This is a genomic window from Microbacterium sp. PI-SA-G (assembly GCF_057215335.1).
Window position 1 is genome coordinate 3,094,858 of record NZ_CM170103.1, and the last position, 110,349, is coordinate 3,205,206.

Genomic DNA, 110,349 nt, shown 5'->3' on the forward strand with positions numbered 1-110,349 from the left:
CGGCGGCGGTCGTCGCCGAGCAGCCAGATGCCCACGATCGCGGACGCGGAGAAGACCAGGCCCCAGACGATCGCCGCGAGGCGGAGGCGGGGAGCGGCGATGGGCTCGGGGGATTCTGCGGACGTCATGTCGGTGCTCATCGGTCTTCCTCTGCGGGCTCGTAGATGGTGACCTGCACGTCGCCGGAGGTCTGGGTGAGGGTGACGTCCTGTCGGGTGCGGATGGGCGTGCCCTCCGCAGACACGACCGTGGTCGCGGTGAGCGTGCCGTCCTGCCGGCCGACCAGCGGCCACACGCCGGAGTCGTTGACCTCGCCCGTGTCGGGGTCGATGCGGATCCAGCTGACCGTGCCCCCGCCGACACTCGCGCTCAGGTGGAGCTCGACCCCCGGCTGCACATCGATCCAGGTCTGCCCGGTGCCCTTGTCGACGACGATGGGGCGTGGGCCGCCCTCGTGCGGTGTGAGGCTGATGTTCAGGTCGCCGAAGGGCTGCCGCACGTGCGCCGATTCGTTGTTCGAGATCGATGCCCACCCGACGGTGAGGTCGCCGGTGACGCTGACCGATCCGGCCGCGAAGCCTGCGCCGAGGGCGATCACCGTGAGGAAGGCCAGGATGCCGCTGCGTCGGCGCATCACGCCGGCGACGATCATGCCGAGGGCGAGCACGAGAGCGGCCGAGAGGAGTCCGACGGCGCCTGCGGCGGGGCCGCCGATCAGTGCGACCGCGGCGCCGACCGCCAGTGCCAGACCGAGCACCGCGGCGACGAACGCCACGCTGGCCCGCGGCTTCGAGGCGCGGCGCACGCGGCGGCGTTCGGCGGCTTCGGCCGCGAAGGCGGCAGCCGTGGACTGGCGTTCCCGCCGCATCTGATCGCGCGCGGCGCGCTCGGCATCCTGCTGCTGGCGTCGCCAGGCCTGATCCTGCTCGCGCCACGCCGCGTGCTGCGCACGCCAGGCCGCGAGTTCTTCGGGATTCTGCGGTCCGTCGGCGAGAGGAGCAGGAGCGAGGGGTCGGTCATCGGCTGCGAAGACATGACCACCGACGGCGTCGCCGACGCCCACCGGGGCGGGGCGTGTCGCATCCGCGCCTTCGGCGGCACCCGAGCCGCCGAAGGTCGCGGATGCCTCCGGGGCGGCGGAGTGCGGCGCAGCCATCGCCGCGCTCGACACCGGATCCCCCGGGGTGCGGCTCGCAGCACGCACGATCAGGAAGAGCAGTCCGCCCACGAGGATCAGCCCGACGATCCAGCCGAACACCGACAGCGCCGACCAGCTCTCGTAGCCGAGGCCGAAGAGTCGGCCGCTCAGCGGCGCCATGGGGATGAGGCCGATGACCGCCATGGCGAGGATGCCGAGCTGCACCGGCTCGAACGTGCGGCGCAGCATGTCGCGGGCGTGGATGTGTCCGTCGGCATCCGGCAGCAGCGCCCAGGCGATCGCATAGAGGAAGATCACGGGCAGTCCGAACAGGGCGGCGATGACCAGCACCCCGCGCACGATCAGCGGGTCGATGCGCAGACGTGCCGCGATGCCGGCGGCGACGCCGCCGAGCCATCCGTCCGAGCGTGCGACGCCGAGGCCGGACACCCACAGGAAGAACCGCTCGGAGTGCAGCGTGGAGGGCGGCGTGCTGCGGCCGGCGGCCTGATCGGCGTCGGCAGCCGGATCGGCGTCGGCGGCAGGGGGAGGCGCTGTCGGAATCGTCATGCTTCGATACTGTCCGTGATCGGGGTTGCTCGGCCATGGGGGGAACCCCTGAGCGTCCCCTGATCCTCGCCGGGGGAATCCCCTCAGCGGGGCCGCGAGTGATTGGATGGCGGCATGTCCTCTTCCGCACCGCCGCTCTCTGCGCGCCCTCCGCGGATCGCCCCGCCGCCGCGGCCGGCACTCACGCGGGACCGCGAGTGCCTGGTCTCGGGGCTGAGCGCCGGACTCGCCCGCCACCTCGGCGTGCGTGTGTGGATGATCCGTGGGCTCTTTCTCGCACTCACGCTGTGCGGGGGCGCGGGGGTGCTGCTGTACGCCTGGTGCTGGGTGTTCACACCGTGGGCCGAGGGCGAGGACGCCCCGTCGCGCCGGGTGCCCGTGGCGTGGATGCTGCTCGCCCCGGCCGCGGTGGGACTGCTGGCGCTCACGTCGTTCACGGTCGGCAGTCCTGCGGGTGGTGCGCTCTCACAGGCGCCCGGGGCCTTGACCTCCACCGCCACGGCGATCCTCGCCACCGCTGCCGGGCTCTGGGCGACACTGATCGACCGCACCGACACCGCCCGCGGCCCGCGGCATACGACCGTGGTGCGCATCCTGTCGGTGGCGCTGCTGGCGGTGCTGTTCCTGGTGATGCTGGGGCAGGCCGTCGGCGGCGTGGAGTTCCTGCTGGCGCTGCTGCCGCTCGTCGGCGTGCTGGCGGTGGCGTCGTCGACGCTGATCCCGCGCTGGCGTGAACTCGCGGGCGAGCGCACTCGACGCATCCGCGAGGAGCAGCGCAGCGAGATGGCTGCGCACCTGCACGACTCGGTGCTGCAGACACTCGCGCTCATCCAGAACCGCGCGGGGGCCTCGAGTGAGGCGGCTCGTCTCGCGCGCGCGCAGGAGCGGGAGCTGCGGGCGTGGCTGTACGACGGTGACGCCCCGGCCGACAGCGACCTCTCCACCGACCTCCGCGACTACGGGGGCGCCCTCGAGCTCGACTACGCCGTGCGCATCGAGGTGGTCTCGGCCGGGCTCTCCGCCGAGCGCGCCAGCGGTGAACTCGCAGCCGCCGCTCGCGAAGCCATGCTCAACGCCGCCCGTCACGCCGGCGGCGAGATCTCGGTGTACATCGAGGGCAGCGCGGCGGGCGTCGACGTGTACATCCGCGACCGTGGCGACGGCTTCGACCTCGAGGCCGTGCCCAGCGATCGGCTCGGTGTGCGGCAGTCGATCATCGGACGCATGCGGCGCGCCGGAGGATCCGCGGCGCTGCGCAGCGACGACAGTGGCACCGAGGTGCATCTGACGATCTCGACGACGGGGGACGGCCGTGGCTGAACGCATTCGCGTGGTGATCGTCGACGATCACTCGATCTTCCGCTCCGGCCTGCGCGCCGACCTCGACGAGAGCGTCGACGTGGTCGGCGAGGCGGCCGACGTGCCGTCCGCGATCGGGGTCATCCGAGCGACGCAGCCCGACATCGTGCTGCTCGACGTGCATCTTCCGGGCGGGGGAGGCGAAGACGCGACCGGGGGTGAAGCCGTCATCCGTGGGTCGTCGCCGACGACGACGCGCTTTCTGGCGCTGAGCGTGTCGGATGCCGCGGCCGACGTCGTGCGAGTCATCCGCGCGGGAGCGCGTGGGTACATCACGAAGGGTTCGTCGGGCGTCGAGGTCAGTCGTGCCGCACATGCGGTGGCGGGCGGAGACGCGGTGTTCTCACCTCGACTCGCCGGCTTCGTGCTCGACGCGTTCGGGGCCGTGTCGGGAGAGACCGCCACGGCAAGCGACGAGCTGGACCGGCTGTCGGCGCGCGAGCAGGAGGTCATGAGACTGATCGCTCGCGGCTACGCCTACAAAGAGGTCGCGGCGGAGCTGTTCATCTCGATCAAGACCGTCGAGACCCACGTCTCGGCGGTGCTGCGCAAGCTGCAGCTGTCGTCACGGCATGAGTTGACCGTGTGGGCCACGGAGCGCCGGCTGCTGTAGCCGGTCCGGGCCCGCGCGGTCGTTCTCAGGCGGACGTTCTCGAGAGCTGATCCTCAGGCGGCGAGCCAGAGTCCCTTCGGGTTCGTCGCGATGGTCAGCCCGGCGGCGACGATCTCGTCGTCACCGATGCGTGCACCGCGAACGATGCGTGCTCCGGCTCCGACGTCCGTGCGGACGCCGATGTAGGCGCCGTCACCGACGGCAGCCCCCTGGCCGATGTGCGCGTGAGCCTCGATGTGAGCGCCCTCGCCGATCACGGCATCCGGTTCGATCCATGCGCCGCGCGCGATCGTCGCCCCGGCGCCGATACGGGCTCCCGGTTCGATGTAGGCACCCGCCTCGATGTGAGCCTTCGGATGCACCTTCGCGCCGTGCGCGACGAGTCCCCGGCCGTTCGCGTGCTTGCGATACCTCAGCGTCGCGCCCTGGTCGTTCTCGATGTCGACGTAGTTCTTTCCCACGATTCCTCCCCGTGTTCCGGTTCCCCCGGAGATAGAAACAACCAGGAGGGGGGCGGATTCATTCCCGCGGATGGATACTGTTCAGCGTTGACACGAGGGACACCAGAATGTGATGCGTTCACGGGTCGGATCGGCCCCCTGCTCACCCCGGCGGATGAGGGTTCCGCAGCGCCGACACGGCTTGCCCGAGCGGCCGTAGACCCACATCGCCTGACCGGGACGGTTGATGCCCGTGAACGTGCGACCGGAGCGATCACGGTTGGCCCGGATCGTGCGCACGCCCAGGTCGATCAGCGGAACGAGATCGACCTCCTGGGTGGGCGTGGTGGGCAGGATTCCGCGCAGGAACAGGAGTTCTGCCGCATACACGTTGCCGAATCCGGCGACGTTGCGCTGATCGAGCAGTGCGACATGGATGCTGCGGGTGTCGGTGCCGAGACGGCGCACAGCCTCTGTGGCCTCCCAGTCGGCGGCGAGCGGATCGGGGCCGAGATAGCCGACGAGCTGCTCTTCATCGCGGGTGGGGACGACCTCGATCTCGGCGATGTCGACGCCGACGGCCTCGCGTTCGGCGGTGCCGACGATGGCGCGCACCTTGAAAGCCGGATGCCTCCACTTCTCGCCCTTGCCGTAGATCAGCCACTCGCCGTCCATGCGCAGATGCGAATGCAGCGTGAACTCCCCGACGCGGATCAGCAGATGCTTGCCGCGCGCGACCGCGCCGTGGATCGGCTGACCGGTGAGATCGATGGTCGCCGCCTGCGGCACGCGCAGGTCGAACCGGGTCGCCTCCGCTCCGGCGAGGGCCTCGTCGAGGCGGCGCGCGGCGCGGAAGACGGTGTCGCCCTCGGGCATCAGCGGGGTCCGGTCTGAGGCGGGCGGGTGTCGGGAGTGCCGGCTTGGCCGTTGGGCAGGCCGCTCGGGAGACCCGGCGCGGGGTGGGTGCCGGGGGCACTGGAGCCGCTGGCGAGGCCCGGCGCGGGGTGGGTGCCGGGGGCGGCTGTCGGCGCGGCCGGGGGTGTCGCCCGCTGCATCATCGTGCGCGCGAGCATCGTCGACCCGGCGACCGCGGCGGGCATCACCGCGACGGCGCCTCCGGGAATGAGGAAGCACAGCTGGGTGGCGACGCCGAATCCGAGCACGCGCGCACGGCTTCCGCGGAACAGTGCCGCGCGGTCGAGCGGCGACAGGTCGCGGGCGTCGAACGCGCGGCCGGTGAGCTCTCGGGCCAGCAGGCGCCCCGAGAAGACGACGCCGAGGACGGGGCCGAGCAGTCCGCCGATCAGCGGGACGAAGCCGCAGAGCAGCACCAGGATCGCGATCAGAATGCCGAGCAGCACCAGCCGCAGGCCTTCGCCGATCGCGGTCCAGATGCTCCCGCCGTCGGCCGGGGGCGGATCGCCGAGGTCGACCTCGACCGCCCGCCAGATGCGCTCGTAGAAGGGGTCGCCGATCGTGAGGGTGAGGGCGCTGAACACCGTGCTCGCGAGTGCGAGGGTCGCCGCTATGACGACGAATCCGACGACGCTGCGCAGCAGGCCCTGCCACGGCTGCTCCCAGGTGTCGGCGAAAGGCGTGAGCCACTGCGAGATCGACGTCATGCCCAGGATCACCGGCAGCACGGCCGCCACCAGGACCACGAGGGTGATGATCGCCGGAACGAGCCCGAGGTTCATCAGGCCGGGCCGGGTGCGCCACAGGGCGAACCCGCGCAGCAGAAGGCGGACGCCGGCAGCGAACTCTCGGATCATGCTCTCAGCGTAGGAGACGTCGGCGCGGGGCTCGCGACTGACGGGCGATCGGGTGTGGTCGGGTGGTCGGGTATGCCGGCGTGGCCGGTGTGGTCGGTGTGGTCGGGTTGGTGGAGGAAGCCGGCATTCAGGTGACCTTGCGCAGGGTGTAGCCGCGCGGGGTGACGACGAAGCCGGACTCGCTCAGCGCGGTGGCGAGCTCGGTGCCGTAGACGCCGTCGCCGTTGACCTTCTCGACCGTGAGGGTCTCGAGGCGGCGGGTGCGGGCGGTGTTCGCGAGGTCAGTAGTGGCGGCGCGGAGCACGTCGGCGTCGTCGGTGAAGCACAGTACGGTGCGTCCGCCGCGTTCGAGGTACAGCACGAGGGTGCCGTCGACCAGCACGACCAGACCGCCCGCCTTGCGCCCAGGGCGATGCGAGACGTCGAGCTTGGGCCAGCCCAGCGCCGCACCGTAGGGGTTGGCCGGATCGGTGGCGGCGAGGGTCACGGCCAGCCGCGGCGGCGGGTCGGAGAGGCCCGCGAACGTGCGGAGCCGGTCGACGGTCGCAGAGGCCGCGAACTGCGCCGCCCCGAGCTTCTCGATCACATAGCCGCGACGGCAGTGCCCTGCCTCTTCAAAGCCGGCGAGCACGCGGTACGCCTGGGCAAAGCCGCCTGGCACGCCTTCGGACTGCACGGCCCCGCGGGTGACGACGCCGTAGCGGTCGAGCAGGAGTCCTGCCGTGACGGTGGCCCGGCGGGCCGGATCCGGCTCGACGGGCGGCAGCAGCGACCATCGACCGCCGATCGCGGTCGGTCGTGGTGCGGTGCGGGTCAGAGACATGCCCCGATAGGTGCGGGTGCGCGGGGCTTTGCGCTTGACGCGATGCGCCTGGGAGCCACCGGCCAGCAGCGAGCGGATCGGGGCGAAGGTGTCATTGGTGACGTGGCCCGACCAGGTCAGCGACCACAGCGCTTCGAGGACCGACTGCTCGTTCTCGGCGGCGGTCATGTCCTTCAGCTGTCCGGCGAAGAATGCGCCGCCCGCCCGCAGCGCCTCGATGAGTCGGGCCTCGAGCGAGTCGACGGCGATCTCTCCGTCGGGATCGGGGAGGGTGAACGGAGAGAGGTCGGCGGGGTGCAGCGAGACCCAGCCGTCGCGCCCGGGCAGCGTGCCGTGACCGGACCAGATCACTTCGCCGGCGGCGGTGAGCTCGTCGAGCATCGCCGGCGTGTAGTCGCGCACGCGGCTCGGCAGGACCAGCGACTCCCACGCGCTCGCGGGAATGGGGACCCCGGCGAACTGCTCGATGACGCTCATGACGCCGTCGATGCCCTCGAGCGGTCGGCGGATGTGCTGCCAGTCCGGCAGGAACCGGGCGTAGGCCTCGGGCGAGACCGGCTCGACACTGCCGCGGATCGCCGCGAGCGAGCGCATGCGCAGGCGGCGCAGCACTTCCGCGTCGCACCACTCGATGTCGTCGCCGCTGCCGGCTGCGGAGGGAAGGAAGTAGCCGCTCGTGAGCCGCCCGGCGTTGTCGAGGCGCTGCAGGGTGTGACGCGCGACGGCCGCGCCGATGCCGAAGCGCGTGGCGATCGCGTCGGTCGTGAACGGGCCGTGCGTGCGCGCGTAGCGGCTGACCAGGTCGCCGAGCGGGTCGTCGAGAGGTTCGAGGAACGCGACGGGGATGCCCGTGGGGAGCGCTGCGCCGAGCGCATCACGCAGACGGCCGGCATCTTCGATCGCTGCGACTCGAGTCACGCCGGCGATCGTGACGGAGATCGCGCGGCGGGCGGTGATGAGTGCGTCGAGGTGTGCGGCCGCGGTGGCCTCCGTGGCGGTGGCGGAGGCGGCGTCGGTGGTGCTGGTGTCGTTCTCGGTGTCGGTGTCGGTGTCGGTGTCGGTGCCGGTGCCCGTGCCCGTGTCGGTGCTCGTCGCGGCATCCGTCTCGGGGGAGAGTCGGACGGCCACTTCACCGGCGTCGAGCGGGCCGAGAACGCGCAGCAGGTCGGCGACGCCTTCGAGTCCGCGCGCCCGGCGATCCGGGTCGAGTCGCTGCGCCTCGCGCTCGAACTGGGCGATGACGTCGGGGTCGAGCAGTTCGCGCAGCTCGACCGTGCCGAGGAGTTCACCCAGCAGCGCCGGGTCGACGGAGAGCGCGGCGGCGCGTCGTTCGGCCAGGGGCGAGTCGCCCTCGTACATGAACGCGCCGACGTAGCCGAACAGCAGGTCTCGAGCGAAGGGGGAGGGCTGACCCGGCTGCGTCTCGACGAGGCGGATCCGGCGGTCGGCGATCGAGGTGGCGAGGCGCCGCAGCGACGGCAGATCGTAGACGTCCTGCAGGACCTCGCGCAGGGTCTCGAGGATGATCGGGAACGTCGGATGCCGCCGTGCGACCTCGAGGAGCTGCGCCGAACGCTGACGCTGCTGCCAGAGCGGGGAGCGCCGGTTGGGGTTCATGCGGGGCATGAGCAGTGCCCTCGCCGCGCATTCGCGGAAGCGTGAGGCGAACAGCGCCGATCCGCCGACCTCCTCGGTGACCAGCTGCTCGAGTTCGTCAGGGTCGAAGACGAACAACTCGGCGCCCGGCGGCTCGGCCTCGGCGTCGGGGATGCGCACGATGATGCCGTCGTCGCTCGCGACCGCTGAGCCTTCGACGCCCAGGCGCTCCCGGACGCGGGCATTGATGGCCAAGGCCCAGGGAGCATGCACCTTCATGCCGTACGGGGAATGAAGGATCACGCGCCAGTCGCCGACCTCATCACGGCCGCGCTCCACGGTGAGGGTGCGGTCGGTGGGAAGGGTTCCTGTCGCCTCGCGCTGCTCGGTGAGATGAGCCATGAGGTTGGCTCTCGCCTGCTCGTCGAGCCCGGCATCCATCAGGCGCTGCGTCGCCTTCTCGGGAGACGCCGCCGACACTTCGCGCGAGAACGCGCCCAGCGCCTCACCCAACTCGAACGGCCGACCGATCCCGTCACCGTGCCAGAACGGGACCTTGCCCGGCTGACCGTAAGCGGGGAGCACGTTCACGCGGTCGTGGGTGATCTCGGCGATGCGCCAGCTCGTCGTGCCGAGGGTGAACACGTCGCCCACGCGCGATTCGTAGACCATCTCCTCATCGAGTTCGCCGACGCGCGCTCCGGTGGACTCACCCGCCACGAAGACGCCGAACAGTCCGCGGTCGGGAATCGTGCCGCCGCTGGTCACCGCGATGCGCTGCGCCCCGGGTCGCCCGGTCAGGGTGCCCGCGTCGCGGTCCCAGACGAGCCGCGGGCGCAGCTCGGCGAACTCGTCGGAGGGGTAACGCCCCGCCAGCAGGTCGAGCGTCACCTCGTACGCGGAGCGGGGGAGCGACTGGAACGGGGCCGAGCGTCGCACCGTCTCGAACCAGTCCTCGACGCCGATCGCCCCGAGCGCACTGGCGGCGACGGTCTGCTGCGCGAGGATGTCGAGCGGATTCCGCGGCACCTGGATCGCCTCGATCTTGCCCGCCAGCATCCGCTCGGTCACGATCGCCGTGTGCAGCACATCGCCGCGATGCTTGGGAAAGAGCGCGGCTCGGCTGATCTCGCCGACCTGGTGACCGGCGCGTCCGACACGCTGCAGGCCCGACGCGGCGGATGGCGGAGCCTCGACCTGGATCACCAGGTCGACCGCGCCCATGTCGATGCCGAGCTCGAGGCTGCTGGTCGCGACCACGCACCGCAGCACACCGGACTTCAGCTCCTCTTCGACGATCGCACGCTGCTCTTTCGACACCGATCCGTGGTGCGCCTTGGCGAGCACGGGGTCCGCCCCGGCGGTCGCACCGGCCTGCGCCATCATCTGCGCGGGCACCGTCGCATCGGGCACGGGCACCCCGATGCGTTCCGAGTAGATCTCGTTGAGCCGCCCGGTCAGCCGCTCGGCCAGGCGGCGGGAGTTCGCGAAGACGATCGTCGAATTGTTCAGCAGAATGCGGTCGACGATCGCCTCTTCGACATGCGGCCACACTGACCCGGTCACCTCGGTGAACTCGGCGTCACCGGACTCTCCGGGCACTCCCGGCGGAGGCGGTGGATTCGTCATGTCGTCCATCGGGACGATCACTCCGAGCTCGAACGTCTTGGAGGCCGGGGGTGCGACGATCTCGACCGGCGCCGCGCCGCCCAGGAAACGAGCGACCTCGTCGATCGGGCGCACGGTGGCCGACAGGCCGATGCGCTGCGCCGGCTTCTCGGCTCCATACGAGGTGCGCAGTGCGTCGAGACGCTCGAGGCTCACCGCCAGGTGGGCCCCGCGCTTCGTGGCGGCGACGGCATGCACCTCGTCGATGATGACGGTGTGTACGCCGCGCAACGTCTCCCCGGCGCGGCTCGTGAGCATCAGGTACAGCGACTCGGGAGTGGTGATGAGGATGTCGGGCGGATCCGAGACCAGCTTGCGGCGGTCGCTCGACGTCGTGTCGCCGGATCGCACGCCCACCGTGACTCCCGGGGCGGGCATGCCGAGGCGCCGCGCGGACTGGCCGATTCCGATCAGCGGCGAGCGGAGATTGCGTTCGACGTCGACGCCCAGGGCCTTGAGCGGCGAGATGTAGAGGATGCGCGTGCGGGGCTCGTCGTTGTCGGTGTCGGCCTTCTTGACGCGCTTCGTCGGTGCCGTCTCGGATGCGGAAAGGGCGGGCTGCGGACGACGCTGGTGCTCGCCGAACACGCTGTCGATCGCCCAGAGGAAGGCAGACAGCGTCTTCCCCGAACCGGTCGGCGCCACCACGAGAGCATGCTTTCCCGCCGAGATCGCCTCCCACGCGCCGATCTGTGCCGGGGTGGGCGCGGCGAACGCCCCGCGGAACCAGTCCTGCGTCGCGGGGGTGAATCGTTCGAGCACGTCGCTCATGCCTCCATCTTCCCTGAGGCCACCGACATCGGGGTCGCTGCCAGGGCAACACATGAGGTGGGGGTGCGGATGTCGGCGGGCGGGTGCATGCTGTCCCCATGGCAGCGCACACCACGAACTACGTCGCGACCTTCATCGAAGTCGCCGAGGACTGTCCGGCCGACGACGCGATCGAGCCGCCGCTGAGCGAGAACCCGACCATCGCGGCGCTCCACTACCGGCTGATCGCCGAGAAGCCCTACGGGCGCACCTCCGACGACGTGGTGTTCGAGACGTTCGCGCTGCGTCAGGGCATCTCCGTCGACGACGTGGCCGCGCGCGAGGCCTACTTCGCCAAGGGGCAGCCGTGCCTGCGCTCGTCGCCGCTCGGCAAACGCTACGGATGGGGCCTCCATCACGATGCGGAGAGTCGAGTCGCGCTCGTTCCGCGCGGGTCCACCGAGTACGCGGCACTCGCGGCCGACCCCGCGCTCGCCCACACCCGGGCGATGCGGAGCCGGCGCGCGTAGCGGCCCTCCTCGGAGCAGAGTTCACAGCACGGTTTCGTGCAGTACCCCCTGTCCGTCGATCTCGATCGTCAGGTCGAGGTCGAGCCGGCGCAGGAACGCGTCGTCGTGACTGACGACCAGCACGGCTCCGCGGTAGGCCCGTAGCGCCTCGACGAGCTGATCGACCGTGTCGAGGTCGAGGTTGTTGGTCGGCTCGTCGAGCACCACGAGATGCGGCGCGGGATCGGCGAGCAGCAGCGTGGCCAGTGCCACGCGAAAGCGCTCGCCACCGGAGAGGGCTTCGACCGGGCGGTCCGCGGTCGCCCCGCGGATGAGGAAGCGCGCGAGTCGGTTCCGCAGCTCCTTCTCGGGCACGTGCGGGGCGACATCGGCGATGTTCTCGAACACGGACCGCTGCTCGTCGAGCCCGTCCACGCGCTGCGGGAGGTAGCCGATCAGGTGCGTGTGCGCCTCGGCGCGCAGCTCCGGCCGTTCAGTACTCAGCAAGATCGACGCGGATTCGGCCGATACCGCCCGATCTGCCCCGTCAGCTCCCGTTCTTGCTGAGTTGTGTGCAGCGAACCCGGTAGTCGCCGCCTCAGCACCGGCTACCAACCGCTGCAGCAGCGTCGTCTTGCCCACGCCGTTGCGCCCGATCAGCGCCACGCGCTCCGGCCCCTGCATCACCCACTCGCGCTCGCCGTCGCCGATCGTCGCGATGCGCCGACTGCGCGAGACGAACGGATCGGGCAGCTCGATCTTCATCGACGCGTCCGAGCGGATGCGCCGGCCCGCCGCGTCGTGCGCGGAGCGCGCAGCATCCTCCTTCGCCCCGACCTCGGTGCGCAGCTTTCCCGCCGACACCTCTGCCGCCATCTTGCGTCCGTGCGCCACGATCTTCGGCACGCGCTTCTCGGCTTCGGCCTTCTTCGCCGTACGAGACCGGTGTGCGAGCTTGGTCTCAGCCTCGATCCGCTGTCGCTTCTCTCGGCGCAGCGCCTGAGAGGCGTCGCGTTCCGCCTGGCGGGCAGCGTTCTGCTCGGCATCCAGCCAGGCGCGCCACTGGGAGTACGGCCCGCCGAAGACGCTCAGAGTCTCTCCGTACAGCTCTGCGGTGTCGTCCATCAGCTCCAGCAGCGACACGTCATGACTGACCACGATCAGCGTTCCCTTCCACCCGGCGACCATCGCGGCGAGCGAGGCGCGGGACTGGCGGTCGAGGTTGTTGGTGGGCTCGTCGAGCAGGGTGATCGGCGCGCGGCGAAGTCGGATGCCGGCGATGGCGACCAGCACTGCTTCTCCGCCGGAGAGCTCGCCGACGCGACGGTCGAGGATCTCCGGGGCCAGACCGGCCTCGGCGAGCGCACCCTCGGCACGCGCTTCGATGTCCCACTCGTCGCCGACGGCGTCGAAGTGGGCGGGATCGACGTCGCCCGCGGCGATCGCTCGCACGGCGTCGAGGGTGGTCGCGATGCCCAGCAGCTCTGCGACGCGGCGGTCGACGTCGAGCGTCAGCTGCTGCGGCAGGTAGGCGACGTCGCCGGTGATCTGGATGGCGCCGGCCGTCGGTGCGAGCACCCCGGCGATCAGCCGCAGCAGCGTGGATTTGCCGGAGCCGTTGCGTCCGACCAGACCGGTGCGCCCGGTGCCGAATGAGCCGGACAGCTCGTGCAGCGCGGTCGACCCGTCGGGCCAGGTGAAGGTGAGTCGGTCGAGGGTGACCGACGCGGAGAGGGCGGATGTTGACATGGTGTCTCCTGTCGAGTGCGAGGGTGCACTGACACCGAGCACGCGCGGAGGGGTCGGAAAAATCGACGCCTGCGAGGGCGGTGCGGGCCGTGAGAGTCGGCGATCGTCGGGTCAGCGCGCGGAAAGAGAGGCGCGGAGGCGACGGATCAGATCAAAGGACTTCCAGACACGGCGGACAGGACTCCACGACGATACCCGGGCGTGTCGTGGTGCGCAACACCCGGGCGTGTCGCTGTGCGTGTCAGGGAGCGGTCGGCGACGGAGCGGGCGCTGCGAGGCCGTCGATCCACTTGTCGAGGAACAGCCGCACGTCGGCGAGCTCGTCTTCGGAGATGCTGTGGGTGAGCCCGGGGTACACGCGCCCCGAGAGCTCGGAGTGGTCGGGGAGCCACTGCGCGGTGTGATCGATCAGCGCGGGCGGGATGACGTCGTCATGAGTGCCGCGCCCCCAGAACACGGGTGGACGCTGCGAGCGCAGGGCATCGTCTCCGGGCAGATCTCCCGCTGACGCGTAGCCGCTGAGCGCGACCACCGCGCCGAAGCGCTCGGGGTCGAGACGCAGTGCCTGCAATGCGACCGCGGCGCCCTGCGAGAAGCCGAGCAGCGCGATGGAGGGGGCCTCGGCGCCGACGGCATGGAGCCACCGCAGGAACGCCTCGCCCGCCGCGGTGACGGCCTCGGCGCTGCGGCCGTCGAGCCCTTCGATCGGGTACCAGGAGCGCCCGAGCATCGGCCACGGCGGCGCGAGCGGGGCGGCGACGGATGCCACGGCGAGACCAGTCGGCAGGTACGGCACCAGCCCGAACAGATCGTGCTCGTCGGCGCCGTACCCGTGCAGCAGCACCAGCAGCGGCAGCCCTGCACGCTCGTCGGTGGACCAGCGGGTCGCGGTGTCGTCGATCGTCAGCGGGGCGCTCATGTCACCAGTCTGCCAGGGGGTGCCGACACGCGTCCCGGTGCCGCTCTGCCGGTGCGGCTGGTAGAAATGAGACATGGCCGTCCGCACACCTGATCCTGATCCTGAGCCCGACGACGGCCTCGGCGGTTTCGAGGACGCGCAGCCGCCGTCGCGCGACGCGAACCCCGGGTGGTTGAGTGACATCGAGCTCGAAGAGGCGCGTCGTCATCTGCCCATGCTCTATGTCGAGGCGATCCCCGTGCGCACCGACGGCTCGGGGCAGGTCATCGAGATCGGCATCCTGCTGCGGTCCACGCCGCTCGGCGAGATGACGCGAACGATCGTCTCGGGGCGCGTGCGCTTCGGCGAGACCATCCGCGATGCCCTCTTCCGTCACGTCGAGAACGACCTGGGGCCGATGGCCTTCCCGCTGCTCCCGCCGCAGCCGCTGCCGTTCACGGTGGCCGAGTACTTCCCGATCCCGGGCGTCAGCGCCTACCACGACGACCGCCAGCACGCCGTGTCGCTCGCCTTCGTGGTGCCGGTCACCGGCACCTGCGAGCCGCGTCAGGACGCACTCGAGGTGACCTGGTTCTCTCCGGAGGCCGCGGCCTCCGACGCGGTGGCAGCCGAGATGGAGGGCGGCCGCGGCACGCTGATCCGTCTGGCTCTGGCGAACCTCGGCCTGCTGCGCTGACCTGACTCTCGCCCGCGGGCTTCCGCGGGGGCCGTTCCGCCGAGTGCACGGGATGCTGCCGAGTGCACGGCCTTTCGCCGCTGCGTTCCCGTGCACTCGACGACGAGCCGTGCACTCGGCGAGCAGAGAGGGCGGCGAGAAGGGCGCGCGCAGCGCGCGCGACTCAGCCGCGCGTGAGGCGCGAGAGCTCCGCGACGAACGCGTCGACGTCGGACTCCTCGGTGTCGAAGCTGCACATCCAGCGCACCTCGTTGCGCGCGGCATCCCAGTCGTAGAAGCGGAACGACTCGCGCAGCGCGTCGGCGATGCCGTCGGGCACCGTGGCGAAGACCCCGTTGGCCTGCGTGGGCTGGGTGAAGGCGACTCCAGTGATGTCGCCGGCGGCGATGTTCGCCTCGATCGAGCCGCGCAGGCGTGCCGCCATCGCGTTCGCGTGGCGTGCGTTGCGCAGCCACAGGTCGCCGTCGAGCAGCGCGACCAGCTGGGCAGACACGAAGCGCATCTTCGATGACAGCTGCATGTTGAACTTGCGGGAGTAGACCAGGCCGGCGGATGCCGTGGGCTCGAGCACCACGATCGCCTCACCCAGCATCGCGCCGTTCTTCGTGCCGCCGAAGCTCAGCACATCGACACCGGCATCGCGGGTGAAGGCCCGCAGCGGCAGGTCGAGCGCGGCGGCGGCATTCGAGAGTCGGGCGCCGTCGAGGTGCAGCTTCATGCCGCGCTCGTGCGCGTGGTCGGCGATCGCGCGGATCTCCTCGGGCGTGTACAGGGTGCCCAGCTCGGTGGACTGCGTGATCGAGACCACGAGCGGCTGCGCGCGGTGCTCATCGCCCCAGCCCCACGCCTCGCGATCGATGAGCTCGGGCGTGAGCTTGCCGTCGTCGGTGGGCACGGTCAGGAGCTTGAATCCGCCGATCTTCTCGGGGGCGCCGCCCTCGTCGACGTTGATGTGCGCGGTCGACGCCGACACGACGGCACCCCACCGCGGCAGCATCGACTGCAGACCCGTGACGTTCGCTCCGGTGCCGTTGAACACGGGGAACGCCTCGGTGCCCTCGCCGAAGTGCGCCTGCATGACCTCTTGCAGCCGCGCGGTGTAGGCGTCGCCGCCGTACGCTCCCTGATGGCCGTCGTTGGCCTGGGCGATTGCGGCGAGGACGTCGGGGTGGATGCCGGAGTAGTTGTCGCTGGCGAAACCGCGGATCTGGGGGTCATGCTGAATGCTCACCTCACCAGCCTATGGCCCCGGTTCGACGCCGGATCGCCGGGTGCGGGAGCAGGAGGGTCTTCCGCATGTCGGAGGCCCGTCTTACTCTCTTAGGCATGCAGCGCACGGCAGCGAAGACCGCCTTCGCGAACGTCCTCGTCAACACGTTGATCGCCAACGTGACGACGAGCTTTCTCTGGTTCGCTCTCACCTTCTGGGTCTACATCGAGACCCAGTCCGTGCTCGCCACCGGCATCATCGGTGGCGCCTACATGCTCTTCGTCGCCTTCTTCGCGATGCTCTTCGGCAGCATCGTCGATCGCCATCGCAAGCACACCGTCATGCTGCTCTCGAGCGTCATCTCGGCGGTCGCGTTCCTGATCGCCGGCATCATCTACGTCACGCAGTCCGAGGCGGTGCTGCTCGACCTCGGTGCCCCCTGGTTCTGGCTGTTCTCGGCCGTCATCCTGTTCGGCGGGGTGATCGAGCAGCTGCGCAACATCGCGCTGTCGACGACGGTGACCCTGCTGGTCGACGAAGACAAGCGCGCGAACGCGAACGGCCTGGTCGGCACCGTGCAGGGGCTTGCCTTCCTGGTCACGAGCGTGTTCTCGGGTCTGTCGATCGGCTTCCTGGGCATGGGGTGGACCCTGGCGATCGCGATCGGGGCCATGGTGGTCACCTTCGTGCACCTGCTCTTCATCCGCATCCCGGAGGGCACGCCCGAGGCCGATCCCGAAGCGAAGAACGCCCTCGACTTCCGCGGCAGCGTCCGAGCCATCCGACTCGCTCCCGGGCTGTTCGCGCTGATCATCTTCTCGACGTTCAACAACCTGATCGGCGGCGTCTACATGGCGCTGATGGATCCGTACGGGCTCACGCTCTTCGACGCCCAGATGTGGGGCTTCGCGCTGGCGTTCGCGTCTACGGGATTCCTGATCGGCGGCGGGCTCGTGGCCAAGTTCGGGTTGGGCAAGAAGCCCATGCGCACCATGCTGCTCGTGGTGATCGCGATGGGGCTGCTCGGCTCGGTGTTCATGCTGCGTGAGTGGTGGCCGCTGTACGTCGTGGGCATGTGGGTGTACATGGCGCTCGTGCCCCCGGTCGAGGCCGCCGAGCAGACCGTGATCCAGAAGGTGGTGCCGTTCGAGCGACAGGGTCGCGTGTTCGGAGTGGCCGCCGCGATGGAAGCCGCCGCCGCGCCGATCACCGCGTTCCTGATCGCCCCGATCGCCGAGTTCCTGATCATCCCGTACATGCGCACCGCCGAAGGGCGTCAGCAGTGGGGGTGGCTGCTCGGTGAGGGAGAGGCACGCGGCATCGCGCTGATCTGCCTGTTCGCCGGACTCATCATGGTGGTGGTCGCCACACTCGCGTTCTTCACGAAGTCGTACCGAAAGCTGACGGATCTCTACGTGCACGCTCCGGCCCAGCAGATACCCGAGGAGGGCGAGGCGTCCCGGACCGGCGATGCGCACAGCGCTGGCGAGGGCGATGCGCACAGCGCTGGCGAGGGCGACAGTGAGCCGCAGGGCTCGGCCGCAGGAGCCGACGGCGAAGCGAGTGCACGCCCCCGCGCCGACGCCCCGCCGATCGTGCCCGGCCAGCCGCCACTGGCCTGAGAAGCTCAGCCGTCGAGATCGATGACGCGGTCGTTGAGTGCGGCGGCATCCTCATCCCACAGAGCGACGAGCCGAGACGCCAGCGCGGAGGGCTCGAGGGCCTTCGCCCGGAAGACGACGGATGCCGCGCGCAGTGTCTCGCCGCGCTCGCGCGCCGACTTCGCGAAGCCCTGCGCCACCGCGCGCGTCCACGCCTCGCTCGCGGCCTTCACGGCGGCGTAGTTCGCGCCTCCGGCGAGAGGGCGGGCGACTGCGGTGGATGACACGATGGCGAAGCGTCCGGCATCCGACGCCTGCAGCGCTGCGTCGAAGGCACGGCTCGTCGCGCGCACCGCCTCGAGCGCCGGCAGAAGCGCTGCGAAGTCGGCGTCGGACTGGCCCGCGAGCCCGCCCCCACCGCGCCATCCGCCGACGAGCGGGATCACGGCGTCGACGCGTCCGTGCTCCGCCACCAGCCGCGCGGCGAGGTCATCCATCGACGACAGCGACGTGGCATCCGCTTCCGCTGTCTGCACGCCCGGCACCTCTGCCACGAGCAATGCAAGACGGTCCGCCGAGCGTCCGGTGACGACCACCCGATGCCCAGCACCGAGCAGCTCGCGGGCGGCGACGGCCCCGGTCGCCCCCGATCCGCCCGCGAGCACGATGACCCGGGTCACCTCAGACGTCCGTCCCGCGGATGCCGACCGTCGACTCGATGACGGGCTTCATCTTCTTGTCGAGCGCCTCGAAGAACATCGACAGCGGGAACTCGTCGTCGAGCACAGCATCGGTGAAGCCCTTGGGCGCACCCGAGAGAATCTCGTCCGACAGCCCGCGAGCCCAGTTCGACGCGGGGTGCGGGGTCAGCACACTGCGCACCAGGTCGTACGCCGCCAACCAGTGCGCGGTCTTCGGCCGGTCGATCGAGCGCCAGTACAGCTCGTCGATCGCGTCGCCGAGCGCGACCACCGCGTCGGGCACGCCGTTCCAGTCGAACGCCAGGCGAGTGTCGGTCCAGTGCAGCACCCCGCGCTGATGCAGCCAGGCGAACAGCAACTGCCCGCCGAGGCCGTCGTAGTTGCGCACTCGCGAGCCGGTGATCGCGAAACGGAAGATGCGGTCGAAGATCACCGCGTACTGCACCAGGGGCGCGTGCTCGAGCATCTCCTGCTCGGCCGCGTCGAGCTCGTCGCCCTCGGCGGCGCGAGCCGACAGCGCCCGCTCGATCTTCACGGACTCGCGGAACGCGGTCAGGTCGCACCGCAGCTCCTCGAGCGAGTAGAGGAAGAACGGCATGCGCTGCTTGATCATGAACGGGTCGAACGGCAGGTCGCCGCGCATGTGGGTGCGGTCGTGGATGATGTCCCACATCACGAACGCCCGCTCGGTGAGGGCCTGGTCGTCGAGCATCGCCGCAGCGCGCTCGGGCAGCTCGAGCTTCGTGATCTCGGAGGCGGCGCGGGTGACGCGACGGTAGCGGGCGGCCTCGCGGTCCTGGAAGATCGCACCCCACGTGAAGCTCGGCACCTCGCGCATCGCGACGGTCTCGGGAAAGAGGACCGCGGAGTTCGTGTCGTAGCCGGGCGTGAAGTCGATCAGGCGCAGCGAGACGAACAGCGTGTTGCCGTAGTCGCCGGCCTCGAGTGCGGCGATGAACTCCGGCCAGATGGTCTCGACGATGAGCGCCTCGACGAGACGCTCGCTCGAGCCGTTCTGGGTGTACATCGGGAAGACAACGAGGTGACGGATGCCGTCGACGCGGTGCTGCTGCGGCTGGAAGGCCTGCAGCGAGTCGAGGAAGTCGGGCACACCGAAGCCCTCTGCCGCCCAGCGCTCGAAGTCGACCACCGAGGCGGTCAGGTAATCGGCGTCGTGCGAGAACGCGGGGGCGAGGGCGCGGATGGCCTTGGTCATCGTGCCGACCAGTGCCGTCGCCGTCGCGCGCGCGGCGGAGTCCGTCGCGGCCTCGGGGATCGAGCCGTCCTTGACCTGCATCTCGCGGAGGGCGATCGCGGCAGCCTTCAGCTGCATCCAGGCGGTGCTGTTCTCAGCGACCGACGCGTCCTCGACGACCTCGGGTTCGCCGACGATGGCCTGAGCAGCGGAGCTGTGGGCGGAAATGATGGACATTGAAACCTCCGATCGCGCGGCATGCCGGAAACTTTCCGGTCATAACGGATTACTGACGGTAATCTTACATCTATGGATGACTCTGTCGACCGCGCAATCGTCGCGGAGATCGCTCGGGACGGACGCGCGACGCTGGCGCAGCTGTCGGACACCGTCGGCCTCTCGGTCTCGGCGGTGCAGTCCCGACTCCGACGACTCGAGACGCGCGGGGTGATCACCGGCTACCGCGCGATCCTCGACCCCGAACTCGTCGGCACACCGCTGTCGGCTTTCATCGAGATCACTCCGCTCGACCCCGCGCAGCCCGACAACGCTCCCGAACTCCTGGAGCATCTGACCGCCATCGAGGCGTGCCACTCCATCGCCGGCGACGCGAGCTACATGCTGTTCGTCCGCGTGGCCTCGCCGCGGGCGCTCGAGGAGCTCGTGCGCGACATCCGCACCGCCGCATCCGTCAGCACCCGCACGACGGTCGTGCTGCAGACCTACTACGAGCACCGCCCGATCCTGCCCATCGGCCCGGTGGACTCAGCCGAGTAGCGCGCCTCAGAGCACCGCGCCGACCATCGCCTCACCGAGCGGGGTGCGCAGATGGAGCATCCGCGCGCCGTCCCGTTCGCTTGTCATCAGCCCGGCGTCGCGCAGCACGGTGAGGTGATGCGAGGCGGTGGACGCGGCGATTCCGGCATCGCCCGCCACCTGCGACGTGGTGCGTGCGACGCCTGCGCGCAGCAGAATGCCGGCCCGCGCCGGACCGAGCAGAGCGCCGAGCGCCTGGGTGATCTCGGTCGCATCCTTCGCCCAGCCGGCGGTGACCCCGCGCGCGGGATAGAACAGTGTCGGCTGTGCGGGCGGCTCGGTCAGCACCATGCAGCCCCACGAGGCCATGACCGAGGGCACCAGCACCAGCCCGCTGCCGTGGCAGTCGACCAACTCGCTGTGGCGGCGCATCGCGACGCGCACGGCGCCGGCGCCCCAGGTGACCTGCGGATGCAACTCATCAGCCATGCGGGCGATGCCGGCGGTCGCGATCGTGCGGGAGCGGACGGCGATGTCGGCTCGCAGCAGGCGTTCGATCTGGGGCCAGACGGGGGCGAGCGCGGTCTCCCAGACGTCCTCCCACGCGTCCGCGATCATCCGACGCGCGCGGGAGGGGTGCTGCTGCATCTCGCGGAGCGCCTGCTGCCGGGAGCCGGTCGAGCGCAGCACCATCTTGCCGAAGTCGACGCGCATCGGCTCCAGTGCTGCGGCGCGAAGGGCGGCCAGCTCAGCATCCGGCGTCATGTCCCAGTGCGGGGCGGCGGTGAGGAAGTCGGGCATGTAGCCGTCGTCGCCGATCACCGCGGCCAGCAGATCAAAGCTGCGTCGGGGCAACCGTTCGCGCACCGCGCGAAGCCATCCCCACTGGAGCGGATGCTGCTCGGGTCGCCGCAGCACGCGCACGGCGTGCGCCAGTTCGTGTCCGGGCGAGATGCCGAAGCGCACGGCCTGGATGTCGCCCGGGCTCAACGCGAAGCGCACCCGGTGGTCGGGGTGCTCGATGCCCTCGACCGGCGCAGTGTTTCGATCCACGTCGAAACTCTAGGGTCCGGCGTCGTGGCTGTCGAGACTGGTGTCATGAACAGCACACCAGCTCGCGCCGGAGTCGTCGCCGCCGCCGACATCCGCATCGGCACGGGCCGCAGCCGTCGGTTCGTCGGCGCCGAGCACGGGGCCGACGTCTCGTACTTCTTCGTCGAGAACCAGCCGGGCGAAGGTCCGGGCCTGCACTGGCATCCGTACTCCGAGACATGGGTCGTGCTCGAGGGCACCGTCCGGATCACCCGGGGCGACGAGACCCTCCTCGCCGAAGCCGGAGACACCGCGACCGTGGCCGCGCGCGTGCCCCACGGCTTCGTCAACGCCGGCACCGGCGTGCTGCGCATCCTCTGCATCCACGCATCCGCCATCATGATCCAGACGTTCCTCGACGAGGACTGAGCACACAGGAGAACACGATGTCCTTCCAGGCATACCTCGACAAGGTCGAGACGCAGACCGGCCTCACCCCGCGACAGTTCATCGCATTGGCCCAGGAGCAGGGGTTCGACGCCACCACGAAGTCCACCGTGGTCCTCAACTGGCTCAAGCAGGAGCACGGACTCGGGCACGGCCACGCCCAGGCCATGGTGCACGTGATCCTCAAGGGGCCCAAGATCGACGCGAAGCATGTCGGCACGGGCAGCTCGCACAGCGACAAGACCGACACGCTCTGGCTCGACGGCAAGGACAGCAACCCGAACCCCTGACCGGTCGCGCATCGCCCCGGCCAGTAGGATTCCCTGCGTGGCAGCATCCTCCGAAAGCAAGAAGAAGAAGTCGGCCGCCGGGCACGCGCCGGCCCGCACGAGCGGCAACCCCGCGAAGCGTCCGATCGTCGAAGCCGGGCCGGTGACGGCATCCGACTGGATCGGCGCCGCGCGTCTGCGCACGCTTCCGCTGGCGATCGCCCCCGTCGTGATCGGCACAGGAGCGGCGCGCAGCACCGAACCCGAGCTTCACTGGGTGATCGCCCTCGCCTGCCTCGCCGTGGCGGTGCTGCTGCAGATCGGCGTGAACTTCACGAACGACTACAGCGACGGCATCCGCGGCACCGACGCGAACCGCGTCGGCCCGGCCCGGCTGACGGCATCGGGTCGGGTGCGACCGCGCACGGTGCTGATCATCGGCCTGAGCTTCTTCGCGCTGGCCGGGCTCGCTGGGCTCGCGATCGTGGTGCGGACAGGACAGTGGTGGATGCTGGCCGTCGGCGCCGCGTGCATCGTCGCCGCCTGGTTCTACACCGGCGGCAAGCGCCCCTACGGATATGCGGGGCTCGGGGAGCTCTTCGTCTTCGTCTTCTTCGGACTCGTCGCGACCCTCGGCACCACGTGGGTGCAGATCTTCGACCTGCCGCAGCAGGCGTGGCTCGGCGCGATCGCCGCCGGCCTCTTCGCGTGCGCCGTGCTGCTCGCCAACAATCTGCGCGACATCGACCAGGACCGCGAGGTCGGCAAGCGCACGCTCACCGTACTGATCGGCCGCCGCGCGACCCAGGTGCTCTTCACGCTGTTCGTGCTCGTGCCGTTCGGGATCGCCGCGTTCCTCGCGCTGCTGTTCCCGATCGCGTGGCTGTCGCTGCTCGCCCTGCTGGCCGGGCTTCCGGCGATTCTCATCGTCTGGACATACCGTCAGCCGCGCGAACTCGTCGTCGCGCTGGCGCTGACCTCGCTGACGTCGCTGCTGTACGCCGGCGCGCTGTTCTGGGCGTTCGTGGGCTGAGTCGCGCGGGGGCCGGCTGGCTGGCCCGTTTCCGGGTTCGCGGGGACGCATATGGCCGCATCCCACAGCCGAAAGCGGCCATATGCGACCCCTGCCCGCAGGGGCGTGGGTGCGAGGGGACTCACCTGGCCGCATCAAGCCAGGGGATCAGGCCGTTCATGACCCCTCCAGCCCCCACACCCCAGAACGAGGATGCGGCGCGGCGTCAGCCTCGCGCGGACCCGGCGCCGTCCGCGTCGGGGCGATCGATCACGGCGTCTTCGGCCGCGGCATCCGCTTCGCCGGCGGTCTCGCGGCCCTGACGGCGCTGGTGCAGCTCGGCGGAGGCCTCGGACAGTGGTCGACGCAGGAAGAGCAGCGAGATGCTGGTGCCGATCAGCGCGGCGAAGACCGCGGCGAGCCACCAGAATTCGCGGAAGATCGGGAAGAAGAACCAGAGGATCGCGAGGGGGATGAGGAACGCCAGCAGCCGCAGCACGGTGTAGACGAGGAGAGGTGCAGGCTTCACCCGACCAGTCTACGCGCGGCTTCGCGGGCCTCGGTCGAGACCCAGACGGGCGAACGGGATGCCGCGCACGACGCGATGGCGGGGGTGCTCGCCGAGCGTCCAAAGCATCTCGGCGTCGGGGTCGAGCGCCAGATCCTCGCACCCCACGGGCAGGGGGAACGGATGCGGGGTCAACTCCGCGCGGCTTCCGCTCCACAGCCGCCCCGGCTGCATCAGGTTCGACTGCGACACGAAGTGCTGCGCTCCCCACCGCACCACCCCCTGCATGCGGGGGATGCCGGGGGAGAAGCGGTCGTGCTCCTCGAACATCCCGTCCGGGCCCGAGGGGATCGCGAACTCCGCGATGCGCCCCTCGTCGTCGCGGCGGTATTCGCCGATCAGCACACGCGGCTGCGGGGTGCCGTCGTCGTCGAAGACGCGTCCGAGAAACGAACAGCGCAGCGCGACCGGATGCACCCGCGATCGCACGGCCACCAGCGCGGTGCTCGGCAGTCCGCGCCCCGACCGCCCCCGCATCCTCCGGGCCACCGCGCCGCGCACCCGCCGGATGTCGCCGAGATCGAACTCCCACACCCCCTGACCGGTCGCCGCGACGAACAGGCGATCGTCGAACCAGGCCAGTCCGCCGGTGTGGATCGGCGCGGGCTGCAGCTCGCCGTCGTCATCGGTGAACGCGAGCGCGATGTCGATGTGCCGCGAGCGCTCCGGATCGATCAGCACCACGCGCGACGCCAGGTGCGTGCCGGTCTTGTCCTGCCGGAACCAGCTGACCGCGAGGGTGCGCTCGCCGCGCCACGACCCGATGTCGATGCCCTGCGGGTACCACGCGGTGGTCCAGGCGCGTCTCGTGAGCCACCGGAGATCGGCGGTGTCTCGCAGCCGACGCCGCATCGGTCGCCAGTGCGCACCTCCGAACCAGAACATCTGTCCATCGTCGCCGATCTGCGGCTCCCGGTGCGCCAGGACACCCCGCGTTCACCTCTGAGCCGCCATCCGGCAACGCACGCCTGCAACCATGCCGACCACCGTCCACCCCGGGAGTTCCGTGCGCCGCCCCCTCATCACCGTCATCCTTCCTGCGAAGGATGCCGGGGCCTACCTCGCCACCACGCTCGAGACGCTCACCCGCCAGTTCGACGATCCGGCCGCGCTGCAGCTCGTGGCGATCGACGACGGCTCGCGTGACGACACCGGAACGCTGTTCCGCCGATACGCCGATCGCTTCCCGCACGCGGAGGTCATCGTGAACGCCGAGCCACGCGGGCTCGCGAGCGCCCGCAACCAGGGTCTCGCCCGGGTGCAGGCCGACGCGTTCTGCTTTCTCGACGGCGACGACTGGATGCAGCCGCAGCGACTGAGCGTCCTCGCGGCCCGGCTGCAGGACCTCGACGCCGACTTCCTGCGCACCGATCACGTCACGGTGCAGGACGGTGCCCGCACGCTCGTGCGAGCACCGCATCCGTGGCGGGAGCGGCTCGCGTCTCCGCGCGAGGCGATCCTGCCCGAGACCGAGACGACGATGGTCGACTACCCGTTCGCGTGGGCGGGCGTCTTTCACCGCCGCGTGCTCGATCGCGGCCTGGCGGAGTTCCTGCCCGGACTCTTCACCGCCGAGGACCGCCCGTGGATCTGGCGGCTGCACCTGCAGGCCGAGTCGTTCGCCGTGGTGGATGCTCCGGCGCTGTTGTACCGGCGGGGTGTGAGCACCTCGCTCACCCAGGTGCGCGATCGGCGTCAACTCGACTTCGCCCGCGCGATGACCGAGGTCGTCCGGATCGTGGAGCAGGATGCTGAGGCGCAGCGGTTCCTGCCGAAGGCGGTGTGGACGGCGCTGGCGCTCAGCTCGCATCATCTGGTGCGCTCACGCAGGATGAACCCGGGGTTGCGCGCCGAGATGCGCGCCGGCATCCGCGGACTGCTCGGACGGCTCCCCGAGGAGCAGGTGGCTGCGGCGGTGAGTCGTCTCGACGGCCCCCGGCGTCGGGTGCTCGCCCGCTCGCTGCGCCAGGCAGGACACCGCGCATGACCCAGCTGTTCGCTCTGCACAGCGCGTACGGTCTCGCGACCGCCGTCGCCGCGATCGACGAGGGACTCCTCGACGACGGATCGGGCGAGCCGGACCGGCTGCTGGTGCCGTTCGTCTCGTCGCGCGTTCCGGAGACGGTCGTCGGGATCGGCGACGACCCGGACCTGGGCTCGCTGCGCACGCGCTTCGACCGGATCGAGGACCTCGACGCACTGCTCGGGCCGCTGCATCCGAGCGGCTGGGACCCCGCGCCCGCCGACCTGCCCGTGCTCGAACGCCTGCTGACCCGCGCCTGGGGCCTCGACCCCGACGACCTCGAACTCCTCGTGCAGAGCCCGCAGGTCGCCCCGGCCCGCACGCTCATGTCGATCTTCCCGCGCGCACGACTCACGATCGTCGGCGACGGGCTGATGACCTATTCGCCGATGCGGGTGGCGCTCGGGCACACCGTGTCATCGCGGATCACTCGGGTCGTGCACGCCGACGTCGTGCCGGGCGTTCGCCCGCTCGCGGGCGGCACGACGGCGGCCACCATCGCGGTGCCGCCCGCAGCCTTCGCCCGCGTGTTGCGCGAGACCGACCCCGGGCACGCGGTCACCGACGACCGCGGCCGGCCGCTCGACGACGGCACCCCCACCGCGCTGGTGCTCGGGCAGTACCTCTCAGCGCTCGGGCTGATGACGCCGCGTGAAGAGGTCGCTCTGCAGCTCGACCTGATCGACGAGGCCGCGCGATGGTCACCCGCGCGCATCGTGTTCAAACCGCACCCGGCCGCACCGCCGCAGCTCACCCATGCCGTGCGTGAGCAAGCACTCGCGCAGGGGCGCGAGTTCGTGGAGTACACCGGTCCGCTCGCGGCCGAACTGCTCGCGCAGCGGATCGGCGCGGTGGGCATGGTCGCCGGATTCTCGACCGCACTGCCGACGGTGCACACGCTCTTCGGCACGCCGGTCGGATCCCGCGGAGCGGCGTCGATGCTGCAGCGGCTGACCCCGTTCGAGAACAGCAACCGCGTGCCGATGATCATCGTCGATGCGCTCACCCGCGATGACTCGCCCTACACCGACCCCGTACGGCTGCAGCAGCTGATCGACGCGGTCGGATACGCGATGCAGCCCGAGAACGCGGCGCATCTGCGGGGGCGCGCAGAGGCATTCCTCGCGGATGCGGACCCCCGCGAACGCGACCGGTACTTCGCCCCCGCACGGCTGTCGGCCTTGCGGCTGCCGGGTGCGCCCGAGCAGGGTGTGCTGCAGCGTGCGCTGACTCCCGCGGGCGGCACCGGGCGCGCCGAGGAGTGGCGACTGACGATCCACGGTGCGCGGCGACGAGCCGGACGCGCGTGGCGAGCGATACGAGGACGATGATGATGACGACGACAGACACGTCACGCACGGCAGGCGCGACAGAGGCGACCGACGGCCCCCGCCGCCGCACCGTGGCGATCATCCCCGCCCGCGGCGGGTCGAAGGGCGTGCCGCGCAAGAACCTGCAGACAGTGGGCGGGGTGCCGCTGGTGCAGCGCGCGATTCACGCGGCGCAGGCGGCCGACGGCATCGACCTCGTGGTGGTCTCGACCGACGACGCCGAGATCGCGGCGGTCAGCGCGGCGGCCGGGGCCCGGGTCATCCGTCGCCCGGCGGAGCTCGCCGGCGACACCGCCTCGTCCGAGAGCGCGATCCTGCACGCGCTCGACGAACTCGCGCAGCAGGGCGAGACGTACGACGTGGTGGCGTTCCTGCAGGCGACCTCGCCGTTCATCCCGATCGATGCGCTCGCCGCCGCGGTACGCGAGGTGCGGGCCGACCGGGCCGACAGCGTGTTCTCGGCGTTCGAGACCTACGGATTCCTCTGGCGCCGTGGCGATGACGGCGCAGCGATCGCGATCAACCACGAGGCGTCGCACCGTCCGCGTCGGCAGGATCGCGAGCCGCATCATCTCGAATCCGGGGCCTTTTACGTGTTCCGCGCCGGGGGCTTCCGAGCCAGCGCGCACCGCTTCTTCGGCCGCATCCGCATCGCCGAGGTGCCCGAGTGGAGCGCGATCGAGATCGACGACGAGCACCAGCTCGCCATCGCCCGCGCGCTGGCCGGGCGCCACGAGACTCCGGCGGCGATCCCCGTCCGCGCCGTCGTGACCGACTTCGACGGTGTGCACACCGACGACACCGCGATCATCGATGCCGACGGCGGCGAGCGCGTGCGGGTCAGCCGCGAGGACGGCATGGGGGTCGCGCTGCTCCGCGCCGCCGGCATCCCGCTGCTGATCCTGTCGACCGAGGTGAACCCGGTGGTGCGGGCTCGCGCCGAGAAGCTCCGGGTGCCGGTGCTGCACGGCATCGCCGACAAGGAGCAGGCGCTGCGCACCTGGGCGACGGAGGCCGACATCGCCCTCGCCGACATCGCGTACCTCGGCAACGACGTGAACGATCTCCCCGCGATGCGGATCGTGGGGTGGCCGGTGGCGGTCGCGAACGCGCACCCGCTGGTGCTCGAGAGCGCCCGGGTCGTGCTCCGCCGCACCGGCGGGAACGGTGCCGTCCGCGAGCTGGTCGAACGGGTGTTGTCGAGCTGACCGGTGCCGGTAACCCCTGCGTCTCCGAGTGTTCATGATCGGCGCGTACTCAGGAGGAGCGGGGCTTGTCACGACCGCTCGACGACCGGAGGAACCATGACTGTCAGCATCGGATCACATGTGATCGGCGGCGGTCACCCCGCCTACCTGATCGCCGAGATCGGCCTGAACCACAACGGCGATGTCGACATCGCGAAGCGCTTGATCGACGTCGCGGCGCGCGCCGGTGCCGACGCGGTGAAGTTCCAGAAGCGCACCCCGGAGATCTCCACCCCCGAGCACATGCGTGACGTGCCGCGCGAGACGCCCTGGGGCACGATGAGCTACCTCGACTACCGTCGCCGCGTCGAGTTCGGCCGCGAGGAGTACATCGCGATCGGCGACCACGCGACCATGCAGGGGCTGGACTGGTTCGCCTCGCCGTGGGATGTGCCCAGCGTCGCCTTCCTTGAAGACCTCGGCGTCGTGGCGCACAAGGTCGCCTCGGCCAGCCTCACCGACACCGAGCTGCTGCAGGCGCTTCGCGCGACCGGCAAGCCCGTCATCCTCTCGACCGGCATGTCGACGATCGCGCAGATCGACCGCGCGCTCGAGACGCTGGGCACCGATCACGTCGTGCTGATGCATGCGACCTCGACGTACCCGCTCGAGCCCGAAGAGGCGAATCTGCGCGCCATCGCGACGCTGCGCGACCGCTACCCCGGCATCCCGGTCGGCTACTCCGGCCACGAGCGCGGTCTGCAGATCTCCCTCGCGGCTGTCGCGATCGGCGCCGTCGCGGTCGAGCGCCACATCACGCTGGACCGCACCATGTGGGGCTCCGACCACGCGGCGTCCCTCGAGCCGGGCGGACTCGAGCACCTCGTGCGCGACATCCGCGTGATCGAGGCAGCGCTCGGCGACGGCGTGAAGCGCGTGTTCGACAGTGAGCGCGCCCCCATGGCGAAGCTGCGTCGTATCCCGGCATGAGCGGAGGACTGCGGGTCATCGCGATCGCGGACGCCGACTCGTTCGTGAAGTGGTCGGCGTCGCTGCTCGGCGGCGTGGCCGGCATCCGTCCGCACCTGCTGCTCGTTCGCACGCCCCTGACCGCGAGCGACGCGCAGCAGCGCAGTGCCCTGGGCGGCACCGGGATGACGCCCGATCAGGTGACGCGCGTGCGCTTCTCGGAGGTGCTGGGCTGGCTTGAAGGGCAGCGACCCGACGTGGTGCTGCTCGCCGGTCGTGGGCCGTTCGTGCGTCTGATGGGGCGCGTCATCGACGCGCTGACCCACCGCCCGGTCACGCTGTCGGGGCTGCCCGGCATGGCGATCCCGGCGCAGCGCGGTGCGCTGGACTACCGCCGGCACACCGACCTGCTGATCGTGCACTCGCATCGCGAAGCGCGGGCCTTCGACGAACTCGGCGAGCGCATCGGGGTGCGGATCCCGACGGCGCTCGCGACCTTGCCCTTCGCCCGCCGGCGCCCACGGATGCTGCGGCTGGAGCACGCGCAGGTCGATACCGCAGTCGGACGTGACGGAGGTGCCGCGCGTGCCGGAGGCGTCGCGGTCGCCGAACGGACCGAGACCCCCACTCCCGTCCGGCCACCCGCGACCGACATCGTGTTCGCCGCTCAGGCCCTGGTTCCGCTCGAGCGTGCGCAGCGGGCCGAGATCGCGGCGACCCTGGTGCGTGCGGCCGAGGCCGAGCCGCGCCGGCGCATCGTCGTGAAGCTGCGGTCGCGTCCGGGCGAGGCCGAGACGCACCTGGAGCACACCCCGTACACCGACCTGCTGCCCGCGCGACGTCCGGCGAACCTGGTCGTCTCGTACGACTCGATGGCCGCATCGCTCGAGAGCGCGGCAGGCCTGGTCACGGTCAGCTCGACTGCGGCGATCGAGGCGACCGCGCTCGGCATCCCGGTGATCGCGCTCGACTCGTTCGGGGTGAGCAAGAGTCTGCTCAACACCGTGTTCGTTGGCAGCGGTCTGCTGGGCGGACGCAGCGAGGTCGTCGCCGGGCGATTCCGCCACCCGCATCCCGACTGGCTGCGCGACAACTACTTTCACTCCGAGACCGAGTCCACGTGGTGGGAGCGCGTCGAGCAGCTGGTCGCTCTGCGCCGCGCCGGAGCACTGCCGGCACGGCGGGTGCCTGCTGCGCGCGGCGGCGCCCTGCACGACGCCTGGCACCGCGCGAGTGTGCTCGGCTCTGAGGACCACACGGTCGCGGGAGCAGCAGCGCTCGCGCTCGGAGCTCCGGCGACACGGGCGCTCGCAGCCCTGCGTCGCCGCGGGCAGTCCGCCGACACCGGAACCTGGGCTGACGCCACGACCGACTACACGCTCGAGCCGAATCCGTTCCACGACTCGATCCGTCGCTGAACCGCGTCGCTGACCCCCGCCCAGCGATCCCGGACGAGGGTCAGTGCGATCTCGGGTGATCGGTCTCAGCTGCTGCGTCGGATCGCCCGCACCCCGACGACGAGTCCGACGATCGCGACGGCCAGCGCCGACACCCAGCCCCACAGCACGGTCGCATCGCCGAGGTCGCCCGCGAACAGTGCCCGCTGCGCCTGCACGACCCAGTTCACCGGGTTCACCGACGCGACCGCGCGCATCCACTCGGGTGCATTATCGAGCGGCAGCAGCATGCCTGACAGGATGAGCAGGGGGAAGATGAGCGACTGCTGCACGCCCCAGAACAGCCATTCACGGTCCTTCGTCGCCAGCGCGAGCGTGTACGAGAGGGAGCCGAGCCCGACCCCGAACACGGCCAGCAGTGCCAGCCCGATCAGCAGCCCTGCGATGTCGGCGGCGAAGCCGAACGGCCAGGCGATCAGGACGATCACGAGAGCCTGCACCACGATCGGCGCGATCTCCTTGAGCGCACGACCTACGAGCAGCGATGACCGCGCGAGCGGGGCGACCAGCGTGCGCTCGTGTGATCCGGTCATCATCTCGTACTGCAGATTCGAGCCGGTGGCGCCCGTGCCGAACAGCACGATCATCACGAGCACGCCGGGCACGAACCAGGCGAGCGTCTCTCCTGCCGGCGCACCCGAGTCGCCGATCAGCAGCGGCGCGAACAGACCCAGGAAGACGAGCGGCTGCAGCAGACTGAAGATCAGTGTGAACGGGTCGCGCAGCACGGGCCGGAGCTCGCGGGCCAGCACGTTGCGGGTGTCGCGCGCGAGGTTGGGACGCACGAGGGTGTCGTTCGCGGTCATGAGAGGGCTCCTGCCTTGCGGTCGGTCGGGCGGTCGGTCGGGTGGTCGGTCGGATGGTCGCCGGAGGACGGGAGCGATGCCGCGTCGGCGGCGGATGCCTCGGCTGCGGCATCCGCTCCCTCGCCGGCGTCGCGCAGGGTGCGGCCGGTGAGCGCGAGGAACACGTCGTCGAGTGTCGGCGGCACACCCGTCGCGCGCTGCACCAGGATCCCGGCGGCGTCGAGTTCGCGCACGATCACCGGCAGCAGGCGGTCGCCGTCCGGCACCGCGAGCGAGACGGCCTCGCCGTCGAGGGCGACCTCGGCGGTGCTGAGACGCGCGATCACCGGGCGGGCGGCGGCGGCCGCGGCGGCATCCGCGAATCCGAAGGTCAGCACATCGCCCGCAAGTGTGGCCTTGAGGGCGGTCGCGTCGTCGTCGGCGATGATGCGGCCCTTGTCCATGACCATCACCCGTTCGGCGTAGCGATCGGCCTCTTCCAGGTAGTGCGTCGTGAGGAAGACGGTCGTGCCGTGCTGGGTGCGCAGGTCGAGGATGTGCTGCCAGAGATTGGCCCTGCTCTGCGGGTCGAGACCGGTCGACGGCTCGTCGAGAAAGATCAGGGGCGGCGCGTGCATGAGCCCGAGCGCGATGTCGAGCCGACGCTTCTGCCCGCCGCTCAGTTGCTGCACGGTCCGGGTGGCGAACGACGAGAGATCGAGCGAACCGATCAGCTCGTCGGCCCGTCGTGCGCTGTCGCGCGCGGTCATGCCGTAGAACGCGCCCTGGCTGAGCAGCTCATCGCGCACGCGCTGCGAGAAGCTGCCGCTCGTGAGTTGCCCGACGTACCCGATCCGCGCGCGGACGCCGGCGGCGTCGGTGCGGATGTCGTGGCCGACGACGCGCGCGGTGCCCGAGGTGGGCGGGATGAGGGTGGTCAGCATCCGCAGGCTCGTCGACTTGCCGGCGCCGTTGGGACCGAGGAACGCGACCAGCTCGCCGGCGATCGCGGTGAAGGAGAGGTCGGTGACCGCGTTCACCGGCGACTTCTTGACGGTGAAGACCTTGGTCAGACCTTCGGTTTCGATGAGGGGTTGGTTCGTCATGGATGACACGGTAGAAGTCGATCAGGACACATCCTGTCCGCAATCTCTGCAAATCTTGATTCATGTCCGACACCACCACGCGTGCCCTCGCTCTGCTGAATCTGTTGCAGACGCACCGGCACTGGTCCGGCACCGAGATCGCCCGGCGGCTCGGTGTCACCGAGCGCACCGTCCGTCGCGACGTGGATCGTCTGCGGGAGCTCGGCTACCGCGTCGAGTCCACGCCGGGCGCTGCCGGTGGATACCGTCTCGAGGCGGGCAGCGCGGTGCCGCCGCTGCTGCTCACCGACGACGAGGCCGTGACGATGGCGATCGGACTACGCGTCGCCGCGACCCAGCAGCTCGTGGGCGGTCCGGAGGTCACGCTCACGGCTCTGGCGAAGCTCGAGCAGGTGCTCCCGTCGGCGCTCCGGCACCGGGTGAACGCGCTCGCCGCCTCGGTGCAGGCCCCCACCATCGGAGACGCTCCGGTCGTGTCGCCGGGAGTGCTGGGCGAGGTCGCTCTCGCCACCCGCGACACCGAGCGGCTGCGCCTCCGCTACGTCGATGCCGCGGGCGCCGAGACCGTCCGCCGCGTCGAGCCGCACGCACTCGCCCCCGCGGGCCGCAAGTGGTTCCTGCTGTGCTGGGACCTCGATCGCGACGACTGGCGCACCTTCCGTGTGGACCGGATCGCGACGGTCGAGCACACACGCGTGCTGTTCGTCCGGCGGCAGATCACGTCCGAGGAAGTGGAGGAGCGGGTGCTGATCGCCGCGTCGTGGTCGCCGCAGAAGGTCGAAGCCGATGCGGTGATGGAGCTGCCGATCGCCGAGGTGCAGGACCGCTTCGGGCCATGGTCCCAGGGAGCCACCGCCGAGGGGGTCGACCGTACACGGTGGCCCGTCGGCGGATCGGACTGGCGCGAGGCGATGTACGCCTTCCTCTGGATCCCCGAGGGCGTCGAGTATGCGATCACGTTCCCCGAGGCGGAGCGCGCCGAACTGCGTGAGGCCGTTGAGCGGATGCTCCGCGCCCTCGACGCGCCGGTACCGCCGGCGCGCGCCTGAGTGGCTGTGCACGCGGAGTCCGGGTCTTGCTGGCGTCCCGCTCCGCGTCAGCGGATGCTGGGCGGATCCGCGTCATCCCAGCGCTGAAATGTCTGCACCCACCAGAAGACGGCGAACAGCAGCAGCGCCACGGTCTCGCCGATGAGTACCACCGGTATATCGGGCAGTGAGGCGCGCGCCGCGAAGGCGATCACCAGCAGCACGAGGTCGGCGATCAGCAGCCCGGCCACCCAGAGGTAGACGCGGCGCTGCCGAGCGGTCGGCGGAGTCTCGCCGGCCACGCCCGAACCCCGGGCGTGGAGGATCGGCACGGCGGCGAACGTGCCGAAGAAGATCAGCGTCACCACGAAGTGGATGCTGGTGGCGGACGGCCCGAGGTTGAACGGAAAGCCGGCGTTGAGCGCGGGGACGAACGCGAGCGCGGCGAGCAGCAGCGCGGTGGCCACGGCGATCACGGACACGATCACCGCCCCGAGACTGGTCGTCCCTCGGCGGGCACGGATCACCGCTGTCACGAGCACGACCGAGATCACGACGAGCACGTAGGTGGCCACGCCGGTGCGCACGTCGTCGAGGAACGCCGGGGGGATGCAGTCCTGGGTGCCGGGGCAGCGGGTGTCGCCGTCGGAGAGGCCGGTGGGCACGAGTGCGATCAGCGGCGCGAAGATCGCCGCGACGTCGAGCAGCACGGTCGTGCGGTCACGACCCGACAGCGCGAGCAGCGCGAGGGACGCCGCGACCAGTGCGCCCACGAACACGCTGCGGGCGGGCGTGTAGAAGTAGTGGCTGAGCGAGGGAAGCACCTGCCAGCCGAGCTCGAGCGGCTCCCACGACACCACGACGGTCTCGATCGCGATGCCGGTCAGCAACGCGAACACCACGAACACCAGCGACAGGCGCAGATGCCGGTGCGTCATCTGTCCGGTGGTGGCGCTGACCATGGGGCGTTCCCTTCCTGATGGGCGTCCGATGCCGCCACGGTATCGCGAGGCTCCGACGCCGTGGCCGTCATCCGCCGACTCATGCCGTTATCGCGGGCAACCTGCTGGCGGGCCGACGTGGCCCCGGGTAACGTCATACCCATCGCGGCGATCCGGGCGGTCCCGGGCCTCAGTTCATACCTGGTGGCGTGGCGGGTTCGACTCCCGCCGTCGCGTCGACAAAGACGCGTATTCTGCTCATCATGGGATCACTCGAGTACAACAGCTCTCGTCCGGCGATCGTGATCGAGGACGAGACCCTGGCTCACCTCAAGGTCATCATCGCGACGAAGCTCCGCCGCCAGGAGAGCTTCATGATGACGTGGGTCGCCGACGATGAGAAGGCACCCGCGGGCCGGCTGTCCGCCTGGGTGCACCCGAGCATCCCGATGGTCATGGCGTTCGACTCCGCGACCATGCCGCGCATCGACGCGACACGCATCGCCCGCATGATGCAGAGCCTCAACGCGCACGGCGAACTGCTCATCGACCAGATGTGAGGGCAGGCCCGCCCGCACAGAGAGGAAGATGGACGCATGCCTTCCGCCCATCGCCCCGGTCTTCGGATCTCGTCGGGTCTGACGATCCCCGAGTCGGAGCTGTCGTGGCGGTTCTCGCGGTCCTCGGGGCCGGGCGGGCAGGGCGTGAACACGGCCGACTCCCGCGTCGAGCTGGTGTGGGATGCCGCGGGCTCCGCCGTGCTGTCGCCGCATCAGCGCGAACGCCTGCTCGATCGGCTGGCCGGGCGACTGGTCGACGGAGTGCTGACGATCGCGGCATCCGAGCATCGTGCCCAGCTGCGCAACCGGGATGCCGCTCGGCAGCGTCTCGTCGACCTCGTGTCGGAGGCTCTGCGTCCGCCGGCACCAGCGCGCCGGGCGACGAAGCCGAGCCGCGGGTCGAAGGAGCGCCGCCTCAAAGCCAAGCAGCGCCGGACCGACGTCAAACAGCTGCGTCAGCGCCCGCGCGACTCCTGACGCCGTCGCGTCAGACGCATCAACCTGTTGATCGCGTCTACGTCGCGGCATGCGATCGCGTCACGATCCTGCAGGCGCGCTACCACGACTGAGAAATCGCGCGGATGCCGGCCGCAGCGACACTCAGGCGGCTGCGCGCACCGCGTACACGACCCGATTGTCGACGTATGACGAGGCGGCGGGGTCGAAGACGCCGCCGCAGGTGATCAGGCGCAGCTCATCGGTTGCGACCGCGCCGAACACCGCGTGGGTGGGGAACGCCGACTTCGGGTACTCGGCGACCTCGGTGACGGTGTAGCGGAACAGCGTTCCCGCCACGTCGGTCACCTCGACGATGTCGCCCTCCGCCAGCTCTGACAGACGGATGAACACGGCCGGGCCGGTAGGGGAGTCGACGTGGCCGGCGATCACCGTCGGACCGAACCCGCCCGGGCGTCCGCCGCCGGTGAACCACCCGACCTCGTCGTAGTCCTCCGGGGCCTCCATCTGGCCGCTCGGTGCGATGCCGAGGTCGATCAGCGGCACATCGATGCCGATCGCAGGGATGCGAACGCTCGCCGGGGCTTCACCGCGCACCACCGGTTCTGCGACCGGGGTGGGAGCGGACTCCGCGATCGTGGCGGACGGCGTCGGCGAGGGCATCGTCGAGGGCACCGTCGACCGAGACGGCTCGGGTGTGGATGTCGTGTCGGGCAGCGGTGCGCAGCCGGTGAGGAGCACTCCCAGTGCCAGGAAGACGCTCGCGGCCCGAAGCCTCCCTCCAGGGGGCTGGAGAGGCTTCGGAGGCCGCGAGCGAGCTTTCATCGGGCGCCGGCCCGACGGCGGTACGCCATGACGCCGAGACCACCGAGAAGTCCGGCCACGCCCACGGCGGCGACGGTGACGCCCGCGGCATCCATTCCGGTGTCTGCGGTTCCGCCGCCACCGGTGGGAACGCCGCCGACGGGCACGCTCGTGAGCTGGCCGCGGACGACTCCGGCGGGCGAGGCGACGGTGTGGGAGTCAGCCGCGAAGGCGCTCGGGTCGGCTTCGATCTGCGCCAGTGTGAATCCGGTCCCGGTGTCGGTGCCCTCGACCATGATCCCGGTGGTGAACGGACCCTGCAGGCATCCGGAGCTGGTGCGGGGTCCGTCACCGATCGGTGCGGGGTTGGGGAACGCGATGCGGGGCGGGCCGGGCTTGCCGGCCGGCGCCTGGTGGATGTGCGTCGCGGTCTTGGCAGGGCTCTGGTAGTCGCCCGAGACCCCGTCGAGGGTGATGTCGTAGCAGATGATGTCGAGGTCCGAGTTGATGCGGAACGTGAAGGTGCCGGTGGCGCCTTCCTGTCCGGGGGTGACGACTCCGTCGGCGTTGACCACCTGGTCGGGGGTGGCCATCACCGTGAACGCACTGGTGAAGGAAGACGGCTCAGGCACTTCGGTCTCGGCCTGCGCCGGAGCGCCGACGGCGAGGACGCCGACGGCGACGAGAGCGCCGACGGTGAGAGTGCGTGTGGAGGTTCTGTTCAACATGTCGCGCCCTTTCGGTTCGGGCGCCCGCTGCGTCCGTTGCAGGTGATACGCCAGGCACCGGGCTCGCGTTCATCGGCCGCCGAGATTTCTTCCGCGGTGAATGCCGGGAGGGGGCATGACGTATACCTCGCAGACGTCTCGATCCGTCAGGTCCGTTCTCGACCCGTGAACAGACCGCCTACTCTGAGGGGAGCGTGCCGGCCATGACGGGGTTCGCCCAGGTTCAGTCAGGGAGCGTGATGGAGCATCCGTCCGAGAGGTCTCGTGGTTTCGACGCGTCTCGGGCGTTCGATCTGCACGGCTCTGCGCTGCTCGGGTTCGCGGTGAACGCGATGCGCGATCGGCCGCTGGCCGAGGACTGCGTGCAAGAGACGTTCCTGCGGGCCTGGCGGGCGCGAGACAGCTTCGATCCGACGAGGTCGTCGGAGCGCACCTGGCTGTTCGCGATCGCCCGCAACGTCATCGCCGACGCTTTCCGCAGTCGGGGGCGGATGCCGCGCATCGGCGACGAGCAGGAGCTGGAGCAGCATCCGGCAGCCGGGGCCGACCCGCTCGAGCGGCTGCAGATCATCGAGGGCCTGGCGCGATTGAGTGACGCACACCGACACGTGATCGTCGCCGTCCACCTCGAAGGGCGCACGTACAAAGAGCTCGCCGAGACGACCGGCGTCCCCGTGGCGACGCTGCGCACGCGCGCCTTCCACGCGCTGCGCGCGCTGCGGGGCCATCTCGACGGAACGGAGGACATCGATGGATGACACTGACGATCGGATCGCGCAGCTGATCGCTGCGGCAGCCGCGGGCGAACTCTCGCCGGAGGAGGCGGTCGAGCTCGACGCGCTCCGCCGCATCCACCCCAGGATCGACGCGGAGATCGCGAGTCTGAGCGCGCTGGTCGCCCGGCTCGACGCCGCCGAGGTGGCATGGTCCGAGGTCGCGCCCGACGCTGCCCTGCGTGATCGCATCACCGTGGGCATCGCGGCCGACGAACGCACGGCCTTCGAGCCGGCATTCGTTCCGGCGGCCCCCACTGCGCTCTCCCGCCGCCGATCGTCGCGCTGGGTCGGCGCGGTCCTCGGCGCAGCGGCCTGCATCGCGATCGGCATGGGTGTCGGTCTCGTCGCTCCGCCGCTCCTCTCACCCTCGCCGCCGTCCGGCCCTCCCGGCACTCTCGGCGCGGTGGAGAACATCGACGTGCGCGACGAGGCGGACGGCACGGCGATCGACGCCGACCTGGTCGCGCACACGTGGGGCACCGAAGCCGTGCTCGACGCGACGGGACTCGATGTCGGCGCGACCTACTCGATCGTCTTCGTCGGGATCGACGGCTCCGAGTTCTCGGCGGGCGAGATGCTCGGCTCTCCCGTCGAGATCCACTGCCGCGTGAACGCCGCGGTGCTGCGCGAGGACGTCGCGCGTCTCGAGATCCGTGACGCGTCCGGCGCCTCGGTCGCGGCGGCCGACGTGCCGAACGTCTGACCGACCGCCTCAGTCCTCCCGGCCGCCTCAGTCGTTGCCGACCGCCTCAGTCCTTTCCGCTGCCTCGAACCAGCTCGAGACCGGCGCCGGCGAACTGCCGCAGCGTCGCATCCGGCAGGAACGCCCGGGTCAGCGCCCCGCCGATGCGGGTGAGGTCGCTCTCGTCGCGGAACAGCAGGTACATGGTCTCGTAGCGCGGGTGGAACTTCTGCTTGAACCGGTGCAGCGAGCCGAATCCGTACACCGGCTCGAGCGCTTCTGCGAGCCGATCGCTGAGCGCCGCGATGACGCCCGCATCCGGCGGATAGTCGTGCGCCAGGGGCGCGCCCGAGAGCGACATGATCTCGGCGCCCTCCTCGGAGAACTGCTTCGCCGACGAGCCGATCAGGTACTCCATCACGGGCCCGAACCCGCCGTCGCGTCGCCGCATCAGATCGAGCGTCCAGCCGCGCACCGCTCCGCCCTCGCCGTACACGGGCAGCCACGAGAGGAAGCCGTCCACGTCGCCGTTCGGGGCGAGCGCGAGGGCCAGGCGCACCTCGGGGTCCTCCGCTTCCTCCAGCGTGCCGAGCGTGAAGCGCATCTCGGGCAGGTCCTTCTCGCCGACCCACGCCTCCGAGATCGCCCGCAGCTGCTGCTGCACGCCCCACGACTCGGACTTCAGCTGCGTCATCCGGAACGTCATGTCCTCGCGCCCTGCCTTGTTCAGCGAGGTGCGCACTGAGTTCCAGCGCTTGCCGGTGAACTCGAGCCCGGCCAGGTCGACGATCGTGTCGTCCGCCACGACGATGCTCCGCCAGGTCGGGGGGACCGCCGCGCGTGTGGCCTCGTCCGCGCTGAAGAAGCAGGGCACGAGGCCGGCCTGCTCCGCCTCGCGGATGAACTCCGAGACCGCGGCGCCACGCTGCGCTGCCGGTCCAATCGGATCCGCGAGTGCGAGCGCCACCCCGGACCGCCGCTGGTACGCGACGACTCCGCCGGGGGTGCGCGCGTAGCTGTTGCCCTCCCAGGTGGTCATCCACGAGAGCGTGCCGCCGCCGTGCAGTCGCAGAGCGGTCTTGACGTCGTCGACACTCGGCGCGGGCTGTTTGCCGAGCGGGGAGCGGCGCTTGGCATGGAACGCACGACGGATCAGCACCAGATACACCAGCATGATCAGCCACAGGAAGCCGTTCGCGAGCGCGAGCTCGGTCTGTCCGTCCCAGCGCACGTCGAGCTGGGCCTGACTGAACACGGTGATCAGCGCCAGCACGAGCGTGGCCAGCAGCACGTTGAACACACCGAGCAGCACGGCCAGCACCCACGCCCAGCGCCGCCCCCGCCGCAGGCCGTTCACGAGCACGAGCACCACGACCAGGTCGAGGGGCAGGTCGATCACCCCGCCCGATCCCGGTTCGGTCGGACCGAAGGGGCCGTCGGTGGGCACCAGCACGGTAATGATCTCGATCGCGCCGAGCACCATCACGGCGACCACCGCGATGAGGCGCTGTTCGCGGACGGTCGTGCGACGCACGCGCAGGGTCCGGTCGGCGACCAGGATCAGCAGCACCGCGAGCAGGTGCTCGAGGTCGGCGAGCGCGCCCCAGAACAGCATCGCGACGAACACGAATCCGAGCAGGATCAGCCAGCCGCGCACCCGCCACGGCGGGCGGAAGAGCCCGATCGCGGCAGCGATGCACGCCATGGTTCCCCCGGAGGCGCCGACGTCGAGCGCCTGTGCCTCGGCGATGGCCCACGCCCACGGCAGCTGCGACGCGAGCAGCAGCACGAGTGCGGTCGCCAGGACCGCGAACAACTGTCCGATCCAGTAGTAGGCCAACGCCACGCGCGACCCGCGCCGGAACTCCAGGTAGGCCATGCCCCAGAAGCCCGAGATCGTGAAGATGTACACCCACGGCTGGTTCACGAAGAACGTGCCGGTGAGCGGAGTCCACCACTGGCCGGCGGCGAGGCTCGGCAGCCCGTAGGCGACGGTGGGGAACAGGGCCGCGTCCTCGAAGGGCGCCCACAGTCCCTGCCAGATCACGCCGACGGTGAGGATGAGCCCGATCATCGTCAGTGTCGCCGGGATCCGCCGGACGACCGAGAGAACGGCGGGGGCGGTGCGGCGAGGCTCACTCATGCGCTCAGCGTAGCGAGGGGCTTCGGTGTGCCAGGCGATCTCGGGCTGGCTCTTCCCTCTCGTCCCCGTTCCGTGTGGGATGGACGAGAGGAAGGGATATCGGGATGCCGGAATACCGGATGCTGCGCCGCACGCGCCTGTTCACCACTGGAGCGGCCGCGCTCGCGTTCGCGCTCGCTCTGACCTCGTGCACGGCGACCACCGCCGGCTCCACGGACGCGGGTGAGCCCGCCCCCTCCACCACCCTGATCGCCGAAGGGCTCGACGCCCCCTGGTCGATCGCGTTCCACGAGGGCACGCCTCTGGTGAGCGAACGCGACAGCGCCCGCATCCTCGAGCTCGACGCTGACGGCGAGGCGCGCGAGGTCGGCGTCATCGACGGGGTCGTCGCCAGCGGCGAAGGCGGACTCCTCGGGCTCGCGGTGCACGACGGCGAGCTGTTCACGTACTTCACTGCCGACGACGAGAACCGCGTCGAGCGGCGCCCGATCAGCGGTGAGGCCGGAGCGCTCCGACTCGGCGAGCCCACGACGGTGATCGACGGCATCCCGGCGGCCGGCAACCACAACGGCGGGCGCCTGGCATTCGGCCCCGACGGCATGCTCTACGTGACCGCCGGCGATGCGGGCGACCGTGACAGCGCGCAGGACCCCGATGCGCTCTCGGGCAAGATTCTGCGGCTGACGCCCACGGGGGAGGTGCCCGACGACAACCCGATCGACGGATCGCCCGTGTACAGCCTCGGCCATCGCAACCCGCAGGGGATCGGGTGGGATGCGAGCGGCACGATGTACGCCAGCGAGTTCGGGCAGGACGCCTGGGATGAGCTGAATGTGATCGAGCCCGGGGGCAACTACGGCTGGCCGGTCGTGGAGGGCATCGCGGGCGACGGGGATTACCTCGACCCGCTGCAGCAGTGGCCGCCGTCTGCCGCGAGCCCGAGCGGGATCGCCGTCACGGACGATGCCGTGGTGATCGCCAATCTCCGCGGCGAGCGGCTGCGGTCGGTGCCGCTCGATGATCTCGCCGCGGCATCCGAGTGGTACACCGGCGAGTTCGGGCGTCTGCGCGACGCCGTCGTCGCCCCCGACGGATCCCTGTGGATCCTCACCAACAACACCGACGGGCGGGGCGACGCCCGCGATGGGGATGACCGCATCCTGCGCGTCGAGATCGACTGACGCACCCGGAGCCGGAGCCCAGGAACGTGCCTACACTGGGAGGGTGGCGAGACTACTGATCGTGGGCGGTTTCCTGGCCGCCGTCTTCTGGGTGTACAGCATCGTCGACTGCGCCGTGCAGCCGTCGTCGCGGCACCGTGGCGTGCCCAAGGCCGCCTGGATCGCGATCGTCGTCCTCATCCCCGTCGTCGGCGGCATACTGTGGTTCGTGCTCGGCCGCCGCCGCAAGAATGACAGGGACACCATCCGCCTGGTCGGCCCCGACGACGACCCCGCGTTCCTGCGCACCATCAGCAAGACCGAGCAGGACGCCCGCATCCGTCGCCTCGAAGAGGAGCTCGCGCGACTCGACGACGAGACCGACGAGGACCAGACGCCGGAACCGCGCGCGTGACCGCGTCTGCGGCATCGGATGCTGCGGCATCCCTGATCGCGGAGCTGATCGCCCACGGCGTGCGCGACCTGGTGCTGTCGCCGGGTTCGCGGTCGCAGGCGCTAGCGCTCGCCGCCGTGCACGCGTCGAACGAGGGCGCGCTGCGCGTGCACGTGCGCATCGATGAACGCGTCGCCGGGTTCACTGCGCTCGGACTCGCGCGCGAGAGCGGTGTGCCCGTCGCGGTGCTCTGCACCTCCGGCACGGCCGTCGCGAACCTGCTGCCGGCGGTGCTCGAGGCCTTCCACTCCGGCGTGCCGCTGCTGCTGCTGACGGCCGATCGCCCGCCCGAACTCCGGGGCATCGGGGCGAACCAGGCGACCGCGCAGCCGGGGATGTTCGCGACCTGGGCGCGCGAGCAGCTCGACGCTCCCGTCCCCGATGCCGCCACGGGCTGGACGGGTCTCGCCGCCCACGCCGTCTCCGTCGCGCTGGGGGCCGATGCGGCGAACGGGCTCCCCGGCGTCTGTGGACCCGTGCACCTGAACCTGCCCTCCCGCGAGCCGCTCTCGGGCGCCGCGGTCGCTGGCGACCTGCAGCCGGGCCCGGCTCCCCTCATCCCGGTCGGCGACCCACTGGTCCTCGAACGCGGCCCGCGCACCGTCCTGATCGCGGGAGCCGACGCCGGCGCCGATGCCGAGCAGATCGCGCACGCCGGCGGGTGGCCGCTGATCGCCGAGATCGTCAGCGGATCCCGTTTCGGTCGGCAGATCGTGCACGGCTACCGCGAGCTGCTGCGTCGTGACGAGCTCGGGGGAGCGGTGGAGCGCGCCGTGGTGTTGGGGCATCCCACGCTCAGTCGCGAGGTCACCGCGCTGCTGTCGCGAGCCGATGTCGACGTCGTGGCCGTGCGCCGCGGCGGCGAGGAGCTGAATCTCAACCACCGCACGCGGTCCGTGGCATCCGTCGCCGTGGCCGAAGGAGCTGCCGACCGCTCCTGGCTCGGCGCGTGGCTCCAGGCATCCGCGGCGTCGGCGATCGACCTCAGCGAGCAGGCGCCTGATCAGGACGGCCTCGCGTCGACGCACTTCGCCGCGCGCCGTGATGCTGTGAAGGCCGAGCTCGACGCGGTGCGCCGCCCGCTCGACCGGGCGCTGCTCGTCGACTCCGTCTGGCGCGCGACCTGGCCGCACGATCGGCTGATGTTCGGGTCCTCCCGCCTGGTTCGCGTGGCCGACGCGGTGCTGGGCGGCAAGAAGGTTCCAGTGCACGCCAACCGTGGCCTCGCCGGCATCGACGGCACGATCGCCACGGCCACCGGCATCGCGATCGCGAGTCAGGCCGGCGGGGCTCCCGGAATCACCCGCCTGCTGCTGGGCGATCTCGCCTTCCTGCACGATGTCGGGGCACTGCTGCTGCCGCCCGACGAGACCGAACCGCGGCTGCAGGTCATCGTGGGCAACGACGGCGGCGGCACGATCTTCGACGCGCTCGAGGTCGCCGGCTCCGCCGCCCCTGCCGATCTCGACCGCGCGTTCTACACACCGCACCGGGTGCGCCTCGAGCAGCTCGCCCTCGCCTACGGATGGGAATACCGCCGGGTGACCACGCGCACGGCACTCGATCAGGTGCTCACCACTCCCTTCGGCGGACGCCAGCTCATCGAGGTTCCGCTCGAGCGGTGAGCCGAGGGGTGCGGATCCGGCCGCGAGTGGGCAGGATGAGCATATGAACGCGCACAGGTGGGCAGACATCCTCCGTGTCGGCGAAGGGTTCCGCCTCGCCGACCTCGACCCCGGCAGTCGTCCCGGCTACGACCGCGGCAAGACGCACGGCGCCCACGACCTCGAGAAGGGGCTCGAGGCGCTGAGCGACCTGCAGGAGCGGCTCTTCGCCGAGAGCAGGGTCGGAGCCACGAGGAACGCCGTGCTGCTGGTGCTGCAGGCGATGGACTCCGCAGGCAAGGGCGGCATCGTCCGCCACGTGGTCGGCGGTGTCGACCCGCAGGGGGTGGCGCTCGCCGCATTCAAGGCGCCCACCGCCGAAGAGAAAGAGCACGACTTCCTCTGGCGCATCGAGAAGCGCCTTCCTGAGCCGGGGTTCATCGGCGTCTTCGACCGTTCGCACTACGAGGACGTGCTGATCGGCAAGGTGCGCGCCCTCGCCGACGACGCGGAGATCGAGCGCCGCATCGGAGCGATCAACGCCTTCGAGGAGCGGATCGCAGCCTCCGGCATCCGGATCATCAAGGTCATGCTGCACATCTCGCGCGACGAGCAGAAGGAGCGTCTGCGCGAGCGGCTCGACCGACCCGACAAGCACTGGAAGTACAACCCGGGCGATGTCGATGAGCGTCTGCTGTGGGACGACTACATGCAGGCGTATCAGGTCGTGTTCGACCGCACGTCGACCGAGGTCGCGCCGTGGCACGTGATCCCGGCGAACAGCAAGTGGTACGCGCGGCTGGCCGTGCAGGAGCTGCTGCTCGCCGCGCTGCAGGACATCGATCCGCAGTGGCCGGTCGCCGACTTCGACGTCGAGGCCGAGAAGAAGCGCCTCGACGCGAGCTGAGCCGTCGGGGTCCGACAGGCTCGGAGAGCTCAGGCCAGAGCGTCGACCAGCGGGCGGAACTTCACCCGCGTCTCGAGCAGTTCGGATTCCGGGTCCGAGCCCGCGACGATGCCGGCGCCCGCGTAGGCCGTCACGCGGATGTCGTCTCCCTCGCGCACGTCGAACTGCGCACAGCGGAGCGCGATCGCCCATTCGCCGTTGCCGGCGCCGTCGACCCAGCCCACCGGCCCGGCGTAGCGCCCGCGGTCGAAGGGCTCGAGCTCGCGGATCACGCCGATCGCGATGGTGGTCGGCGTGCCGGCGACGGCCGCGGTCGGATGCAGGGCGCCGATCAGGTCGAGCGCCGATCCGCCGTCGGCGAGCTCGCCCTCGACGTCGGTGGCCAGGTGGAACAGGTTCGGCAGCTTGAGCAGGAACGGCTGTTCGCTCGCCGCGAGGGCGCGGGTGTGCGGCCGCAGCGAGGCGAGCACGCTCTGCACCGCGTACTGGTGCTCGTCGAGGTCTTTGGTGCTCGAGGCGAGCGAGGCCGATGCGGCGGTGTCGGCATCGGCGTCGGCCCCGCGCCCGATTGTCCCGGCGAGCACGCGGGCGGTCACGGTGCGGTTCTGTACGGTGACGAGCGTCTCGGGGCTCGCCCCGATCAGGCCGTCGACCGAGAACGCCCAGGTGTCGGGGTAGCCGGTCGCGAGTGCACGCACGAGCCGGCGCAGGTCGGAGCCGGCGGGGATGCTGCCGGTCAGGTCTCGCGCCAGCACGACCTTGCTCAGCTCACCCTGCGCGATGCGTCCGAGCGCCTGTCGCACCGAATCCTGGTAGCCCTGCGGGCTCTGCGCCCCGGGTCCGACCGTCCCGGCCCAGTGCGGTCCGTACGGGTGGTCCGGCTCAGGGGCGGGAGAGGGGTCCGCGTCCGCCGGCCGGATGGTCGTGCGCCAGAACCGGTCCCCGTGGCGTCCGATCACCTGCGAGGGGATCACGAGCACGCTGTCGGAGGCCGACTTCTCGTCGAACGCCAGCGCGCCGAAGGCGACGAGGCCGGTGCCCGGGAGCTGCACCGGGTCGTCGATCCGCGCGGTCGAGGCCAGCCGACGCCAGGCTGTGGCCAGTGCGGCGCTGCGCTGCGCGGTGGCACTGGCGCGGGCTCGTAGTTCGCGCACCGGCTGTCCGACCGCGACGATGCCGTCACTGCGCCGCAGCCAGGCGAGCGGACGGTCCGGGTCCGCGGCGGCGAGGAGATCCTCGACCGGATCGATCTCTCGGGTCTCCACGACCAGCGCGCTGCTCACCGTTCCAGCCTAGGACTCGGCGTGAGGCCGAGGCGCCATCGCGCACAGCGCGCCGATCTAGGGTGGGCGCATGAGCGATGCACGTCCCGCAGCCGGTGCCGAGATGATCTTCCAGTGGCGCAAGTGGGACGGATCCCCGCACTGGCGCCACGAATGCGTCTATCTCGGCGCGGATGAGTGGGGCGACTGGGTCGGACAGCCCGTCGGCTGGCACAGCGCCCGTCCCGGCGCGGCGTTCGTCGCCGCGGGACCCAACGTCACGCTCGTGCCCCCGCAGGCCGACCACGCCCTGACCGTGAACCGTGATCACCCCAAGGGCATGCGGATCTACATCGACATCGGCTGGGACGTGCGCTGGTCCGACGACCCGCTGCTGGCCACGGGCATCGACATGGATCTCGACGTCGTCCGCGTCGAGGGCGAGCGCGGCACCTGGGTCGACGACCGCGACGAGTGGGCGGAGCACAGTGTCCGGTTCGGGTATCCGGCCGACGTGATGGCTCGGCTCGAGGCGCTGACGCTCGATCTCGAGGAGCGCGTGCGCCGCCAGGTCGCGCCGTTCGACGACGCGACGGCCGATGCCTGGCTCGATCGTCTTGACGCTCTTCGGCTCTCGCCGCGGCCCTGACACCTAGACTGATCAGGTGACCTCGAACGAGCCAAATCGCGCCGATCTCGGCAAGGACCCCGCCCGCGTCAGCGGCATGTTCGACCAGGTCGCGGCGGGTTATGACCGCACCAACACGGCGATGACGTTCGGCAACGACGCGCTCTGGCGTGCGGCCACCACGCGCGCCGTCGCCCCGAAGCCGGGGGAGCGCATCCTCGACCTCGGCGCCGGCACCGCCTCGTCATCCGCATCGCTCGCCCGCAGCGGCGCGCAGGTCGTCGCGGCCGACTTCTCGCCGGGCATGCTCGCCGAGGGCAAGCGTCGGCACGGCAGCATGCGCAACCTGTCCTTCGTCGAGGCCGACGCCACCGACCTGCCGTTCGGCGACGCCGAGTTCGACGCGGTCACCATGTCGTACGCGCTGCGCAACGTCAGCGACCCGAAGAAGGGCCTGCGTGAGCTGTTCCGCGTCACCAAGCCCGGCGGACGCCTGGTGATCAATGAGTTCTCCACCCCTCCCGGGGGACTGTTCCGCGGTGTCTACCGCTTCTACAACGACCAGGTGCTGCCTCGCGTGGCCCGTGTCGCCGGCACGAACGGCGATGCCTACGACTACCTCAACGAGTCGATCCGCGAGTGGCCCGACCAGAAGCGGCTCTCCGCCTGGATCCGCGAGGCGGGGTGGACCGACGTCGCGTACCGCAACCTCAGCTTCGGCATCGTCGCCCTGCATCGCGCCCGCAAGCCGGAGTAGGGCCGTGGATGCTGCGCGGGTGCCGGACGACGCTAGGCTGACATCGTGACTTCGAGCCGCGTTGCCCCGGGTTCGCGACTGGCGAGCCGTCTCGGTTTCAGCGACCGCGTTTTCATCGGTCCTGCCGCTCGGCGCGTCGCGCGGGCCATCGAAGACGGACTCGAGCTGGTCGAGACGGGTCTGGCCGAAGACGTCCGCGTCGCCGACCCCCTGGCCGACGCCGCCAGCCGCTACCTGTACGAGGCCGGGGGCAAGCGCATCCGCCCGGTGCTGACGCTGCTGGCCGCCCAACTCGGCGACGGCAACACCCCCGAGGTCATCGACGTCGCCAAGGCGCTCGAGATCACGCACCTCGGCTCGCTGTACCACGACGATGTGATGGACGGCGCCGACCGCCGCCGCGGCGTTCCCGCCGCGCATGCGGTGTGGGGCAACAACATCGCGATCCTCACCGGCGACATCCTGTTCTCTCGCGCGAGCCAGCTCATGTCGAGGCTCGGCGAGCGCGCCATCCGTCTCCAGGCCGACACGTTCGAGCGCCTGGTCCTCGGCCAGATGCACGAGACGCTCGGGGCGCAGCCGGGCGACGACCCCATCGACTTCTACATCCAGGTGCTCGCCGACAAGACCGGGTCCCTGATCGCCGCAGCCACGCAGGGCGGAGTGATCTTCTCGAACGCCCCGTCCGAGTACGAGGAGCCGCTGCGGGTGTACGGCGAGAAGATCGGCGTCGCATTCCAGCTGCTCGACGACGTGATCGACCTGTCCGCGAAGCCTGAAGACACGGGCAAGGTGCCGGGCACCGACCTGCGCGCCGGCGTGCCGACCATGCCGTACCTGCTGCTCAAGGCCGAGAAAGACGACGCGTCGATCGACCTGGCCGCGCGCATCGACGACGGCGTCGCGCGCATCGCCGAGGGATCCGACCCGTCGATCCTCGACGGACCCCTCACCGAGCTCCGCGACCACGCGAGCACGCAGAAGACGCTCACCCTCGCGCACACCTGGACTCAGGACGCCATCGACGCGCTCGCTCCGCTGCCGCGCGGCACCGTGCGCGAGTCGTTGACCCGCTTCGCAGAGACCCTCGTCGAACGCTCCAGCTGATCGCGCCGCGGCCCCGAGCCCGCGCATCGAACGCTGCAGCACAGAAAGGACCCCCATGACCAAGCTGAGACTTGCCATCGTCGGCGCCGGGCCCGCCGGAATCTACGCCGCTGACATCCTGCTGAAGGCCGAGCGCAAGTTCGACGTCTCGATCGACCTGTTCGAGCAGCTGCCGGCCCCCTACGGTCTGGTCCGCTACGGCGTCGCACCCGACCACCCGCGCATCAAGGGCATCATCACGGCGCTGCGCGATGTGCTCGACCGGGGCGACATTCGGCTGTTCGGCAACGTGCGCTTCGGCGAGGACATCACGCTCGACGATCTCAAGCGCCACTACAACGCGGTGATCTTCGCCACCGGAGCGGTCCGCGACAGCACGCTCGACCTGCCCGGCGTCGACGCGGTCGCCTCCTACGGCGCCGCCGACTACGTCAGCTGGTTCGACGGCCACCCCGACGTGCCGCGCGAGTGGCCGCTCGATGCGGCATCCGTCGGTGTCCTCGGCAACGGCAACGTCGCCCTCGACGTCGCCCGCATGCTCGCGAAGCACGCCGAAGATCTGCTCGTGACCGAGGTCCCCGAGAACGTCTACGAGGGCCTGCAGGCGAGCGCCGTCACGGACGTGCACGTGTTCGGCCGTCGCGGTCCGGCGCAGGTCAAGTTCACGCCGCTGGAGCTGCGCGAGCTCGGTGAACTGCGCGACGTCGACATGGTCGTCTACGACGAGGACTTCGACTACGACGAGGCGTCGAAGGACGCGGTGGCCAGCAACAAGCAGGTCATGGTCATCGACCGCATCCTGCAGTCGTGGCGCAAGCGCGACTCGGTCAACAACGCCGGTGGCACGGCATCGCGTCGCCTGCATCTGCACTTCTGGGCGCGCCCGGTCGAGGTGCGCAAAGACGAGGCCGGCCGCGTCGCCGCCCTCGTCTACGAGCGCACGCAGCCTGACGGCCAGGGCGGGGCCGTCGGCACCGGTGAGCTCCGTGAGGTCCCGATCCAGGCGCTGTACCGCGCGATCGGCTACTTCGGTTCCCCGCTGCCGGGTGTGCCGTTCGACAAGAAGCACGGCGTGATCCCGAACCGCGAGGGCCAGGTGCTCGCCAAGGACTCCAACCAGCAGCTCTCCGGCGTCTACGCCACGGGATGGATCAAGCGCGGTCCGGTCGGCCTGATCGGGCACACCAAGTCCGACGCCATGGAGACGGTCCGCCACATCATCAACGACCAGGGCTCGTGGTGGCACCCCGAGAACCCCGCCGAAGAGGCGATCCCCGCTCTCCTGCACGAGCGCGGTGTGAAGTGGACCGACCTCGACGGCTGGCACCGCCTCGACGAGCACGAGATCTCGCTGGGCGCGCCGCACGAGCGTGCGCGCGTCAAGGTCGTGCCGCGCGACGAGATGGTGCGCGTCTCCCGCGGGGAGTGACACCGTCACACGATCGTTGTCTCCGGTTCCCAAGGGTAGCGGCGCCGTCGTCTCCCGACGATGCGGGAGCACTCGGCTAGCCTGGCGGCATGGCCGACTGGATCCCCGACGTCCTGGGAGACGAGTTCTCGCAGCTCACCCTGCCACTCGGCGAGGATGAGCACGGGCCTGTGGTCGCGACTCTCGTGCGTGCCCTGCCGACCGAGCAGAGCTGGTGGGACACCGTGCGGGGAGCTCGGCGCCCGCTTCACGGCGTCGACGTGCTGTACGTGCACGGGTGGTCCGACTATTTCTTCCAGAAGCGTCTGGCGCGGTTCTGGACCGCTCGTGGCGCGCGCTTCTTCGCTCTCGACCTCAGGCGGTACGGGCGCAGCCTGCGCGAGGGGCAGGTCCCCGGCTACGTGACCGACCTGGGCACCTACGACGAGGACATCGCCGCGGCGCTCGAAGCGATGCAGCACGAGGCCGGTGACGACGACGCAGACCGCAAGCTGGTGCTGCTCGGCCACTCCACGGGCGGTCTGACGCTGAGCCTCTGGGCCGCCCGGCATCCGGACGCCGTCGATGCGGTGATCCTGAACAGTCCGTGGTTGGAGTTCCAGTTCGCGTCGGTGCGGTCGGCGATCGCGCCGGTCGTCGAACTGACCGCACGGCTGCGGCCGCTCGAGGTGGCGCCACAGGTCGATCTCGGCTTCTACACCCGTGCGCAGCAGGAGGCGGCCGACCCCGACGACCCGGTCGAGATCGACACCGCGTGGCGCCCGGTGCAGAGTATGGCCGTCTACGCGGGCTGGTTGAACGCCATCCTCTCGGGCCATGCGGCGGTCAACGCGGGGCTGGCGATACCGTCACCCGTGCTGGTGCTGCTGTCGGCCCGTTCCTCGACGCCGACGAAATGGACCGAGGACCTGACCCGCACCGATTCGGTGCTCGTGGTCGACGACATCGCCCGGGCGTCGCTGCGCCTCGGGTCCACGGTCACGATCGACCGCATCGACGGTGCCCTGCACGACGTGTTCCTGTCACGGCATGAGGCTCGTGAAGACGCCTATCGTCGGCTCGACCGCTGGACCACCGGATGGCGCGCGACGTGGTGAGCGACGCAGTGAGCGATCAGACGTAGTACATCGCGCGGGCGAGACGCTCGGCCTCGTCGGCGCGACCGGCCAGCGCGGCATCGCGGAAGGCCTCGTAGACCCCGCGCATGCGCTCGCGATCCTGCAGCGGCACCCGCCAGTCGCGCAGGTTGCGGTACAGCGCGACCGTCGTGTCCTCCAGCAGAGCCGACAGCGCGGAGTTTCCGCTGTGCGAGCCGAGGAATGCGAACACCGCCCATCGGCTCTCTGTGACGCGTCCGCCGTGGTCGAGAGAGGAGCGCATCTCGTCGACCAGGCTTCCCAGGCGTTCGCGTTGAGATTCCGGCATGCGGGCGACACCCATGCGGGCGGCGGTTCCCGCCTGGTACCCGGCGAACTCGCGGTACTGCGCGACGATCTCCGGGGTGATCGGCGTCACCTCGGTGTACCGGCTCGGGTACATGATCACCAGCCCGTGACGCTCGAGCCGCTGCAGCGCCTCGCGCACTGGGGTGCGCGAGACGTGCAGCTCCTCGGCGACCTCCACATCGCGGATGCGGTGGTGCGGAGGCATGACGCCGTCGATGATCTGGCGGCCGATGTACAGGAAGACCTCGTCTGCCAGTGGCTGCTTGATGTCGCTGATGTTGGGTGACCCCGTGGCGCGCATGGACCTCTGCCCCCAGTAGTGCTTTCTGTTCCTCGAGCACCGCATGCGCGCCGAATACGACGGCATGCGATGAGAGGTCCAGTCTTCGACATGCGCGTCGATATTTCGACATCCAGTCCAAAAACCCCCTATATGTAGGGGGCACTCACTCAGACGAGCGGGTCGTTGTCGCGCGTGCTGCGACGCGTCACCTGCTCGCCCGAGGCGGGGTCGACGGACGTGCGTGCGACTGTCTCCGTCTGACGACGACGAAGCATCAGGATGAGGCTGATCAGGAAGACCACCACTCCCGCGCCCATGAGAATGTAGCCGATCAGGTCGAGGTTGATGTACCCGCCCGTGTCGACGTTGACGGCGAAGGCCAGGATCGCTCCGATGACGAAGAGCGCGATGCCGCTTCCGATACCCATGATGACCATCACTCTCTGGGGACCGCCATGGCCCCCGACAGCACCACACTAGGGCGAAAGCTCGTCGCGTCACCATGCATGGACACGGGCTGTGGCGCATGGTATCGAGGCCATGCCCGCAGATAGCATGCAGTCATGCGTCATCGAAGTGCCCTCGCCGTGCTCCCCGTGCTGCTTCTGCTCGCGGGGTGTGCGGCCGAGCCCGAGGCAGGCCCCACGCCGATCGCGTCGTCGAGCACTCCTGCGCCCTCCTCGTCCACAGCGCCGTCATCGGAGCAGCCCCCCGTTCCGGAGGAGCCCTCTGCGCCCTCGGAGACAGAGACGGAGCCGGAGCCGTCAGAATTCACGGCTCCGCAACTCGTGGACCTCTGCACGGGCAAGATCCGCGAGCTCGCGCCGGATGCCACCTACGCCACAGACCGGGCAAACACCGAGTGGCTCGCCCCGGTCTCGCTGTGGTTCGTGGTGGTGCCGAAGGAGATCGACAGTCAGCAGAGCGCGGGAATCTGCGGAATCAGCGGCGACAGCGCCTCGCCGGTGTTCGAGATGCACGGCGAGACGCTCGTCCACGGTGTCGAGGAGGCGCGCGCCGATCTGCTCGCCGCGCACGAGCACTCGGGCTGAGGCCGTGCGGACGTTTACCGGTAGTTGATGAACTGCAGGTCGACGTCGAGGTCAGAGCCCTTGAGTAGGGCGATCACGGCCTGCAGATCGTCGCGGCTCTTCGACTGCACGCGCAGCTCGTCGCCCTGGATCTGGCTCTTGACGCCCTTCGGTCCCTCGTCGCGGATCAGCTTGCTGATCTTCTTCGCGTTCTCCGACGAGATGCCGTCCTTGATCGTCGACACGATCCGGAACTCCTTGCCGCTGGCGAAGGGATCGCCGGACTCGAGACTCTTGAGAGAGATGCCGCGCTTGATGAGCTTGGTCTGGAACACGTCGAGCACGGCCTTCGCCCGCTCCTCGGTGCCCGCGATGATCAGCACCGATTCTCCGCTCCAGGCGATGGATGCTCCGGCGCCCTTGAAGTCGTAGCGCTGCTCGATCTCCTTGCGGGCCTGGTTGAGGGCGTTCTCCGCCTCCTGGTGATCGACTTTCGAGACGATGTCAAAGGAACTGTCAGCCATACAGGCAGTGTACCGAGGTCCCCGACGGCGAGTGGGGGAGTCCGCGGCGACAGGGCCGCCGTGCCGCGGCGTTGCGGATGCAGTGCGGCCGACGTCGGTCCTACGGTGGGTCCATGGCACGAGTGGGCGGGCGCAACCTCGCGATGAGCTGGATCGTGGGCGTGTTCTGCGCCGCGATCATCGGCGGTCTGCTGTGGCTCTCGGTCCCGATGCTCCCCGTTCTGGTCGAGTTCGCCGGAGACGCGCTGCGCGGCGCACTGCCCTGACTCCGCTGACACCAGCGGTGACACGGGGACCGCGGTATGACGACACGTCGGCACGCCTCCCTGAGCGGCCCCGTGCGCGGCGGTAATCTCGCACTGCACACTTCCGATGAGAGGCGCACCCATGAGTGACCCCGAGGTTCCCCAGTCCGAGAAGCCGACGAACGTCGATGACGTCGTCGGCAGCGCGAACGCGGGTCTCGACGCGGCCGCAGCTGCGGGGGCCGATGTCCGCTCCGGTTCCGGCAACCGCCCCGACGGCGCGTCCGCACCCGCCGCGGCCTTCACCGAGCCCGACAGCCAGCGCTCCACCGAGACTCCGGACACCACGTCCGCAGCATCCGACGCCGACGCTTCGGCGGCGAACAAGTACGACGCCGACCTGGCCGCCTTCGAGGAGGCCGAGCGCTCGCACCCCGGCACGTTCCAGCCGCCGTCCGCCGCTGCCGCTCCGCCCGTCCGCAAGGATCACGACGAGACGGCTGTCATCACGGCACCCGCCTCGTACGGTGACGACGACTCGTACCGCGGCAACGACTCGTATCGCGGCAACGACTCGTATCGCGGCAACGACTCGTACCGCGGCAACGATTCGTACCGCGGCAACGACTCCTCCCGCGACGAGCGGTCGATCGCCGACGCCGCGTACTCGCCGGCCCACGCCGACGACGACACGCGCGTGCTCCCGTCCGAGCCCGCCATAGCCTCGGCGCCGCTCGTGCCGCAGCCCATCTTCGTCCAGGCTCCCGAGCCACCCCGCGACCGTGGCAACCGCGGCACGGCCGCGGCCATCGGACTCCTCGCCACGCTGGTCTTCGCGGTCCTGTACCTCGCGACCACCATCGGGCTGGGCGCGCTGGCCGGCGACGTGACGGCCGACAACCTGGGCACCGAGGCGCTCGCGCCGCTGATGACCTGGGGCTTCTGGACCCCGGTCGTGGTGTTCTTCCTCGGCTTCTGGCTGCTCGGCGCGATCATCAACCGCGGACGCTGGGGCCTGTGGGTCGTGTTCGGCATCATCGTCGGGTTCATCGCCTACGGTGGACACATTCTGGGTCAGATCTTCGAGGCGCGTTTCTGGACGCTCAGCCCCTCGACCGGACTCGAGCTCGTCGGCGAGCAGCTTCTGGCTCCGCTCGCGATCGCCGCGTTCGTGTTCGCCCGTGAGCTCACCATCTGGTTCGGTGCCTGGGTCGCCCGCAGCGGCGCCCGCAAGACCGAGCTCAACGCCGAGGCGCAGCGCGAGTACGAGCGCACGCTCGAGGCCGGCCCGACGCTCGCGAGGTAATCACGAACGCCACCACGTCGAACCCCCGGGAACCTGGGTCCCCGGGGGTTTCGGTGATTCTGGCGGTCGTTCTCGCGACCACCGGGTTCTTCGCCCTCGCCGTGTTCGGCCTCGGAGCGCTCAGCGTCGCGACCGACGCCGACATCATCGAAGTGCCCGGTCTCGGCCCGGTTCCGGGCGTGGCGGGGATGCTGACGGCCATGACCGTGTTCGCCCTGATGCTGCGGTCGGCGGTCCGACGTCTGCATCCGTCCTACGTCTCCGCGGCAGGCATCGCCCTCACCGCGGCACTCGGGCATCTGGTGGCGGTCTGGGTCTCCGTCCTCCTCGGCTCCGGCGGTGTGATCACGGCGACCGCGGTCGCCGGAGATCTGGTGCGAGGCGGCGCCAGCATCGTCATCCTGGCAGCCGCGGCGATCGCCGGCTGGTCGGGAATCGCGCTGCGGCGCACGCGCGCGCAGCAGCCGCGGTGGCCGTGGGAGCGCGACGACGACGAATGACGCCTCGCCGGACGCACGTCAAATCTGCGCTCTGAGGCGCAACGCGCCGTACGCTGGTCCTGTGGAGCGCTCGTTGGAGACGCAGGTCGACCAGGCCGTCGAGGCCTGGCTGCGTTGGGTGCCACGATGGGAGCCGGCCACGCATCGCGGACGGGTCGCTCCGTGCCGCCGATGCCTGGGGTCGCCGATCCTCTCGGCCGCCGGAATCGGCGCGAATGTGCCGCATGGCGTGCAGCACGGACTCTCGACGCGCATCAAGACGATCGTCGACCAGTCCGTCGCCGCGTACACGGCGCGCAACCTGCCCACTCTGCAGCGTGAACTCGACGAGCAGGCCGCCCGCAATCGAGCGCGCGGGTATCGTCCGACCGAGAACCTCGAGCCGGAGTTCGACGGGCTGCCACTCGACCCCGAGCCTGTAGCAGGCGCACCGTTCCTCTTCACCATCGCCGGTCTCGCCGACGACGCGAGCGCGGAGCTCCCGCCGCTGCCGCCCCTGACCGACGAGGCGAAGGCGGCGCTCCGGCAGGAGGTCTCCCTCGCCGATGAGTACGCGAACATGGTGGGGCGCGAGGTCTGCGGGTTGCTGCTGCGGCATCGCATCTCGATCCAAGCCGCGATCTCACAGCACGTGGAGCCGCAGATCGAGGCGCTGCTGGCCGAGCTCACGCAGTCGCTGGATTCGCCGTTCGACCCCGACCGGCCCTGACCCGTCGCGGGTAGCATCATTTGACCGTCAGGTTACGCGGCATTACACTTGGTCAGGTGTGTGCACGTCTCGACGTGCGCACTGGGCGTCGGCACCTTGCCGGTCCGCCTCCACGGCATACCCACCACACACAAAGCACGTCGATTCCGGCGTGCGGTGGGGCATGATGTGAAACCCATCACGCTGTCACCGTGCAGCACTATGAGGAGAGAACGTGCCAACCATTCAGCAGTTGGTTCGCAAGGGTCGCTCGCCGAAGGTCACCAAGACCAAGACGCCTGCCCTGAAGTCGAACCCGCAGCAGGCCGGGGTATGCACCCGCGTCTACACCACCACCCCGAAGAAGCCGAACTCGGCGATGCGCAAGGTCGCTCGTGTGAAGCTGCGCAATGGCGCCGAGGTCACCGCGTACATCCCCGGTGAGGGCCACAACCTGCAGGAGCACTCGCTGGTGCTCGTCCGTGGCGGTCGTGTGAAGGACCTCCCCGGTGTGCGTTACAAGATCGTCCGCGGCGCCCTGGACACCCAGGCCGTCAAGAACCGTAAGCAGGCTCGTTCCCGCTACGGCGCAAAGAAGGGTTGAGTTAAATGCCTCGTAAGGGTCCAGCCCCCAAGCGCCCCGTCGTCAACGACCCGGTATACGGCGCTCCGATCGTCACCTCGCTGGTGAACAAGATCCTCGTCGACGGCAAGAAGTCGATCGCCGAGTCCATCGTCTACGGCGCCCTCAGCGGCGTCGAGGCGAAGAACGGCGGCCAGGACGCCGTCGCCACCCTGAAGAAGGCGCTCGACAACGTGCGCCCGACTCTCGAGGTCCGCAGCCGCCGCGTCGGTGGCTCGACCTACCAGGTGCCGATCGAGGTCAAGCCGCACCGCGCGAACACTCTCGCGCTGCGGTGGCTCGTCAGCTACGCCAAGGGCCGTCGTGAGAAGACGATGACCGAGCGTCTGCAGAACGAGATCCTGGACGCGTCGAACGGCCTGGGTGCCGCGGTCAAGCGCCGCGAAGACACCCACAAGATGGCCGAGTCGAACCGCGCGTTCGCTCACTACCGCTGGTAAACCTCTCGACGGGCTCAGGAGCCCATCCGCGTTCCTGAGCCCGTCACCCCCTCTGCGCAGTACGACTGCACGAAAGATAAGGACACTCCTGTGGCACAAGACGTGCTCACCGACCTCAGCAAGGTCCGCAACATCGGCATCATGGCTCACATCGATGCCGGCAAGACGACGACGACCGAGCGCATCCTGTTCTACACGGGCGTCAACCACAAGCTCGGCGAGACGCACGATGGCGCCTCGACCACTGACTGGATGGAACAGGAGAAGGAGCGCGGCATCACGATCACGTCTGCCGCCGTGACCTGCTACTGGGACAAGAACCAGATCAACATCATCGACACCCCCGGTCACGTGGACTTCACGGTCGAGGTGGAGCGCTCGCTCCGCGTCCTCGATGGTGCAGTCGCCGTCTTCGACGGCAAGGAGGGCGTCGAGCCCCAGTCCGAGACCGTGTGGCGTCAGGCCGACAAGTACAACGTGCCGCGCATCTGCTTCGTCAACAAGATGGACAAGCTGGGCGCCGACTTCTACTTCACGGTCGACACCATCGTCAACCGCCTCGGCGCCAAGCCGCTCGTGATCCAGCTCCCCATCGGTGCTGAGAACGACTTCATCGGCGTCATCGACCTGGTCGAGATGCGCGCGCTGGTGTGGGCCGGTGACTCCAAGGGTGACGTCACCATGGGCGCCTCCTACGAGATCCAGGAGATCCCGGCCGACCTCAAGGAGAAGGCTGACGAGTACCGTCAGACCCTCCTCGAGACCGTCGCCGAGACCGACGACGCGCTGCTCGAGAAGTTCTTCGGCGGCGAGGAGCTGACGGTCGCCGAGATCAAGGGCGCGATCCGCAAGCTGACTGTGGCTTCCGAGATCTACCCGGTTCTCTGCGGTTCCGCGTTCAAGAACCGCGGCGTGCAGCCGATGCTCGATGCGGTCGTCGACTACCTGCCGAACCCGCTCGACGTGGGCTCGATCCAGGCGCACGACCCCAAGGACTACGACACGATCATCGAGCGCCACCCCGACGCGAAGGACCCGTTCGCGGCCCTGGCGTTCAAGGTCGCCGTGCACCCGTTCTTCGGTCGTCTGACCTACGTCCGCGTCTACTCGGGTCACCTCGACTCGGGTGCAGCGGTGATCAACTCGACCAAGGGCAAGAAGGAGCGCATCGGGAAGATCTTCCAGATGCACGCCAACAAGGAGATCCCGGTCGCCTCGGTCACCGCCGGCAACATCTACGCGGTTATCGGTCTGAAGGACACCACCACCGGTGACACCCTTACCGACCCGGCGCACCCGGTCGTCCTCGAGTCGATGACGTTCCCGGAGCCGGTCATCGAGGTCGCCATCGAGCCGAAGACCAAGGCCGACCAGGAGAAGCTGGGTGTCGCCATCCAGAAGCTCGCTGAGGAGGACCCGACCTTCCGCACGGAGCTCAACCCCGAGACCGGTCAGACGACCATCAAGGGCATGGGCGAGCTGCACCTCGACATCCTCGTGGATCGTATGAAGCGCGAGTTCAACGTCGAGGCGAACGTCGGCAAGCCCCAGGTGGCGTACCGCGAGACGATCAAGAAGGCCGTCGAGAAGCACGACTACACGCACAAGAAGCAGACCGGTGGCTCCGGCCAGTTCGCGAAGATCCAGTTCACCATCGAGCCGATGGACCTGGACTCCGAGAAGACCTACGAGTTCGTGAACGCCGTCACCGGTGGTCGCATCCCTCGTGAGTACATCGGCTCGATCGACGCCGGTTTCCAGGACGGGATGAACGTCGGCGTGCTCGCCGGCTACCCGATCGTCGGTGTCAAGGCGACCATCGTCGACGGTGCCGCCCACGACGTCGACTCCTCGGAGATGGCGTTCAAGATCGCTGGTTCCATGGGCTTCAAGGAAGCTCTCCGTCGCGCGAACCCCGTTCTCCTCGAGCCGCTCATGGCGGTCGAGGTGCGTACTCCTGAGGAGTACATGGGCGACGTCATCGGTGACCTGAACTCGCGTCGTGGCCAGATCCAGTCGATGGAGGACGCCGCAGGCGTCAAGGTCGTCCGTGCACACGTCCCGCTGTCCGAGATGTTCGGCTACATCGGCGACCTGCGCTCGAAGACCTCGGGTCGCGCCGTCTACTCGATGGAGTTCAACAGCTACGCTGAGGTTCCCCGCGCGGTGGCCGACGAGATCGTCCAGAAGAACCAGGGCGAGTAATCGTCCCTCTGGGATACCCGGGGCGCTGAGCCGAGCGACGCGCCCCGGGTTCCCAGGTCCCCTACAACTTCACATTCCCTCTCTACTAAACTGAGATTCACACCCGTAGAGAACCGGTCGCAAACCAGTGCCCGGTCACCTTTACAACGACGTCCTGAGGAGGACCCAGTGGCTAAGGCCAAGTTCGAGCGGACCAAGCCGCACGTCAACATCGGAACCATCGGTCACGTTGACCACGGCAAGACCACGCTCTCCGCAGCGATCTCGAAGGTGCTTGCTGACAAGTTCCCGTCTGACACCAACGTGCAGCGCGACTTCGCTTCCATCGACTCGGCGCCGGAAGAGCGCCAGCGTGGTATCACCATCAACATCTCGCACATCGAGTACGAGACCCCGAAGCGCCACTACGCGCACGTTGACGCCCCCGGCCACGCCGACTACGTCAAGAACATGATCACCGGTGCGGCTCAGATGGACGGCGCGATCCTCGTGGTCGCCGCCACCGACGGCCCGATGGCTCAGACGCGTGAGCACGTGCTGCTCGCCAAGCAGGTCGGCGTGCCGTACCTGCTGGTCGCGCTGAACAAGTCCGACATGGTCGACGACGAGGAGATCCTGGAGCTCGTCGAGCTCGAGGTCTCCGAGCTGCTCGCATCGCAGGGCTTCGCTGAGGACGCTCCTGTCGTCCGCGTCTCCGCTCTCAAGGCCCTCGAGGGCGACGAGAAGTGGACGCAGTCGATCCTCGACCTCATGGAGGCCGTCGACGAGCACGTTCCGGACCCGGTGCGCGACAAGGACAAGCCGTTCCTGATGCCCGTCGAGGACGTCTTCACGATCACCGGTCGTGGCACCGTCGTCACGGGTCGCGCCGAGCGTGGCACCCTCGCCATCAACTCCGAGGTCGAGATCGTCGGACTCCGTCCGACCGTCAAGACCACGGTCACGGGTATCGAGATGTTCCACAAGCAGCTCGACGAGGCGTGGGCCGGCGAGAACTGCGGTCTCCTGCTCCGTGGCACGAAGCGTGAAGACGTCGAGCGCGGTCAGGTCATCGTCAAGCCGGGTTCGGTCACGCCGCACACCGACTTCGCGGGCACCGCGTACATCCTGTCCAAGGATGAGGGTGGGCGTCACAACCCGTTCTACACGAACTACCGCCCGCAGTTCTACTTCCGCACCACCGACGTCACCGGCGTCATCACGCTGCCCGAGGGCACCGAGATGGTCATGCCCGGCGACACCACTGACGTGACGGTCGAGCTGATCCAGCCGATCGCCATGGAAGAGGGCCTCGGCTTCGCCATCCGTGAGGGTGGACGCACCGTCGGCGCCGGTACGGTCACGAAGATCATCAAGTAAGCATCTGCTTTCTTTTCAAAGGGGTCGGGCCTTCGGGTCCGGCCCCTTTGTCGTCGGCGCCGGCGACACGGCTGCTGTATTCCGGTCCACGGCTTCCGTTCCGCTCAGACGGCCTGCACAATGAGGGTGGTCGACCTCTCCGGTCGGCCGCACACCTGTGGATGGGAGCAGCATGGCAATCGACGACGCCGTCAATAAGGGCAAGGATCTCTACGAGCAGAACAAGGACAAGATCGCCGAGGCCGTCAAGAGCGAGCAGGCCGAGGACATCAGCGACAAGGTCCTCGACGGCGTGGCGGACTTCGCCAAGAAGATCGCCCCCGGCGCGGCCGAGAAGATCGACGAGATCCGCGACGCAGCTGACAAGTCGATCGGCAACCAGTAGCGTTCATCGTTCGACCGATACGGCGGTCCGCTCCCCGAGCGGGCCGCCGTTCTGTGTGTGCGGTGGGAATCGGCCGCGCGATGCTCGCGTGCGCGGCGACGACCGCGTAGACTGAGCAAGGCCGCCTGGGGATCTTGCGGTCGGGGGAGTCGAAGGGGTTCGACTCACCGAAACACGCGGTCTTCCGCGTTCAATCTGGGGAATGACGATCTTGGGGATCATCGTACGACGCGCGCACACTCTGTGCCTGAGCGCCTCCCTGCCTGCGCGGCGGTTCCTTCGCCGCGCCCACGGTCGAGGATCCTGGCGTCCCTTCACGCCGGATTCCTCGCGTTCGGTGTGCCCCCTCGCACCGAACGCCCTCCCCAAGCGGGGCGAGGCATGGGGATGCCTCGCCCCGCTATCTTCCGCGAACTGACCCGATTCCGGGGCTCCTGAGGCTTCCGGGTCGAGGCGCGACACGCCCGGGTTTGCGGAAGTGAAATCGGTCGTGGCAGAATAGACAGGTTCGACATTCCGGCGTGCGTCATGCGTGCCGGATCACTATCACGGCAGTGCATAGACGGCGGGTCCTCCGGGATGACGCAGGGTTCTAGGCCGCGGGTAGCAGAACACGACCCCGACACCTTCATCCCGAGGGCTTCGCCATGCGTGGTGAAGGTCGGCATCCCGGTCACCGTGAGGTGGGTGGGCTGATACGAGAACAGTGGTGCAGCAGATCGATTCGTGAGAGTCGTCCGCGTGCCGAGGCGCGAACAGCGCCGACGTGCGTCCAATGCCCCTGGGTCACCCGATCCAGGCCGGTAAGACGCCTAAAGAGAGTGAGCAGACAATGGCGGGACAGAAAATCCGCATTCGCCTGAAGTCGTATGACCACGAGGTCATCGACTCGTCGGCACGCAAGATCGTCGACACCGTGACCCGTGCGGGCGCGACCGTCGTCGGCCCCGTGCCGCTTCCGACCGAGAAGAACGTCGTGTGCGTCATCCGGTCGCCCCACAAGTACAAGGACAGCCGCGAGCACTTCGAGATGCGCACCCACAAGCGTCTGATTGACATCGTCGACCCGACGCCCAAGGCCGTCGACTCGCTGATGCGTCTCGACCTCCCGGCCGATGTCAACATCGAGATCAAGCTCTGAGGTCCGACATGGCTGATATCAACGCAAAGATTTCCAAGGGAATGCTGGGCACCAAGCTCGGCATGACCCAGGTGTGGAACGAGAGCGGCAAGCTCATCCCCGTCACCGTCATCGAACTCGCACCCAACGTGGTCACCCAGGTTCGTACCCCCGAGAAGGACGGCTACAACGCCGTTCAGATCGCGTACGGCCAGATCGACCCGCGCAAGGTGAACAAGCCCCTCTCGGCACACTTCGAGGCAGCCGGCGTCACGCCGCGTCGCCACGTCACCGAGATCCGCACCGCGGATGCTGCTGACTACTCACTCGGTCAGGAGCTCACGGTCGACGGCACGTTCGAAGCCGGTCAGCTCGTCGACGTCGTCGGCACGAGCAAGGGCAAGGGCTTCGCCGGTGTCATGAAGCGTCACAACTTCAAGGGCGTCTCGGCATCGCACGGTTCGCACCGCAACCACCGCAAGCCCGGCTCCATCGGCGCATCGTCGACCCCGAGCCGCGTCTTCAAGGGCATGCGCATGGCCGGCCGTATGGGTGGCGAGCGCGTGACCGTCCTCAACCTCACGGTGCACGCCGTCGACATCGAGAAGGGTCTGCTGCTCGTCAAGGGCGCCGTCCCCGGTGCTCGCGGCCGCATCGTCTATGTCCGCAACGCAGTGAAGGGTGCCTGATCATGGCTGACTCCACTCTCGCGCTCGACGTCCTCAAGGCAGACGGCAAGAAGGCAGGCTCTGTCGAGCTGCCCGCCGCTCTGTTCGACGCCAAGACGAACATCCCGCTCATCCACCAGGTCGTCGTCGCGCAGCTCGCGGCGGCTCGCCAGGGAACGCACTCGACCAAGCGTCGCGGTGAGGTCTCCGGTGCCGGCCGCAAGCCCTTCAAGCAGAAGGGCACGGGTAACGCCCGTCAGGGTTCCATCCGCGCGCCGCACATGACCGGTGGTGGCATCGTGCACGGCCCGAAGCCGCGCGACTACTCGCAGCGCACCCCCAAGAAGATGATCGCGGCCGCCCTGCTGGGCGCGCTGAGCGACCGCTTCCGGGGCGACCGCATCCACGTCATCGAGTCCTTCGGGATCGACGGTGCGCCTTCGACCAAGACCGCGGTGAGCTTCCTCACCAACGTCGTCTCGTCGAAGAACGTGCTCGTCGTGACCGAGCGCAACGACGACGTGACGCTGAAGAGCATCCGCAACCTGTCGAACCTGCACGTGCTGACGTTCGACCAGCTCAACGCCTACGACGTGCTCGTCTCCGACGACATCGTCTTCACCCAGGCCGCGCTCGAGGGCTTCATCGCCTCCAAGTCCGGCGCCAACCAGGAGGTCTCCGCATGAGCGAGCAGGCATCTGTTCTCCAGACGGCCCTGAACAAGGACCCGCGCGACATCATCCTGAAGCCGGTCGTGTCCGAGAAAAGCTACGGGCTCATCGACGAGGGCAAGTACACCTTCCTCGTCGACCCCCGCGCCTCGAAGACCGAGATCAAGCTCGCCATCGAGAAGATCTTCGGCGTCAAGGTCGCAGGCGTCAACACCCTCAACCGCGTCGGCAAGGCTCGCCGCACCCGCTTCGGCACCGGTAAGCGCAAGGACACCAAGCGCGCCATCGTCACCCTGAAGTCGGGAACCATCGACATCTTCACGGCAATCGGCTGATCCGGGGGATAAGGACAATAATGGCTATTCGCAAGTACAAGCCCACGACCCCGGGCCGTCGCGGCTCGTCGGTGGCTGACTTCGCCGAGATCACACGATCGACGCCGGAGAAGTCGCTGCTGCGCCCGCTCTCGAAGACCGGTGGTCGTAACAACCAGGGCCGCATCACGACCCGTCACATCGGTGGTGGCCACAAGCGCCAGTACCGTGTCATCGACTTCCGTCGCAATGACAAGGACGGCGTCGACGCTCGGGTCGCTCACATCGAGTACGACCCCAACCGCACCGCGCGCATCGCGCTCCTGCACTACTTCGACGGCGAGAAGCGCTACATCCTCGCGCCGGCGAAGCTGAAGCAGGGCGACGTCGTCGAGTCGGGTGCCGGGGCTGACATCAAGCCCGGCAACAACCTCCCGCTGCGGAACATCCCCACGGGTACGGTCATCCACGCGATCGAGCTCCGCCCCGGCGGCGGCGCGAAGATGGCACGTTCGGCCGGAGCATCCGTCCGTCTCGTCGCCAAGGACGGCGCCTTCGCTCAGCTGCGTCTGCCCTCGGGCGAGATCCGCAACGTCGATGCGCGCTGCCGCGCGACCATCGGCGAGGTCGGCAACGCCGAGCAGTCGAACATCAACTGGGGCAAGGCCGGCCGCATGCGCTGGAAGGGCGTCCGCCCGACCGTCCGTGGTGTCGCGATGAACCCGGTCGACCACCCCCACGGTGGTGGTGAGGGTAAGACCTCCGGTGGTCGTCACCCCGTTTCTCCTTGGGGCCAGGCTGAGGGTCGCACCCGCCACGCCAACAAGGAAAGCGACAAGTACATCGTGCGTCGTCGTAACGCCGGCAAGAAGCGTAAGTAGGAGTAAGAGAAGATGCCTCGCAGTCTTAAGAAGGGCCCCTTCGTCGACGAGCACCTGCTTCGCAAGGTGATCGGTCAGAACGATAAGGGCACCAAGAACGTCATCAAGACCTGGTCTCGCCGGTCCATGATCATCCCGGCCATGCTGGGTCACACGATCGCGGTCCACGACGGACGCAAGCACATCCCCGTGTTCGTCTCCGAGACCATGGTCGGTCACAAGCTGGGCGAGTTCGCGCCCACCCGCACCTTCCGCGGCCACGAGAAGGACGACAAGAAGGGTCGCCGGCGCTGACGCGCCCGGCGTAGAGGAGAGAGAAATGGTGGAGTCCATCGCACGCGTGCGACACATCCGCGTGACCCCTCAGAAGGCTCGTCGTGTCGTCGCGCTCATCAAGGGCAAGCAGGCCCAGGAGGCTCTGGCGATCCTGAAGTTCGCACAGCAGAGCGCCAGTGAGCCGATCTACAAGCTTGTCGCGTCGGCCATGGCCAACGCGCAGGTCAAGGCGGATCGCGACGGCGAGTTCCTCGACGAGCAGGACCTGTACGTGGCTAACGCGTACGTGGACGAGGGATCGACGCTCAAGCGTTTCCGTCCCCGTGCACAGGGTCGCGCTTTCCAGATCAAGAAGCGCACGAGCCACATCACGGTCGTGCTCTCGACGCCTGAGGCAGCTCCGGCCGCCACGGGCGACAGCAACAAGAAGGCGAGCAAGTAATGGGACAGAAGGTAAACCCGTACGGCTTCCGTCTCGGTATCACCACCGACCACGTGTCGCGCTGGTTCTCCGACTCGACGAAGCCGGGTCAGCGTTACGCCGACTACGTCGCCGAGGACATCAAGATCCGTAACCTGCTCAAGACGCAGCTCGACCGCGCCGGAGTCTCGAACATCGAGATCGAGCGCACCCGTGATCGCGTCCGCGTCGACATCCACACCGCCCGTCCGGGCATCGTGATCGGTCGTCGTGGAGCCGAGGCCGAGCGCATTCGTGGCGACCTCGAGAAGCTCTCGGGCAAGCAGATCCAGCTGAACATCCTCGAGGTCAAGAACCCCGAGGCTGATGCTCAGCTCGTCGCACAGGGCGTCGCCGAGCAGCTCTCTGCTCGTGTGGCCTTCCGTCGCGCGATGCGCAAGGGTATGCAGGGCGCTCAGCGCGCCGGCGCCAAGGGCATCCGCATCCAGGTCTCCGGTCGCCTCGGCGGCGCGGAGATGAGCCGGTCGGAGTTCTACCGCGAAGGTCGTGTGCCGCTGCACACCCTGCGCGCGAACATCGACTACGGCTTCTACGAGGCGAAGACCACCTTCGGCCGTATCGGTGTGAAGGTCTGGATCTACAAGGGCGACCTCACCGCAAAGGAGCTCGCTCGCGAGCAGGCCAATGCACCGAAGTCCCGTCGTGACGACCGTGGTGGCGACCGCCGCCGCGCGCCGCGCAACGAGGCACCTGTCGCAGAAGGAGCGTCGGCATAATGCTCATCCCCCGTAAGGTCAAGTTCCGCAAGCAGCACCACCCGGGTCGCTCGGGTCAGGCTACCGGTGGTACCGAGGTCTCGTTCGGCGAGTACGGCATCCAGGCACTCACGCCTGCATACGTCACGAACCGTCAGATCGAGTCCGCTCGTATCGCCATGACCCGTCACATCAAGCGTGGTGGAAAGGTCTGGATCAACATCTACCCGGACCGTCCGCTCACGAAGAAGCCTGCCGAGACCCGCATGGGTTCCGGTAAGGGTTCCCCCGAGTGGTGGGTCGCCAACGTCAAGCCGGGTCGCGTCCTCTTCGAGGTCGCCGGCGTGAGCGAAGAACTCGCTCGCGAGGCACTCACCCGTGCCATTCACAAGCTGCCTCTCAAGGCACGCATCATCAAGCGCGAGGAGGGCGACGCGTAATGGCGATCGGCACCAAGGAGCTCGCTCCGGCAGAGCTCGACACGTTCGAAGACCAGCGCCTCGTAGAGGAGCTGCGCAAGGCCAAGGAGGAGCTGTTCAACCTCCGTTTCCAGTCGGCCACCGGCCAGCTGGAGAGCCACGGCCGCATCCGCGCCGTCAAGCGCGACATCGCGCGTCTCTACACCGTGATCCGCGAACGCGAGCTGGGCATCCGTGCGACGCCAGCTCCGGTCGAGGTCCCGGCCAAGAAGGCGACCAAGTCGAAGGCGAAGAAGGCGGACTCCGCCGACGACGCCGTGAAGGAAGAGGCTGAGTGATGGCCACCAAGAAGGAAGAGACTGTGGAGACGCAGTCCGCCGCAGGACACGAGTCGTCTGCGCACGACGTGCGTGACGCCGCTGCCCGTGGCTACCGCAAGTCGCGTCGCGGCTACGTCGTCAGCGACAAGATGGACAAGACCATCGTGGTCGAGGTCGAGGACCGCGTGAAGCACCCGCTTTACGGCAAGGTCATCCGCCGCACCTCGAAGGTCAAGGCGCACGACGAGGCGAACTCCGCCGGCATCGGCGACCTGGTCCTGATCAACGAGACCCGCCCGCTGAGCGCCACGAAGCGCTGGCGCCTGGTGGAGATTCTGGAGAAGGCCAAGTGATCCAGCAGGAATCCCGACTCAAGGTCGCCGACAACACCGGCGCCAAGGAGCTCCTCACCATCCGCGTGCTCGGTGGCTCCAAGCGTCGTTACGCCGGCCTCGGTGACACCATCGTCGCGACCGTCAAGGACGCGATCCCCGGTGGGAACGTCAAGAAGGGTGATGTCGTCAAGGCGGTCATCGTCCGCACCAAGAAGGAGACGCGCCGTTCCGACGGCTCGTACATCAAGTTCGACGAGAACGCCGCAGTGATTCTGAAGAACGACGGGGAGCCCCGCGGCACCCGTATCTTCGGACCGGTCGGTCGTGAGCTTCGCGACAAGAAGTTCATGAAGATCGTCTCGCTGGCGCCGGAGGTCATTTAATCATGGCGAAGATCAAGAAGGGTGACCTGGTTCAGGTCATCACCGGAGCCACGCAGGAGCGTGGCGGCGACCGCGGCAAGCAGGGCAAGGTCCTCGAGATCCTGTCCGACAAGAACCGCGTCATCGTCGAAGGCGTGAACTACGTCACCAAGCACACGCGCGTCGGTCAGACGCAGCGTGGCAGCAAGACGGGCGGCATCGAGACTGTCGAGGCCTCCATCCACATTTCGAACGTCGCACTCGTCGACCCCTCGACCAAGGAGCCGACCAAGGTCGGCCACCGGGTCGAGGAGCAGACCAAGGACGGCGTCAAGCGCACCGTCCGCGTGCGTTTCGCGAAGAAGAGCGGTAAGGACCTCTGATGAGCACCGACACTGCCGCGCCGGCTGGCAAGATCCAGCCGCGCCTGAAGCAGAAGTACAACACCGAGATCAAGAAGGCGCTGCAGGAAGAGTTCGGTTACGCGAACGTCATGCAGATCCCCGGACTGGTCAAGGTCGTCGTGAACACCGGTGTCGGCGAGGCAGCTCGCGACAGCAAGGTGATCGACGGCGCGGTCGACGATCTCACCAAGATCACCGGCCAGAAGCCGATCGTCACGAAGGCCCGCAAGTCCATCGCGCAGTTCAAGCTGCGTGAAGGACAGGCCATCGGCGCGCACGTCACCCTCCGCGGTGACCGCGCGTGGGAGTTCGTGGATCGCCTCGTCTCGCTCGCACTGCCCCGTATCCGCGACTTCCGCGGCCTCTCGGGCAAGCAGTTCGACGGCAACGGCAACTACACCTTCGGTCTCCAGGAGCAGAGCGTGTTCCACGAGATCGATCAGGACAAGATCGACCGGGTTCGCGGTTTCGACATCACCGTCGTCACCACCGCGAAGACGGATGACGAGGGTCGGGCACTGCTCCGCCACCTCGGCTTCCCGTTCCGCTCGGAAGACGTACAGGCGTAACCCTCTGACAGGCTCAGCGGCCTTCCGGCCGCTGAGCCTGTCGTTCGGTCATCGAGCTCGTCGAAGTGGCCGTACAATTGAAGATTGCGTGTCATCGCAGGCCGTCTGTCGTGTAACGGCAGCCGGAACCTCATGAACAAAGGAAAACAACAATGACAATGACAGACCCGGTCGCAGATCTGCTGACCCGTCTGCGCAACGCGAATTCGGCGCACCACGACTCCGTGACCCTGCCGTCGAGCAAGCTCAAGACGAACATCGCCGAGATCCTCCAGCAGGAGGGCTACATCGCCGGTTGGGAGATCTCTGACGCACGCGTCGGGAAGAACCTCACCCTGCAGCTGAAGTACGGCCCGAACCGCGAGCGCTCGATCGCTGGCATCAAGCGCGTCTCGAAGCCCGGCCTCCGCGTCTACGCGAAGTCCACCGAGCTTCCCACGGTCCTCGGCGGCCTCGGCGTGGCCATCCTGTCCACCTCCTCCGGTCTTCTCACCGACCGTCAGGCAGAGCAGAAGGGCGTGGGCGGAGAAGTTCTCGCCTACGTGTGGTAATTCGAAATGTCGCGTATCGGACGACTTCCCATCGACGTTCCTGCGGGCGTGACCGTCTCGGTCACCGGCCGTGAGGTCGCGGTGAAGGGCCCCAAGGGTGAACTCACCCTCACGGTGGCCAGCCCCATCGAGGTCGCGGTCGAGGAGAGCCAGGTTCTGGTCTCCCGTCCCGACGACGAGCGTGAGTCGCGGTCGCTCCACGGCCTGACCCGCACGCTCATCAACAACAACATCATCGGCGTGACCCAGGGCTACACCAAGGGTCTCGAGGTCGTCGGAACCGGTTACCGCGTCGCTCAGAAGGGCGGCTCGGTCGAGTTCGCTCTCGGCTTCTCGCACCCGGTCCTGATCGACCCGCCGGCCGGTATCACGCTCACGGTCGAGGGCACGAACAAGCTCACCGTCAGCGGTATCGACAAGCAGGCTGTCGGTGAGGCAGCTGCCAACATCCGCAAGATCCGCAAGCCCGAGCCGTACAAGGGCAAGGGTGTTCGCTACGCCGGCGAGAACGTGCGTCGCAAGGCCGGAAAGAGTGGTAAGTAACCATGGCTCTCAAGTCAAAGTCTGACGCCCGCGCGCGTCGTCATGCCCGCCTTCGCAAGAAGGTCGTCGGCACCGAGGTGCGTCCGCGCCTCGTCGTCAACCGCTCGGCCCGCCACGTCTTCGTGCAGCTGGTCGACGACAGCAAGGGTCACACCGTGGCGTCGGCTTCGACGCTCGAGACCGACCTGCGCTCGCTCGAGGGCGACAAGACCGCCAAGGCACGCAAGGTCGGCGAGCTTCTCGCCGAGCGCGCGAAGGCTGCAGGCGTTTCCGAGGCAGTGTTCGACCGTGGCGGCAACCGCTACGCCGGTCGTGTCGCCGCCATCGCCGACGGCGCCCGCGAGGGGGGTCTGGCACTGTGAGTGACAACAAGGAGAACGAAGTGACCGAAACGGCTGCTGCCGCTCCCGAGGCGGCTGCCGTCGTCTCTGAGACGGCTGCCGGCACGACCCAGGCCGAGCCGGCTCGCGAGGGCCGCCGCGGCGGCGGTCGCGATCGCAACCAGGGCGGTGGCCGCGACCGCAATTCGCGCGACCGTGGTGACAACCAGTTCCTGGAGCGCGTCGTCACGATCAACCGCGTGTCGAAGGTCGTCAAGGGTGGTCGTCGCTTCAGCTTCACCGCTCTCGTCGTCGTCGGCGACGGCAACGGTCTGGTGGGCGTCGGCTACGGCAAGGCCCGTGAGGTCCCTCTCGCGATCGCGAAGGGTGTCGAAGAGGCCAAGCGCAACTTCTTCCGCGTTCCGCGCGTCGCCAGCACGATCCCGCACCCGGTGCAGGGTGAAGCTGCCGCCGGTGTGGTGCTGCTGCGTCCGGCTGCTGCCGGTACCGGTGTCATCGCGGGTGGTCCCGTCCGCGCCGTGCTCGAGTGCGCCGGTATCCACGACGTGCTGTCGAAGTCGCTCGGCTCGTCCAACACGATCAACATCGTGCACGCGACCGTTGCCGCCCTGAAGCAGCTCGAGGAGCCCCGTGCGGTCGCCGCACGTCGTGGCCTCGAGTTCGACCAGGTCGCTCCGGCGCGTCTGGTTCGTGCGGAGGCCGACGCCATCGCCGCACAGAAGGTAGGTGCCTGATGGCTTCGCGCCTCAAGGTCACGCAGGTCAAGTCCAAGGTGAGCGAGAAGCAGAACCAGCGTGACACGCTGCGCAGCCTCGGTCTGAAGCGAATCGGTGACAGCACCGTTCGCCCCGACGACGCGCAGACGCGCGGTTACGTCAAGACCGTCGCCCACCTCGTCAAGGTTGAGGAGATCGACTAATGGCTGAGAAGAACGACGCCGTCGAGGCCACCAAGGCCCCGAAGAAGGCTGCCGCTCCCAAGGCTGCCGCAGAGAAGAAGCCCGCCGCGAAGAAGGCACCGGCCAAGTCCGCTGCCAGCAACGCCACGGCCGACTCTGCAGCAAAGAAGCCCGCTGCCAAGAAGGCCGCGCCGAAGAAGGACGCTGCGGCATCCCGCCCCGGCGTGCTGAAGGTGCACCACCTGCGTCCGGTCCCCGGATCCAACACCGCCAAGACTCGCGTCGGCCGTGGTGAAGGCTCCAAGGGTAAGACTGCAGGCCGTGGTACCAAGGGCACCCGGGCTCGCAACACCGTTCGCGTCGGCTTCGAGGGTGGGCAGATGCCTCTGCACATGCGCACCCCGAAGCTGCGCGGGTTCAAGAACCCGTTCCGCGTGGAGTACCAGGTCGTGAACCTGGAGAAGCTCGCGGAGCTGTACCCCTCGGGTGGCGATGTCACCATCAGCGACCTGGTCGCCAAGGGTGCCGTTCGCAAGAACGAGAAGGTCAAGGTTCTCGGAAACGGCGACATCGCCGTGAAGCTCACCGTCGCGGTCGACAAGGTCTCGGGTTCTGCCGAGCAGAAGATCGTGGCTGCGGGCGGATCCGTCAAGTAACCACCACACAAGAGGGGCCGGAGATTCTCCGGCCCCTCTTGTGCTTCGGTCTCCCGGCTCCGTCGGGTAGGTTACCCTGGTCATTCAGCCGTCCTTCGGGATCCGGCAACCTTTTCAGGAGGAACGTCCTTGTTTAGCGCCATCGCGCGGATCTTCCGCACCCCGGACTTGCGTCGGAAGATCGGTTTCACGTTGGCGATCATCGCCATCTACCGTCTCGGCTCCAACGTCCCCGCTCCGTTCGTGAACTTCCCGAACGTCGAGGAGTGCCTCGCGCAGAATGCGGGCGCTGACGGGTTGCTCGGTCTGGTCAATCTCTTCTCCGGTGGCGCACTGCTCCAGCTGTCGATCTTCGCGCTCGGCGTCATGCCGTACATCACGGCGACGATCATCACCCAGCTGCTCCGCGTGGTCATCCCGCACTTCGAGGCGCTGCACAAGGAAGGTCAGGCAGGCCAGGCCCGTCTGACCCAGTACACGCGGTACCTGACGATCGCGCTGGCTCTGCTGCAGTCGACGACGCTGGTGACGGTGGCCCGCAGCGGTCAGCTCTTCGGCGCGACCGACATCGCCGCGTGCCAGAACCTCCTCACCAACGACGTCTGGTGGGCGCAGCTGCTCATCATCATGACGATGACCGCCGGTACCGGCCTGATCATGTGGTTCGCCGAGCTCGTCACCGAACGCGGCATCGGCAACGGCATGTCGCTGCTGATCTTCACGTCCATCGCCGCGACGTTCCCCGGCGCCATGGGCATGATCTGGGAGAGCCGTGGCTTCGAGACCTTCCTCCTGGTCTTGGCGGTCGGCATCATCGTGATGGGGCTCGTCGTGTTCGTCGAGCAATCCCAGCGACGCATCCCGGTGCAGTACGCCAAGCGCATGGTCGGTCGCCGCACCTACGGCGGCACGAACACCTACATCCCGATCAAGGTGAACATGGCGGGTGTGATCCCGGTCATCTTCGCGTCGTCGCTGTTGTACATCCCGGCGCTGATCGCGCAGTTCAACACCCCGCAGGACGGCACGGTTCCGCCGGCCTGGGTCACCTGGATCAGCACGTACCTCACCACCGGCGACCAGCCGGTGTACATGCTCGCGTACTTCCTGCTCATCATCGGGTTCACGTACTTCTACGTCGCGATCACGTTCAACCCGGTCGAGGTCGCCGACAACATGAAGAAGTACGGCGGGTTCATCCCCGGCATCCGTGCCGGTCGCCCGACCGCCGAGTACCTCGACTACGTCCTGACGCGCATCACGCTCCCGGGTTCCATCTACCTGGGTCTGATCGCGCTGATCCCGCTCATCGCCCTGGCCACGGTCGGCGCCAACCAGAACTTCCCGTTCGGGGGTGCCTCGATCCTGATCATCGTGGGTGTGGGTCTCGAGACGGTCAAGCAGATCGACGCGCAGCTGCAGCAGCGCCACTACGAAGGGCTTCTTCGATGACGACATCCGCACGGCTCCTGATCGTCGGCCCCCAGGGCTCGGGCAAGGGCACGCAGGGTGTCCGCATCGCAGAGTCGTACGGCATCCCGGTCGTCTCGACGGGAGACATCTTCCGCGCGAACATCAAAGAGGGCACCCCGCTCGGTCAGCAGGTCACCGCTGTCCTCGATGCCGGGGACCTCGTGCCCGACGAGCTGACGAGCGAGATCGTGCGCGACCGCCTGTCGCAGGAGGACGCCGCCAACGGATTCCTGCTCGACGGGTATCCGCGCAACGCCGCCCAGGTGGCGCACCTCGACACCTTCCTCGCGGAGCGCGGGGAGTCCCTCGACGCCGTCATCCTGCTCGATGTGCCGCGTGAGGTGAGCATGGAGCGCCTGACGCTGCGTGCCACCGAGCAGGGGCGATCGGATGACACCCCCGAGGGCATCGGCCACCGCCTCGACATCTACGAGCGCGAGACCGCTCCGATCCTCGAGGCGTACGGCGCCAAGGGCATCGTGGATCGCATCGACGGTGTCGGCTCGCTCGACGAGATCACCAGCCGCGTGTTCGCCGCACTGACCGCACGCGGTCTGCGGCTCGCGGCCTGAGCGACTGACGATGTTCCGCCGGTCGATCTACAAGACCCCGGCTCAGCTGCGGTCGATGGTGGAGCCAGGGCTCATCACGGCTGAGGCGCTCGACGCCGTCCGTCCGCTGATCCGCGCGGGTGTCACCACGCTCGAGCTCGACGCCGCCGCGAACGCCGCGATCATCGCCCGCGGCGCGGAGTCCAACTTCCAGCTCGTGCGCGGCTACCAGCACACGATCTGCGTTTCGGTGAATGAGCAGGTCGTGCACGGGATCCCCGGCGACAGGGTGTTGCAGCCGGGCGACATCGTCTCGGTCGACTGCGGCGCGCAGTTCCAGGGCTGGAACGGCGACAGCGCGATCTCCGTCGTGGTGCCCGACCTGGAACGCCCCGAGCTCGTCGCGCATCGCGAGGAGCTCTCGCGCGTGACCGAGGGATCGATGTGGGCAGGCATCGCCGCGATGGCGACCGCGCAGCACATCGGCGAGATCGGTGCCGCGATTCAGGGGTACATCGAGGCGCAGGGGCCCTCTGCGGTGTCGGGGGAGCCCTACGGCATTCTCCGCGAGTACGTCGGCCACGGGATCGGCCGCAAGATGCACGAGGCACCGAGCGTCTTCAACTACCGCACGCCCGACCCGGGCGCCGAGATCAAGCCGGGCCTCGTGCTCGCGATCGAACCAATGGTGACGGCGGGCGGTGAGGCGACCTACGTCGAGGATGACGACTGGACCGTCACGACCGTCGACGGCACGGACGGCTCACATTGGGAACATAGCGTGGCCCGCCATGATGGTGGTATCTGGGTGCTCACCGCGCCCGATGGAGGAAGAGCCGGACTCGCCCCGTTCGGGGTCGAGCCTCGAGAGATCGGATAGTAATGGCAGCGGCGAAGAGCAACACCAACTGGTTCGCGATCGGCGTCTCGATCGCCGTGGTCGTGGTGCTGGTAGCCCTGGGTGGCCTCGTGGTGTTCCTGAACAACCAGGCCACTGCTCCCGGCGCCGCGCCGACGAGCAATGAGTCCTTCGACGCCGAGTCGGGTGCGATCTCGCTCGGTGACGGCGACCAGACCGTGTCGGTCTTCGTGGACTTCCAGTGCCCGATCTGCAAGACCTTCGAAGACCAGTTCGGCGCCGATCTGCAGGCTGCAGCCGCGGACGGGCGCATCACGCTCGCCTACCACCCGATCGCCATCCTCGATCGCTTCTCGCAGGGCACGGACTACTCCTCCCGCTCGGCTGGCGCCGCCGTCTGCGTCGCCGAGTCGAACCCCGAGCTGTACGTCGACTACGCCGACACGCTGTTCCAGAACCAGCCCGCCGAGAACTCCTCGGGACTCACCACCGACGAACTCGCGGCATTCGCGACGCAGGTGGGCGCCGAAGACTCGGTCGAGTGCATCACGGACGAGACCTACCGCAAGTTCGGCGTCGCGCAGGCGAAGTCCAACGAGATCGGCGGCACCCCCACGGTGGAGATCGACGGGACCCGTCTCGACCTCTCCAACGCTGCCGACATGAAGAAGCTCACAGACCTGATCGGCTGATCGGTCGCACGTTCGCAGCGGGTCGCTCCTTCGGGAGCGGCCCGCTTCTTCGGTGAGAGCCGGGCTCCGGCATGTCGCCGGCGCTCAAGTTGCCGGATGGCCCCGAAGCGTCTAACATAGATCTTTGGTGCTTTGTGCCTTGATTCGGCGTGTCCGGCGGCTCAGCATCACCATCCAATCACCCACCGCAGATCGACCGGTCTGCAGAAGCGTCAGCGAGGCTATGGCTAAGAAAGACGGTGTCATCGAGATCGAGGGCGTGATCTCCGAGGCTCTCCCCAATGCGATGTTCCGCGTTGAGTTGAGCAACGGACACAAGGTCCTGGCAACGATCTCCGGCAAGATGCGGCAGAACTACATCCGCATCATCCCCGAAGACCGCGTGGTCGTGGAGCTCAGCCCCTACGACCTGACTCGCGGCCGTATCGTCTACCGCTACCGCTAGACCGGTCGAGAAGTAACGGCCTGCCTCGGTCTCGAGGCGGTACGAAGACAGCGAACAGGAAACATCATGAAGGTCAACCCCAGCGTCAAGCCCATCTGCGATCACTGCAAGGTGATCCGCCGCCACGGCCGCGTCATGGTGATCTGCAAGAGCAACCCGCGTCACAAGCAGCGCCAGGGCTGACCTGCGCTGCGCGGCATCGCTCGCGCACATCTCACAACTGAACACACAGACGGCAGGATCAGATCCTTCGTCGGGGCTCAGGCACCGGCGAAGAGGACACCTCGGGCGGAGGCCCGAGCACCGATCCTGTCCCACACCTCCACACCACCCAGGAGAACCGCATGGCACGTCTTGCCGGCGTTGACATCCCGCGCGACAAGCGCGTGGTGATCGCCCTTACCTACATCTACGGCGTCGGCCGTACCCGCTCCGTCGAGATCCTCAAGGCGACGGAGATCGACGAGAGCATCCGCGTGAAGGACCTCAGCGACGACCAGCTGATCATCCTCCGCGACTACATCGAAGGCAACTACAAGGTGGAGGGTGACCTCCGCCGCGAGGTCGCCGCAGACATCCGCCGCAAGGTCGAGATCGGCTCCTACGAGGGCATCCGCCATCGTCGTGGTCTCCCGGTCCGTGGTCAGCGCACCAAGACCAACGCCCGTACCCGCAAGGGCCCGAAGCGCACCGTCGCAGGCAAGAAGAAGGCCCGCTAAGCGCGGCCCCAGGGACTAGGAGAACACTTTCATGGCTGCACCCAAGGCCGCCGCGCGCAAGCCGCGCCGCAAGGAAAAGAAGAACATCGCGCTGGGCCAGGCCCACATCAAGTCGACGTTCAACAACACCATCGTTTCGATCACCGACCCGTCCGGCGCTGTCATCAGCTGGGCGTCGTCGGGTGGAGTGGGCTTCAAGGGCTCGCGCAAGTCGACCCCGTACGCCGCAGGTCTTGCTGCCGAGTCCGCTGCGCGTCAGGCGCAGGAGCACGGCGTCAAGAAGGTCGACGTCTTCGTGAAGGGTCCGGGCTCCGGCCGCGAGACCGCGATCCGCTCGCTCCAGGCCGCAGGCCTCGAGGTCGGCTCGATCCAGGACGTCACCCCGCAGGCGCACAACGGCTGCCGTCCGCCGAAGCGTCGCCGCGTCTGATCCGGCTCGGTGAGCCGCTCGCCTCTCTCTGAGAGGCGGGCGGCTCACCGCCCGCATGCGGGCACAGACTTCCACAACTCAAGACCTCACCCCACCACATGTCATATAGCGGTCATGTGATCGAAAGGAACACAGAGTGCTCATTGCACAGCGTCCCACACTCACCGAGGAAAAGATCGTCGAGAACCGGAGCCGGTTCATCATCGAGCCTCTGGAGCCCGGCTTCGGATACACGATCGGCAACGCGCTGCGTCGCAGCCTGCTGTCGTCGATCCCCGGCGCCGCTGTCACCAGCGTTCGCATCGACGGTGTGCTGCACGAGTTCAGCACCATCCCCGGCGTGAAAGAGGATGTCACCGAGATCATCCTCAACATCAAGGGCCTGGTCGTCTCCTCGGAGCGCGACGAGCCCATCACCGCGTACCTGCGCAAGACCGGTTCGGGCGAAGTGACCGCCGCCGACATCTCGGCTCCGGCCGGTGTCGAGGTCCACAACCCCGAGCTCGTCATCGCGACGCTGAACGACACGGCGAAGTTCGAGCTGGAACTGACGATCGAGCGTGGCCGTGGCTACGTCTCGGGCACGCAGAACCGCAACGAGTACGCCGAGGCCGGTCAGATCCCGATCGACTCGATCTACTCGCCGGTCCTCAAGGTCAGCTACCGCGTCGAGGCGACTCGTGCCGGTGAGCGCACCGACTTCGACAAGCTCATCCTCGACGTCGAGACCAAGAACAGCATCGTCCCGCGCGACGCCGTCGCTTCGGCCGCCAAGACGCTGACCGAGCTGTTCGGTCTCGCCCGCGAGCTGAACGTCGAGGCCGAGGGCATCGAGATCGGCCCGGCGCCGGTGGAGGCAGTGAACTCCAGCGAGCTGTCGATGCCGATCGAGGACCTCGACCTGTCGGTCCGCTCGTACAACTGCCTGAAGCGTGAGGGCATCAACACTGTTTCCGAGCTCGTCGCCCTGTCGGAGACGCAGCTCATGAACATCCGCAATTTCGGCCAGAAGTCGGTCGACGAGGTGCGCGACAAGCTCATCTCGCTCGGTCTGTCGCTCAAGGATTCGGTGCCCGGTTTCGACGGCGCCCACTTCTACGGCGGCAGCGAAGACGAGTCCTTCTGAACCCCGACCTTTCTGACCAGGAGCTAGACGATTATGCCCAAGCCCACTAAGGGTCCCCGCCTCGGAGGCGGCCCCGCACACGAGCGCCTCATGCTTGCCAACCTCGCGGCGGCGCTCTACACCCACAAGTCGATCAAGACGACCGAGACCAAGGCCAAGCGCCTGCGTCCGCTCGCCGAGCGACTGATCACCTTCGCCAAGCGTGGCGACCTGCACGCGCGTCGTCGCGTGCTCGCCGTCATCGGTGACAAGAGCGTCGTGCACACGCTCTTCACCGAGATCGCACCGCTGGTCGCTGACCGTGAGGGTGGCTACACCCGCATCACGAAGGTCGGCAACCGCAAGGGTGACAACGCGCCCATGGCTGTGATCGAGCTCGTCCTCGAGCCCGTGAACCCGAAGCCGAAGTCCGCCAAGAAGACCGCCGCGGCTGAGAAGTCCGCTCCGGTCGCTGCGGAGGCCCCGGCCGACGAGACCCCCGTCGAGGAGCAGGCCGCTGAGGAGGCTCCCGCCGAGGACGCCGCCGGCGCCGGCGCCGAGTCGCAGGCCGAGGGCGAAGCAGCCGAGGCTGCCGCTGAGGACGCTGTCGAGAAGTAATCACTTCTGCACGGAAGAAGCCCGCCGCCCCTTCCGGGGTGGCGGGCTTCTTCGTGCGCGGGGCGGGGCTCAGCGGGTGCGGAGGTCCTTGCGCAGGATCTTCCCGGAGGCGGACTTCGGGATGGCGTCGATGAACTCCACCTGACGGACCTTCTCGTGCGGGGCGACACGATCGGCGACGTGCGCGACGACGGCGTCGGCATCGATCTCGGCACCCGGCTGGACCACGACGAAGGCCTTCGGTACCTCCTGGCCGTCGGCGTCGGGGGCGCCGATCACCGCGGCATCCGCGATCGCCGGGTGCTCCAGCAGCACGGCCTCGAGCACGGCGGGCGCGACCTGATAGCCCTTGTACTTGATGAGCTCCTTGAGCCGGTCGACGATCCGGAAGATCCCGTCGTGGGTGACGGTGGCGACGTCTCCGGTGTGCAGCCAGCCGTCGGCGTCGAGCATCTCTGCCGTGGCATCCGGTCGGTTCAGGTATCCCGTCATGACCTGCGGGCCACGGATCAGCAGCTCGCCCGGTTCGCTCACGCCATCGACCGGAGCCTCGAGGTCGGCGCCCGTCTCGGAGTCGCGCAGTCGCGCCTCGGTGCCGCTGAGCAGCAGCCCGACCGAGGAGCGATCGAGGTCATGCCGGTCGGCGGGGATGGCGTGCGTGACCGGACTGGTCTCGGTCATGCCGTACCCCTGGCACACGATGCAGTCGAGTCGGGCGGCGACAGCAGAGGCGAGGGCGCCATCGAGCGGGGCCGCGCCCGAGAAGATGACCTTGACGGCCGAGAGGTCGTACTGGTCGACGAGTGGATGCTTCGCCAGCGCGACCGCGATCGGCGGAGCGATGAACACCCAGGTGGTGCGGTGCTCGGCGACCACGCGCAGGAACTCGGTGAGGCCGAACTTCGGCATGGTGACGAGTGCGGCCCGCTGCCGCAGGGCGAAGTTCAGCAGCACCGTCATGCCGTAGATGTGGAAGAAGGGCAGCACGGCCAGCACGCGGTCGTCGTCGTCGAGCGAGATCGTCGAGCGGCACTGGCTGACGTTCGCGACGAGATTGCGGTGCGTGAGCATGACGCCCTTCGGGCGCCCGGTGGTGCCGGAGGAGTAGGGCAGCACGGCGAGATGCTCGGCCGGATCGAAGGACACGGCGGGTGCGGGATGCCCCTCGCCGAGCATCGCAGCGAGTGAAGGATGCCCCTCGGCGCCGTCGAGCACGATGAGGTGCTCCGCGTCGATGCCGACCCGGGCGGCCGCGGCTTCGGCCCCGGGCAACAACGGTGACACCGTGATGAGCCACTCGGCCTCGGCGTCGGTGAGCTGGCTCGCGATCTCTTCGGGCGTGTAGAGGGAGTTGATCGTGGTGGCGGTGGCCCCCGCGCGCAGGATGCCGTGGAAGACGGTCGCGAATGCGGGGATGTTCGGGCACAGCACTCCGACGCGGGTGCCGACGCCCACGCCGCGCGCGGCGAGCGCCCCCGCGAACAGCTCGATCTGGCCGATCAGCTGACGGTAGGTGGTCTCGGCGCCGCTCGTGCCGTCGATCAGCGCGGTGGCGTCGAGCCGCGTCTCGTCGAGATCGCCGAAGAGGAAGTCGAACACGGAGACGTCGGGGATCTCGACATCGGGGAAGGTGCTGCGAACCATGAGATCTCCTTCGATCCGGCCGACCGGGCGTCGTCGCTACGGTGGGATCAAGTGTCGCACAGCAGGGGATTGCGTCCCAGGGCTCGGACCGCTTTCACACCGTCCGGGCGTCGGCGGAGTCGACCGCGCGATAGCGGGTGCTCGGACGACCCTTCGTGGAGTAGTCGAGCGTGCGGACGGCGCGACCGGTGCTCGCCAGGTGCTCGAGGTAGCGCCGTGCGCTGACCCGGGAGATCTGCAGGTCGTCGCCGATCTCAGTCGCCGACGCCTCGGGTCGCGCGGTCAGGGCGGTGACGACGCGGTCGAGCGTCTCGGCGCTGAGCCCCTTCGGAACGCCGAAGCGCTCGCGGAAGGCGATGATCGCGTCGGCCGTCTCCACCCGGCGCACGACGTCGTGCAGTTCGGTGTGATCGCGCAGCAGGAGCGTGGCCTCGACGCCCTGTCCGTCCACGACGCTGCCGGTGCTCCGAGCGACCAGCACGTGCGCACCGACGATGACCGGGCGGCCCACGGCCTCGCCTTCGCGGAGGACGGCGTGCAGCTCAGGACCGAGGACAGCGGCGGCATCCGTTCCGTCGAGCGCGCCGGCCTCGACGTCGAGGAATCGGGTCGCCGCGTCGTTCGCGAGGGTGATGCGCCCGTGCTCGTCGACCGTGATCACGCCTTCGCTGAGACCGTGCAGCGTCGTCTCCTGGTTCTTCACGAGAGCGGCGATCTGGTGCGGCTCGAGCCGGTAGATGCGGCGACGGATCACCGCGGTCACCCACGCGGAGCCGAAGACGCCGGCGACCGCGGCGGCGAGCATCGCGGCGATCAGCCAGGCGAGGTTGCTCATGAACTCAGCGTTCAGCTCCGACTCGAGGATGCCGACCGACGCGGTGCCGATCACCGCGCCCGCAGCATCCCGGATCGGCACCTTCACCCGCCAGGAGGGTCCGAGCGTTCCGGTCTGCGTGCCGACGTAGACCTCGCCGGCGAGCGGCACCGACGGGTCGGTCGACACCCGTTCGCCGATGCGATCCGGGTTCGGATGCGAGAAGCGGATGCCGTCGGCGTCGGCCACGACCACGTAGGCGAGGTCGGAGGCCTTGCGGATCACCTCGGCGACCGGCTGGATCTCGGCGGAGGGATCGGCGTCGTCGAAGGCCTCGAGCACCGTGGGCAGCTGAGCGATCGACTGCGCCACGGCCTGCATCCGGTCCTTGTACGCCTCGCGGAGGGCGCCCTCCTGGAACGCCCCGGCGACCACGCCGGTCGCGAGAGTCACGAGGAACACGATCAGCGCCTGCAACAGGAGCAGCTGAACGCGAAGCGTCATCTTCGAAGCCACCTCCCCATTCTGCTCGCTCCCCGTGCGGGCGGCGACAGGGCCGGTCGACCGTTCGCGACCAATAGTTTCAGAACCGGGAGCAATAGTTTCCGAAGCTTGAGCGCCGGCATCCGGGATCCCACAGTGGACGGACAGCATCACCGACGCTCAAGGAGGAGCGGAAATGAACACAGCACGTATCGGGACCCTGGCCGCGTTCGCGGCGGTCGCCGCACTGACATTGACCTCATGCGCCGGAGGGTCGTCTCCGGCAGCGGACGGCGGAGGCGACGGCGGCGAGGCCGTGAGCGTCACGGACCTGTCCATCGTCGTCCCGGCCGACCCCGGAGGCGGGTGGGACCAGACCGGGCGGGCGCTCTCGCAGCTGCTGACCGCGGACGGCATCGTCGACTCGGCGCCGGTCACCAACGTCGGTGGAGCCGGCGGCACGGTCGGCCTGGCGCAACTCGCCAACGAACGCGACCCGAACACGCTCATGGTGATGGGACTCGTGATGGTCGGCGCCGTCGAGACCAACGCCTCGGCGGTGCGCATCGAGGACATGACGCCGATCGCCCGGCTGACCGATGAGCCGCTGGTGGTCGTGGTACCCGCGGAGTCGGAGTACGACACTCTCGAAGACCTCGTCGAGGACGTCGTCGACAACGGCCAGGCGGTCACCATCACGGGCGGATCCGCCGGGGGAGCGGACCACATCCTCGCGGGGCTGATGCTCGAGGAGGCCGGGCTCGACGGTGGCGAGATCGCCGAGAAACTCAACTACACACCGAACTCCGGCGGCGGCGAGGCGACGTCGCTGATCCTCGGAGGCAAGGTCTCGGCCGGCATCTCGGGTGTCGGCGAGTTCCTGCAGCACATCGAGGCGGGCACCATGCGGGCCCTCGCCGTGTCGTCGGAGGAAGAGGTCGAACAGCTCCCCGGCGTGCCCACGATCACCAGATCGGGATACGACGTCGTGCTGACCAACTGGCGCGGCGTCATCGCGCCGGGCGACATCGACGGCGCGAACCGCGCCGAGCTCGAGCGCATCGTGACCGAGCTCCACGACTCCGAGGCCTGGACCGAGGAGCTGGAGACCCGCGGCTGGGCGGACGCCTTCCTCACCGGATCCGAGTTCGAGGACTTCCTCGCCGCAGACATCGACGAGGTCACCGCCACCCTGAAGAACATCGGCCTGGTCGGCTGACATGGCACGCGGGTCTCTGCGCCGAGACCCCGAGGAGGTGCGGGTCGGTCTCGGCCGACCCGCACGTCTCGTCGGGGCGCTCCCGCTGGGCGAACTCATCTTCGCCTCGCTCATGGTCGCCCTCGGGGTGTTCGCTCTCGTGGGGGTCTTCGCCATCCACGTGCCGGTCGGATCGCAGGTCGGTCCGACGGTCTTCCCGATCTTCGTCGCGGTGCTGCTGCTGGCCGCCGCCGTGTCGGTGGTCGTCGGCATCCTGCGCGGCGACCGCGGCGTGCCCGAAGACGGTGAGGATCTCGATCAGAGCCTGCCCACCGACTGGATCACACTGGTGAAGATCGCTGCGTTCCTGATCGCGCACCTGCTGCTGATCGAACTCATCGGCTGGGCACCGGCCGCCGCACTGCTGTTCTTCGGGGTCGCCTGGTCACTCGGCGCCAAAAAGTGGTGGCGTGCCCTCCTCATCGGTGTCGTGCTGGCACTCGTCGTGCAGGTCGTCTTCGGCGGACTGCTCGGCCTCTCGCTCCCCTGGGGGCCGGCTCTCGGCTGGCTCGGAAGGATGTTCTGATGGACAGCTGGACTCTGCTGCTCGAAGGCTTCGCGACGGCGCTGCAGCCGCAGTACCTCGTGTTCGCGTTCTTCGGCGTGCTGGTCGGCACCGCCGTCGGCGTGCTCCCGGGTATCGGCCCGGCCATGACCGTCGCGCTGCTGCTGCCGCTCACCTACACGCTGGACCCGACCGCGGCGCTCATCACGTTCGCCGGTATCTACTACGGAGGCATGTACGGAGGGTCGACCACCAGCATCCTCCTGAACACACCGGGGGAGTCGGCCTCGATCGTGACCGCGATCGAGGGGCACAAGATGGCCAAGCTCGGGCGTGGAGCCACGGCGCTCGCCACGGCCGCGATCGGCTCGTTCGTCGCCGGCACGCTCGCCACGGTCGGCCTCACGCTCCTGGCCCCGGTGCTCGCGCAGTTCGCGGTGAACCTCGGGCCCTCGGATTACGTCGCGCTGATCGTCGTCGCGTTCGTGACGGTCGGTGCTCTGATGGGCTCCTCGGTGCCGCGCGGTCTGCTCTCGCTCGGCGTCGGCCTGTTCCTCGGGCTGGTCGGCACCGATCAGCTCTCCGGGCAGCAGCGGTACACGCTCGGTCTGCTGCCGCTCGCGGACGGCATCGACATCGTGCTCGTCGCCGTCGGCCTCTTCGCGGTCGGCGAGACGCTCTACATCGCCGCCCGGCTGCGGCACGGCGCGATCGACGTCATCCCGGTGGCCCGCGGATGGCGGAGCTGGATGACCCGCGACGACTGGCGTCGATCGTGGAAGCCCTGGCTGCGCGGGACCGCGATCGGCTTCCCGATCGGCACGATCCCCGCCGGCGGCGCGGATGTCGCGACGTTCCTCTCGTACGCCACGGAGCGCAAGCTCTCGAAGCGTCGCGACGAGTTCGGGCGCGGGGCGATCGAGGGTGTCGCCGGGCCGGAGTCGGCGAACAACGCCGCGGCCGCGGGTGTGCTCGTGCCTCTTCTCACGCTCGGTCTGCCGACGACGGCGACCGCGGCGATCATCCTCACGGCCTTCCAGTCGTACGGCCTGCAGCCGGGGCCGATGCTGTTCACCAGCCAGTCCTCGCTCGTGTGGGCGCTGGTGGCGAGCCTCTACATCGGCAACGTGATCCTGCTCGTGCTCAACCTGCCGCTGGTGGGGATGTGGGTCAAGCTGCTGCAGATCCCGCGGCCGTACCTCTACGCCGGCATCCTGATGTTCGCGGCGTTCGGGGCGTACGCGCTCAACTACTCGGTCGTCGACATCCTGATCCTGCTCGTGATCGGTGTGCTCGGGTACTTCATGCGACGCTACGGCTTCCCGGTCGCGCCGCTGGTGGTCGGCATGATCCTGGGACCGATGGGCGAGGCGCAGCTGCGCCGCGCGCTGCAGCTGAGCCAGGGCGACCTGACGACGCTGGTCGCGCAGCCCTTCGCGGCCGTGGCGTACGGCGTGCTCGCTCTGCTGATCGTCGGCGGGCTGTGGCTGCGCCGTCGCCAGCGCCGGTACGAGCAGGCGCTCACCGAGTCGATCGCGGTGCCGATTCGCACCGACTCGGAGGTGTGACCGGCGGCACGGGCGGGGCGAGCTGCGGGAGTAGGCTTGCGGGGTTGCGGCCTCCGACGGTCCGCGCGGGAGGATTCGAGCGTGAACGACGTCGCGAGCGGCCGGCAGCGAGGGCCGCGGGCATACGCGGCATTCATCGGGATCGGCCTTCTCGCCGGCGTTCTCTCGGGACTGTTCGGGGTCGGCGGCGGCACGGTGATCGTGCCCCTGCTCGTGCTGCTGCTGCAGTTCGACCAGCGTCTGGCCGCCGGCACCTCGCTCGCCGCGATCGTGCCGACCGCGAGCGTGGGCGTCGTGTCGTACGCGGTCTCCGGCTCGGTCGCGTGGGTGCCCGCATTGATCCTCGCCGCGGGAGCGGTGGTGGGCGCGCAGATCGGCACCCGACTGCTGCCGCGCATCTCGCAGACGGTGCTGCGGTGGTGCTTCGTGGGCTTCCTCGTCGTGGTCATCGTCACCCTGTTCCTCGTGGTCCCGTCGCGCGATGCCGAGTTCGTGCTGAGCTGGATCACCTCTATCGGCCTCGTCGCGGTGGGCGTCGGCACCGGCATCCTCGCCGGGCTGATCGGCGTCGGCGGGGGAGTGATCGTCGTCCCCGTGCTGATGCTCGCCTTCGGCACCAGCGACCTGGTCGCGAAGGGCACGTCGCTGCTCATGATGATCCCGACCGCGATCTCGGGCACGATCGGCAACCTCCGACACCGCAACGTCGACCTGCGTGCCGCCGCAGTGATCGGGCTCTCCGCCTGCACCACGACAGCCCTCGGCGCCTGGCTCGCCACCATCGTCGACCCCACAGTCGGAAACATCCTCTTCGCGGCATATCTCGCCGTGATCGCCGTGCAGATCGCCGTGAAGGCCATCCGCGGACGATCCCGGGGCTGATCCGGCGGTCGCCCCGGGAGATGAAGGGATCTTCATCTCCGGCTCATCTGCCCCTCATGAGCGACCGCCATCATGGTGACATGAGCAACGCACGACGCATCCTGATCCCGGGCGCACTGATCGCCATCCCGGTGGTCTTCGCGGTGGGCAGCATCGCCCTGGCCCAGATGCCGGCGTCGCCGCGGATTCCCGAGACTCCCCTCACCGTGCAGCTGGCCACCCCGACCCCGACCCCGACCCCGACCCCGACCGTTGAGCCGGTGCCCGTTCCTCCGCCGCCCGTGGCGGATCCCGTTCCTCCCGCGCCCGTTCCTCCCGCGCCTCTGCCTCCCGCGCCCGTGCCGCCCGCGCCGGTCCAGCCGGATGACGACGGCGACGACGGCGACGACGACGGTGGCGACGACGGAGGCGACGATGACTGACGCCCGGACCGACGCGCCCACCCTTCCGCTCGATCTCCCGGTGCCTGTCGCGCCGCGTCCCGCGGATGCGACGCCGGCCCCGCCGGCCCCGCCGGAGCGCCGTGACGGCGCACCGCTGCGGACCCTCCGCGCCCGCACGCTGCCGGCGCGCTGGCGGATCACGGTGTGGATCATCCTCAGCACGGCCGTCGTGCTGCTGGCGGTCGGCATGATCGGTCGCAGCATCTTCCTCGCGGGCGTCGAGCAGTCGGCGAATGCCGAGATCGAGCAGGAGGCGGCCGAGTTCACGCGCTTCGCCGAGGACGCGACGGCCAGCGGTCACACCACCGCCGCGCAGCTCGTCACCGAGTACGTGGCCCGCCAGTCCGTGCACGAGGACGAGGTCATCGTCGCGACGGTCGAGGGGCAGATCGTGTCGATCGCGAACGGGCGTGCGGTGACCGCGGGGCCGACCGACGTCTCGGCCGTTCCCGGCGGCCAGTCGCTGGTGACGCGTCTGCTCGCCTCAGACGTGGCCTCGGGCGAGCGGGATGCCGCGCAGACCGGACCCCTGCGCTGGGGCCGGCTCGACTTCGCCGCCGGCGAGGAGCAGGGCGCGGTTCTCATCGTGCAGTACACCGAGCAGGCGCGCGCCCAGGTGGATTCCGGATTCGCCACGATCGCCTGGGTGGCTCTCGTCGGCATCGTGCTGAGCTCGGGCGTCGCCTGGCTCGTCGCCGGTCAGATCCTGGCACCCGTGCGCGAGGTGTACCGGGTCGCGCGTGACATCGGCGAGCACGATCTGACCGCACGCGTTCCCGTCGAGGGCACCGACGACATCGCCGCGGTCGCCACCACCTTCAACCAGATGCTCGACCGCCTCGAGGCGGTGCATGCGACGCAGCAGCGCTTCGTGGATGACGCGGGCCACGAGCTGCGCACGCCCATCACGATCGTGCGCGGTCAGCTGGAGCTGCTCAGCGAGGATCCGATCGAGCGGGCGGCCACACTGCGCCTGGTCAGCGAGGAACTCGACCGCATGAGCCGCATCGTGACGGACCTGCTCGTGCTGGCGCGCGCCGAGCAGCCCGACTTCGTGCGCATCGCCGACTGCGAGGTGTCGGCGCTCACCCTCGACATCGAGGCGAAGGCGCAGACGCTGGGAGACCGTCGCTGGCAGCTGATGGAGATCGCCGAGGGCACCGCGAAGCTCGACCCCCAGCGAGTCACCCAGGCGTTGCTGCAGCTGGCCGCCAACGCCGTGCAGGTCACCGAGCCCGGCGACCGCATCCACATCGGCTCACGCTTCGAGGGAGCGGGCGACGAGCGTCGCCTGCGGCTCTGGGTGCGCGATACCGGACCGGGAGTGGCCGCCGCCGACGCCGAGCGGATCTTCCAGCGGTTCGCCCGCGGAGACAGCACCGGCGCTCGCCGCGGCTCCGGGCTGGGACTCGCCATCGTGCGGGCGATCACCGACGGGCACGGCGGATCGGCCTGGGTCGACAGCGTGCTCGGCGACGGAGCGACGTTCGGCATCGACATCCCCGCCCCCGGTCCGGCGCACCCCGTGAACACCGACGCAGAGAGGAGCGTGTGAGATGCGCAGCATCCTGATCGCCGAGGACGACCCGCACATCACGTCGTTCGTGCGCCGTGGCCTGCGCGCCGCCGGCTACGAGACCTCCGAGGCCGCCGACGGTCACACCGCGCTGCTGATGGCACGTGGCGGGACGTTCGACCTGGTGCTGCTCGACATCGGCCTGGGCGGTATGGACGGCTTCGATGTGCTCGCTCATCTGCGCGGCGAGGGCGTGACCACCCCGGTCATCATCCTCACCGCTCGCGATTCGGTGATCGACACCGTGCGCGGACTCGAGAGCGGTGCCAACGACTACGTCACCAAGCCCTTCCAGTTCGCCGAGCTCATCGCCCGCGTGCGGCTGCGCATCGGTGACGGCGACGGACGCGCGACCGGCCCGGTGCTCTCGCACGGCGATGTGCGCGTGGATGTGCGCGCCCGCACCGTGACCGTCGACGGCGATATGCGCGAGCTGACCTCACGCGAATTCGCGCTGCTCGAGGTGTTCCTGCAGAACGTCGGGCAGGTGCTCTCGCGCGATCAGCTGATCGGGCATGTGTGGGGGATGGACTTCGACCCCGCGTCCAACGTCGTCGACGTCTATGTGCGTGCACTGCGCGGCAAGATCGGCGCCGACCGCATCGAGACCGTGCGCGGGGCGGGATACCGATTCCGATGAACGACTCCGTGCAGACCGACTCCCCGGCGACGGGTGAACGCGCCCGCTTCGCGACGGTGCCGCCGCTGCGGGGCCAGGGGGCCGTGGCCTCCCGCCGACGTCGCGCTCCGCTCGGCCGCTCGGGGACCGTGCGTCTGGCCACTGCCCTGCTGATCCTGGCCGCAGGTGTGGCGATGGCGCTCACTGCCGCTCCCTCCGCTGGCGCCGACGGTGCAGCGATGACGCTGCCGATCGCGGTCACGCTCACGGTCTTCCTGCTCGCCGTCTGGGCGTGGACCTCGACCGGGCTCGACGACACCCTCGTGGCCTTCCTCGCCGCGATCGCCCTGATCATCACCGGCGTGCTGCCCGCGGGCACATTCTTCGCCTCGCTCGGAGACGAGACGATCTGGCTGCTGATCGGCGCGTTCGTGATCGCCTCGGCCGTGTCATCGTCGGGGCTCGCGCTGCGGGGCGCCGCGCAGCTGCTGCGGTTCGCGCGGGGTCCGCGGAGTCTCTTTCACCTGACCACGGTCGCGCTGACCCTGACGGCGTTCGCGGTCCCCGCCACCTCGGGGCGCGCGGCTCTCGCGGTCCCCGTGTTCACGGCGGTGTCCTCCGCACTTTCCGGCCGCACGCGACTGATCCGGGCGCTCGCGCTGCTGATGCCGACGGTCGTCCTGCTCTCCGCGGTCGGATCCCTCCTGGGGGCGGGCGCGCACATCATCACCGACCAGCTGCTGCGCGCCTCCGGCGCCGAGGGCTTCAGCTTTCTCGGCTGGCTCTGGCTCGGTCTGCCGCTGGCCGTCGTCTCGTCGCACCTCGCGTGCGAGATCGTGCTCTGGCGTTTCACGCATCGCTCCGACCGAGCCACCGCGCTGCGGGTGACGCCGGGCGACATCGAGCGCTCTGCTTCTCGTGTCGCCACGACCGGCCCCGTCGTCGTCACCGGACCGTTGAGCGCGATGGAGCGCCGCGCCGCGTTGCTGCTCGGCGCCGTCGTCGTGCTCTGGAGCACGGAGCCGCTGCATCACCTCGCCCCTGCTCTGGTCGCTCTGCTCGGCGCGGTCGCCGCGGTCACTCCGGGAATCGGCTGCACCACGTTCCCCGCCGCGATCAAGCGCGTGCCGTGGTCGCTGCTGCTGTTCCTGGCCGCGACGCTCGCGCTGGCATCCGCTCTCACCACGACCGGCGCCGCCACCTGGCTGAGCGTGTCTGCGCTCGCTCCCATCCAGGGCCTCGGAACGGCCGGGGCCGTGGTGTTCGTCCTCGTGGTGATCGCGGTGTCGACGGCCGCGCACCTGCTGATCCCGTCGCGGTCCGCGCGGTCCGCGGCGATCATTCCCGTGGTGATCGCGCTCGCTCCCGGGCTCGGCGTCGATCCGATGGCCGCCGCCTTCGCGTCGACCGCCGCGGCCGGGTTCTGCCACACGCTCCCGAGCTCCGCGAAGCCGGTGGCGATGTTCGCCGATCCCGAGGTGGTCGCCGGAGGATTCACCCCGCGCGATCTGCGCCGACTCTCGGTGCTGCTCGCTCCCGCGATGTTCGTGCTCGTGGCGGTCTTCTCACTCTGGATCTGGCCGCTGATGGGCCTCCCGCTGCTGCGCTGACCGCAGCCGCGGAACCGCATCGTCCGAAAACCCTTCCGCGTGCACCGCCGGTGCACCGGTGATCGTCGTGCCCGGCATCCGGGTGCCCATCGTCGACCCTGCGGGGCGACACGAGGAGGAACCATGTCCATCCACACCCCCCAGCGCATCCTGGTCGCCCCGAGCGGATTCAAGGAGAGCCTCAGCGCCGAGGTGGTCGCCCAGGCGATCGCCGCCGGCGTGCGTCGCGTCATCCCCGGCGTGCAGGTCGACGAGTTCCCCGTGCCCGACGGCGGCGAGGGAACAGCTGCTGCGCTCGCGAAAGCCACCGGAGGGAAGCTCGTGCCGCTGCGGGTGACCGGACCCGTCGGGGCCCCGGTGCTCGCGCACTGGGCGCGTCTCGGCGGCGAGGCGACCGGCACCGCGGTCGTCGAGATGGCCTCGGCCGCCGGGCTGCGCCTCGTTCCGCGCGACCGGCGGGACCCGGGTGAGACCACCACGCACGGAGTGGGCGAGCTGATCTCCGCGGCCCTGGATGACGGGGCGCAGCGCATCGTGGTCGGATGCGGCGACTCGGGCACCAGCGACGGCGGAGCGGGCGCGCTGCAGGCGCTGGGCGCGCGCATCCTCGACCGTGACGGCGTGCCCCTGGCGCCGGGCGGGCGGCATCTGGCGGAGGCGGCGCACCTCGATCTCTCGGGACTGCACCCCCGCATCGCCGAGGTCGAGATCGTGCTCGCCTGCAACATCCACAACGTGCTCTGCGGTCCCCGCGGTGTGGCTCGGGTGTTCGGGCCGCAGAAGGGAGCGACGCCGACGCAGGTCGAGCAGCTCGCGCTCGCACTCGACGTCTGGGCGGGACTCCTCGAGGAGCAGAGCCCGCACGGTGCGGGCATGGACGTGCGCACGGGTGGGGGAACCGGAGCCTCCGGAGGCCTGGGCGCCGGGCTCGCCGCAGCGCTCGGTGCGCGGCTCGCTCCGCGCTTCGAGGTGCTGCTCGACGGTGGTCTGCTGCCCAACGCCCTCGACGAGCTGATGGCGGCCGCCGATCTCGTGATCACCGCCGAGGGCGCGATCGACTTCCAGACGCCGCGGGGCAAGGTGCCCGCCGAGATCGCGATGCGCGCGCGCGTCGCCGGGGTGCCCGTGCTCGGGATCGCCGGCTCGCTCGGGCAGGGAGCCCCGGCGGTGCACGACATCGGGATCGACGCGATCGCCTCCATCCTCACCGTGCCGATGCCGCTGGAGCAAGCGGTCGAGCAGGGCGAGGCGCTGCTGCGGGACGCGGCGGAACGCAGTATGCGCATGGTGCTGCTCGGATCGGCGATGTCGGCGCGCGCGGTCTGAGCGGACGGTCTGAGCGGACGGTCGGCGGGGCCTCGGTAGGATCGAGGGGTGGCAGTGAACCCAGAACTGATCGGCCGGGAGTTCCCGCCGACGTCCCCGTACCTCGTCGGCCGGGAGAAGGTTCGCGAGTTCGCTCGTGCCGTCTTCGCTGACGCCCCGCAGCACACCGACGTCGAGGCGGCCCGCGCGGCCGGTTTCGCCGACGTGGTGGCGCCGCCGACCTTCGCGATGGTGATTCAGGACCTGACGCTGCAGCAGCTGCTCGGCCTCGACGACTCGGGCATCGTGCTTGCACGCACCATCCACGCCGAGCAGCGGTTCGCCTACTCGCGGCCGATCGTCGCCGGCGACGAGCTGGTCGGACAGCTGCGCGTCACCGGCATCCGCACGATGGGCGGCAACGCGCTGATCACCAGCGAAGCCGAGATCACCGACACCGACGGCGCCCACGTCGTCACCGCCACCAGCGTGCTGCTGGTGGGAGAGGGGGAGTGATGGGCTACACCGTCGGAGACACCGTCGCCGAGCGCACCGTGCACCTGACGCGCGAGTCGCTCGTGCGCTACGCCGGAGCATCGGGAGACTTCAACCCGATCCACTACCGCGACGACGTCGCGGCCTCGGTCGGACTGCCCGGAGTGCTCGCGCACGGCATGCTGACCATGGGCATCGCCTCGTCGGTCGTCGTGGCCGCGCTCGAGCCCGACGCCCGCATCGTCGACTACGGCGTGCGCTTCACCAAGCCGGTCGTCGTGGATCCCGTCGAGGGCGCCGACGTGCACGTGCTGGCCACGGTCGGCGCCGTCGACGACGCCGCGGTGCGCATCGACCTGAAGGTCACGTTCGCCGAGACGACGGTGCTGGTCAAGGCGCAGCTGCGCGTCGCGGTCTGAGGGTGCGGTCTGACATGCACGAGATCGACCCGATCCGTCTCGCCGAGCTCACCACGCTGCGCACCGGCGCCGCCCCGGCACGGATGCAGGAGGCCCGCACCACCGCGGAGCTCGTCGAGGCGCTGCGCGACACCTGGTCCCGCGGCGACGACTGGTTCGTGCTGGGCGGAGGATCGAACCTGTTCGTGGGCGATGAGAGCTTCGACGGCACCGTCATCCGCGTGCGGACCGAGGGCATCGAAGAGCTGCCGTCTCCGCACGAGGGCCGCATCCGGTTGCGCGCCCAAGCCGGCCACGGATGGGACGCATTCGTGGCCTACGCGGTCGAGCACGGCTACGCGGGCATGGAGGCCATGTCGGGGATTCCCGGCACGGTCGGCGCCTCACCCGTGCAGAACATCGGCGCCTACGGGCAGGAGATCCAGGAGACCCTGGTCGAGGTCGAGCTGATCGACGAGGCCACGGGCGAGATCTCCACAGTCCCGGCTGCCGAGCTGGGGCTCGGGTTCCGTACCTCGGTGCTCAAGCATCACTACGGGCAGGTGCCCGAGCGCCGAGCAGTGATCCTCTCGGTCACGGTCGACCTGGTCGTGGCGACCGAGCGGATCGTGCGCGGCGAGCAGCTGCGTCGGGCCCTCGGTCTCGCTGACGACACCCCCGTTCCGCTCACCTGGGTGCGCGAGCGCATCCTCGCCACCCGCGCCACGAAGGGCATGCTGCTCGACGAGAACGACCCCGACACGCACGGCGTCGGCTCGTTCTTCCAGAACGCGATCGTGCCCGAGTCGGTCGCGCGCGCGCTGCCGCCCGAATGCCCGCGCTGGCCCGTGGCGCCGGACCTCGACGCGGTCACCGTGATCCCGCTGGCCAACTACGACGGACTGCTCGAGGCTCCGCGGCACGAGCCGACCGAGGTCAAGGTCAGCGCGGCGTGGCTGATCGAGCAGGCCGGCATCCGCAAGGGCTTCAAGCTGCCGCAGTCGCGCGCCTCGGTGTCGACCAAGCACGCGCTCGCGCTGACGAATCGTGGCAACGCCACCGCCGCCGAGGTCGCCCAGCTCGCGCGCTTCATCCAGAGCCGCGTGCACGCGGAGTTCGGACTGGTGCTGCAGCCCGAGCCGGTGCTGATCGACGTCGAGCTGTGAGCGGCGGCGCTACACTCGCCGCATGAGCGGACTGATCCCGTACCTGCTGTTCCCCGGCAACGCGGCTGAGGCGATGCGGCACTACCACTCGGTGTTCGGCGGCGAGCTGCAGATGCACGACTACGCCGAGCTCGGGCGGCATGACGGCCCGGGCGACGCGATCGGTCACGCGATGCTGCAGGGCGTGGTGGAGCTGTCGGGCGCGGATGCCGGGAGCGACGACGACGCGGTGCAGATGAGCGGCATGTTCCTGTCGCTGCTCGGCACTGCAGACGCCGCCACGCTCACGCGCTGGTACGACGCGCTCGCGGACGGCGGTCGGGTGATCGACGCACTCCAGCAGCGGCCGTGGGGCGACTGGGACGGGACGCTCGTCGATCGCTACGGCATCCGCTGGCTGATCGGGTTCGCGTGAGGGCTCTGGTCAGGAGAAGAGGCGCTGGAGGCGCTGGATGCCCTCGAGCAGGGCGTCATCGCCGAGGGCATACGACAGGCGCAGGTAGCCGCTCGGACCGAACGCCTCACCCGGGACGACCGCGACCTCGGCCTGCTCGAGGATGAGATCGGCGAGCTCGAGCGAGGACGTCGGCGTGACGCCGCCCCACGTGCGACCCAGCAGACCCTGCACGTCGGGGTACACATAGAACGCGCCGAGGGGGTTGGGCACACGCACGCCGTCGATCTTCGACAGCTCGGCCACGATGAGGCGGCGGCGGCGGTCGAACGCCTCGCGCATCTGCTCGGCCTCGGTCTGCGGACCGTTGAGCGCGGCGATCGCCGCCTTCTGCGCCACGTTGTTCACGTTGCTCGACAGGTGCGACTGCAGGTTGCCCGCGATCTTGATGGCGTCGCTCGGACCCACCATCCAGCCCACGCGCCAGCCGGTCATCGCGTAGGTCTTCGCGACGCCGTTCACGAGGATCGTCTGGCCGGCGACCTCGGGAACGGCCTCGACGATCGACGTGGCCTTCACGCCCTCGTAGGTCAGGTTCTGGTAGATCTCGTCGCTGATGACCCAGATGCCATGCTCGAGGGCCCATTCGCCGATCGCGCGCGTCTCGTCGGCGGTGTAGACCGAGCCGGTGGGGTTCGACGGCGAGACGAAGACCAGCGCGGTGGTGCGCTCGGTGCGGGCGGCCTCGAGCTGCTCGACGGTCACCTTGTACTCCTGGTCGGCGCCGGCGAAGACCTCGACCGGAGTGCCGTCGGCCAGGCGGATCGCCTCAGGGTACGTGGTCCAGTACGGCGCGGGGAGCAGCACCTCGTCGCCCGGGTTCACCACGGCCTGGAACGCCTGGTACACGGACTGCTTGCCGCCGTTGGTCACGATGACCTGGCTCGGAGAGACCTCCAGGCCCGAGTCGCGCAGCGTCTTCGCCGCGATCGCCTCGCGCAGCGCCGGCAGACCGGCGGCCGGCGTGTAGCGGTAGCTGGCCGGGTCGGCGAGGGCTTCGGCGGCGGCATCCACGATGAACTGCGGCGTCGAGAAGTCGGGCTCACCCGCGGCATACGAGATGACGGGCTTGCCTTCGGCCTTCAGAGCCTTCGCCTTGGCGTCGACCTTGAGGGTCGCCGACTCGGCGATCGCGGACAGTTTGCGGGAGAGAGGAGCGCGTTCGGTCACGACTACGAGCGTAGTCGGCGGCACGGGTCGGGTGCGGGGTGCGCGCTCCGCAAGATCCGCGATTCTTGACGGCACGCTCAGGTGTTCGGGCGCGGGATGGCGCGGGGAGGGGTCGCGACTCGCCGTATCGGATGCCGGGAGGCGGCGATTCGCGACCCCTCCCGGCCGCACGACGGCGGCGGCTCAGACGCAGGTCACAGCCCGTGGGCGCGCGCGACGGCGTCGAGCACGATGCGGCCGTCGTGCACGTTCAGACCCTTCGCGAGCTCGGGGTTCTCGGATGCGGCGCGATCCCAACCCGCGCCGGCGATCGCCGAGACGTAGGGGAGGGTCGCGTTGGTGAGTGCGCGGGTCGCGGTCTCGGGCACGGCCCCCGGCATGTTCGCCACGCAGTAGTAGATCGAATCGTGCACCGCGAAGGTCGGGTCGTCGTGCGTGGTCGGGCGCGAGCCCTCGAAGCATCCGCCCTGGTCGATCGCGATGTCGACGAGCACCGAGCCCGGCTTCATCGTCGCGACCATCTCGTCGGTGACGAGCTTGGGCGCGGCGGCGCCGGGGATCAGTACCGAGCCGATCACGAGGTCGGCGGTGGCGAGCTCCTCGGCGATGTCGTAGCGGCTCGACGCGCGCGTCTGCAGCGCGCCGCCGTAGCGGTGCTCGAGTTCGCGCAGGCGCGGCAGGGAGATGTCGATCACGGTGACCTGCGACCCGAGTCCCAGGGCGTTGGCCGCGGCGTGCTCGCCGGCGACGCCGCCGCCGATGACCACGGTCTTCGCGCGCGGGGTGCCCGCGATGCCGCCGAGCAGGGTGCCGCGCCCGCCGTTGGAGCGCAGCAGCGCGTAAGAGCCCATCGTGACCGAGAGGCGCCCGGCGATCTCGCTCATCGGCACGAGCAGCGGCAGGCTGCGGTCGGGAAGCTGCACCGTCTCATACGCGACGGCCGTGGTGCCGGCATCGACCAGGGCGGTGGTGAGGGCGCGGTCGGCGGCCAAGTGCAGATAGGTGAAGAGCGTGAGATCGGGGCGCAGGAAGCCGTACTCCTCGGCGATCGGCTCCTTCACCTTGATGAGCAGATCGGCCTCGCCCCACACCTCGGCTGCGGACTCGACGATCTCGGCGCCCACGGCACGGAACGCGTCGTCGGTGAGGCTCGAGCCGAGGCCGGCGCCGGACTGCACGAGCACCCGGTGACCTTCGTGCACGAGCCGGTCTGCTCCGGCCGGGGTCAGGGCGACCCGGCTCTCGTTGTTCTTGACCTCGGTGGGTACGCCGATCTTCATCGATCCTCCTGGTGTCGCGTCCGGGGTATGGACGGTGTCGCGTGCGTGAGGACAGAATCGCAGAAACGACAGCGGATCGACAGATCATCTGCGAAAGCTTCGGCAGACTCGCGAATCGTGAATAATGCTTCGCATGGACCAGTCAGATCCGGTGGAGACGCCGAAGACTCTTCGGGCGCCGGCGCTCGACGCGATCGACGCCGAGATTGTGCGGCTCCTCAGCGTCGACGGGCGCATGACAAACGCTGAGCTCGCGGGCACGCTCGGCGTCGCCCCGTCGACAGCGCACGCACGCCTGCGCGCGCTGATCGATCGCGGCGTCATCACCGGCTTCCACGCCAGCGTGGATGAGCGGATGCTGGGCGCCGGACTCCAGGCGATCATCGGCGTGAGTCTGCGGCCGAGCGCACGGCGCGAGAGCATCGTCGCGTTCGCCGATCGCGTGCGTGCCCTGCCGCAGGTGATCCAGGTGTTCTTCCTCGGCGGCGAAGACGACTTCCTGCTGCATATCGCCGTGGCCGACTCGTCGGAGATGCGCGAGTTCGTGCTCGAGCATCTGTCGGCGCAGAGCAGCGTCGCCTCGACCCGCACCAGCATCGTGTTCGACTACCACCGCAACTCCGTGGCAGCCGCGTTCTCCTAGTCGCCGAAAGCGGGGCGCGCCAGGATCAGGCGCCGAAGGACGACGGCAGGGCGCAGTAGTCGGCGAACCGGCGGAACGGGGCGTCCGGGTCGGTCACGTCGACGAGGGCGGATGCCACGCTGTGCGGCGGCTCGTCACCGATCATCTGCCAGAGCGTGAAGTTCCAGAGCCCCCGGGCGTTCTCGGCCATCAGAGCCGCGGGGCCGGAGACGATCAGCACGCGTCCGTCCTGCGGCGCCTCGCGGAACGGGGCGATGACGTCTGCGCGGAGCGCCGTGGCATCGCCGTCGTCGGTGTGCGTGCGCTTCACGTTCTGATCGGCCGCGGTCAGCGCCGCCGCGAGGTCATCTGCCGTGCGGCGCGAGCGCTCGGCATCCGCGCCCGTCACCGCGAGCAGGCGGTTGCCCCGGGGGTAGAGGTGCAGGAACTCGTCGGCGATGCCGTTCCAGACGTCGGTCATGTCTCCAGGGTACGTCTGTCTCAGCTCCCGGGCGCGGGCGGATTGCCACACGCGGGGTCACGTCGACAGGGAGGACAGCGCGCGGAGCGCGTACGGCACCAGGCCGCAGGCCGACACGAGCACGCACGCCGTCATGGCGAGCGTGAGCGACAGGGCGACGAGCGGGGTGCGACTCGAGAGTCGGTGCAGCAGGATCAGCGCCGCGGCCGGTGGCAGGTACCACGTCGACGACGTCGTGTCCCAGAAGTCGACGAGCAAGGTCGCCGGAGTGGGCGGGCCGAACCTCGCGTCAGGAAGGAAGATCCACACGGCGAGCAGGCACAGCGCCGCCATGATCGTCAGCGTGCTGAGGCCGAGCGAGGTGCACATGCGCACCAGCGGGCCGGTTCCGACGGGCAGGGGGACAGGAACAGACGGCGGGGCAGGCGGCGTGGCAGGCGGCAAGGCGGGCTGCGGGGGAGAGAGCTTCGGCATTCCGCGAAGATACGCGGGACGCGGCGCCCCCCGGAGGAGTTCTCCACAGGGAACGCGTGGCGAACGGCAGAACCCCCGGCCACCTCCGCGCAGCGGGTGACCGGGGGTTCTCTCGGGGGAGGATCAGTCGGCGTCGACGAGATGCTTCGCGTAGGCGCCGAGCGTCAGGAACGCCGGGAACTCCTCGTGCAGCGACACCTCGCGGAAGATGTCGGCCGCGTCGTCGAAACGGTCGTCGGCGCTCCGCGTCGCCGAGGCCAGCACCTCGCCGATCAGTCCCTCGACGTACTCGGCGGTGATCGCCGTGCCCTCTTGCGTGTGCCGATCCTGATGGATCCACTGCCACACCTGCGAGCGACTGATCTCGGCTGTCGCGGCATCCTCCATCAGATTGTCGATCGCGACCGCTCCCAGGCCCCGCAGCCAGGCCTCGAGGTAGCGGATGGCCACCGACACGTTGTCGCGCACGCCCTGCGCCGTGATCGGACGACCGATGTGCAGGTCGAGCAGATCCGACGCGCGCACGTGCACGTCGTCACGCTGTCGGTCGATCTGGTTCGGCCGGTCGCCCAGCACCGCGTCGAACTCGGCCTGCGCCGTGGCGATGAGGTCGGGGTGCGCGACCCAGGTGCCGTCGAAACCGTCGCCCGCCTCGCGCTTCTTGTCGGCGGTGACCTTCTCGATCGCCCGCGCCGTCACCTCGGGGTCGCGCCGGTTGGGGATGAACGCGCTCATGCCACCGATCGCGAAGGCCCCCCGCTTGTGGCAGGTCTGCACCAGCAGATCGGTGTACGCCCGCATGAACGGCACCGTCATGGTGACCTCGCTGCGGTCGGGGAGAACGAAGCGTGCACCGCGGCCGCGGTAGTTCTTGATGATCGAGAAGATGTAGTCCCAGCGTCCGGCGTTGAGTCCGGCGCAGTGGTCGCGCAGCTCGTACAGGATCTCGTCCATCTCGAACGCTGCGGGAAGCGTCTCGATCAGGACGGTCGCGCGGATCGTGCCGTGCGGGATGCCGATGTACTCCTCGCTGAACGAGAACACGTCGTCCCAGAGCTTGGCCTCGTCGCTGGACTCGATCTTGGCGATGTAGAAGTACGGACCGCGACCGGCGTCGATCAGCGCCTGCGCGTTGTGCAGGAAGTACAGCCCGAAGTCGACGAGCGAGCCGGATGCCGCGGTGCGCCGCCCTGCGCGATCGATGAACTCGATGTGCTTCTCGGGCAGGTGCCATCCGCGCGGGCGCATCACGATCGTGGGGGTGCGTTCGGCGGTGACGCGGTACTCCCGACCCTCGGCGTTGGTGTGGACGAGGGTGCCGCGGATCGCGTCGCGCAGGGACAGCTGCCCCTCGATCACGTTCTTCCAGGTGGGGCTCGTGGCATCCTCCTGGTCGGCGAGCCACACGCGCGCACCGGAGTTGAGCGCGTTGATGGTCATCTTCGGGTCGGTCGGGCCGGTGATCTCGACGCGGCGGTCCTCGAGTCCCGGGCCGGCGCCGGCCACGCGCCAGTCGGCGTCGTTGCGGATGTGGGCGGTGTCGTCACGGAAGCGAGGGTCGTGTCCGTTGCCGATCTCGAAACGGCGGCGCATGCGGTCGGCCAGGCGGTCGTGACGGCGAGCCGCGAAACGGTGATGCAGCTCGGTGAGGAAGGCCACGGCATCCGGCGTGAGGATCTCGTCGTAGCGGTCGCGCGCGGCGCCGGTGATCTCGATCGCCGGCCCCCGGTGTGTGGTCTGGATCGGAGCGGTGATGGTCATGATGCATCCTTTGCAAGTCGTGTGCGTGTGCGTGTCGGGCGCCGCGGGGGTCAGTGGAACTGCGCGCGCTCGGTGGAGCCGGCCAGGGCCAGGGTCGCGCTGTCGGGGTTGAGCGCGGTGGAGATGACGTCGAAGTAGCCGGTGCCCGCCTCGCGCTGGTGCTTCGTGGCGGTGTAGCCGTTCGCCTCGTCGGCGAACTCGGCTTCCTGCAGCTCGACGTAGGCGCTCATGGCGCGTTCGGCGTAGCCGCGGGCGAGGTCGAACATGGAGTGGTTCAGGGCGTGGAACCCGGCCAGCGTGATGAACTGGAACTTGTAGCCCAGGTCGGCCAGCTCCTGCTGGAACGTCGCGATCTCGGCATCCGACAGGTGGCGCTTCCAGTTGAAGCTGGGCGAGCAGTTGTACGCGAGCAGCTTGCCGGGGAACTCCGCGTGGATCGCCGCGGCGAAGTCCCGGGCCAGCGCGATGTCGGGCTCGCCGGTCTCGACCCACAGCAGGTCGGCGTACGGGGCGAAGGCGAGGCCGCGGCTGATCACCGAGTCGATCCCCGGGCGGATGCGGTAGAAGCCCTCCGTGGTGCGCTCGCCGGTGGTGAACGCCTGGTCGCGCTCGTCGACGTCGCTGGTGAGCAGGTCGGCGGCGAGGGCATCTGTGCGCGCGATGATCACCGTCGGCACGCCGGCGACGTCCGCGGCGAGACGGGCGGCGTTCAGCGTGCGGATGTGCTGCTGCGTGGGCACCAGCACCTTGCCGCCCAGGTGGCCGCACTTCTTCTCGCTGGCCAGTTGGTCCTCCCAGTGGATCGCAGCGGCACCGGCCTGGATCAGCGACTGCGCGAGCTCGTAGGCGTTCAGCGGCCCGCCGAAACCGGCCTCGGCGTCGGCGACGATCGGCGCGAGCCAGTCCTGAGTGATCTCGCCCTCGCCGGCCAGCGCTTCCGCGTGCTCGAGCTGGTCCTGACGGATCAGGGCGTTGTTGATGCGGCGCACGACGGCCGGAACCGAGTTCGCGGGGTACAGCGACTGGTCGGGGTAGGTCTGACCGGCGAGGTTTCCGTCGGCGGCGACCTGCCAGCCCGAGAGGTAGATGGCCTTGAGGCCGGCCCGCACCTGCTGCACGGCCTGGCCGCCGGTGTAGGCGCCGAGCGCTCGCACGTAGTCCTCGGTGTGCAGGAGGTTCCAGAGGTTCTCGGCGCCGCGGTGTGCGAGCGTCGACTCCTCGCGGACCGACCCGCGGATGCGGATGACGTCGTCAGCGGTGAAGGTGCGCTCGACGCCGTCCCAGCGCGGGTCGGTGTCCCAGATCTCCTGCAGCTCGGCCGCGGTCTGCACCTGGTCGCCGGCGCGCAGTCCGGCGGGACGGGGCTGGGGGTGAGCGGTGTGCGTCATGGTGTCTCCTCGATCGATCCGGCGTCTGTGCCGGTGTGGCGTGGTTCCACTGTGGGTGAAGTTCGGGAGGTCTCACGATCGATCCGGCGGAGAAGTTCTCCTGAAATTCTGTTTTCGTGACAGAATCGGCCGCATGAGCACCATCGAGGCTGCAGAAGACGCCGACTCCCTCACGATCGGGCGACGCATCCGCCAGCTCCGCACCGCGCAGGGGTTGACGCTCGACGAACTCGCCACCGCCGTCGATCGCGCGCCGAGCCAGCTCTCGATGATCGAGACCGGCAAGCGCGAGCCGAAGCTCACCCTGCTGCAGGCGATCGCGCGCACGCTCGGCGTGACGATTGACGCGCTCTTACAGGGCGAGCCGCTCGACGAGCGCAGTGCGGTCGAGATCGCGCTCGAACGCGCGATGAAGGGGCAGACGTTCCAGGCGCTGGGGATCGAGCCGTTCCGCATCGCGAAGAGCGTGCCCACCGATGCCCTGAAGGCGCTACTCGCCCTCCACGGCGAGATCGACCGGCTCAGGGACGAGCGCGCCGCGACCCCGGAGGAGGCACGTCGCGCCAACGTCGAGCTGCGGCATCTGATGCGCCGGCAGGACAACCACTTCCCGGATCTCGAGGCGAAGGCCGCCGAAATCCTCGCGGCGGTCGGGCACCCGGGCGGGCCCCTCACGCAGCGCACGGCGTCGGAGATCGCCGCGTACCTCGGCTTCACCCTGCACTATGCCCCGGATCTGCCGCAGAGCACCCGCAGCGTCGCCGACCTCGCGCACGGACGGCTCTACCTCTCGAGCCGCGTGCCGGCGAAGGGCGATGCCCGAACCGCGGTGCTGCAGGCGCTGTCGAGCCGGATGCTGGGGCACGCCGAGCCGCGCAGCTACGCCGAGTTCCTGCGCCAGCGCGTCGAGACGAACTACCTCACCGGCGCGCTGCTGATCCCCGAGGCGCATGTCGTCCCCGCGCTGATCGCTGCGAAGGGGCGGCGCTCGATCTCGATCGAGGATCTGCGCGACACGTACTCGGTGTCGTACGAGACGGCGGCGCACCGCTTTACCAATCTCGCGACGCGGCACCTCGACATCCCGGTGCACTTCCTCAAGGTGCACGAGTCGGGCACCATCACGAAGGCCTACGAGAATGACGACGTGAACTTCCCCGCCGATCGGCTCGGGGCCATCGAGGGGCAGATGTGCTGCCGCAAGTGGACCAGCCGCGTCGTGTTCGACGAGGACGACCGGTTCAACCCGTACTACCAGTACACCGACACGGGCAACGGCACGTACTGGTGCACCGCCCGCGTCGAGGCGTCGAGCGAAGGGCTGCACTCGGTGAGCGTCGGGGTGCGGTTCGACGACACGAAGTGGTTCGTCGGGCGCGACACCTCTCATCGTGGTGTCTCGAAGCACTCGGTCGAGGTGTGCTGCCGCCGGGCGCCGGCCGACCTCGAGGAGCGCTGGCGCGAGCACTCCTGGCCGAACGTGAAGACGCCCCGCACGCTGCTGGCGACGCTGCCGACCGGTGCGTTCCCCGGCGTCGACACCACCGACGTGTACGAGTTCCTCGAGGCGCACGCGCCGGCGTGAGCCCCGGCATCCCGCATCCGGCCCCGGCATCCGCATCCATCCTTCTCCCGGCGCCGAGTGCACCGGATGCCGCCGAGTGCACGGGGAACTCGCGTCCACAAGCCGTGCACTGGGCAGGATGCCGTGCACTCGGCGGCAAAGGAACGCGGGCGCGCGAGGGGACGGGAGCGGGCGCGGCGTCAGTCGCGGGCGGTCTGCAGCAGGGCCCAGAGCTCGGCGCGGGCGGGGAACGACGACAGGTCGATCCCGAGCAGGCTCCCGGCCGTGGCGATGCGCGCGCGGAGAGTGTGCCGGTGCACGCCCAGCACGGCGGCAGCGGGCTCGGCTCGGGCGTCATGCTCGAGCCAGACCCGCAGCGACCGCTCGAGATCGGCGGCGGTGCCGGCATCGTGCGCGCGCAGCGGGGCCAGGCGCGACTCGGCGACCAGGCGCGCCTCGTCGGTCGCCAGGGCGCTGAGGATGCTGGAGCCCACCGTGTCGGCGTAGCGTTCGGCGCGGACGGCGGCATTCTGTCGCAGAGCCGCGAGCGCCTGAGCGTGAGCGCGCGAGAACGCGTCGTACTCCTCCGGCTCCGACACCCCCAGGCGGATGCCGAATCGCGCCGCGACGTCGTCGAGCAACGACTCGTCCGACGCGGACACGCAGATCGCGACCCCGTCCTCTGACTCCGCGAGGAAGGAGGCGGTTCCGTGGTCGGTCCGTCGGCGCTCCCACCATTCCGTGAGCGCTCCGGCCGGAGCATCCGCCGCGACCGCCACGACGACCGGCGCCGGGGGGAGCCCGCCGAGCACCCGCCGTGCGAGCGTCGGGTCATCGGCGAGCAGTGAGCCCAGCAGCTGAGCGTGCAGGCGTCGGCGACTGCGGCCCAGCTGCTCGCTCTGCTCCATCGCGAGCCCCGACATCGCGATCACCGAGGTCACGACCGAACGCGCCTCCTGATCGAGGGAGTCGGTGGCCAGCGCGATCACCCCGCGCAGGTGACCGCCGCGGCCGATCGTGAAGAGCATGAAGGTGGCGTCGTCGATCGTGAGCGACTGCCCCGCCTCGAGTCCGCGCGCCAGGATCTCCGTCACGCGGTCGCCGAGATGATCACGCACGGACGCATCGATCGCATCGCGCGGGTGTGCCGCCAGCTGCGATCCGGCGGCGTCGAACATCGCCGCCCACACTCCGAGTCGGCGCGCGAGCTCGGCGAGCGTCGCGTCGAGTCCGTGCGGGCGCAGCGCGGCGAGGGCGAGTGCCCGCTGCGTGTCGAGCGCCCACGACCGGCGCGCGTACGCCTGCGCCGCGATGGCTTCGGAGTGCGCACGGGCCACGGCGATGAACGGTGTGCGATATGGCACCGCGAACAGCGGCAGGCCGCGGGCCGCGCACGCCGCCAGCACCTCGTCGGGGATGCCGGCGCGGTAGACGTCCGTGCCGAAGCCGAGGCCGACCACGCCGCGGTCGATCAGCCGGCCGACGTAGGTGTCGGCGGCATCCGGATCATCGAACTGCGTGCCGGTGGTCAGCAGCACGAGATCCTCGGCGAGGAAGGGGGTGGGATCGGCGAGGTCGGAGCTGTGCACCCAGCGCAACGGGCGGTCGAGCGCGCCTTCTGCCAGCGCGTCGGCGGGGGAGACCAGGCGCAGGCCCAGGTCGCGCCGCGCGAGCAGCGCGCGCAGTGTGGGCTGATCCATCGTGCTCCTTCCGTACCGCCGCCCCGGGGCCACCGCCACGCGCGCGATGTACGCAGCGGCAGAAGTGTGATCCAGATTGTACAGGCCGGCGAATGCGCCTGACGGATCCGCGCCCGTACGCTCACGACCATGGCACTCCTCGACACCGCAACCGCAGCAGTTCCCCTCGGCGGACCCGAGCTCCCCCAGGAGCGACGCCTCGTCACCGAGCTCCCGGGCCCGCGCTCGGCCGAGATCCTCGCGCGCAAGGCGGATGCCGTCGCCGCCGGTGTCGGGCACACCGTTCCGGTCGCGACCGTGGCCGCCGGTGGCGGAGTGGTCGTCGACGCCGACGGCAACTCGCTGATCGACCTCGGCTCCGGCATCGCCGTGACCACGGTGGGCAACGCGCACCCGAAGATCGCCGCCGCCGTCGCCGCGCAGGCCGCGCAGTTCACCCACACCTGCTTCATGATCTCGCCGTACGAGTCGTACATCGAGGTGGCCGAGGCGCTCAACCGCATCACGCCCGGCGACTTCGCCAAGAAGAGCGCGCTGTTCAACTCCGGCGCCGAGGCCGTCGAGAACGCGGTCAAGATCGCCCGCAAGCACACCGGCCGTCAGGCGGTCGTCGCGTTCGACCACGGCTACCACGGCCGCACGAACCTGACCATGGCGCTTACCGCCAAGTCGATGCCCTACAAGAGCGGCTTCGGTCCCTTCGCGCCCGAGGTCTACCGCGCGCCGATGTCGTACCCGTTCCGCGACGGACTCGACGGCAACGAGGCTGCCGCCCGGGTCATCCTGCAGCTCGAGAAGCAGATCGGCGCCGACAACCTCGCCGCCGTCATCATCGAGCCCATCCAGGGCGAGGGCGGGTTCATCGTCCCGGCCGACGGCTTCCTGCCCGCGATCCTCGAGTGGTGCCGCGCCAACGGCGTGGTCTTCATCGCCGACGAGGTGCAGACCGGATTCGCCCGCACCGGGCACATGTTCGCCAGCGAGATCTTCGGCATCGAGCCCGACCTGATCACCACGGCCAAGGGCATCGCCGGCGGACTTCCGCTGGCCGCGGTCACCGGCCGTGCCGAGATCATGGACGCCTCGCACGCCGGAGGCCTCGGCGGCACCTACGGCGGCAACCCGATCGCCTGCGCCGCAGCCCTCGCCGCGATCGACGTCTTCGAGAACGACGGCGTGATCGAGCGTGCCCGTGAGATCGGTGCGATCCTCACCCAGCGCCTGTCCGCCATCCAGGCGGACGACGCCCGCGTGGGCGACATCCGCGGACACGGCGCGATGATCGCGGCCGAGTTCGTCGACCCCGAGACGAAGGCGCCGGATGCCGCGCTCACCGCTGCGGTCGCGAAAGCGTGCATCGCCCAGGGCGTCATCGTGCTCACCTGCGGAACCTACGGCAACGTCATCCGCTTCCTCCCGCCGCTCGCGATCGGCGACGAGCTGCTGAACGAAGGCCTCGACGTCGTCGCGGCCGCGCTCGCCGCCACGAAGTAGTCGCACCCCCACACGTCCGGTCGCGACCCTGATCGGGGGATTGCGGGTCGCGACCGGCACATTCTTTTCAACGAAGGAGAAGCACATGGCTGAGATCACCCGGGACGTGCTCATCGTCGGCGCCGGCGCCGCAGGACTCACAGCGGCGAACGACCTGCGCAAGGCCGGCCTCTCGGTCGCCGTCCTCGAGGCGCGCGACCGCGTCGGCGGGCGTCTGTGGACCGACGTCATCGAGGGCGCCATGCTCGAGATCGGCGGCCAGTGGGTCTCGCCCGATCAGGATGCCCTGATCGACACGATCGACGAGCTGGGCCTCGAGACCTTCAGCCGGTACCGCGAGGGCGAGAGCGTCTACGTCGGACCCGACGGCACCGCCTCGCGCTTCACGGGAGAGATGTTCCCGGTGTCGGCTGCGACCGAGCAGACGATCGCCGAGATCACCGAGCGCCTCGACGCGATGGTCGCCGAGATCGACCCCGATCGCCCGTGGGCCCACCCGAAGGCCGAGGAGTGGGACACGGTCACGTGGGATGCCTGGCTGCGGGCGCAGACCGACGACGACGAGGCCGTGCTCAACCTCGCCTTCGCCACCGGTTCGGCGATGCTCACGAAGCCCACGCACTCCTTCTCACTCCTGCAGTCACTGCTGATGGCGGCATCCGCCGGCTCGTACTCGCACCTGGTCGACGCCGACTTCATCCTCGACAAGCGCGTGGTCGGCGGTCTGCAGCAGGTTCCGCAGCTGCTCGCCGAGCGTCTCGATGACGATGTGCTGCTGAACCAGCCGGTGCGCTCGCTCGAGTGGGGCGCGAACGGCGTCACCGCGACCACCGACGATCTCACCGTCAGCGCCCGCTTCGCGATCCTCGCGCACGCGCCGGTGCTGTACGACCGCATCTCGTTCGTGCCGCCGCTGCCGCGCCGACAGCACCAGCTGCACCAGCACCTCTCGATGGGCTTCGTGGTCAAGGTGCACGCCGTCTACGAGCGTCCGTTCTGGCGTGAGCAGGGGCAGAGCGGCACGGCGTTCAGCCCGTACGAGATCGTGCACGAGGCCTACGACAACAGCAACCACGGCGAGGAGCGGGGCACCCTGGTGGGCTTCGTCTCGGACAAGAACGCCGACGGCGTGTTCGAGCTCTCGGCCGAGGAGCGCAAGGAGCGCATCCTCGAGTCGCTCGCGCACTACTACGGCCCCGAGGCGAAGAACCCGGTCGTCTACTACGAGAGCGACTGGGGCAGCGAGGAGTGGACCCGTGGCGCGTACGCGGCGAGCTTCGACATGGGCGGCCTGCACCGCTACGGCGCTGACCTGCGCACAGCCGTCGGCCCGATCCACTTCGCCTGCAGCGACATCGCGGGTGCCGGATACCAGCACGTCGACGGCGCGATCCGCATGGGTCACCTGGTCGCCTCGCAGATCGTGGAGTCGAGTCGCACCGCCGGCGAGACCGTGGAGAGCCGGGGATGACCGGCTCGATCGTCGTCGGCTACACGGCGACGGACTCGGGAGCCGATGCGGCCGCACTCGGGGCGCGCCTCGCGCGCAGCCTCGACGCCGTGGTGCACCTGGTCATCGTGCTCCCTTCGGAGGGCACGCGCAGCGCCGCGGTACCGCCCGAGCGCGCCTACGAGGAGCACATCCGCCGCCAGGGCAGGAAGTGGCTCGAAGCCGCACTCGTGCGGATGCCGCAGGAGCTCACCCGCAGCGGGCACGTGCGCTTCGCCGAGTCGTTCGCCGAGGGGCTGATCGCTGCCGGCGAGGAGTTCGGTGCCCGACTGATCGTCGTCGGCGCGGCCGGCGGAGGTATCTTCGGACGCCACCGGCTCGGCAGCGTCGCGTCGGAGCTGCTGCACTCCTCGACGATCCCGGTCGCACTCGCGCCCCTGGGCACGGCCGAGCAGGACGACCACGTCATCCCACGGGTCACGGTCGCCGTGGGCACCCGCCCCGGTGCCGAGAACCTGCTCGACGAAGCCGCGTCGGTCGCGGCATCGGCCGGTGTCGGACTGCGGCTCGTCTCGCTCGTGCCCTTCGACGTGCCACCCGGTCTCGACACCGGCGCGATCCGCACGGTCGGGCAGGAGCACGCGAACGATGTGCTGGCGGTCGCGCAGCAGCTGCTTCCGGGCGACCTCGGCGCCGCGGTCGAGGAGGCCCCGGGCGACAGCGTCGAGGACGCCGTCTCGCACCTCTCCTGGCTCCCCGGCGAGGTCATCCTCGTCGGATCCAGCAGGCTCGCGCAGCCGCGCCGCCTGTTCCTGGGCTCCACGGCGGCCAAGATGCTGCACGAGCTGCCCGTCCCCATGATCGTCGTCCCGCGCACCCGCGCCGAAGCAGGAGACCGCTGATGAGCAGCACCAACCGGGCGACGGAGCCCGCAGCAGTGACCACGGGTCTCTCGCAGAAGGGGCTGCGCGCGGGAGCCGTGGGTGTGGTCGGTGCCGTCGTGATCGGCGTCTCGACGATCGCCCCGGCGTACACGCTCACCGCCTCGCTGGGCCCGACCGTGGCCGTCGCGGGCACCCAGGTCCCCGCCATCATCCTCGTCGGGTTCATCCCGATGCTGCTGACCGCGTTCGGCTACCGCGAGCTGAATCGCGAGATGCCCGACTCGGGCACCTCCTTCACGTGGGGCGTGCGCGCCTTCGGCCCGTGGATCGGATGGATGACGGGATGGGGGCTCATCGCCGCCACCGTCATCGTGCTCTCCAACCTCGCCGGCATCGCGGTCGAGTTCCTGTTCCTGCTGATCGCACAGCTCAGCGGCAACGCCGCGATCGCGGATCTGGCGTTCAACCCGATCATCAACGTGGTCGTCTGTCTGCTGTTCATGCTGGGCGCGACCCTGGTGTCGTACCGCGACATGCAGACCACGCAGAAGTTCCAGTACGTGCTGGTCAGCTTCCAGCTCGTGGTCCTCGTCGCGTTCGCCATCGTCGCCATCGTCAAGGCGGTCTCCGGCGATGCGCCCGAGCCCACCGCGTTCTCGTGGTCGTGGTTCAACCCGTTCGAGGTGCCGACCTTCAGCGCCTTCGCGGCCGGACTCTCGCTGTCGATCTTCATCTTCTGGGGCTGGGACGTCGTCCTCACCATGAACGAGGAGACCAAGGATCCGACCAAGACACCGGGCCGTGCGGCGATGGTCACCGTCGTCGTCGTGGTCAGCCTCTACCTGCTGCTGTCGATCGGACTCATCATGTTCGCCGGCGTCGGCACCGGATCGCTCGGGCTCGCGAACGAGGACATCTCCGCCAACGTGTTCTTCGCGCTGTCGGATCCGGTTCTCGGGCCGCTCGCGTTCCTGGTGTCGCTCGCGGTGCTCTCCAGCTCCGCCGCGTCGCTGCAGTCCACGGCCGTCGGACCCGCGCGCACACTGCTGGCGATGGGGCACTACGGCGCCCTCCCGCCCAAGTTCGCCGAGGTCAGCCCCCGGTTCTTCACCCCCGGCTTCGCGACCGTGATCTCGGCGATCGTCGCCTCGGTGTTCTACGCCGTCATGCGGCTCGTGAGCGAGAACGTGCTGACCGACACCATCCTGTCGCTGGGCATGATGATCTGCTTCTACTACGGCCTCACCGCCTTCGCGTGCGTCTGGTACTTCCGCAAGCAGTGGTTCGACTCGGCGCGCAGCTTCTTCTTCACGTTCCTGTTCCCGCTGGTCGGCGGCCTGATCCTCGCCGTGCTGTTCGTCACGACGCTGATCGACTCGATGGACCCCGCGTACGGCAGCGGATCGAACATCGGCGGAGTCGGACTCGTCTTCGTCCTCGGTGTCGGCATCATCGTCGTCGGCATCGCCATCATGATCTGGCAGTCGGTGCGACGCCCGGCGTTCTTCCGCGGCGAGACCCTCGCCATGGATGCCCCGCCGAGCATCCGCCGCCGCCGCTGACCTTCCCTCCCACAGAAAGAGAATCCATGAGCACTCAGATCGCCCCCGCCGAGCAGGCGCTTCTCGACAGCATCCCCACCGGACTCTTCATCGGCGGGGAATGGACCGATGCCGAGACCGGCGGCACCTTCGACGTGCAGGACCCCGCGACGGGCGCCGTGATCCGCACGATCGCCGACGCCACCCCCGCCGACGGCATGCGCGCGCTCGATGCCGCCGTCGCTGCGCAGGACTCCTGGGCGGCCACTGCCCCGCGCACCCGCAGCGACATCCTGCGCCGCGCCTTCGACCTGGTGCAGGAGCGCAAGGAGGACCTCGCGCTGCTGATGACGCTCGAGATGGGCAAGCCCGTCGCCGAGGCCCGCGGAGAGGTCGGCTACGGCGGCGAGTTCCTGCGCTGGTTCAGCGAGGAGGCCGTGCGCATCAACGGTCGCTACGGGCTCAACCCCGAAGGCACGGGCCACATGGTCGTGTCGCAGCGCCCCGTCGGTCCGTCGTTCTTCGTCACGCCGTGGAACTTCCCGTTCGCGATGGCCACGCGCAAGATCGCGCCCGCGCTCGCCGCCGGCTGCACGGTCGTGATCAAGCCCCCGGCTCTGACGCCGCTCACCACGATGTTCTTCGTCACGCTGCTCGAGCAGGCCGGACTCCCCGCCGGTGTCGTCAACGTCGTGCAGACGTCGAAGTCGAGTGCGCTGTCGGCCCCGATCATCGCCGATCCGCGTCTGCGCAAGCTGTCGTTCACCGGATCGACCGAGGTCGGCCGCAAGCTCATCGCCCAGGCCGCCGAGGGCGTGCTGCGGGTGTCGATGGAGCTCGGCGGCAACGCCCCGTTCGTGGTGTTCGACGACGCTGACCTCGACAAGGCCGTGGACGGCGCGCTCGCGGCGAAGTTCCGCAACATCGGGCAGGCCTGCACCGCGGCGAACCGCTTCATCGTGCACAAGGACGTCGCGGGCGAGTTCGCCCGTCGCGTGACCGAGCGCGTGAACGAGATGAAGATCGGCCGGGGCACCGAGGAGGGCGTCGCGATCGGACCGCTCATCGACGCGGATGCCGTGGCGAAGGCCGAGGAGCTCGTCGGCGACGCCGTCGAGCGGGGCGCGACGCTGCTCACCGGCGGCGAGGCCGTCGAGGGCACCGGATCGTTCTACCAGCCCACCGTGCTGACCGACGTCGTCGCAGGCTCCGC

121 protein-coding genes and 1 tRNA gene (2 of these 122 cut by a window edge) are annotated in these 110,349 nt (G+C 69.3%); 89 read left to right on the forward strand and 33 right to left on the reverse strand.

All coding sequences use genetic code 11. The features are described from left to right. Window positions 1-140: the 5' portion of a hypothetical protein gene (locus AC2D10_RS15200; protein ID WP_484708863.1), read on the reverse strand. It extends 148 nt beyond the left edge of the window; only the first 140 of its 288 coding nucleotides appear in the window; its start codon is at window positions 138-140; its stop codon lies beyond the left edge, outside the window. Continuing rightward, on the reverse strand, window positions 137-1,708 hold the full coding sequence (locus AC2D10_RS15205; protein WP_484708864.1) for a PspC domain-containing protein: 1,572 nt from the start codon (window positions 1,706-1,708) through the stop codon (window positions 137-139). The genes AC2D10_RS15200 and AC2D10_RS15205 overlap by 4 nt, the downstream gene beginning before the upstream one ends. A 114-nt stretch (window positions 1,709-1,822) precedes the next feature. On the opposite strand from AC2D10_RS15205, the gene AC2D10_RS15210 reads away from it, so the two are divergent. Together AC2D10_RS15210 and AC2D10_RS15215 are read left to right on the forward strand one after the other, a co-directional pair. Next, the gene (locus tag AC2D10_RS15210; protein ID WP_484708865.1) at window positions 1,823-3,028 is read left to right on the forward strand and encodes an ATP-binding protein; all 1,206 of its coding nucleotides are present in this window, start codon (window positions 1,823-1,825) and stop codon (window positions 3,026-3,028) included. Further along, window positions 3,021-3,680 carry a LuxR C-terminal-related transcriptional regulator gene (locus AC2D10_RS15215; protein ID WP_484708868.1) on the forward strand — a complete coding sequence of 220 codons (660 nt, stop codon included), beginning with the start codon at window positions 3,021-3,023 and terminating at the stop codon, window positions 3,678-3,680. Before AC2D10_RS15210 ends, AC2D10_RS15215 begins: the two co-directional genes overlap by 8 nt. A gap of 53 nt (window positions 3,681-3,733) precedes the next feature. On the opposite strand, the gene AC2D10_RS15220 is transcribed toward AC2D10_RS15215, so the two are convergent. The 4 genes from AC2D10_RS15220 to AC2D10_RS15235 all read right to left on the reverse strand — a co-directional run bounded on the left by AC2D10_RS15220 (window position 3,734) and on the right by AC2D10_RS15235 (window position 10,750). Beyond that, window positions 3,734-4,141, reverse strand: coding sequence for a transferase (locus AC2D10_RS15220; protein ID WP_484708871.1), 408 nt, complete (start codon window positions 4,139-4,141; stop codon window positions 3,734-3,736). An 81-nt stretch (window positions 4,142-4,222) separates the two neighbouring features. Beyond that, window positions 4,223-4,996, reverse strand: coding sequence for a DNA-formamidopyrimidine glycosylase family protein (locus AC2D10_RS15225; RefSeq protein ID WP_484708873.1), 774 nt, complete (start codon window positions 4,994-4,996; stop codon window positions 4,223-4,225). Continuing rightward, window positions 4,996-5,892, reverse strand: a complete 897-nt coding sequence (locus tag AC2D10_RS15230) for an EI24 domain-containing protein (protein ID WP_484708874.1) — start codon at window positions 5,890-5,892, stop codon at window positions 4,996-4,998. The genes AC2D10_RS15225 and AC2D10_RS15230 overlap by 1 nt, the downstream gene beginning before the upstream one ends. A gap of 127 nt (window positions 5,893-6,019) precedes the next feature. Next, window positions 6,020-10,750 (reverse strand): Lhr family ATP-dependent helicase, encoded by a 4,731-nt coding sequence (locus AC2D10_RS15235; RefSeq protein ID WP_484708875.1) that lies wholly within the window; start codon window positions 10,748-10,750, stop codon window positions 6,020-6,022. Between the two features lie 98 nt (window positions 10,751-10,848). Here AC2D10_RS15235 and AC2D10_RS15240 point away from each other — a divergent pair, with 98 nt between their 5' ends. Continuing rightward, the gene (locus AC2D10_RS15240; RefSeq protein WP_484708876.1) at window positions 10,849-11,259 is read left to right on the forward strand and encodes a DUF6157 family protein; all 411 of its coding nucleotides are present in this window, start codon (window positions 10,849-10,851) and stop codon (window positions 11,257-11,259) included. Between the two features lie 21 nt (window positions 11,260-11,280). On the opposite strand, the gene AC2D10_RS15245 is transcribed toward AC2D10_RS15240, so the two are convergent. Then, a complete protein-coding gene (locus AC2D10_RS15245; protein WP_484708878.1) occupies window positions 11,281-12,987 on the reverse strand; it encodes an ABC-F family ATP-binding cassette domain-containing protein in 1,707 nt (568 codons plus the stop codon). A gap of 241 nt (window positions 12,988-13,228) precedes the next feature. Continuing rightward, on the reverse strand, window positions 13,229-13,906 hold the full coding sequence (locus tag AC2D10_RS15250) for an alpha/beta hydrolase (protein WP_484708880.1): 678 nt from the start codon (window positions 13,904-13,906) through the stop codon (window positions 13,229-13,231). A 73-nt stretch (window positions 13,907-13,979) separates the two neighbouring features. Here AC2D10_RS15250 and AC2D10_RS15255 point away from each other — a divergent pair, with 73 nt between their 5' ends. Then, entirely contained in the window at window positions 13,980-14,582 is a 603-nt protein-coding gene (locus tag AC2D10_RS15255) for a DUF4916 domain-containing protein (RefSeq protein WP_484708883.1), read from the forward strand. A gap of 163 nt (window positions 14,583-14,745) precedes the next feature. Here the strand turns inward: AC2D10_RS15255 and AC2D10_RS15260 are convergent, their stop codons facing one another. Continuing rightward, window positions 14,746-15,813 carry a threonine aldolase family protein gene (locus tag AC2D10_RS15260; protein ID WP_484708885.1) on the reverse strand — a complete coding sequence of 356 codons (1,068 nt, stop codon included), beginning with the start codon at window positions 15,811-15,813 and terminating at the stop codon, window positions 14,746-14,748. A 95-nt stretch (window positions 15,814-15,908) separates the two neighbouring features. On the opposite strand from AC2D10_RS15260, the gene AC2D10_RS15265 reads away from it, so the two are divergent. Continuing rightward, window positions 15,909-17,414: an MFS transporter gene (locus AC2D10_RS15265; protein ID WP_484708886.1), complete on the forward strand. Its 1,506-nt coding sequence runs from the start codon at window positions 15,909-15,911 to the stop codon at window positions 17,412-17,414. A 5-nt stretch (window positions 17,415-17,419) separates the two neighbouring features. Here the strand turns inward: AC2D10_RS15265 and AC2D10_RS15270 are convergent, their stop codons facing one another. Beyond that, window positions 17,420-18,073 (reverse strand): SDR family NAD(P)-dependent oxidoreductase, encoded by a 654-nt coding sequence (locus AC2D10_RS15270; RefSeq protein ID WP_484708889.1) that lies wholly within the window; start codon window positions 18,071-18,073, stop codon window positions 17,420-17,422. Window position 18,074: 1 nt separating this feature from the next. Beyond that, a complete protein-coding gene (locus AC2D10_RS15275) occupies window positions 18,075-19,526 on the reverse strand; it encodes a DUF6421 family protein (protein ID WP_484708890.1) in 1,452 nt (483 codons plus the stop codon). A 72-nt stretch (window positions 19,527-19,598) separates the two neighbouring features. Between AC2D10_RS15275 and AC2D10_RS15280 the strand changes: the two genes are divergently transcribed. Continuing rightward, on the forward strand, window positions 19,599-20,066 hold the full coding sequence (locus tag AC2D10_RS15280; protein ID WP_484708893.1) for an Lrp/AsnC family transcriptional regulator: 468 nt from the start codon (window positions 19,599-19,601) through the stop codon (window positions 20,064-20,066). A gap of 6 nt (window positions 20,067-20,072) precedes the next feature. Here AC2D10_RS15280 and AC2D10_RS15285 read toward each other — a convergent pair whose 3' ends face one another. Then, window positions 20,073-21,098, reverse strand: a complete 1,026-nt coding sequence (locus AC2D10_RS15285) for an ArsR/SmtB family transcription factor (protein WP_484708894.1) — start codon at window positions 21,096-21,098, stop codon at window positions 20,073-20,075. 45 nt (window positions 21,099-21,143) lie between these two features. Between AC2D10_RS15285 and AC2D10_RS15290 the strand changes: the two genes are divergently transcribed. The 3 genes from AC2D10_RS15290 to AC2D10_RS15300 are packed head-to-tail and all read left to right on the forward strand — an operon-like array spanning window position 21,144 to window position 22,826. Then, a complete protein-coding gene (locus AC2D10_RS15290) occupies window positions 21,144-21,506 on the forward strand; it encodes a cupin domain-containing protein (protein ID WP_484708896.1) in 363 nt (120 codons plus the stop codon). A gap of 17 nt (window positions 21,507-21,523) precedes the next feature. After that, entirely contained in the window at window positions 21,524-21,814 is a 291-nt protein-coding gene (locus tag AC2D10_RS15295; protein WP_484708897.1) for a DUF4287 domain-containing protein, read from the forward strand. 37 nt (window positions 21,815-21,851) lie between these two features. After that, window positions 21,852-22,826 carry a 1,4-dihydroxy-2-naphthoate polyprenyltransferase gene (locus AC2D10_RS15300; RefSeq protein ID WP_484708898.1) on the forward strand — a complete coding sequence of 325 codons (975 nt, stop codon included), beginning with the start codon at window positions 21,852-21,854 and terminating at the stop codon, window positions 22,824-22,826. Between the two features lie 205 nt (window positions 22,827-23,031). Here AC2D10_RS15300 and AC2D10_RS15305 read toward each other — a convergent pair whose 3' ends face one another. Next, window positions 23,032-23,334: a DUF4229 domain-containing protein gene (locus AC2D10_RS15305; RefSeq protein ID WP_484708899.1), complete on the reverse strand. Its 303-nt coding sequence runs from the start codon at window positions 23,332-23,334 to the stop codon at window positions 23,032-23,034. Window positions 23,335-23,343: 9 nt separating this feature from the next. Beyond that, complete coding sequence (locus tag AC2D10_RS15310; protein WP_484708901.1) at window positions 23,344-24,258, reverse strand: hypothetical protein; 915 nt, start codon at window positions 24,256-24,258, stop codon at window positions 23,344-23,346. 91 nt (window positions 24,259-24,349) lie between these two features. Here AC2D10_RS15310 and AC2D10_RS15315 point away from each other — a divergent pair, with 91 nt between their 5' ends. The 5 genes from AC2D10_RS15315 (at window position 24,350) to AC2D10_RS15335 (ending at window position 30,301) form a co-directional block, all read left to right on the forward strand. Then, the gene (locus tag AC2D10_RS15315) at window positions 24,350-25,360 is read left to right on the forward strand and encodes a glycosyltransferase family 2 protein (protein ID WP_484708903.1); all 1,011 of its coding nucleotides are present in this window, start codon (window positions 24,350-24,352) and stop codon (window positions 25,358-25,360) included. Continuing rightward, a complete protein-coding gene (locus tag AC2D10_RS15320; protein ID WP_484708904.1) occupies window positions 25,357-26,727 on the forward strand; it encodes a polysialyltransferase family glycosyltransferase in 1,371 nt (456 codons plus the stop codon). Before AC2D10_RS15315 ends, AC2D10_RS15320 begins: the two co-directional genes overlap by 4 nt. Next, window positions 26,658-27,935, forward strand: a complete 1,278-nt coding sequence (locus AC2D10_RS15325) for a cytidylyltransferase domain-containing protein (RefSeq protein ID WP_484708905.1) — start codon at window positions 26,658-26,660, stop codon at window positions 27,933-27,935. Before AC2D10_RS15320 ends, AC2D10_RS15325 begins: the two co-directional genes overlap by 70 nt. Before the next feature lie 96 nt (window positions 27,936-28,031). Continuing rightward, entirely contained in the window at window positions 28,032-28,904 is an 873-nt protein-coding gene (locus AC2D10_RS15330) for an N-acetylneuraminate synthase family protein (RefSeq protein ID WP_484708906.1), read from the forward strand. Next, entirely contained in the window at window positions 28,901-30,301 is a 1,401-nt protein-coding gene (locus AC2D10_RS15335; RefSeq protein WP_484708908.1) for a DUF6716 putative glycosyltransferase, read from the forward strand. Before AC2D10_RS15330 ends, AC2D10_RS15335 begins: the two co-directional genes overlap by 4 nt. Before the next feature lie 65 nt (window positions 30,302-30,366). Here the strand turns inward: AC2D10_RS15335 and AC2D10_RS15340 are convergent, their stop codons facing one another. Together AC2D10_RS15340 and AC2D10_RS15345 are read right to left on the reverse strand one after the other, a co-directional pair. Beyond that, window positions 30,367-31,146: an ABC transporter permease gene (locus tag AC2D10_RS15340; protein WP_484708909.1), complete on the reverse strand. Its 780-nt coding sequence runs from the start codon at window positions 31,144-31,146 to the stop codon at window positions 30,367-30,369. Further along, on the reverse strand, window positions 31,143-32,231 hold the full coding sequence (locus tag AC2D10_RS15345; protein ID WP_484708911.1) for an ABC transporter ATP-binding protein: 1,089 nt from the start codon (window positions 32,229-32,231) through the stop codon (window positions 31,143-31,145). The genes AC2D10_RS15340 and AC2D10_RS15345 overlap by 4 nt, the downstream gene beginning before the upstream one ends. Window positions 32,232-32,293: 62 nt before the next feature. On the opposite strand from AC2D10_RS15345, the gene AC2D10_RS15350 reads away from it, so the two are divergent. After that, a complete protein-coding gene (locus AC2D10_RS15350; RefSeq protein WP_484708913.1) occupies window positions 32,294-33,280 on the forward strand; it encodes a helix-turn-helix transcriptional regulator in 987 nt (328 codons plus the stop codon). A gap of 47 nt (window positions 33,281-33,327) precedes the next feature. Here AC2D10_RS15350 and AC2D10_RS15355 read toward each other — a convergent pair whose 3' ends face one another. Further along, window positions 33,328-34,221, reverse strand: coding sequence for a hypothetical protein (locus tag AC2D10_RS15355; RefSeq protein ID WP_484708914.1), 894 nt, complete (start codon window positions 34,219-34,221; stop codon window positions 33,328-33,330). A gap of 143 nt (window positions 34,222-34,364) precedes the next feature. Here AC2D10_RS15355 and AC2D10_RS15360 point away from each other — a divergent pair. From AC2D10_RS15360 to arfB, 3 genes are all read left to right on the forward strand, one after another. Then, a tRNA-Met gene (locus tag AC2D10_RS15360) sits at window positions 34,365-34,437 on the forward strand. 26 nt (window positions 34,438-34,463) lie between these two features. Then, complete coding sequence (locus AC2D10_RS15365) at window positions 34,464-34,760, forward strand: DUF7882 family protein (RefSeq protein WP_484708915.1); 297 nt, start codon at window positions 34,464-34,466, stop codon at window positions 34,758-34,760. A gap of 36 nt (window positions 34,761-34,796) precedes the next feature. After that, window positions 34,797-35,237 carry an alternative ribosome rescue aminoacyl-tRNA hydrolase ArfB gene (gene arfB / locus AC2D10_RS15370; RefSeq protein WP_484708917.1) on the forward strand — a complete coding sequence of 147 codons (441 nt, stop codon included), beginning with the start codon at window positions 34,797-34,799 and terminating at the stop codon, window positions 35,235-35,237. 123 nt (window positions 35,238-35,360) lie between these two features. Here the strand turns inward: arfB and AC2D10_RS15375 are convergent, their stop codons facing one another. Next, window positions 35,361-35,879 (reverse strand): class F sortase, encoded by a 519-nt coding sequence (locus AC2D10_RS15375; protein ID WP_484708918.1) that lies wholly within the window; start codon window positions 35,877-35,879, stop codon window positions 35,361-35,363. 158 nt (window positions 35,880-36,037) lie between these two features. Beyond that, complete coding sequence (locus tag AC2D10_RS15380) at window positions 36,038-36,748, reverse strand: CHRD domain-containing protein (protein WP_484708919.1); 711 nt, start codon at window positions 36,746-36,748, stop codon at window positions 36,038-36,040. Window positions 36,749-36,951: 203 nt separating this feature from the next. Between AC2D10_RS15380 and AC2D10_RS15385 the strand changes: the two genes are divergently transcribed. Both AC2D10_RS15385 and AC2D10_RS15390 read left to right on the forward strand, forming a co-directional pair. After that, window positions 36,952-37,506 carry an RNA polymerase sigma factor gene (locus tag AC2D10_RS15385; RefSeq protein ID WP_484708920.1) on the forward strand — a complete coding sequence of 185 codons (555 nt, stop codon included), beginning with the start codon at window positions 36,952-36,954 and terminating at the stop codon, window positions 37,504-37,506. Further along, window positions 37,499-38,227, forward strand: a complete 729-nt coding sequence (locus AC2D10_RS15390; RefSeq protein WP_484708921.1) for a hypothetical protein — start codon at window positions 37,499-37,501, stop codon at window positions 38,225-38,227. The genes AC2D10_RS15385 and AC2D10_RS15390 overlap by 8 nt, the downstream gene beginning before the upstream one ends. Before the next feature lie 46 nt (window positions 38,228-38,273). Here the strand turns inward: AC2D10_RS15390 and AC2D10_RS15395 are convergent, their stop codons facing one another. Next, the gene (locus AC2D10_RS15395) at window positions 38,274-40,349 is read right to left on the reverse strand and encodes a bifunctional lysylphosphatidylglycerol flippase/synthetase MprF (RefSeq protein WP_484708922.1); all 2,076 of its coding nucleotides are present in this window, start codon (window positions 40,347-40,349) and stop codon (window positions 38,274-38,276) included. 104 nt (window positions 40,350-40,453) lie between these two features. Here AC2D10_RS15395 and AC2D10_RS15400 point away from each other — a divergent pair, with 104 nt between their 5' ends. From AC2D10_RS15400 to AC2D10_RS15415, 4 genes are read left to right on the forward strand one after another with little or no spacing between them, the layout of a single operon-like run. After that, on the forward strand, window positions 40,454-41,530 hold the full coding sequence (locus AC2D10_RS15400) for a PQQ-dependent sugar dehydrogenase (RefSeq protein WP_484708923.1): 1,077 nt from the start codon (window positions 40,454-40,456) through the stop codon (window positions 41,528-41,530). A 43-nt stretch (window positions 41,531-41,573) separates the two neighbouring features. Then, the gene (locus AC2D10_RS15405; RefSeq protein ID WP_484708924.1) at window positions 41,574-41,924 is read left to right on the forward strand and encodes a PLD nuclease N-terminal domain-containing protein; all 351 of its coding nucleotides are present in this window, start codon (window positions 41,574-41,576) and stop codon (window positions 41,922-41,924) included. Further along, entirely contained in the window at window positions 41,921-43,588 is a 1,668-nt protein-coding gene (gene menD / locus AC2D10_RS15410; RefSeq protein ID WP_484708925.1) for a 2-succinyl-5-enolpyruvyl-6-hydroxy-3-cyclohexene-1-carboxylic-acid synthase, read from the forward strand. The genes AC2D10_RS15405 and menD overlap by 4 nt, the downstream gene beginning before the upstream one ends. A gap of 43 nt (window positions 43,589-43,631) precedes the next feature. After that, the gene (locus AC2D10_RS15415) at window positions 43,632-44,474 is read left to right on the forward strand and encodes a PPK2 family polyphosphate kinase (RefSeq protein ID WP_484708928.1); all 843 of its coding nucleotides are present in this window, start codon (window positions 43,632-43,634) and stop codon (window positions 44,472-44,474) included. 29 nt (window positions 44,475-44,503) lie between these two features. Here AC2D10_RS15415 and AC2D10_RS15420 read toward each other — a convergent pair whose 3' ends face one another. Then, window positions 44,504-45,757 (reverse strand): isochorismate synthase, encoded by a 1,254-nt coding sequence (locus tag AC2D10_RS15420; RefSeq protein ID WP_484708930.1) that lies wholly within the window; start codon window positions 45,755-45,757, stop codon window positions 44,504-44,506. A 70-nt stretch (window positions 45,758-45,827) separates the two neighbouring features. Here AC2D10_RS15420 and AC2D10_RS15425 point away from each other — a divergent pair, with 70 nt between their 5' ends. The 5 genes from AC2D10_RS15425 to AC2D10_RS15445 all read left to right on the forward strand — a co-directional run bounded on the left by AC2D10_RS15425 (window position 45,828) and on the right by AC2D10_RS15445 (window position 50,754). After that, the gene (locus AC2D10_RS15425) at window positions 45,828-46,385 is read left to right on the forward strand and encodes a DUF402 domain-containing protein (protein ID WP_484708931.1); all 558 of its coding nucleotides are present in this window, start codon (window positions 45,828-45,830) and stop codon (window positions 46,383-46,385) included. Between the two features lie 16 nt (window positions 46,386-46,401). Then, window positions 46,402-47,121 (forward strand): class I SAM-dependent methyltransferase, encoded by a 720-nt coding sequence (locus AC2D10_RS15430; RefSeq protein WP_484708932.1) that lies wholly within the window; start codon window positions 46,402-46,404, stop codon window positions 47,119-47,121. Between the two features lie 45 nt (window positions 47,122-47,166). Next, a complete protein-coding gene (locus AC2D10_RS15435; RefSeq protein WP_484708934.1) occupies window positions 47,167-48,228 on the forward strand; it encodes a polyprenyl synthetase family protein in 1,062 nt (353 codons plus the stop codon). A 55-nt stretch (window positions 48,229-48,283) separates the two neighbouring features. Further along, window positions 48,284-49,657 carry an FAD-dependent oxidoreductase gene (locus tag AC2D10_RS15440; RefSeq protein WP_484708935.1) on the forward strand — a complete coding sequence of 458 codons (1,374 nt, stop codon included), beginning with the start codon at window positions 48,284-48,286 and terminating at the stop codon, window positions 49,655-49,657. A gap of 89 nt (window positions 49,658-49,746) precedes the next feature. Beyond that, entirely contained in the window at window positions 49,747-50,754 is a 1,008-nt protein-coding gene (locus AC2D10_RS15445) for an alpha/beta hydrolase (RefSeq protein ID WP_484708936.1), read from the forward strand. Window positions 50,755-50,770: 16 nt separating this feature from the next. Here AC2D10_RS15445 and AC2D10_RS15450 read toward each other — a convergent pair whose 3' ends face one another. Together AC2D10_RS15450 and AC2D10_RS15455 are read right to left on the reverse strand one after the other, a co-directional pair. Further along, window positions 50,771-51,403, reverse strand: coding sequence for a GntR family transcriptional regulator (locus tag AC2D10_RS15450; RefSeq protein WP_484708937.1), 633 nt, complete (start codon window positions 51,401-51,403; stop codon window positions 50,771-50,773). Between the two features lie 149 nt (window positions 51,404-51,552). After that, entirely contained in the window at window positions 51,553-51,813 is a 261-nt protein-coding gene (locus AC2D10_RS15455) for a DUF6458 family protein (RefSeq protein WP_484708939.1), read from the reverse strand. 135 nt (window positions 51,814-51,948) lie between these two features. On the opposite strand from AC2D10_RS15455, the gene AC2D10_RS15460 reads away from it, so the two are divergent. Next, window positions 51,949-52,437 carry a hypothetical protein gene (locus AC2D10_RS15460; RefSeq protein ID WP_484708940.1) on the forward strand — a complete coding sequence of 163 codons (489 nt, stop codon included), beginning with the start codon at window positions 51,949-51,951 and terminating at the stop codon, window positions 52,435-52,437. A 14-nt stretch (window positions 52,438-52,451) separates the two neighbouring features. Here the strand turns inward: AC2D10_RS15460 and AC2D10_RS15465 are convergent, their stop codons facing one another. After that, the gene (locus AC2D10_RS15465; RefSeq protein WP_484708941.1) at window positions 52,452-52,940 is read right to left on the reverse strand and encodes a YajQ family cyclic di-GMP-binding protein; all 489 of its coding nucleotides are present in this window, start codon (window positions 52,938-52,940) and stop codon (window positions 52,452-52,454) included. A gap of 113 nt (window positions 52,941-53,053) precedes the next feature. Here AC2D10_RS15465 and AC2D10_RS15470 point away from each other — a divergent pair, with 113 nt between their 5' ends. From AC2D10_RS15470 to rplQ, 39 genes are all read left to right on the forward strand, one after another. Beyond that, entirely contained in the window at window positions 53,054-53,206 is a 153-nt protein-coding gene (locus AC2D10_RS15470) for a hypothetical protein (protein WP_484708943.1), read from the forward strand. 121 nt (window positions 53,207-53,327) lie between these two features. After that, entirely contained in the window at window positions 53,328-54,491 is a 1,164-nt protein-coding gene (locus tag AC2D10_RS15475; protein WP_484708944.1) for an ABC transporter, read from the forward strand. 53 nt (window positions 54,492-54,544) lie between these two features. Further along, window positions 54,545-54,991 (forward strand): hypothetical protein, encoded by a 447-nt coding sequence (locus AC2D10_RS15480; RefSeq protein WP_484708945.1) that lies wholly within the window; start codon window positions 54,545-54,547, stop codon window positions 54,989-54,991. A gap of 61 nt (window positions 54,992-55,052) precedes the next feature. Then, window positions 55,053-55,700, forward strand: coding sequence for a spermidine/putrescine ABC transporter substrate-binding protein (locus tag AC2D10_RS15485; protein ID WP_484708947.1), 648 nt, complete (start codon window positions 55,053-55,055; stop codon window positions 55,698-55,700). A gap of 214 nt (window positions 55,701-55,914) precedes the next feature. Next, window positions 55,915-56,283, forward strand: coding sequence for a 30S ribosomal protein S12 (gene rpsL, locus AC2D10_RS15490; RefSeq protein ID WP_046013400.1), 369 nt, complete (start codon window positions 55,915-55,917; stop codon window positions 56,281-56,283). Between the two features lie 5 nt (window positions 56,284-56,288). After that, window positions 56,289-56,762: a 30S ribosomal protein S7 gene (rpsG, locus tag AC2D10_RS15495; protein WP_484708948.1), complete on the forward strand. Its 474-nt coding sequence runs from the start codon at window positions 56,289-56,291 to the stop codon at window positions 56,760-56,762. A 90-nt stretch (window positions 56,763-56,852) separates the two neighbouring features. After that, window positions 56,853-58,967, forward strand: a complete 2,115-nt coding sequence (fusA, locus tag AC2D10_RS15500) for an elongation factor G (protein ID WP_484708949.1) — start codon at window positions 56,853-56,855, stop codon at window positions 58,965-58,967. Between the two features lie 168 nt (window positions 58,968-59,135). Continuing rightward, the gene (tuf, locus tag AC2D10_RS15505) at window positions 59,136-60,326 is read left to right on the forward strand and encodes an elongation factor Tu (protein ID WP_116635678.1); all 1,191 of its coding nucleotides are present in this window, start codon (window positions 59,136-59,138) and stop codon (window positions 60,324-60,326) included. 172 nt (window positions 60,327-60,498) lie between these two features. Then, complete coding sequence (locus tag AC2D10_RS15510) at window positions 60,499-60,711, forward strand: hypothetical protein (protein WP_484708951.1); 213 nt, start codon at window positions 60,499-60,501, stop codon at window positions 60,709-60,711. Window positions 60,712-61,543: 832 nt separating this feature from the next. After that, window positions 61,544-61,852 carry a 30S ribosomal protein S10 gene (gene rpsJ, locus AC2D10_RS15515; RefSeq protein ID WP_030147986.1) on the forward strand — a complete coding sequence of 103 codons (309 nt, stop codon included), beginning with the start codon at window positions 61,544-61,546 and terminating at the stop codon, window positions 61,850-61,852. 8 nt (window positions 61,853-61,860) lie between these two features. Beyond that, window positions 61,861-62,520, forward strand: coding sequence for a 50S ribosomal protein L3 (rplC, locus tag AC2D10_RS15520; RefSeq protein ID WP_045278753.1), 660 nt, complete (start codon window positions 61,861-61,863; stop codon window positions 62,518-62,520). Between the two features lie 2 nt (window positions 62,521-62,522). After that, window positions 62,523-63,185, forward strand: coding sequence for a 50S ribosomal protein L4 (gene rplD / locus AC2D10_RS15525; protein ID WP_484708954.1), 663 nt, complete (start codon window positions 62,523-62,525; stop codon window positions 63,183-63,185). After that, on the forward strand, window positions 63,182-63,505 hold the full coding sequence (gene rplW / locus AC2D10_RS15530) for a 50S ribosomal protein L23 (protein WP_017829206.1): 324 nt from the start codon (window positions 63,182-63,184) through the stop codon (window positions 63,503-63,505). Before rplD ends, rplW begins: the two co-directional genes overlap by 4 nt. A gap of 20 nt (window positions 63,506-63,525) precedes the next feature. After that, entirely contained in the window at window positions 63,526-64,365 is an 840-nt protein-coding gene (gene rplB, locus AC2D10_RS15535; RefSeq protein ID WP_484708956.1) for a 50S ribosomal protein L2, read from the forward strand. 12 nt (window positions 64,366-64,377) lie between these two features. Further along, window positions 64,378-64,659 carry a 30S ribosomal protein S19 gene (gene rpsS / locus AC2D10_RS15540; protein ID WP_484708958.1) on the forward strand — a complete coding sequence of 94 codons (282 nt, stop codon included), beginning with the start codon at window positions 64,378-64,380 and terminating at the stop codon, window positions 64,657-64,659. A gap of 25 nt (window positions 64,660-64,684) precedes the next feature. Further along, a complete protein-coding gene (gene rplV / locus AC2D10_RS15545; protein WP_484708959.1) occupies window positions 64,685-65,083 on the forward strand; it encodes a 50S ribosomal protein L22 in 399 nt (132 codons plus the stop codon). Beyond that, window positions 65,083-65,838: a 30S ribosomal protein S3 gene (rpsC, locus tag AC2D10_RS15550; RefSeq protein ID WP_463794081.1), complete on the forward strand. Its 756-nt coding sequence runs from the start codon at window positions 65,083-65,085 to the stop codon at window positions 65,836-65,838. The genes rplV and rpsC overlap by 1 nt, the downstream gene beginning before the upstream one ends. Beyond that, a complete protein-coding gene (gene rplP, locus AC2D10_RS15555) occupies window positions 65,838-66,257 on the forward strand; it encodes a 50S ribosomal protein L16 (RefSeq protein WP_484708962.1) in 420 nt (139 codons plus the stop codon). The genes rpsC and rplP overlap by 1 nt, the downstream gene beginning before the upstream one ends. Then, window positions 66,257-66,574, forward strand: coding sequence for a 50S ribosomal protein L29 (rpmC, locus tag AC2D10_RS15560; RefSeq protein WP_045278747.1), 318 nt, complete (start codon window positions 66,257-66,259; stop codon window positions 66,572-66,574). The genes rplP and rpmC overlap by 1 nt, the downstream gene beginning before the upstream one ends. After that, window positions 66,574-66,909, forward strand: a complete 336-nt coding sequence (rpsQ, locus tag AC2D10_RS15565; protein ID WP_484708965.1) for a 30S ribosomal protein S17 — start codon at window positions 66,574-66,576, stop codon at window positions 66,907-66,909. The genes rpmC and rpsQ overlap by 1 nt, the downstream gene beginning before the upstream one ends. Beyond that, a complete protein-coding gene (gene rplN / locus AC2D10_RS15570; protein ID WP_463794072.1) occupies window positions 66,906-67,274 on the forward strand; it encodes a 50S ribosomal protein L14 in 369 nt (122 codons plus the stop codon). The genes rpsQ and rplN overlap by 4 nt, the downstream gene beginning before the upstream one ends. 2 nt (window positions 67,275-67,276) lie before the next feature. Further along, a complete protein-coding gene (gene rplX, locus AC2D10_RS15575) occupies window positions 67,277-67,636 on the forward strand; it encodes a 50S ribosomal protein L24 (RefSeq protein ID WP_484708967.1) in 360 nt (119 codons plus the stop codon). Further along, window positions 67,636-68,226, forward strand: coding sequence for a 50S ribosomal protein L5 (gene rplE, locus AC2D10_RS15580; protein WP_484708968.1), 591 nt, complete (start codon window positions 67,636-67,638; stop codon window positions 68,224-68,226). Before rplX ends, rplE begins: the two co-directional genes overlap by 1 nt. Before the next feature lie 152 nt (window positions 68,227-68,378). Then, the gene (rpsH, locus tag AC2D10_RS15585) at window positions 68,379-68,777 is read left to right on the forward strand and encodes a 30S ribosomal protein S8 (RefSeq protein ID WP_484708970.1); all 399 of its coding nucleotides are present in this window, start codon (window positions 68,379-68,381) and stop codon (window positions 68,775-68,777) included. A gap of 6 nt (window positions 68,778-68,783) precedes the next feature. Next, complete coding sequence (rplF, locus tag AC2D10_RS15590; RefSeq protein ID WP_484708971.1) at window positions 68,784-69,320, forward strand: 50S ribosomal protein L6; 537 nt, start codon at window positions 68,784-68,786, stop codon at window positions 69,318-69,320. Between the two features lie 2 nt (window positions 69,321-69,322). Continuing rightward, window positions 69,323-69,682: a 50S ribosomal protein L18 gene (gene rplR, locus AC2D10_RS15595; protein WP_029260926.1), complete on the forward strand. Its 360-nt coding sequence runs from the start codon at window positions 69,323-69,325 to the stop codon at window positions 69,680-69,682. After that, window positions 69,679-70,395 (forward strand): 30S ribosomal protein S5, encoded by a 717-nt coding sequence (gene rpsE, locus AC2D10_RS15600; RefSeq protein ID WP_484708973.1) that lies wholly within the window; start codon window positions 69,679-69,681, stop codon window positions 70,393-70,395. The genes rplR and rpsE overlap by 4 nt, the downstream gene beginning before the upstream one ends. Then, complete coding sequence (gene rpmD / locus AC2D10_RS15605; RefSeq protein WP_046013417.1) at window positions 70,395-70,580, forward strand: 50S ribosomal protein L30; 186 nt, start codon at window positions 70,395-70,397, stop codon at window positions 70,578-70,580. Before rpsE ends, rpmD begins: the two co-directional genes overlap by 1 nt. Continuing rightward, window positions 70,580-71,215, forward strand: coding sequence for a 50S ribosomal protein L15 (gene rplO / locus AC2D10_RS15610; RefSeq protein ID WP_484708974.1), 636 nt, complete (start codon window positions 70,580-70,582; stop codon window positions 71,213-71,215). Before rpmD ends, rplO begins: the two co-directional genes overlap by 1 nt. A 129-nt stretch (window positions 71,216-71,344) precedes the next feature. Next, window positions 71,345-72,667 carry a preprotein translocase subunit SecY gene (secY, locus tag AC2D10_RS15615; protein WP_484708975.1) on the forward strand — a complete coding sequence of 441 codons (1,323 nt, stop codon included), beginning with the start codon at window positions 71,345-71,347 and terminating at the stop codon, window positions 72,665-72,667. Further along, entirely contained in the window at window positions 72,664-73,260 is a 597-nt protein-coding gene (locus tag AC2D10_RS15620) for an adenylate kinase (RefSeq protein WP_484708977.1), read from the forward strand. The genes secY and AC2D10_RS15620 overlap by 4 nt, the downstream gene beginning before the upstream one ends. Before the next feature lie 10 nt (window positions 73,261-73,270). Next, the gene (gene map / locus AC2D10_RS15625; protein ID WP_484708978.1) at window positions 73,271-74,119 is read left to right on the forward strand and encodes a type I methionyl aminopeptidase; all 849 of its coding nucleotides are present in this window, start codon (window positions 73,271-73,273) and stop codon (window positions 74,117-74,119) included. Window positions 74,120-74,121: 2 nt separating this feature from the next. Then, window positions 74,122-74,790, forward strand: coding sequence for a DsbA family protein (locus AC2D10_RS15630; RefSeq protein ID WP_484708979.1), 669 nt, complete (start codon window positions 74,122-74,124; stop codon window positions 74,788-74,790). Between the two features lie 223 nt (window positions 74,791-75,013). Then, window positions 75,014-75,235, forward strand: coding sequence for a translation initiation factor IF-1 (gene infA / locus AC2D10_RS15635; RefSeq protein ID WP_017201569.1), 222 nt, complete (start codon window positions 75,014-75,016; stop codon window positions 75,233-75,235). A 66-nt stretch (window positions 75,236-75,301) separates the two neighbouring features. Beyond that, window positions 75,302-75,418, forward strand: a complete 117-nt coding sequence (gene rpmJ / locus AC2D10_RS15640) for a 50S ribosomal protein L36 (protein ID WP_005050492.1) — start codon at window positions 75,302-75,304, stop codon at window positions 75,416-75,418. A 161-nt stretch (window positions 75,419-75,579) separates the two neighbouring features. Beyond that, window positions 75,580-75,954, forward strand: a complete 375-nt coding sequence (gene rpsM, locus AC2D10_RS15645) for a 30S ribosomal protein S13 (protein WP_341973769.1) — start codon at window positions 75,580-75,582, stop codon at window positions 75,952-75,954. A gap of 31 nt (window positions 75,955-75,985) precedes the next feature. Continuing rightward, window positions 75,986-76,384: a 30S ribosomal protein S11 gene (rpsK, locus tag AC2D10_RS15650; protein WP_136055213.1), complete on the forward strand. Its 399-nt coding sequence runs from the start codon at window positions 75,986-75,988 to the stop codon at window positions 76,382-76,384. Between the two features lie 136 nt (window positions 76,385-76,520). Further along, on the forward strand, window positions 76,521-77,510 hold the full coding sequence (locus AC2D10_RS15655) for a DNA-directed RNA polymerase subunit alpha (protein WP_045278736.1): 990 nt from the start codon (window positions 76,521-76,523) through the stop codon (window positions 77,508-77,510). Window positions 77,511-77,543: 33 nt separating this feature from the next. Then, entirely contained in the window at window positions 77,544-78,107 is a 564-nt protein-coding gene (gene rplQ, locus AC2D10_RS15660; RefSeq protein WP_484708982.1) for a 50S ribosomal protein L17, read from the forward strand. 69 nt (window positions 78,108-78,176) lie between these two features. Here rplQ and AC2D10_RS15665 read toward each other — a convergent pair whose 3' ends face one another. Continuing rightward, window positions 78,177-79,751, reverse strand: a complete 1,575-nt coding sequence (locus AC2D10_RS15665) for an AMP-binding protein (protein ID WP_484708984.1) — start codon at window positions 79,749-79,751, stop codon at window positions 78,177-78,179. 94 nt (window positions 79,752-79,845) lie between these two features. Next, on the reverse strand, window positions 79,846-81,081 hold the full coding sequence (locus tag AC2D10_RS15670) for a sensor histidine kinase (protein WP_484708986.1): 1,236 nt from the start codon (window positions 81,079-81,081) through the stop codon (window positions 79,846-79,848). Window positions 81,082-81,244: 163 nt separating this feature from the next. On the opposite strand from AC2D10_RS15670, the gene AC2D10_RS15675 reads away from it, so the two are divergent. The 13 genes from AC2D10_RS15675 (at window position 81,245) to AC2D10_RS15735 (ending at window position 93,288) form a co-directional block, all read left to right on the forward strand. After that, window positions 81,245-82,267, forward strand: a complete 1,023-nt coding sequence (locus AC2D10_RS15675) for a Bug family tripartite tricarboxylate transporter substrate binding protein (RefSeq protein WP_484708988.1) — start codon at window positions 81,245-81,247, stop codon at window positions 82,265-82,267. Between the two features lies 1 nt (window position 82,268). Next, the gene (locus AC2D10_RS15680) at window positions 82,269-82,832 is read left to right on the forward strand and encodes a tripartite tricarboxylate transporter TctB family protein (RefSeq protein ID WP_484708991.1); all 564 of its coding nucleotides are present in this window, start codon (window positions 82,269-82,271) and stop codon (window positions 82,830-82,832) included. Further along, complete coding sequence (locus AC2D10_RS15685; protein ID WP_484708993.1) at window positions 82,832-84,379, forward strand: tripartite tricarboxylate transporter permease; 1,548 nt, start codon at window positions 82,832-82,834, stop codon at window positions 84,377-84,379. The genes AC2D10_RS15680 and AC2D10_RS15685 overlap by 1 nt, the downstream gene beginning before the upstream one ends. A gap of 81 nt (window positions 84,380-84,460) precedes the next feature. Further along, complete coding sequence (locus AC2D10_RS15690; RefSeq protein WP_484708995.1) at window positions 84,461-85,261, forward strand: sulfite exporter TauE/SafE family protein; 801 nt, start codon at window positions 84,461-84,463, stop codon at window positions 85,259-85,261. An 80-nt stretch (window positions 85,262-85,341) separates the two neighbouring features. Beyond that, window positions 85,342-85,683 carry a hypothetical protein gene (locus AC2D10_RS15695; RefSeq protein WP_484708997.1) on the forward strand — a complete coding sequence of 114 codons (342 nt, stop codon included), beginning with the start codon at window positions 85,342-85,344 and terminating at the stop codon, window positions 85,681-85,683. Continuing rightward, complete coding sequence (locus tag AC2D10_RS15700) at window positions 85,676-87,259, forward strand: sensor histidine kinase (protein ID WP_484708999.1); 1,584 nt, start codon at window positions 85,676-85,678, stop codon at window positions 87,257-87,259. The genes AC2D10_RS15695 and AC2D10_RS15700 overlap by 8 nt, the downstream gene beginning before the upstream one ends. Before the next feature lies 1 nt (window position 87,260). Next, the gene (locus AC2D10_RS15705) at window positions 87,261-87,920 is read left to right on the forward strand and encodes a response regulator transcription factor (RefSeq protein ID WP_484709000.1); all 660 of its coding nucleotides are present in this window, start codon (window positions 87,261-87,263) and stop codon (window positions 87,918-87,920) included. Continuing rightward, window positions 87,917-89,509: an SLC13 family permease gene (locus tag AC2D10_RS15710; RefSeq protein WP_484709001.1), complete on the forward strand. Its 1,593-nt coding sequence runs from the start codon at window positions 87,917-87,919 to the stop codon at window positions 89,507-89,509. The genes AC2D10_RS15705 and AC2D10_RS15710 overlap by 4 nt, the downstream gene beginning before the upstream one ends. 123 nt (window positions 89,510-89,632) lie before the next feature. Further along, window positions 89,633-90,835, forward strand: a complete 1,203-nt coding sequence (locus AC2D10_RS15715; protein WP_484709003.1) for a glycerate kinase family protein — start codon at window positions 89,633-89,635, stop codon at window positions 90,833-90,835. A 48-nt stretch (window positions 90,836-90,883) separates the two neighbouring features. Beyond that, window positions 90,884-91,330, forward strand: coding sequence for an FAS1-like dehydratase domain-containing protein (locus tag AC2D10_RS15720; RefSeq protein ID WP_484709004.1), 447 nt, complete (start codon window positions 90,884-90,886; stop codon window positions 91,328-91,330). Then, on the forward strand, window positions 91,330-91,728 hold the full coding sequence (locus AC2D10_RS15725) for a MaoC/PaaZ C-terminal domain-containing protein (RefSeq protein ID WP_484709005.1): 399 nt from the start codon (window positions 91,330-91,332) through the stop codon (window positions 91,726-91,728). The genes AC2D10_RS15720 and AC2D10_RS15725 overlap by 1 nt, the downstream gene beginning before the upstream one ends. Before the next feature lie 14 nt (window positions 91,729-91,742). Then, on the forward strand, window positions 91,743-92,873 hold the full coding sequence (locus AC2D10_RS15730; protein ID WP_484709006.1) for a UDP-N-acetylmuramate dehydrogenase: 1,131 nt from the start codon (window positions 91,743-91,745) through the stop codon (window positions 92,871-92,873). Between the two features lie 22 nt (window positions 92,874-92,895). Then, entirely contained in the window at window positions 92,896-93,288 is a 393-nt protein-coding gene (locus AC2D10_RS15735) for a VOC family protein (RefSeq protein WP_484709007.1), read from the forward strand. A gap of 9 nt (window positions 93,289-93,297) precedes the next feature. Here AC2D10_RS15735 and AC2D10_RS15740 read toward each other — a convergent pair whose 3' ends face one another. Further along, window positions 93,298-94,497 carry a pyridoxal phosphate-dependent aminotransferase gene (locus tag AC2D10_RS15740; protein WP_484709008.1) on the reverse strand — a complete coding sequence of 400 codons (1,200 nt, stop codon included), beginning with the start codon at window positions 94,495-94,497 and terminating at the stop codon, window positions 93,298-93,300. A 194-nt stretch (window positions 94,498-94,691) separates the two neighbouring features. After that, window positions 94,692-95,777, reverse strand: a complete 1,086-nt coding sequence (ald, locus tag AC2D10_RS15745; protein WP_484709009.1) for an alanine dehydrogenase — start codon at window positions 95,775-95,777, stop codon at window positions 94,692-94,694. Between the two features lie 133 nt (window positions 95,778-95,910). Between ald and AC2D10_RS15750 the strand changes: the two genes are divergently transcribed. Continuing rightward, window positions 95,911-96,420: an Lrp/AsnC family transcriptional regulator gene (locus AC2D10_RS15750; protein ID WP_484709010.1), complete on the forward strand. Its 510-nt coding sequence runs from the start codon at window positions 95,911-95,913 to the stop codon at window positions 96,418-96,420. A gap of 25 nt (window positions 96,421-96,445) precedes the next feature. Here AC2D10_RS15750 and AC2D10_RS15755 read toward each other — a convergent pair whose 3' ends face one another. From AC2D10_RS15755 to aceA, 4 genes are all read right to left on the reverse strand, one after another. Continuing rightward, entirely contained in the window at window positions 96,446-96,880 is a 435-nt protein-coding gene (locus tag AC2D10_RS15755; protein ID WP_484709011.1) for a hypothetical protein, read from the reverse strand. Window positions 96,881-96,937: 57 nt separating this feature from the next. Continuing rightward, window positions 96,938-97,354: a hypothetical protein gene (locus AC2D10_RS15760; protein WP_484709013.1), complete on the reverse strand. Its 417-nt coding sequence runs from the start codon at window positions 97,352-97,354 to the stop codon at window positions 96,938-96,940. Between the two features lie 123 nt (window positions 97,355-97,477). Further along, the gene (gene aceB, locus AC2D10_RS15765; RefSeq protein WP_484709015.1) at window positions 97,478-99,115 is read right to left on the reverse strand and encodes a malate synthase A; all 1,638 of its coding nucleotides are present in this window, start codon (window positions 99,113-99,115) and stop codon (window positions 97,478-97,480) included. A gap of 50 nt (window positions 99,116-99,165) precedes the next feature. Further along, a complete protein-coding gene (gene aceA, locus AC2D10_RS15770; RefSeq protein ID WP_484709016.1) occupies window positions 99,166-100,503 on the reverse strand; it encodes an isocitrate lyase in 1,338 nt (445 codons plus the stop codon). Window positions 100,504-100,636: 133 nt separating this feature from the next. Here aceA and AC2D10_RS15775 point away from each other — a divergent pair, with 133 nt between their 5' ends. Then, window positions 100,637-102,088 carry a helix-turn-helix domain-containing protein gene (locus AC2D10_RS15775; RefSeq protein WP_484709017.1) on the forward strand — a complete coding sequence of 484 codons (1,452 nt, stop codon included), beginning with the start codon at window positions 100,637-100,639 and terminating at the stop codon, window positions 102,086-102,088. 179 nt (window positions 102,089-102,267) lie between these two features. On the opposite strand, the gene AC2D10_RS15780 is transcribed toward AC2D10_RS15775, so the two are convergent. Then, entirely contained in the window at window positions 102,268-103,767 is a 1,500-nt protein-coding gene (locus AC2D10_RS15780) for a PucR family transcriptional regulator (RefSeq protein WP_484709019.1), read from the reverse strand. A 129-nt stretch (window positions 103,768-103,896) separates the two neighbouring features. Between AC2D10_RS15780 and gabT the strand changes: the two genes are divergently transcribed. The 5 genes from gabT to AC2D10_RS15805 all read left to right on the forward strand — a co-directional run. Further along, window positions 103,897-105,261, forward strand: coding sequence for a 4-aminobutyrate--2-oxoglutarate transaminase (gene gabT / locus AC2D10_RS15785; RefSeq protein ID WP_484709021.1), 1,365 nt, complete (start codon window positions 103,897-103,899; stop codon window positions 105,259-105,261). Between the two features lie 85 nt (window positions 105,262-105,346). Further along, the gene (locus AC2D10_RS15790) at window positions 105,347-106,732 is read left to right on the forward strand and encodes a flavin monoamine oxidase family protein (RefSeq protein ID WP_484709022.1); all 1,386 of its coding nucleotides are present in this window, start codon (window positions 105,347-105,349) and stop codon (window positions 106,730-106,732) included. After that, window positions 106,729-107,613, forward strand: a complete 885-nt coding sequence (locus tag AC2D10_RS15795; RefSeq protein ID WP_484709024.1) for a universal stress protein — start codon at window positions 106,729-106,731, stop codon at window positions 107,611-107,613. Before AC2D10_RS15790 ends, AC2D10_RS15795 begins: the two co-directional genes overlap by 4 nt. Continuing rightward, window positions 107,613-109,157, forward strand: coding sequence for an APC family permease (locus AC2D10_RS15800; RefSeq protein WP_484709025.1), 1,545 nt, complete (start codon window positions 107,613-107,615; stop codon window positions 109,155-109,157). Before AC2D10_RS15795 ends, AC2D10_RS15800 begins: the two co-directional genes overlap by 1 nt. A 26-nt stretch (window positions 109,158-109,183) precedes the next feature. Continuing rightward, window positions 109,184-110,349, forward strand: the 5' portion of a protein-coding gene (locus AC2D10_RS15805) for an NAD-dependent succinate-semialdehyde dehydrogenase (protein WP_484709026.1). Its footprint extends 310 nt past the window's final position; the window shows 1,166 of its 1,476 coding nt (coding positions 1-1,166); it begins with the start codon at window positions 109,184-109,186; the stop codon falls past the right edge of the window.

Bases quoted from the DNA above. Each gene is read 5' to 3' on its own strand.
- AC2D10_RS15205 (WP_484708864.1), bottom strand. From the start codon at position 1,708: ATGACGATTCCGACAGCGCCTCCCCCTGCCGCCGACGCCGATCCGGCT.
- AC2D10_RS15210 (WP_484708865.1), top strand. From the start codon at position 1,823: ATGTCCTCTTCCGCACCGCCGCTCTCTGCGCGCCCTCCGCGGATCGCC.
- AC2D10_RS15225 (WP_484708873.1), bottom strand. From the start codon at position 4,996: ATGCCCGAGGGCGACACCGTCTTCCGCGCCGCGCGCCGCCTCGACGAG.
- AC2D10_RS15230 (WP_484708874.1), bottom strand. From the start codon at position 5,892: ATGATCCGAGAGTTCGCTGCCGGCGTCCGCCTTCTGCTGCGCGGGTTC.
- AC2D10_RS15235 (WP_484708875.1), bottom strand. From the start codon at position 10,750: ATGAGCGACGTGCTCGAACGATTCACCCCCGCGACGCAGGACTGGTTC.
- AC2D10_RS15240 (WP_484708876.1), top strand. From the start codon at position 10,849: ATGGCAGCGCACACCACGAACTACGTCGCGACCTTCATCGAAGTCGCC.
- AC2D10_RS15245 (WP_484708878.1), bottom strand. From the start codon at position 12,987: ATGTCAACATCCGCCCTCTCCGCGTCGGTCACCCTCGACCGACTCACC.
- AC2D10_RS15250 (WP_484708880.1), bottom strand. From the start codon at position 13,906: ATGAGCGCCCCGCTGACGATCGACGACACCGCGACCCGCTGGTCCACC.
- AC2D10_RS15255 (WP_484708883.1), top strand. From the start codon at position 13,980: ATGGCCGTCCGCACACCTGATCCTGATCCTGAGCCCGACGACGGCCTC.
- AC2D10_RS15265 (WP_484708886.1), top strand. From the start codon at position 15,909: ATGCAGCGCACGGCAGCGAAGACCGCCTTCGCGAACGTCCTCGTCAAC.
- AC2D10_RS15275 (WP_484708890.1), bottom strand. From the start codon at position 19,526: ATGTCCATCATTTCCGCCCACAGCTCCGCTGCTCAGGCCATCGTCGGC.
- AC2D10_RS15280 (WP_484708893.1), top strand. From the start codon at position 19,599: ATGGATGACTCTGTCGACCGCGCAATCGTCGCGGAGATCGCTCGGGAC.
- AC2D10_RS15290 (WP_484708896.1), top strand. From the start codon at position 21,144: ATGAACAGCACACCAGCTCGCGCCGGAGTCGTCGCCGCCGCCGACATC.
- AC2D10_RS15295 (WP_484708897.1), top strand. From the start codon at position 21,524: ATGTCCTTCCAGGCATACCTCGACAAGGTCGAGACGCAGACCGGCCTC.
- AC2D10_RS15310 (WP_484708901.1), bottom strand. From the start codon at position 24,258: ATGTTCTGGTTCGGAGGTGCGCACTGGCGACCGATGCGGCGTCGGCTG.
- AC2D10_RS15315 (WP_484708903.1), top strand. From the start codon at position 24,350: ATGCCGACCACCGTCCACCCCGGGAGTTCCGTGCGCCGCCCCCTCATC.
- AC2D10_RS15320 (WP_484708904.1), top strand. From the start codon at position 25,357: ATGACCCAGCTGTTCGCTCTGCACAGCGCGTACGGTCTCGCGACCGCC.
- AC2D10_RS15330 (WP_484708906.1), top strand. From the start codon at position 28,032: ATGACTGTCAGCATCGGATCACATGTGATCGGCGGCGGTCACCCCGCC.
- AC2D10_RS15335 (WP_484708908.1), top strand. From the start codon at position 28,901: ATGAGCGGAGGACTGCGGGTCATCGCGATCGCGGACGCCGACTCGTTC.
- AC2D10_RS15340 (WP_484708909.1), bottom strand. From the start codon at position 31,146: ATGACCGCGAACGACACCCTCGTGCGTCCCAACCTCGCGCGCGACACC.
- AC2D10_RS15345 (WP_484708911.1), bottom strand. From the start codon at position 32,231: ATGACGAACCAACCCCTCATCGAAACCGAAGGTCTGACCAAGGTCTTC.
- AC2D10_RS15350 (WP_484708913.1), top strand. From the start codon at position 32,294: ATGTCCGACACCACCACGCGTGCCCTCGCTCTGCTGAATCTGTTGCAG.
- AC2D10_RS15355 (WP_484708914.1), bottom strand. From the start codon at position 34,221: ATGGTCAGCGCCACCACCGGACAGATGACGCACCGGCATCTGCGCCTG.
- AC2D10_RS15365 (WP_484708915.1), top strand. From the start codon at position 34,464: ATGGGATCACTCGAGTACAACAGCTCTCGTCCGGCGATCGTGATCGAG.
- arfB (WP_484708917.1), top strand. From the start codon at position 34,797: ATGCCTTCCGCCCATCGCCCCGGTCTTCGGATCTCGTCGGGTCTGACG.
- AC2D10_RS15375 (WP_484708918.1), bottom strand. From the start codon at position 35,879: ATGCCCTCGCCGACGCCGTCCGCCACGATCGCGGAGTCCGCTCCCACC.
- AC2D10_RS15380 (WP_484708919.1), bottom strand. From the start codon at position 36,748: ATGTTGAACAGAACCTCCACACGCACTCTCACCGTCGGCGCTCTCGTC.
- AC2D10_RS15385 (WP_484708920.1), top strand. From the start codon at position 36,952: ATGACGGGGTTCGCCCAGGTTCAGTCAGGGAGCGTGATGGAGCATCCG.
- AC2D10_RS15390 (WP_484708921.1), top strand. From the start codon at position 37,499: ATGGATGACACTGACGATCGGATCGCGCAGCTGATCGCTGCGGCAGCC.
- AC2D10_RS15395 (WP_484708922.1), bottom strand. From the start codon at position 40,349: ATGAGTGAGCCTCGCCGCACCGCCCCCGCCGTTCTCTCGGTCGTCCGG.
- AC2D10_RS15400 (WP_484708923.1), top strand. From the start codon at position 40,454: ATGCCGGAATACCGGATGCTGCGCCGCACGCGCCTGTTCACCACTGGA.
- AC2D10_RS15415 (WP_484708928.1), top strand. From the start codon at position 43,632: ATGAACGCGCACAGGTGGGCAGACATCCTCCGTGTCGGCGAAGGGTTC.
- AC2D10_RS15425 (WP_484708931.1), top strand. From the start codon at position 45,828: ATGAGCGATGCACGTCCCGCAGCCGGTGCCGAGATGATCTTCCAGTGG.
- AC2D10_RS15440 (WP_484708935.1), top strand. From the start codon at position 48,284: ATGACCAAGCTGAGACTTGCCATCGTCGGCGCCGGGCCCGCCGGAATC.
- AC2D10_RS15445 (WP_484708936.1), top strand. From the start codon at position 49,747: ATGGCCGACTGGATCCCCGACGTCCTGGGAGACGAGTTCTCGCAGCTC.
- AC2D10_RS15450 (WP_484708937.1), bottom strand. From the start codon at position 51,403: ATGCGCGCCACGGGGTCACCCAACATCAGCGACATCAAGCAGCCACTG.
- AC2D10_RS15455 (WP_484708939.1), bottom strand. From the start codon at position 51,813: ATGGGTATCGGAAGCGGCATCGCGCTCTTCGTCATCGGAGCGATCCTG.
- AC2D10_RS15460 (WP_484708940.1), top strand. From the start codon at position 51,949: ATGCGTCATCGAAGTGCCCTCGCCGTGCTCCCCGTGCTGCTTCTGCTC.
- AC2D10_RS15465 (WP_484708941.1), bottom strand. From the start codon at position 52,940: ATGGCTGACAGTTCCTTTGACATCGTCTCGAAAGTCGATCACCAGGAG.
- AC2D10_RS15470 (WP_484708943.1), top strand. From the start codon at position 53,054: ATGGCACGAGTGGGCGGGCGCAACCTCGCGATGAGCTGGATCGTGGGC.
- AC2D10_RS15475 (WP_484708944.1), top strand. From the start codon at position 53,328: ATGAGTGACCCCGAGGTTCCCCAGTCCGAGAAGCCGACGAACGTCGAT.
- rpsG (WP_484708948.1), top strand. From the start codon at position 56,289: ATGCCTCGTAAGGGTCCAGCCCCCAAGCGCCCCGTCGTCAACGACCCG.
- AC2D10_RS15510 (WP_484708951.1), top strand. From the start codon at position 60,499: ATGGCAATCGACGACGCCGTCAATAAGGGCAAGGATCTCTACGAGCAG.
- rpsJ (WP_030147986.1), top strand. From the start codon at position 61,544: ATGGCGGGACAGAAAATCCGCATTCGCCTGAAGTCGTATGACCACGAG.
- rplC (WP_045278753.1), top strand. From the start codon at position 61,861: ATGGCTGATATCAACGCAAAGATTTCCAAGGGAATGCTGGGCACCAAG.
- rplD (WP_484708954.1), top strand. From the start codon at position 62,523: ATGGCTGACTCCACTCTCGCGCTCGACGTCCTCAAGGCAGACGGCAAG.
- rplW (WP_017829206.1), top strand. From the start codon at position 63,182: ATGAGCGAGCAGGCATCTGTTCTCCAGACGGCCCTGAACAAGGACCCG.
- rplB (WP_484708956.1), top strand. From the start codon at position 63,526: ATGGCTATTCGCAAGTACAAGCCCACGACCCCGGGCCGTCGCGGCTCG.
- rpsS (WP_484708958.1), top strand. From the start codon at position 64,378: ATGCCTCGCAGTCTTAAGAAGGGCCCCTTCGTCGACGAGCACCTGCTT.
- rplV (WP_484708959.1), top strand. From the start codon at position 64,685: ATGGTGGAGTCCATCGCACGCGTGCGACACATCCGCGTGACCCCTCAG.
- rpsC (WP_463794081.1), top strand. From the start codon at position 65,083: ATGGGACAGAAGGTAAACCCGTACGGCTTCCGTCTCGGTATCACCACC.
- rplP (WP_484708962.1), top strand. From the start codon at position 65,838: ATGCTCATCCCCCGTAAGGTCAAGTTCCGCAAGCAGCACCACCCGGGT.
- rpmC (WP_045278747.1), top strand. From the start codon at position 66,257: ATGGCGATCGGCACCAAGGAGCTCGCTCCGGCAGAGCTCGACACGTTC.
- rpsQ (WP_484708965.1), top strand. From the start codon at position 66,574: ATGGCCACCAAGAAGGAAGAGACTGTGGAGACGCAGTCCGCCGCAGGA.
- rplX (WP_484708967.1), top strand. From the start codon at position 67,277: ATGGCGAAGATCAAGAAGGGTGACCTGGTTCAGGTCATCACCGGAGCC.
- rplE (WP_484708968.1), top strand. From the start codon at position 67,636: ATGAGCACCGACACTGCCGCGCCGGCTGGCAAGATCCAGCCGCGCCTG.
- rpsH (WP_484708970.1), top strand. From the start codon at position 68,379: ATGACAATGACAGACCCGGTCGCAGATCTGCTGACCCGTCTGCGCAAC.
- rplF (WP_484708971.1), top strand. From the start codon at position 68,784: ATGTCGCGTATCGGACGACTTCCCATCGACGTTCCTGCGGGCGTGACC.
- rplR (WP_029260926.1), top strand. From the start codon at position 69,323: ATGGCTCTCAAGTCAAAGTCTGACGCCCGCGCGCGTCGTCATGCCCGC.
- rpmD (WP_046013417.1), top strand. From the start codon at position 70,395: ATGGCTTCGCGCCTCAAGGTCACGCAGGTCAAGTCCAAGGTGAGCGAG.
- rplO (WP_484708974.1), top strand. From the start codon at position 70,580: ATGGCTGAGAAGAACGACGCCGTCGAGGCCACCAAGGCCCCGAAGAAG.
- AC2D10_RS15620 (WP_484708977.1), top strand. From the start codon at position 72,664: ATGACGACATCCGCACGGCTCCTGATCGTCGGCCCCCAGGGCTCGGGC.
- map (WP_484708978.1), top strand. From the start codon at position 73,271: ATGTTCCGCCGGTCGATCTACAAGACCCCGGCTCAGCTGCGGTCGATG.
- AC2D10_RS15630 (WP_484708979.1), top strand. From the start codon at position 74,122: ATGGCAGCGGCGAAGAGCAACACCAACTGGTTCGCGATCGGCGTCTCG.
- infA (WP_017201569.1), top strand. From the start codon at position 75,014: ATGGCTAAGAAAGACGGTGTCATCGAGATCGAGGGCGTGATCTCCGAG.
- rpmJ (WP_005050492.1), top strand. From the start codon at position 75,302: ATGAAGGTCAACCCCAGCGTCAAGCCCATCTGCGATCACTGCAAGGTG.
- rpsM (WP_341973769.1), top strand. From the start codon at position 75,580: ATGGCACGTCTTGCCGGCGTTGACATCCCGCGCGACAAGCGCGTGGTG.
- rpsK (WP_136055213.1), top strand. From the start codon at position 75,986: ATGGCTGCACCCAAGGCCGCCGCGCGCAAGCCGCGCCGCAAGGAAAAG.
- rplQ (WP_484708982.1), top strand. From the start codon at position 77,544: ATGCCCAAGCCCACTAAGGGTCCCCGCCTCGGAGGCGGCCCCGCACAC.
- AC2D10_RS15665 (WP_484708984.1), bottom strand. From the start codon at position 79,751: ATGGTTCGCAGCACCTTCCCCGATGTCGAGATCCCCGACGTCTCCGTG.
- AC2D10_RS15675 (WP_484708988.1), top strand. From the start codon at position 81,245: ATGAACACAGCACGTATCGGGACCCTGGCCGCGTTCGCGGCGGTCGCC.
- AC2D10_RS15680 (WP_484708991.1), top strand. From the start codon at position 82,269: ATGGCACGCGGGTCTCTGCGCCGAGACCCCGAGGAGGTGCGGGTCGGT.
- AC2D10_RS15685 (WP_484708993.1), top strand. From the start codon at position 82,832: ATGGACAGCTGGACTCTGCTGCTCGAAGGCTTCGCGACGGCGCTGCAG.
- AC2D10_RS15695 (WP_484708997.1), top strand. From the start codon at position 85,342: ATGAGCAACGCACGACGCATCCTGATCCCGGGCGCACTGATCGCCATC.
- AC2D10_RS15700 (WP_484708999.1), top strand. From the start codon at position 85,676: ATGACTGACGCCCGGACCGACGCGCCCACCCTTCCGCTCGATCTCCCG.
- AC2D10_RS15705 (WP_484709000.1), top strand. From the start codon at position 87,261: ATGCGCAGCATCCTGATCGCCGAGGACGACCCGCACATCACGTCGTTC.
- AC2D10_RS15710 (WP_484709001.1), top strand. From the start codon at position 87,917: ATGAACGACTCCGTGCAGACCGACTCCCCGGCGACGGGTGAACGCGCC.
- AC2D10_RS15715 (WP_484709003.1), top strand. From the start codon at position 89,633: ATGTCCATCCACACCCCCCAGCGCATCCTGGTCGCCCCGAGCGGATTC.
- AC2D10_RS15725 (WP_484709005.1), top strand. From the start codon at position 91,330: ATGGGCTACACCGTCGGAGACACCGTCGCCGAGCGCACCGTGCACCTG.
- AC2D10_RS15730 (WP_484709006.1), top strand. From the start codon at position 91,743: ATGCACGAGATCGACCCGATCCGTCTCGCCGAGCTCACCACGCTGCGC.
- AC2D10_RS15735 (WP_484709007.1), top strand. From the start codon at position 92,896: ATGAGCGGACTGATCCCGTACCTGCTGTTCCCCGGCAACGCGGCTGAG.
- ald (WP_484709009.1), bottom strand. From the start codon at position 95,777: ATGAAGATCGGCGTACCCACCGAGGTCAAGAACAACGAGAGCCGGGTC.
- AC2D10_RS15750 (WP_484709010.1), top strand. From the start codon at position 95,911: ATGGACCAGTCAGATCCGGTGGAGACGCCGAAGACTCTTCGGGCGCCG.
- AC2D10_RS15755 (WP_484709011.1), bottom strand. From the start codon at position 96,880: ATGACCGACGTCTGGAACGGCATCGCCGACGAGTTCCTGCACCTCTAC.
- AC2D10_RS15760 (WP_484709013.1), bottom strand. From the start codon at position 97,354: ATGCCGAAGCTCTCTCCCCCGCAGCCCGCCTTGCCGCCTGCCACGCCG.
- aceB (WP_484709015.1), bottom strand. From the start codon at position 99,115: ATGACCATCACCGCTCCGATCCAGACCACACACCGGGGGCCGGCGATC.
- aceA (WP_484709016.1), bottom strand. From the start codon at position 100,503: ATGACGCACACCGCTCACCCCCAGCCCCGTCCCGCCGGACTGCGCGCC.
- AC2D10_RS15775 (WP_484709017.1), top strand. From the start codon at position 100,637: ATGAGCACCATCGAGGCTGCAGAAGACGCCGACTCCCTCACGATCGGG.
- AC2D10_RS15780 (WP_484709019.1), bottom strand. From the start codon at position 103,767: ATGGATCAGCCCACACTGCGCGCGCTGCTCGCGCGGCGCGACCTGGGC.
- gabT (WP_484709021.1), top strand. From the start codon at position 103,897: ATGGCACTCCTCGACACCGCAACCGCAGCAGTTCCCCTCGGCGGACCC.
- AC2D10_RS15790 (WP_484709022.1), top strand. From the start codon at position 105,347: ATGGCTGAGATCACCCGGGACGTGCTCATCGTCGGCGCCGGCGCCGCA.
- AC2D10_RS15795 (WP_484709024.1), top strand. From the start codon at position 106,729: ATGACCGGCTCGATCGTCGTCGGCTACACGGCGACGGACTCGGGAGCC.
- AC2D10_RS15800 (WP_484709025.1), top strand. From the start codon at position 107,613: ATGAGCAGCACCAACCGGGCGACGGAGCCCGCAGCAGTGACCACGGGT.